Origin of the sequence: Moorella naiadis (nom. illeg.), assembly GCF_051020825.1 — a bacterium.
Lineage (GTDB): Bacteria > Bacillota > DSM-521 > Neomoorellales > Neomoorellaceae > Neomoorella > Neomoorella naiadis.
In genome coordinates this window covers 1-115,343 of record NZ_JAXGFQ010000008.1, presented here as the reverse complement: position 1 = coordinate 115,343, position 115,343 = coordinate 1, and the positions used below count along the sequence as shown (strand labels likewise).

Sequence of the window (115,343 nt, the reverse complement as noted above, 5' to 3'; positions counted from 1 at the left end):
CAAAGGGAATTTTCCTGCCTGCTTTTTGGGGTGTCGAATTATTTGATCGGCTTGTTAGGGCGGCCTGATGGGCTAAACCGGCGATCAGTTGGGTGTGTTAGCGGGATTTATGAAAATTATAGTTAGCCCAACGCCGTCGTTAAGTTAGGTTAACTCTATGTAACGTTACAAATGGGTTTAATAGTAACGTAAGCGAAACATAATTTCGTCCTGTTAGCTCCCTCTCCGGGGGCTTTATTTTTTTCTGAAACCTGTCCGGCGGGGAAAAGAGCCATTCTGAGGAATCTTTGACTCTATAGCCTATTTCCCTGGCACGGAACTTGCATAATATTAAGTAATCGGGACATAATTTAATTTATTTGCCGGATCGAGCCCTTCATGAGGGCTAGTATCTACCAGCGAACGCGAGAAATGAGAGGTGGGCTAAAAACAGAAACTGGCGCAGCCAGTTTCTATGAGCATCTCATTGCGAAGGGGGGCCAGGAAATGGCAGTTAAAGAACTACCGGTGGTACCATCGGCCCGGCCGGGGACCATGGCCGCCGCTGCGGCTATGGGCAGTATCCGCGAGGAACGACCGGTTGTTGATTTTCAAAAATGCAACCTTTGTCGCGAGTGCCTGCTGTATTGCCCGGACGCGGCACTGGCGGTAGTCGATGGGGAGGTCAGAGTCGATCTAAATTTCTGCAAAGGGTGCGGCGTCTGCGCCGTCGAGTGCCCCGTCCGGGCTATTACCATGGTGCCGGAGTATGCCGGCGACCGTGGCCTGGTGTGAGAAATGGGAAGTGACCATTGCCATCGAAAGCAGGAAAATTCCAGCTGGCATTTATCGGTAACGGCTGTTCGGCGAGCGGGAAGAGGCTAAAGGTAATGCCGCGGTAAGAACTGGAGATGCCAGCCTGCCATGAGGAGTGAAGAATAGTGCGCCAGTTGTTGAACGGCAATGAAGCCGCCGCCTATGCCGCCCGCCTGGCCCGGGTGGAGGTCCTGGCCTCCTACCCCATTACCCCGGCGGCACCGGCCATGGAAAAGATCACCCGGTTTATAGCGGAAGGCAACCTCAAGGCCAGGTTTATCCGGGTGGAATCCGATCACAGCGCCCTGGCGGCCTGCCTGGGTGCGGCCATGGCCGGGGCGCGTCCCTTTCTGATTACCAATTCCCAGGGACTGGCCTATATGAGCGAAGTCCTTTACCATACTTCCGGCCTGCGCCAGCCGGTGGTCATGGCCGTGGTCAACCGTGCCCTGGCGGCGCCCCACAGCCGCTTCCCGGAACACGGGGACGCGGTGGCCCAGGAGGCCGCAGGCTGGGTGCAGCTTTTCTGCGAGAACAACCAGGAGGTCCTGGACAGCATCCTCCAGGCCTTCCGCCTGGGGGAAGACGAGGGGGTACGCCTGCCGGTGATGGTGCATTACGAGGGCTATATCCAGTCCCATACCCGGGAGGTGGTGGACCTGCCGGAACCGGAGGTGATGGACTCCTTCCTGCCCCTGGTACGGCGCCCGGTCCTGGACGTGGAGAACCCCCTGGCGGTAAACACTGTTACCGGCCCCGGGTTTTATACGGAGTATAAATATAACCAGGACGCCGCCCTGCAGGGGGCCGGCCGGGTCCTGGAGGAAGTAAGCAGGGCCTATGCCGGCCTGACGGGCCGGGACTGGGGCGGTCCGGTCACGGGGTATCGCCTGGAGGATGCCGAGGTTGTTCTGGTAGCCATGGGTTCCCTGGTCAGCACGGCGCGGGAAGCAGTTGATGCCCTGCGGGAACAGGGCTGCAAGGCCGGGTTGCTGAAGATCCGCCTCTTCCGGCCCTTCCCGGCTGCAGCCGTAGTGGCTAACCTCCGGGGAGCAAAGGCCGTCGTTGCCCTAGATAAGAATATTGTCTATGGCGTGGGCGGCGCCCTGGCCCGGGAGCTGCGGGCTACCCTCTACGGTCAAGCTGCGGTCCCCGTTTATAGCTACATCCTGGGCCTGGGGGGCCGGGACGTGGGTGTAGAAGACCTGACCCGTATTTACCGGCAGGTACGTGAGCAGATGGGAGCTGGGACACCCCCGGTGCCCTATCAATGGTACGGCCTGTAAGGCCGGAGGTGAGAAGAAGATGGAACTGATTAATAGTTTGGCTGAAGTACCGGAAACCGAGCTTTTTACCGGCGGTCACGGCGGCTGCCGCGGCTGCGGCGCCGCTCTGGCGGCGCGCCAGGCCATGAAGGCCCTGGGCCCGCGGACCATCATTACCATCCCGGCCTCCTGCATGGCCACCATCGGCGGTTCGGGTTTAACTACCGCCTGGGAAATACCCTTTTACCACTCCCTCTTTGAATGCGCGCCGGCCGTCGCTTCCGGTATCCGGGCCGCCCTGGACATCCAGGGGATTAAAGACGTCAACGTAGTCTCCTGGGCCGGGGATGCCGGGACGGCGGACATCGGCTTCCAGTCCCTCACCGGGGCCACCGAGCGCCAGGAGAACATCATCCACGTCTGTTACGATAATGAAACCTATATGAATACCGGCGGGCAGGCCGGCAGCGTTACCCCCTACCTGGCGACCACCCCCGACACCCCGGCGGGCAAACCCACACCGCGCAAGGATATGCTGGCCATTATGGCCGCCCACCACCCGATCTACCTGGCCACAGCCTCTGTGGCCTATCCCCTGGACCTGATCCAGAAGTTCCAGCGGGCTATGGGTATCCAGGGTTTTCGTTATATCCACATCCTGGCCCCCTGTTTTAAGGGCTGGGGCATCCGGGAGGACCAGACGGTGCAGCTGGCGCGGCTGGCCGTAGAGTGCGGCCTGTGGCAGCTCTATGAAGAGGTTAATGGCCGGCGCCGGCTGACGGTCATCCCGGAACACCGGGTACTGGTGCGGGATTATTTACGGCTCCAGAAACGCTTTGCGACCATGGACGAGGCGGCTATAGCGGCCCTCCAGGTCGCAGTCGACCGTTCCTGGCAGGGGGTGCAGTCATGAGGGAGATCCGTTTCCACGGCCGTTACGGCCAGCCGGTGGCGGCCCTGGCCAACAAGGTAGCCGCAGCAGCCCTGACCCGAGGTAAATATGCTCAAGTTTTTGAAAGCTTTGCCGCCTACCGACCGGGGGCGCCCCTGGAGGTTACGGTGCGGGTTGATAATGAATTTATTCGCCGGCGTTCGGCCAATGCCAGCAGCCCGGATGTGGTGGTAGTCATGGACAACAGCCTGCTACCGGTGACGGATGTGACCCGGGGTCTGAAGGCGGGCGGGACCATCGTTGCCGCCGGTATTGACCGGGCGGCCCTGGGGGAGAGGGGCCGGGGTTTTCAATTCGTCGCCACCGTAACGGACGGCGACCGGCAGCAGAACCTTCTGCAGGCCTTGGAGGAGCTCCTTTAGGGTCACCCGGGGTGGTGCAAGGGGCGGGCGGGTACAGGCGGAAGGCGACTTGGTTCGAGGCTTCAGATACTTCCACGCAGCCGCGGCGAAGCGGCGGTGAGCGTGATGGGGATCGTACGTGAGTAGAACCCTATTTTCGGGAGAGCAGGTGGCTTGATGAATTTTTTCTATAGAACCCTGGCGGCAGCCGCCAGCCGCGGGGAGGTAGTGCCGGGGGAAGAGATAACGATTAACGTTGACCTCATCCTGGCCCACGACGGCAGCGCCAGCAAGATCCTGGCCGCCTGGCCGGATGGCGGGAAGGTCTGGGAACCGGGCCGGGTGGTCATTACCCTGGACCACGCTCTGCCGGCGCCGGCGGTAGCCAGCCGCCAGCTCCACCGGGAACTGCTGGAATTCGCCCGCCGACAGGGTATAGGGCTCTTCTACCGCGGTGAAGGCGTCCTGCACCAGGTGGTGGCGGAACGTTTTACCCCCCGGCCGGGGACGATTATCGCCGGCGCCGACGGCCATGTGGCTACGGCCGGGGCTTTGGGGGCGCTAGCCTTCTCCCTGGCACCAGAGGAGCTGGTCCCGGTACTCCTTAGCGGGAAACTCTCTTTGAAGGTACCAGGGGTGGTAGTCGTCAACCTGGAGGGCGCCCTGGGCCCGGCGGTTACTCCCCGGGATCTGGGCCTAGCCCTGCTGAGCCGGCTGGGTAATGGACCCCTCAAGGGCAAGGCTCTCCTCCTCCAGGGGGAGGGCGTCTGGCGGCTTTCTCTCGCCGGCAGGATGAGCGTCTGCAACCTGATTGGGGAGATGGGCGGCGTCACCGGCCTGGTAGTCCCGCCGGGAGAAACCCCGGCGCCGGCCGCTTTCTCTATCGATCTGGCCACCCTGGAGCCCCTGGTGGCCTGCCCGCCGGCCCCCACCAATGTTCACCCCGTCCGCGAGGTGGCCGGTATCCCCCTGACCCAGGTCTTGGTGGGGGGCTGCGGCAGCGGCCGCCTGGAGGATATGGAAGCCCTGGTTGCGGGCCTGGCCGGGCGGCCGGTCCACCCGGAGGTGAACCTGTTGGTGGTACCGGCTTCCCGGGCCGTCCTGGACGGCATGGAGGAACGCGGCCTGGGCTGGGCACTGCGGGAGCAGGGGGCTATTATCCTGCCCCCCGGCTGTGGCCCCTGCCCGGGCCAGCACGCCGGCCTCCTGGCGCCCGGTGACCGCGCCCTGGCGGCCACGGTCCGCAATACCCCCGGCCGCATGGGTGCCGCCGCAGCGGAGATCTACCTGGCCTCGCCCCTTACAGCCGGCCGGGCGGCCGCCGCCGGGGCTGTAGTTGCAGGTTGAGGGCCGGTAGTAAATGGTAAAAAAGCAAAGGAGGTGGTGGCGGGAATTTAGCTAATTTAATATATCATCCGGAGAAGGCGGTCGATTTTGAAAGCGGGTACGAAATAGGGGAAAAGTAGTGAATTGCAACGCCATGCCGCTGGCGCGGCACCAGCGAAGGATGAAAATGGTGAAGACCCTTATTTTCAGGATGGGGAATATGGCTATAAAAAGGAGGGGTTTTAAATGGAGGGTCTTGTTCCGGTAATATCCCTGATCGCCATGATCATTGCCATTATCATCAGTGTTACCACCTCATTGAATATTGGCACCCTGGCCATGGGCTTATCCCTGGTCGTCGGCTATTATATCGGTGGAGAGAAGATTGACGCCATCCTTAAAGGCTATCCCACCAGCCTGTTTATCATGCTGGCCGGGGTTACTTATCTCTTCGCCATTGCCCAGGTCAACGGCACCCTGGAGAAGATCACTAAATACGCCGTTAAAGCCGTCCGCGGTAATGTCGCCCTGCTGCCCATTGTATTTTTCTTCGTCGCCTTCGGGCTCTCGGCCATGGGGCCCGGCCAGATTACCATATCCGCCCTGATGGCGGCACCGGCCATGCTCCTGGCGGAAGAAGTCGGCATCTCACCCCTCTTGATGGCCCTGGTAGTCGGTAACAGCGCCCAGGCCGGGGCCATGTCGCCTATAGCGCCGCCAGGGATCATTACCGCCGGTTTAACCCAGAAAATGGGTTTGACAGGGGTCAGCGGTGTTCTCTGGCTGAATATGTTTATCGGCCACGCGGCGGTAGCCATCATCGCCTATCTCCTCTTTGGCGGTCTTAAACTCTTGCGGGCCCAGGATTCCGGCCAGCGCCAGACCCTGGCCAACCTCCAGGTGGAATCCTTTACCCAATCCCAGATTATTACCCTGATCGGCGTCGCCGTTTTGATTATCGGCGCCCTCTTCTTTAAGCTGGATATCGGCTTCGGCGCCTTTCTGATCGGCGCTATCTTGTCCCTGCTCAAGGTCGTTGATGAAGGCAAGGCCATCAAGGCCATGCCCTGGGGGACCATTGTCATGGTCACCGGCGTTACGGTCCTGGTGCAGCTTATGAGTAAAGTCGGCGGCATGGATCTTTTTGCCTCGATCATCGCTAAATTCTCTACGCCCCTGACGGTGACCCTAGTCGCCGGCTTCATAGCAGGCTTGATTTCCGCCTACGCTAGTACCACCGGTGTCATTCTACCGGCTTTTATCCCCCTGGCACCGGTCCTGCTGCAGAAACTGGGCAGTACGGACTTGATGCCCCTCCTTTCGGCGATTGTTGTCTGCGGCTTCCTGACGGACCTGAGCCCCCTGTCGACCACCGGCGCCGTTTTCCTGGCCAACGCCGGTGAGAAAACCGATAAGACGAAGCTCTTCCGGGATATGCTTATCTGGGGCCTGTCCATGTCCGTCGTTGGTGCCGTCATCAGCTGGCTGGCCTTCAGCATCCTGCGGTTGCCTTGAAGCTCCCTGCCGCAGCTGCTGGCATCCTGACCGTTTATAATCTACCGTTAACTGCCCACCTACCACAGGTGGGCGGTTTTTCTTTCACCTTCAGGATGGTGGCTGGATTTGCCTGTGCAAAGCAATTGCTTCTCCGGGGTCGGGGGGCGTATAATAAAAAATATTGTTTTACCCAGGGCCTTTTTAACGGCCGGGGAACCGTTAAATTGGGCCCCATCAGGTTTCATTCATGGGGGAAGGGTTTGTCATGAAGGCTAAAGATATCTATCTGTTAGTTCTAGTAACTTTCATCTGGGGGCTCTCTTATCCGGCTATGAAAATCGGTACCAATTATTTACCTCCCCTCGCCTTCGGTGCCTGGCGCTTTTTCCTGGGCGCCCTCTGTCTTTATCCTCTGGCAGTCAAACGTCAGGGCCGGTTCTGGCATGAACGCCAGGATTTTTGGCCCTTGCTGCTCCTGGGTTTCTTGCAGACGACTATTATGGGCGGTGCCCTTCATTTCGGTATCAGCCTGGTAAAAAGCGGTATAACTTCGGTAGTGTTGTATAGTTATCCGTTTTTCTTTACTTTCCTGGCTTGCTTACTTTTAAAGGAAAGCCTGGCCTGGAAGCAGGCGGCCGGGCTGTTTATGGGTTTTGCTGGCCTTATCCTGGTGGTTGACCCCTGGCAGGTACATCTGGCCAGGGCCGAGTTTCTGGGTATCGGGGTTCTCCTGGGAGGTGCCATAGTCTGGGGGTTGGCTACTGTCTACCTAAAAGCCGCCTTTAAAAAACACGACAAATTGGCGGTTACTACTTACCAGATGCTATACGGTTCTGTGGCGTTGTTGCTTATATCTGCGCTGGCTGAGCACGGCTTGCACTTTTCCTGGACCCTGCCGAGTTTAGGAACGATATTTTACCTCGCTATCCTCACCTCGGCCCTGGGCTTTGCCATCCTCCTGACCATCCAGGCGCGCTACCCGGCTAGCCAGACCAGTGTCTACCTCTTCCTGGTACCAGTTTTCGGCGTTCTCTCCAGCACCCTGCTCCTGGGGGAGAGACTGACCCTGAACCTGATCCTGGGCCTGGCCCTTGTGGCGGCGGGGATAATCACCGTTAACCTGGGCGCGTCGGCACGGGATAAGGCGGGGTTCGCCTCTTCGGGTAAATAAATAGACATTTTCTCAGTCCGCTTATAGGGTGACAATATCATTGTCCGGTGACATCACGTAATCTTTTTCTTGACGCCCCTTCACCGGTCTGGTAAAATTATAATGTTGTTCTGAGGAATCCCGGTGAAGGGGCTATTTTTTTGCCCGGATGCCGGGGGAGGAGGGGAAAAGATGGCGCCAAAATATGATGTGGTCATCGTCGGCGCCGGCCCGGCGGGGATTTTTACGGCCCTCGAACTGGTGCGGCAGCGCAGCGGCCTCAAGGTGCTGATCCTGGAAAAGGGGCATGGTTTGCAACGCCGGTTGTGCCCGTCCCAGGAGACGCGTTCCAGCTGCCTGCACTGCAACCCCTGCTCGGTGGTATCCGGCTGGGGGGGAGCCGGGGCCTTCAGTGACGGCAAGCTGACCCTGTCGCCGGAGGTGGGCGGCTGGCTCAGTGAGTATGTACCCCAGCGTGATGTTACCGCCCTAATAGAATACGTTGATCAAGTCTACCTCCACTTCGGAGCGCCGGATAAGGTTTACGGCAGCCCCGATGATGAGAGAATTGTCGATATCCAGCGCCAGGCCGTCCTGGCGGACCTAAAATTGATACCGGCACCCATCCGCCACCTGGGTACCGGCCGCACCCAGGAGATCCTTCAGGCCATGAAGGACTACCTGGAGGAACGCGGGGTCGAGGTGCGGACCGATACGGCGGTGGAAGAGATCCTGGTGGCGGGCAACCGCGTCGCCGGGGTGGTTACCCGTAAGGGTGAGGAGATTAACGCCCGCTATGTCGTCTTGGCCCCGGGCCGGGAAGGCTCCGACTGGCTGCGCCGGGTAGCCGGTAAACTGGGACTGAAGCTGGCTGTCAACCCGGTGGATATCGGTGTCCGGGTGGAAGTACCGGCGGCAGTCATGGATCACCTGACCAGGGTGATCTACGAATCCAAGTTTATCTTTTACTCCCGGAAATTTGACGACCGGGTGCGGACCTTCTGCATGAATCCCTACGGGGAAGTAGTGCTGGAGAACAACGAGGGTTTGGTGACGGTCAACGGCCATTCCTATGCCGAAAAAAGGACGGATAACACCAACTTCGCCCTGCTGGTGAGCAAGACCTTCACCGAACCCTTTAAAGAGCCCATAGCCTACGGCCGTTATGTAGCCCAGCTGGCCAACCTCCTGGGCGGTGGCGTCCTGGTTCAGCGCCTGGGGGATCTCCTCTCCGGCCGCCGGACCACGGCCGACCGCCTGGAGAAGGGCCTGGTCACGCCGACCCTGACGGAGGCGACGCCTGGGGACCTCTCCCTCGTCTTCCCCTACCGGCACCTGACGGCTATTATTGAAATGCTCCAGGCCATGGATAAGATTGCGCCCGGGATCAACTCCCGCCATACCCTCCTGTACGGGGTAGAGGTCAAATTCTACTCTTCCCGGTTAAATTTAAACCGGGAACTGGAGACGAATATCCCCGGGCTTTTTGCCGCCGGCGACGGTGCCGGGGTTACCCGGGGCCTGGCCCAGGCTTCGGCCGCCGGGGTTATTACCGCCCGGGCGATTATGGCCGCCGCTGCCGCCGGGGAATAAGGGTACAATAGTAAAGCAGGCGCTATCATAGCGGGAAGAACGGGTCCTGCCCGGCGGTCCTTCCGGGTGGGCTTGCAACTGGTAGTCCAGGTGACGGGGAAGCACGCTCAGGACAAACTCAAGGACGGCTATACTTCTGACAACGCGACAAAAGGGAGGATAGCCCCCGGGGTGCGGGTTTCCCCGCGGCTCGAAGAATAAACAAGTAATACTACAAAAAGGTGGTGTCTGATATGGCAGCGGTAGTACTGGTAGGCGCCCAATGGGGCGATGAAGGTAAAGGCAAAATCACCGATTACCTGGCGGAGAGGGCTGACGTGGTCGTTCGTTACCAGGGAGGCAGCAATGCCGGCCACACGGTAATGGTCGGCCGGGAAGAATTCAAGCTCCACCTGGTGCCTTCGGGCATCCTTTACCCCGGTAAACTCTGCGTGATCGCCAACGGCGTAGTCCTGGACCCCCAGGTGCTGGTCCAGGAGTTGGACGGCCTGGCGGGCCGGGGGGTGGATACCACGGGCCTGCGGATCAGCGACCGGGCGCACCTGATCTTGCCCTATCACCGGGGCCTGGATGCCGCCCAGGAGGAACACCGCGGCCAGGCCATGATCGGCACCACCAAACGGGGTATCGGCCCGGCCTATGTTGATAAGACGGCCCGAACGGGTATCCGGGTGGGTGATCTCCTGGACTGGGAGGAATTCGAGAAAAAACTCGCCCATAACGTGGTGGTTGCCAACGAACTCCTGGCCAAAATCTATAACCAGCCGGGTTATGACCTCCGGGCCATCCTGGAGGAGTATGCCGGTTACACTGAACGCCTGCGGCCTTTAATTGCCGACGGCGTCCGGCTGGTAAACCGGGCCCTGCAGGAGGGACGCAAGGTCCTCTTTGAGGGCGCCCAGGGAACCCTGCTGGACCTGGACCAGGGCACTTATCCTTTCGTCACCTCTTCCTATCCCATAGCCGGCGGCGCCTGTGTCGGCGCCGGCGTCGGCCCGACCCGGATCGACAAGGTAATAGGCGTGGTCAAGGCTTATACCACTCGGGTGGGTTCCGGCCCCTTCCCGACGGAGATTACCGGGCCAGCCGGGGATGCCCTGCGCCAGCAGGGGATGGAATTCGGCACCACCACCGGCCGGCCACGCCGCTGCGGCTGGCTGGATACGGTCATCTTGCGCCACGCCGCCGAGGTCAACGGGTTGACGGGGATTGCCCTGACCAAGCTGGATGTCCTGACCGGCCTGGAGCCATTAAAAATCGGTACCGCTTATCGCTACCGGGGGGAGATCAGCCAGGATTTTCCAGCCAGCCTGAAGGCCCTGCAGGAATGCGAGCCGGTCTACGAGGAACTGCCCGGCTGGCAGGAGGATATCACCGGCGCCGGCTCCATAGAGGACCTGCCGGTCAACTGCCGCAACTACATCCGGCGCCTGGAGGAACTGGTGGGTGTACCGGTCCACCTCATTGCCGTTGGCCCGCGCCGGGACCAGACCATTGTCTTGAAGGATGCTTTTTAGCCCAGCGGCGATTTAAGCGGTGCGGCGTGAAATAAATAGATTATGTTTCCGGCGGGCGATCTTATTTGGACCTGCCGGCCGGATAAAGTTTTCTGGCCCCCTGCGGGGGCTTTTTTATGTCTACACTACCTCCACGTTACGCTCCCCTCCCTTTCACCGCCGCCTCCCTGCGGCTTCGGGGAAGTATCGGACGCCTCAAACCAGGTTGCCCTCCACATGTACCTATCACCTCCTTGCCCAAGCCCGTAATTGTACAGTTCATTGGTAGGGGCGTCACCTCCACGAAGGGCTCCGCAATTGATTTCCTGGAAAATAATTATTGAATTGCCGTAAAAAAATGCTATAATAGAACCATCAGGTGGTCAGGCCAGACAAAATTGACAGACCATTGTGAGCCTTAGGATATTGTGATAACGAGTACAATTAGAGGCAGCGGCAATGCAGGTTGCGTATGATCGGGACCGGGGAGAAGATGCCTGGTTTGCACCTTAGACACTTGCGGAGGGAGAGGATGGCTTTGGCGGCACAGGGGGAGTTTCTCAAAAAACTGGAGGGTATCCTGGGCCGGGAACGACTGATCACGGAGAAAGAGGATCGCTGGTGCTATGCCTTTGACGCTGCGGCGGCCCAGGCCAAGCACCTGCCCCTGGCGGTAGCCTTGCCCCAAACCACAGAGGAGGTAGCCGCTATTATACGCCTGGCTACTGAGTACCGGGTGCCGGTTTATCCCCGGGGGGCGGGCACGAATCTGAGCGGCGGGGTTATTCCCCGGGAGGACGGCCTGGTCCTCTCCTTTGCTGAGATGAACAAAATCCTGGAGCTGGATATTGAAAACCTGACGGCTACTGTCCAGCCCGGCGTGGTCATCCAGGACCTCAACGACGCCGTTGCCCCCCACGGGCTGATTTACCCGCCGGACCCCGGCAGTGTGACTACGGCCACCATGGGCGGCAGCGTGGCCGAATCCTCCGGCGGCCTGCGGGGCCTCAAATACGGCGTCACCAAGGACTATGTCATGGGCCTGGAGATCGTCCTGGCCGACGGTACCATCTTTCACTGCGGCGGCAAGACGGTTAAAAACGTCAGCGGCTATGACCTGGTAAAGCTTTTTTGCGGCAGCGAAGGGACCCTGGGGATCATGACCGCCATCACCGTTCGCTTGATTCCGGCGCCGGAAGCGCGGCGGAGCATGCTGGCTATCTTTGATCGTATGGAAGGGGCCGCCCGGACCATCACCGGGATTATTGCCAACAAGGTTATTCCTGCTACCATGGAGATCATGGACAAAGTCACCATCCGCACGGTGGAGGCCTACTGCCACGCCGGTTTGCCCCAGGAGGCGGCAGCCGTCCTCTTGCTGGAGGTTGACGGCATCCCGGAGGTAGTCGCCAAAGAGGCGGCCATTGTTGAACGGGTCTGCCGGGAAAACGGCGGCCAGGTCCAGGTTGCCCAGGACGATGCCGAAAGGGAAAACCTGTGGACCGCCCGCCGGGCCGCCCTGCCGGCCTGCGCCCGCTTGCGTCCTACCACCGTCCTGGAGGACGCCACCGTGCCCCGCAGCCAGATTCCGGCTATGCTTTCGGCTCTGGAGAAGATTGCGCAAAAGTACAACGTGACCATCGCTACTTACGGCCACGCCGGCGACGGTAACCTGCACCCGACCATCACCTGCGACGAGCGGGATAAGGAAGAGATGGCGCGGGTCCACGGCGCCGTTGACGAGATCTTCCATACCGCCATTGAGCTGGGTGGCACCTTAAGCGGCGAACACGGCATCGGCGTGACCAAGGAGAAGTATATGGAACTGGAATTTGGCGCCAGTGGTCTGGACGTCATGCGTCGGCTGAAAAAGGCCCTGGACCCCCTGGGCTTACTCAACCCGGGTAAACTGGTGGGTCCGGTTGCCGCCGGCCAGGGCGCGCCAGCGGCCGTGAGGGAGTGATAGGGTGTGAGCTATTTTGACGACCTGACCCTGGTCGAAGAGGAAATGGCCAAATGCATGAAGTGCGGCAACTGCCAGGCGGTTTGCCCCCTCTATAAAGAGACCCTGCGGGAGGCGGCGGTGGCCCGGGGCAAGGTCCAGCTGGCCTACGCCTACCTCCATGGTGAGATCCCGGCCAGCCATTCCCTGGCGGAAAAGCTCCTCTTTTGCCTCACATGCATGGCCTGTGTGGCCAACTGCCCCAGCGGCGTCCGGGTGGACCAGGTGGTCCTGGCGGCCCGGGCGGCTATGGTCCGGGGAAAAGGCCTGCCCTGGCTGAAGAAGGTCATCTTTCAGGGTTTAAAGCGGCCCTGGCTTTTTGATACGGCTTTGAGGACTAGTCGCAACTTCCAGTCCCTGGCCCTACGTTACCGGCCGGAAATCCAGCGCTGTCACCCCCGTTTTCCCATTGGCCTGGAATTGCGGCGGGTCCTGCCGCCCCTGGCCAAAAGAACCCTGAAAGAAGAGTTCCCCGAGGTAATCCGCCCGGCGCAACCCCGGGCCAGGGCAGCTTTTTTCACCGGCTGCCTGGAGAACTATATCTACACCGACATCGGCCGGGCCGTGGTCAAGGTCCTGCTGGCCAATAACATTGAGGTCATCATCCCCCGGGAACAGCACTGCTGCGGTATTCCCACCCTGGTCCACGGCGATGTGGCTACAGCTAAGGAGATGGCGGCTTCCAACCTGCAGATCTTCCAGGGCTATAAATTTGACTACCTGGTGACGGCCTGCGCCACCGGCGGCGAGGCCTGGAAGGAGTTTTATCCCCAACTCCTGGATAAGGACCTCCAGGGCGCGGCGGCCCGGGAGATGGCCGGCAGGGCCAGGGACATCAACGAGCTCCTGGTAGAGATTGATTACCGCCGGCCCGCGGGCAGCCTGCCATTGCAGGTGACCTACCATGACCCCTGCCACCTGGTACGAGGCCAGGGCATCAGCCGGCAGCCGCGGCAAATACTGCGCTCTATCCCTGGCGTGGAGCTGGTAGAGATGAAGAATGCCGACCGCTGCTGCGGCAGCGCCGGCTCCTTCAGCCTGACTAATTATGATATGTCCATGCAGGTCCAGGCCCACAAAGTGGCGGCCATTAAAGCCGCCGGCGCGGGCACGGTGGTCACCAGCTGCCCGGCCTGCCGTATGCAGCTGGAAGACGGCCTGGCCCAGGCCGGCCTGCCGCCCCGGGTCCTCCATGTCGTCCAGGTCCTGGAGCAGGCCTACGCCGGGGAAGAGGCGGGAAGTGGGAGGTTGGAGGTGGGATAAAGAATTTCATACTGGGCTTAACAAAGACGCTTCCTGCCAGATGCCCCTGGTTGCCAGGCGAAACTAGTAAGGAGGGAAACGGCGGCAGTGCCATTTCAGGACAGATGCCCCTGCCGCCAGGCGGCACCAGCAGAGGATGAAAATGCCAGGGCACTTTTATAAGTCAGTCTCTACAAGTTTTTTACCTCTCACTTCTCACTTCTATTGCGGGGAGGGCTTATTTTGAGCCGTAACGAACTAATCGCTTCCTTTACCAGCCAGGCGGAAGCCATGGGCGCACAGGTAATCCCCGTAGCCGGGCCGGGTGATATCGGTCCTAAATTGATAGAGATCCTGCGTCCCGTGGGACTAAAGGTGGCCCTGGTGAATTCTTCCCTGGTGCAAACCGGGGGGGTGGCAGCGGCCCTGGCCGGTGCCGGTTTCAATATCGAGAAAGACGGCGCGGAGTTTGCCCGCCAGGCCGACAGCGGCATTGTTGAGTTTGATTACGCCATCGCCGAGACGGGGACCCTGGCCATGGACGCCACCGACCTGAAAGCCCGCCTGGCAGCCATGCTGCCTTTGACCTGTGTGGCTTTATTGCCGGCAGAACGGCTGCGGGCTAACCTGACCGAGGTAATCGACGCCTACCTGGCCCGGGGGTCCTGGCCGGGTTACTTTACCCTGGTGACCGGCCCTAGCCGGACCGCCGACATCGAGCGCAGCCTGACCATCGGCGTCCACGGGCCGGAAAGGCTTTTGATTATCCTGGTGGGTAACGGGGGTGGTAAGAGTGGCTACTAAAGAGTTTAAGCAGCGCCTGCACCGGGCCCTGAATAACGCCAGCCTGCGCGGCGCCCTGGATCGCTTCGCTGATTCCTACGTCGTCTCCCGGGAAGAGGTCTTTGCCGGCCGGGATTTCGAGGCCTTAAGGCAGAAGATCGCCGCCATCAAAGGGGATGCCGCCGGGCGCTACGAGGAACTGGCCGACCAGTTCACCCGGGCCGTAGCGGCCCGCGGCGGCAAGGTATATCGGGCAAAAGACGCTGCGGCCGCCCGGGAATACATCTGCCAGGTAGCTAAGGAACACGGCGTTACCGAAATCGTCAAGTCCAAATCCTTCGCCTCGGAAGAAATCCACCTTAATGAGTACCTCCAGGAGCGGGGGCTCAACCCCCACGAGACCGACCTGGCGGAGTGGATCCTCCAGCTCATGCCCGGGGAAAGGCCCTCCCATATGGTCATGCCGGCTATCCACCTGCCCAAGGAGGAGGTAGCCCGGGTCTTCAGCCATTACCTAAATGAACCGGTGGAGCCGGACATTAAAAACATGGTCCGTATCGCCCGCCGGGAACTGCGCAAGAAATTCCTGACCGCCGGTATGGGCATCAGCGGCGCCAACATCGCCGTGGCTGAGACGGGCACTATTGTCATCTGCACCAACGAGGGCAACGCCCGCCTGACCACGACGGTACCGCCGGTCCACGTGGCCATTGTCGGCTATGAGAAGTTGGTGCCGCACTTGAAGGACATCGTCCCCATCCTGGAGGCCCTGCCCCGGAGCGGCACGGCCCAGCCCATTACCAGCTACGTGACCATGATCACCGGCCCGGTGCCGGCCCGGCAGGGTGACGGCGAGGGGATCAAGGAACTCCACATCGTCCTGCTGGACAACGGCCGCACCCGCATGGCCGCCGATCCGGTGTTCAAGGAGGCTTTGCAGTGCATCCGCTGTGCCTCCTGCACCAACGTCTGCCCGGTCTTCCAGCTGGTCAGCGGCCAGGTCTACGGCTATGTTTACAGTGGCGGCATCGGCAGCATCCTGACGGCTTTCTTCAATTCGCTGGAAGATGCTGCCGACCCCCAGAGCCTGTGCATCGGCTGCCGCCGCTGCGCCGAGGTCTGCCCGGCTAAGATTGACATCCCCGATCTGGTATTGCAGCTCCGGGAGCGGGTCGTGCAGCAGCAGGGCCTTTCCAGCGGCTACCGCATCGCCCTTCACGGGGTGGTGGCCAAACCGAAACTCATGCATACCCTGCTGCGGGCGGCGTCCCGCCTCCAGGGACCGGTGACCCACGGGCAGCCCCTCATTCGCCACCTGCCCCTCTTTTTCAGCAACTTGACTGCCGGGCGCAGCCTGCCGGCCATTGCTAAGGAACCTCTGCGCGACCGGGTGAAACGCCTGGAGCAGCCGGTTGCTAAACCGCGCCTGAAGGCCGCTTTCTATAGCGGCTGCGTTATTGACTTCGTCTACCCGGAGATCGGGGAGAGTGTCTTCCAGGTCATGGGGCGCCAGGGGGTCCAGGTCGTCTTCCCCCGGGGGCAAGCCTGCTGCGGCGCCCCGGCCACTTACGCCGGCGACCGGGAGACGGCCATTAAACTGGCGCGGCAGAATATCGCCGCCCTGGAAGAGGCCCGGGCCGACGTAGTGGTCACCGCCTGCCCCACCTGCGCCGTGGCCCTGAAGAAGGACTTTCCCGAACTCCTGGCCGGCAACCCGGAGTGGGACGAGCGGGCCCGGGCCCTGGCCGCCAGGGTCAAGGACTTCACTGAGCTGGTCCATGAGCTAACCGGCGGGCAAGAGGGGACTTCCCGATCGCCGAACGTTGACGTTAAACAGGAGCAGGCGGCCGGCAGCCAGGCCGTTAAAGTCACCTACCACGACTCCTGCCACTTTAAACGGCATTTAGGTCTGGACCAGGTGGCCCGCCAGGTTTTACAAGGCCAGCCAGGGTTGGAACTGGTGGAGATGAAGGAAAGCGATCGCTGCTGCGGCTTCGGCGGCTCCTACAGCATCAAGTACCCGGAGATCAGCCGGCCGATCCTGGAACGTAAGGTTAAAAACATTAAGGAGAGCGGCGCGGATATAGTGGCCGTAGACTGCCCCGGCTGCGTCCTGCAACTCCGCGGCGGCCTGGACCAGGCAGGCAGCTCGATACGGGTGAAGCATACGGCGGAGATTTTAGCCAGCAGAGAGGATTTTAGGCCGGACAAGGGGAATTAAGCCCGTTAAAAAACCACATTACCGCCGGTATAACGGGTCCGGCACTCAAGCGGGAAGGCTGGTTACGTCTCAGGAGCCCCTTATGGCGGTATGCTGCCAGCGAACGGGAGAAATGAGAGGTGCAAACCTCCCACCTCTCACCTCCCACTTCACACATCTCATTTCGAAGAAGGAGTGGGGCAGGTGGACCTGAGGCCCATCCGGACTAAAAAGATCTATGAAGAGATTGTTCAGCAGATTAAGGACCTCATCGGCGAGGGCAACTTGAAGCCCGGCGACCGCTTGCCCTCGGAACGGGAGCTATCCGAGCGCCTGGCCGTCAGTCGCGCCTCCGTCCGGGAGGCCTTGAGCGCCCTGGCCGCCATGGGAGTTATTGTTATCCGGCCAGGGGAGGGGACTTTTGTCCAGAATATCCGTAACGGGGCCATTGTCGAACCCCTGGCCATGGCCCTGCTCCTGGACCGCCAGGCGGCCATGGAACTCCTGGAGGCCCGGGAGGCCCTGGAGGGCGAGGCTGCTTTCCTGGCGGCCCAACGCGCCGGGCCGGAGGACCTGGAGAAGATGGCGGAAATAATTAAAGAGATGCAGCGTGACCTGCAACGGGGCATCCTGGGCGAAGAGGCAGACCTGCGCTTTCACCTGGCCATTGCGGAAGCAGCCCGCAATTCCGTCCTGGCCCGCCTGATGCATACCGTCTCCGACACCATGCACCAGGCTTTAAAGACCAGCCGCCAGCGCCTCTATACCACCCCAGGCAATCCAGAGAAACTTATGGAGCAACATGTACGGATCTATGAGGCCATCAAGGCCCATGACCCCCGGGCCGCCCGGCGGGCCATCTGCCAGCACTTGCGCTTTGTTGAACGGGAGCTGCAGAAGGAATAACTTGTTTTACCATTGCCAGCTCAATATGCCAAAAGCCCCTTGCCGGGGCTTTTCATTTTCCTGGCGGAGCCGACGGGAGTTGAACCCGCGGTCTTCGGCGTGACAGGCTGACATGTTAGACCACTACACTACGGCTCCCTCTGGTCACCCGTGGGGGAATCGAACCCCCGTTACGAGCGTGAAAGGCTCGTGTCTTAACCGCTTGACCAACGGGCCATATGTCTGGTGAGCCATCGGAGATTCGAACTCCGGACACCCTGATTAAAAGTCAGGTGCTCTACCGCCTGAGCTAATGGCCCACAGGTAAGTATCTTACACACTTATGGGGATGATGTCAAGGGAAATTTTGTTGTTCTTGCTGTTTATCAAGCGTTCCTGTATCCAAATTGATTTGAACCGTGATACCTATTGAATTTCGCATAGAATTATTACGGAGGATTATTTATAAGCGTAATGAATGAAGTTTGTCTATAATAAAATCACTAACAGCCCAAGAAGGCGTAAAACTAAGAGTTCATTGCATTTGATAAGTACATATGAGGTAATGATATATATTAGGCCGTAAATGCTCTTAGAAGTTTTTTTGTTCCGGTTTTGGGGTTGACATGGCTGCCGATTGACTATTATAATAAATGTATGGAGTAGAGAACGTGAGAAGCTCCATCAAGGAATTAGAATTATTTCTTGATGGGGCTTTTTGTTTTATGTAAACATTCTACATAAGCCTGATTAAAAAGTTTAAAAAAAGTATTTGCAGGAGGAGGATTCTCGACGGAAATGGCGAATATAATAGGCGTGAGCAAAAGATTAGATGCAGAGAAAATGCTCAACCTACATAGGGGCTAATAGTATATGTTAGAGGGGATCGGCTAATGCCGCGGGATGATGTTCAGTTACTCACCAAAATATGTCATTTTTATTATAACGAGGATTTAACGCAGTCTCAGATTGCAGAAAGGCTTGGGATTACGCGGCAGATGGTTTCCCGTTTACTCCAGAGAGCCAAACAAGAAGGATTGGTGCAAATTCAGATTAACAGTCCGGCAACTTCGCTAGCTGACCTCGAATATAAGCTTGAAGAAAAATATGGCCTTGCAAAGGCAATTGTTATTAAGAACGATTATATATCTTTAGATAACATGAAACAGAAGCTGGGTATGGCAGCTGCTGAATATTTAAAAAAGCAGTTGGCCCCTGGATTAAAAATAGGGGTTGGCTGGGGTACAACCCTTTACGCTATGGCCGAGTCTTTTAACAAAAGCATCAGAAGTGCCTATAACGATATTAAGGTTATTCAACTAATGGGGGGACTCAATAATGTAACCACCAATTTTTTAGCTCAAGACATAGTTAGATTGATAGCCGATTCTATTACTGCTCAAGAGTACTATCTTCATGCCCCGTGTATCGTCGACAGCCGGCAGGTACGCGACACTTTTATAAACGAGGGGATTATTAAAGAAGTTATTGATTTATATAACGATCTAGATATAGTTTTTATAGGCATTGGTGTACCAGATGAGGATGCCTTAGTGGTGAAATGTGGGAGTATTGATGCCGGTGAAATTAAAAAGCTGCACCAAGCCGGGGCAGTCGGAGAAATATGCCTGCATTATTATAACGCCCAAGGAGAATTTCTGAATGAGCGTATAGTTGATCGAGTGATTGGTATATCTGTCGAACATTTACAGAAAGCCCGAAAACTGGTAGCGGTAGGTGGCGGTGAAAGCAAAAAGGAGTCTGTTCAAGGCGTTTTAAAGTCTGGCCTTTTAAATGTTTTAATCACAGATGAGAGTGTAGCCAGGTATGTTATTTAATTGTAGCATGATGCTAAAAACATGGCGCTGGGTAAATACCTTACGGGAGGTGGGGAGATAGTCCAAAGATAATCAAAGCATAGGTAGATGTTTCGTACTCTACAGGCGTTACAGAGGGGAATAAATCTAAGGAGGAGAACAATTAATGTCAAAAAAAGGATGGATATTGACGATTCTGACGATGATTTTACTCCTAACCATGGCCTTGGCCGGGTGCGGCGGTGGAAGTAAGCAGGAGGCTTCCAAAGAGCAGAAACCTGCCGAACAGGCCGCCTCCGGCGGTAAATTTGATTGGAAGATGGCCTCGGGAGCAACAATTAATGTAATGTTGAACAAACACCCCTATGCGGATGCGATAATTAAGAGATTACCTGAATTCGAACAAAAGACGGGGATTAAAGTTAATTATTCGGTAACACCGGAAGAAAATTATTTTGATAAACTCACTACTGCTTTAAATGCCAAGAATGGGAACCCTGATGTATTTATGACAGGTTCTTATCAGATGTGGGAATATGCTACCGCCGGTTATATGGAAGCCCTGGATAACTACATCAAAGACCCGGGGAAGACCAGTCCCGATTACGACATCAATGATTTCTATGAAGGTATACTTGCGGGTGATCGCTGGGATTTGAAACCTGGTCATCCTGCCGGTACCGGTAGTCAGTGGGCGATCCCCCTAGCTTTCGAAACAAATACCTTGATGTATAATAAAAAGGCTTTCGAAAAGGCAGGCATTAAAGAACCGCCGAAAACCTTTGATGAGTTAGTCGATGTGGCCAAGAAACTAAACGGTTGGAACGGTCCTGGTTCATATGGAATAGCAGTTCGGGGAACTCGCAGCTGGGCTACTATTCACCCGGGATACATGACGGCTTTCTACTTAGATGGTGCGAAGGATTTTGCCTTGGAGAATGGCAAACTGGTGTGCAAGCTTGATAGCCCGGAAGCAATAGATGTTACCAAGAAGTTTACGGATTTGATTAAAGCAGCTGGCCCTAAAGACTGGACGAACTATACATGGTATCAAGTGGGGGCCGACCTGGGTGCCGGTAAAGCGGCCATGATTTACGACGCCGATATCCTCGGTTTCTTCCAGAATGTCCCTGGCGCTTCCGCTGAGTCCGGTAATATTGCTTGGGCGCCCGGACCGAAGATGAAAGATGGAGTACCCCCGGGAGCCAATGAGTGGATCTGGTCCATTGCCATGAATTCCTCCTCGAAGAACAAACAAGCCGCCTGGATTTTTATGCAGTTCTTTACCAGCAAAGAACATGACCTTTGGGGAGCTACCCAGGCTGAAGTAGTTGACCCGGCTCGCAAATCGGTTTGGGCCGACCAGAAGTTTATTGATCGCATGAAGACTCAGACTGGTTATATCGAAACATTTAAGACCATTATCGATAATACTTCAATTAAATTTACTCCGCAACCTGAGTTTTTTAACACCACCACTGAATGGGCAGCTACTTTACAAAAAATTGTTACCCAGAATGCCGATGTGCAGGCCTCGATGAAAGAACTGACGGCCAAGGTTAATGATATGGTCTCACGCATTCGCATCGAATAAGCCTTGCTGGTAACACAGTATTTTAGCGGAGAGGCACTACTAAGTGCCTCTCCCGGTTAATAAACTAGACTGTCCTTTAACCATACAGGGGGAATTCACTTGGCAGTAAAAATAGAGGAGAGGGGTAAAGCGGCACCTCCCTCACCCACACCGGGCCGCAGTGAAGACAGCAACAGGGTTCCGTGGAGCAGGAAGGCCCGCCCCTATCTAATCCTGGCTCCAGCATTGCTCTTAACTATCGGGATTTTATATCCCTTTATCCTAGCCATCATTTATTCCTTCACCAATTACTCGTTTAAATACGCGGGCTCAGAGTTTATCGGCTTGAGGAACTGGACCACCATGTTTAAAAATCCGGATTTCTGGCATAGCCTGTCGGTGACGTTACGCTATGCTTTCTGGGCCACCGGGATCGAAACGGTTCTGGGATTCGCCGTGGCTATGCTGTTGAACCGTGATAATTTTTTGGCCCGGATATTACGGACCGTACTAATTTTTCCCTTGATGATTGCCCCAGTAATTGCCACCTTGATCTGGCAATTAATGACTAATTCTTCTGTGGGGATAATCAGCCACTGGCTGAGAAATATCGGCATAAGTAATTTTACCTGGGGTGCTAATCCCCATACGGCCCTCTTTTCAGTAGTTTTGATTGATATCTGGGTCAATACACCCTTTATGATTTTATTAATCCTGGCGGGGTTGCGTTCATTGCCCCAGGCACCCTTTGAGGCGGCCATGCTTGACGGCGGGTCACCATGGTTTACTTTTAAAACCCTGACGATGCCTTTGATTATGCCGGCGCTGTTAATTGCCGTTATTTTCCGCTTGATGCTTTCGTTGCAGGAATATGCCATCATCTTTGCCCTTACCAGAGGCGGGCCAGGGGATACATTAATGTCTTTGACTTTAACGGCTTACACAGAAGCATTCACTTATAAAGAACTGGGGGCAGCTCTACCGTATATGCTGGTTTTATGGGTTATCATCTATATCATTAGCAACTATATGATTAAATACTGGGGTAATGCCCAGAAACGCGCTTCGGGCATCTAAGGAGGTTCAACAGCTGTGAAAGAATCCAAAGGGGTATTGGAGGTTTTACGTAACGTCTTGATGATTGTCTATGCGCTTTTTGCCTTATTTCCCCTGTTTTGGATGATTTTGATTTCATTTAAAAGCGATAGGCAGATGTTTAATACCTGGTTTATTTTTCAACCAACAATGGAGAACTACCTGGCCCTGTTTAAAGAAGGTCGTTATATAGGGTACTTCCTGGATAACATCTTAGTTAGCTTTGGCGCTGTGGCCCTGGCCGTCGTAGTGGGAGTACCGGCGGCTTATGCCCTGGCCCGTTTCGATTTTAAAGGGCGCGAAGATATTGCCTTCACTTTTCTTTCCTTTCGTTTCGCCCCGGAAATACTGGTTATTTTACCTTTGTATTTAATTTATCAGAAGACCGGGCTTTACGATACCTTTGCGGGTCTCATCTGGGTATATCAACTAATTTCCATACCTTTAATTATATGGATTTTGCGGGGTTACTTTGAGGAAATATCCCCGGAAATTGAGTACGCCGCCCAGTTGGACGGCTATCGGTGGTGGCAGGTTTTTATGAAGTTCTTGTTACCCCTTATTAAGCCAGGCCTTGTTGCGGCAAGTTTACTGGCGTTTATCTATACCTGGAATGACTTTACTTTTCCATTATTATTGGCCGGGGAAAAAGTTGTTACAGTAACTGTAACCTCTCTAAGTTATATTTCTTCCGATACCATCCATTACGGCCAGATGGCGGCAGCATCGACTATTGCAGCCCTGCCGGAAGTAATCTTCGCTTTGTTTATCCAGAAACACCTGGTGCGCGGTTTAAGTCTAGGCGCCATCAAGGGTTAAAGAGGGGATGAGGAATTGGCTAATTTAAAGCTGGAGGGCGTTACCAAACGCTTCAGGGAGGTTACGGCTGTCGATCATCTTAATTTCGACGTGAAAAACAACGAGTTTTTTGTCCTGTTTGGGCCGGCCGGGGCGGGGAAAACAACAACTTTAAATATTATTGCCGGTATTTATACACCAGATAGTGGGAAATTTTATATGAACGACAGGTTGATGAATCTGGTTGAATCCTCCGAACGTAATATTGCTATGGTTTTTGAAAACTACGCTCTGTACCCCAATCTGACTGTTTATGAGAACATGTCATCGCCGCTGCGCAGCCCCAAGAGCCATATCAAGAACGAAGAGAAAATCAGGCTAGAGGTTACCAGGGTTGCGGAGATGCTAGGGATAGCGGAGCTGCTTGAAAGAAGGCCAGCAGAATTATCCAACGGGCAACGGCAAAGGGTTGCCCTGGGTAGGGCACTTGTTCGGAAACCGGAAGTTTATTTAATGGATGAACCTATTGCTCACCTGGACGCCAAACTAAGGCATATGATGCGGGCCGAATTGAAGGAAATGCAACAGAAGCTCGACGCGACGACGGTATATGTCACTCATGATTATTTGGAAGCGTTAAGCCTGGCTAATCGCATTGCCGTTTTAAATAGAGGCCAGATAATCCAGATCGGCACACCTGACGAAATTTTTTACCGCCCGGCCACAGAGTTTGTCGCGGAATGTTTTGGCGAACCGGCCATAAATATCTTCAATGCCGAATTAACCAGCCAGAACGGTGATGTACACATTAAAATGCTGGGACGGATTATTCCAACCAAAGTCCCCGGAGATATAGTTGGCAAGTTGAAAGTTAAAGATAAAAAGGTAAGGGTGGGCATCCGGCCCAATGATGTCCGCTACTATTTGGATAGTTCCGGTACGGAGACAATTACCGGTAAAGTTTATAGTTTTGAACCCTTGGGTGCTAAGGCTATTTTGAATGTAAGCTTTGGCGATGAATTACTCCGCATCAAGGCCCCAGTAAATACCATAGTGACCCCCGATCAACCCATTGATGTGTCTATAAATATGGCCCAGGCGCTTTTCTTTGACCCTGAGGGAAGCCACTTTTTAGCTCGATCTGAGCAATTGGGGGAGGATCATGCGTGGCAGAACTAGAGCTGCGGGAACTTTACAAAACCTATTATAAAAACAGGAAACCGGTAGAAGCGGTTAAGAATTTTAGTCTTACTTGTAAAGATGGAGAGTTTGTGGCTCTTCTGGGCCCATCAGGTTGCGGCAAGTCAACAACCTTACGGATGATTGCCGGGTTGGAGGTTATTACAGCCGGACAGATTCTCATTGGCGGAAGGGTAATTAATAACTTGCCGCCAAAAGATCGCGGCGTCGGTTTGGCCTTTGAGAATTATGCCCTGTACCCGCCGTTAACAGTTTACGAAAATATTGCCTTCAACTTGCGGGCCAGGGGAGTAAAACAGGAAGAGATAGATCGCCAGGTAAAACATATTGCTGAAGTCTTGCGGATTAAAGATTTGCTCAATACAAAACCGGGGGCCCTTTCAGGTGGACAAAAGCAAAGGGTAAATATTGCCCGGGCGATTGTGCGTAGGGCCGAGGTACTCTTACTCGATGAACCCCTTTCCCACCTGGACGGGAAGATGCGCCAACAGATGCGTACCGAGATCAAACGTCTGCATATCGATTTTAAAAATACAACTGTCCTTGTTACCCACGATCAATTGGAGGCTATGGCCCTGGCCGATAGGATCGCCATTATGAAGGATGGCCTTCTCCAGCAATATGGGACTCCATTGGAGGTTTATAATCACCCGCTCAATGAGTTTGTGGCCGGTTTCATTGGCGAACCGCCGATGAACCTATTTACCGTCAATGTCGAGGCTGGCGACGGGGAGAAACAATTCCGCTTTAAAGAAACGGATATCCATTTCAAAGTACCTGACCGTTACCGGGAGCTAGTGAGAGAGGGTCAGAGTTATCGCCTGGGTATCCGCCCGAACGATGTCAAGGTGGTGGTGGGTGAAGGCCAGTACTCTTTAGCGCTAAAGGTGGCAGTATTTGAGAATCTGGGTGAAGAGAGGAGGATTATGATTAGGCTTAACGGATCGCCAATGATTATAGTGATGCAGGAGAGATATCGTTTAGCGCCTGGTGATATAGTTCATGTATACTTCGATCCCGAAAGGACGCACTTATTTAATTTAGTCGATGGGACACGGATTCAATAAATAAGGAGTGGGAAAGATGGGTCTTAGAAAGACGGTTATCGCTAATGGCAAGCCAATCCTACCAGAAAAGATGAAAGCAGTTGTTGCCTATGCCCCGGGGGATTATCGTCTGGAAGAAGTCCCCACGCCCAGGGCTGGTGCGGGTGAGATGGTCATTGAGGTTGAGGCTTGCGGTATCTGCGCCGGAGATAGTAAGTCTTTTGGTGGGGCCCCTAGTTTCTGGGGTGACGAGACCCAGCCCCCCTATATTAAGGCTCCCATGATTCCCGGCCATGAGTTTATTGGTTTTGTGGCCGAAATCGGCGAAGGGGTAAAGGGCTTTAACATTGGCGACCGGGTAATATCGGAACAGATCGTCCCCTGCTGGGAATGTCGCTTCTGTAAAAGTGGGCAGTACTGGATGTGTGAGAAACATGATGTTTATGGTTTCCAAAATAATGTTAATGGCGGCATGGCCGAATTTATGAAGTTCCCCAAGGAAGCCATTAACTACAAAGTTCCTGAAGACATGGCTATTGAAGACGCTGTTTTAATAGAACCATATGCGTGTTCCCTACATGCCGTCCAGCGCGCCCAGATAAAATATGGTGATGTAGTTGTCATTTCCGGTGCCGGTACCCTGGGGCTGGGTATGGTCGGGGCCGCCCGCCTGGCGGGACCAGGGAAATTAATTGTCCTTGATTTAATTGATAGCCGCCTGGAACTAGCTAAAGAATTTGGTGCTGATCTAGTCATGAACCCTGGGAAAACCGACGTTGTGAAGGAAATTAAAGCTCTAACCGATGGTTACGGCTGTGATATATATATTGAAGCCACGGGTCATCCTAAATCCGTCGAGCAGGGTTTAATGGCTATCCGCAAGCTGGGCCGTTTTGTCGAGTTCAGTGTCTTTGGTGAGCCGACAACTGTTGACTGGAGCATAATCAGCGACCGTAAAGAGCTGGATGTATTGGGGTCACATTTGGGACCCTATTGTTATCCGTTAGTAATTGAAGGTATTGCTTCCGGCAAACTACCTACGCGAGGTGTTGTCACGCATAAACTACCCCTGGATAAATTCCTGGAAGGCTTCGAGCTTGTTCATGATAGCGCCAAATCATTGAAGGTCATATTAGTACCCTAAGTTCGAGCAATCCATGAACGAGGTGACAGCTATGAAAATGAAAAAGCTTATTAACAATCCAACTGATGTTGTTGACGAAATGTTGGAGGGCTTTGTAGCGGCCCATAAGAATTATGTCCGCCAGCTACCGGAGAATAAAAGGGCGGTTGTCAGTGTTAATACCGTCCGCCCGGGAAAAGTTGGGGTTATCGTTGGTGGCGGTTCTGGGCATAAACCTGCCTTTATTGGCTATGTGGGAAAAGGTGTTGCCGATGGTGTTGCGGTGGGTAACATATTCGCTTCCCCACCGCCGGACCCGATACTGGCTGCTACTAAGGCTGTTAATGGGGGCGCCGGTGTAATCTATCTCTACGGCAACTATGCCGGTGACTGTATGAATTTCGATATGGCGGCTGAGTTAGCAGCCTTAGAAGGTATCCGGGTGGAGACGGTAAGGGTGACCGACGATGTCGCCTCGGCTCCTAAAGAGGAAGCTGAGCGCCGCCGGGGTATTGCCGGAGACTTTTTCATCTTTAAGATTGCCGGAGCGGCTGCGGAACGTGGTTACGATCTGGACAACGTCGTCCGTATAACAAGGCTGGCCAATGATAACACCCGCTCGATGGGCGTTGCCCTTTCGCCCTGCGCCGTGCCCCAAACCTGTGAACCCAGCTTTGTTCTCGGGGAAGATGAAATGGAAATCGGGCTGGGGGTTCATGGCGAGCCGGGGGTACAAAGGGGTAAATTGGAACCGGCCGATAAAGTGGCGGATTCTTTGGTTGATCGCATACTTGATGACATGCCTTTGAGCAAAGATGATCGCGTCGCCGTTCTCATCAACGGGCTGGGAGCCACCCCTTATCTGGAGCTATACATTATGTACCGGCGCGTCCACCAGCGGCTTACAGAGTTAGGGGTAGATATTCACCGCGCTTACGTCGGCGAGTATATCACCTCCCTGGAGATGGGCGGCTGCTCGGTAACCATCATGAAGCTTGATGCTGAACTGGCTTCCTTGGTGGATGATCCGGCCGATTGCCCGATGTTTGTTCAAAAATAGGGGGATGCATCATGGCCTTATTAACAGCCCGGGATTTACGGTCCTGGCTTCTGTTTACAGCCGATCGGATTGAGGAGCGGAAGGATTATTTATCAGAACTCGATCGCCATCTTGGTGACGGCGATCATGGGGTAACCATGTCCATCGGCTGGCAGGCAGTCAAAAATAAGTTGCAGGCTTTATCAGATGTAAATGATTGCGGTGAACTCCTGAAAACTACCGGTATGACCTTTCTATCGGCAGTTGGCTCCTCTGTCGGCCCCCTCTATGCCACGGCCTTTCTTCGGGCCGCGGCCATCGCCCAGGGTAAAACCGGGTTGAATGAAAACGAAATTATTGCCCTCTGGGTAGCTTTTGTTAAGGGTATTCAGGAGCGCGGCAAGGCTGAGGTAGGGGAAAAGACCATGGTTGATTATTGGGTCCCGGCATCTGAAGCCCTACAACAGGCTCATGGTGAAGGGAAGGATATTCTCACCTGCCTGAGGGTCGCAGCCGAGGGCGGTAAAAAAGGGATGCAGGCAACGAAGGATATGCTGGCGAAAAAAGGACGCTCCAGCCGGTTGGGGGAGCGCTCCCGGGGTTGTTTGGATCCGGGGGCAAGTTCAGCAGATGTAATTTTCAGTGGTTTTGTTGAATTTTTTGAGGGAATTATCGGCTAGATACGAAGCGACCTTTTATCTGAGCTGGTATGGCTGTAAAAGTGAACCTTGATTTTTACAGCCATACTAGCCGCATATCGGCGATATTTTACCCATTTAAAATAACCGGGAGTTGCGGGGAGAGTAATCCAAATGAAGATAGCAGTTATCGGCGATAAGTTGGTAAAACAAGAGATTTATGAGGAGGTTCTAAGGCAACACCTTGATTTTGTTCCGGATTTAAAGATTGAGGGGTTTCCAGTCGAATGGCCTGATATCCCTTTGCAAAACGGTCCGGAAGTAAAAGAATTTGTAGGCTCCGAGGACGAGATTATTGCTTTAATTAAGGATGCTGAGATTTTCCTTACCAATGTGGCTCCTGTCACCGAAAAAATACTTCGGGCGGCCCTAAAATTAAAAATAATCGGCTGTTCCCGCGGCGGACCGGTGAATATCAATATAGCGGCGGCTACTAGGAGGGGTATACCGGTATTTTATACCCCCGGGCGTAACGCTCCGGTGGTGGCCGAATTTACCATAGGAATGATCCTGGCCGAGATCTTGAACATTGCCCGGGCTCACGCGGCCTTGATTAAGGGAACCTGGCGGGGCGATTTCTATATTTACGAAAAGACGGGCTTCGAACTAGAGGGTAAAATCGCCGGAGTTATCGGCCTGGGTGCTGTTGGCCAGCGGGTGGCCAGGTTACTAAAGTCCTTTAATATGAAAGTTTTGGCCTTCGATCCCCACGTAAATGACGAGGTTTTTAGTAAGTGTGGGGTGGAGAGGGTGCCCCTGGAGAGGTTGCTGAAAGAAGCGGATATCGTTACCCTGCATGCCAGGTTGACGCCGGAGACGACAAAAATGATCAATGGCACCACCCTGGCCTTGATGAAACCTACTGCTTATTTTATTAACACGGCCCGGGGCGGACTGGTTGATTATCCTGCTCTATACCAGGTGTTAAAGGCGAAACGTATTGCCGGGGCGGCGCTGGATGTTTTCGAGGAGGAGCCTCTGCCTGATAATAGTCTCCTATTTAGCCTGGATAATGTGACTATAACGCCCCATATCGGTGGGGCCTCCAGGGAAACAGCCTTTCGTTCGGCAGATATACTGGTGGCGGAAATAAAGAAGTATCTTTTAGGCCAGCCAGTGCAATACTGCCAGAATTCAGAGGTGTTGCAGTCGGCTATAGAAGCAAGCTAGCAGGAAGAGCTGTTAAAAAGTAAGCAAAGCGGCAAGACAGCAAGACTTTATAATCCCTAGTTTCTATGTGGTAGTATGTTTTGCCCTTTGCCTATAGGCAGTACAGGGGGATCAGGAAAATGTTTACTGGGATGCCTCATCTTATAGGTGTTGATGCCGGAACTTCAGTTATAAAGGCTGTGCTATTTGACCCTGAAGGCAATGAGTTATTAACAGCGGGGGAGAAAGTCCCCGTTCTTACTGGTGTAAATTATACTGCCGAACAGGATATGGAGCAAGTCTGGCAGGCGGTCAGAAATTCGGTCAAGACTTTATTGGCTGGTGGCGGGATTGATCCAGCTTCGGTTGTTGCTATCGGGGTGACCGGGCAGGGTGACGGCTGCTGGTTAATTGACGAAGGGGGACGGCCGGTGCGACCGGCTATTCTCTGGTCCGACGGCCGGGCGGCAGCAGTCGTTAATGAATGGCAGGAGCAAGGCATAACAAAAGAGGTATGGAAGATTAACGGCACCGTACTTTTCCCTGGCAGCCAGGCCCCTATCCTGCAATGGTTACGTATCAATGAAGCTGGAACCCTGCGCCAGGCCCGGTGGAGTTTATATTGTAAGGATTGGGTCGCCTTTAAGTTAACAGGTGAAGTGGCCACGGATGAAACAGACGCCTCCCGGCAGTTTTTTGATATCTTGAACCGTAGCTATGCAGAACATTTAATTGACGTTTTTAATCTCCGGAATTATCGGTACCTATTACCCCCGATTCTACCAACCGGAGCGATAAGAGGTTATCTCCAGCCTGGCCCTGCCGCGGCAATAGGGTTGCCGTCAGGTATTCCTGTAGTGGCGGGACCACTGGATGTGGTCGCTTCCGCCTTGGGTTTAGGATGTATTAATGAAGAATCGGCTTTTACAATTCTTGGGACCACCATTTTTAACGGTTTTACCTTGAACGCACCTTCGATTAATCAGGATGAGGCCGGTATGAATATTTGCCACGGCCTCCCGGATAAATGGCTTAGAGGCATGCCGCTAATGAGTGGTACGCCAAACCTGGATTGGTTTCTAGAAAACCTGGGTCACAAATTTCGATGGCAGGCCGGTACGAGCAATTTAGATGTCTATAAACACCTGGATGAAGTAATCGATAGAGTACCACCGGGAGCTGGGGGTGTAATGTATCATCCTTATATCTCACCTGCCGGTGAAAGGGCACCTTTTGTGAACACTTCTGCCCGGGCTCAGTTCATCGGCTTAAGCCTTTTAGCGAATACTGAAAACTTGCTAAGGGCCGTTTATGAAGGGCTCTCCTACGCCATCCGCGATTCCTTTGATGACGTTCTTGATAAAATCAGCGAGCTGCGGCTATGCGGGGGTGGGGCGAAGAGCCGGGTTTGGCCCCAGATCATTGCGGATGTAACGGGTAAAGAAGTATCTATAGCTAAAGGCACGGAATTCGGGGCCAAAGGGGCGGCCTTAAACGCCGGCGTTGCGGTTGGGTTTTATGATTCCCTTTCCGGGGCCATCGCCAAGACAGTTGGTTTTGCTCGTAAATATTTTCCCGACAAACGAAACCATGAAAAATATAATGCCTTCTATAAAGTTTATCGTATGACTCGTAAGACCATGCCGCCCCTGTGGGAGGCCTTACAATGTGCTAATAGTTTTACAGGCCAGGCCTGATTTCTGTAATAGTTATAGGGGAGTTATGGAGGAAAGGAGAAAAAATAATGAGGGTCGCATTAGGTTCTGATCACCTGGGGTTTGATTTAAAAGAACAACTGAAGGAATTTGTGGCTTCCCTTGGTCATGAGGTTATGGACTATGGTTGCTCATCCCACGAACCGGTTGATTATCCCGAAATCGCCGGTGATCTTGCCAGGGGGATTTTAAAGGGTGAGGCGGAACGAGGTATTTTAATCTGCGGTACTGGTATTGGTATGGCGATGGCCGCCAATAAAGTAAAGGGTATCCGGGCGGCCCAGTGTATGGATGTCTATTCGGCGGAGAGGGCGGCGAAGAGTAATAACGCCCACATTATCACTCTGGGGGCCCTTGTTATAGGTAAAGAAGTCGCCAAGAGCGTGGTTAAGACCTGGTTGGAGAGTTATTTTAGCGGCGGCCCATCCCAGCGGAAGATCGAAAAGATTATGGCCCTGGAACGAGCGCAATAACCGGCGGCCAGGGATAGGAAGTGAATTTATATGGCCGGTTACTTGTTAGGCATGGATATTGGCACCACCAATGTCAAGGCCGTTCTTTTCACTGGGGCGGGGGAAGCAGTTGCCCAGGCCAGGGCGGAATATCCCACCCATTTTCCGGCGGTCGGTTGGGCGGAACAGGATCCAGAACTCTGGTGGCAGGCGGCAATTACAGTACTTCGAGGTGTTATAGCTCAAGCAAAGATAAATCCGGGGGAAATAGCCGCCCTAAGCATCAGTTCCCAGGCTCCCACCATGTTACCGGTGAACGATCAAGGCGATCCTTTACGCCCGGCCCTTATCTGGATGGATCGGCGTTCAGAGGAACAATGTAATTACCTGCGGCAGGAGATTGGCGAAGAAAGGATGCTCCGGGTTACTGGTAATAGAATCGATCCTTATTTTATGCTGCCCAAACTCCTGTGGTTTAAGAAGTATGAGCCCCAATTGTTTCAGCAGACGGCCAGGGTGCTGCAAGCTAATGGCTACCTGAACTATAAATTAACGGGCCGCTTTTCCCTCGATAGGGCCCACGCCAGCCTAACCCAGGTTTATGATGTCCATACCGGCCAGGTGGCCTTTGACCTGTGTCAGGAATTGGGGCTGCCACCGGAATTATTTCCGGAGTTATATGATTGCGCTGCGGTTATCGGTGGCGTGACCAGAGAAGCAGCGGCGAGTACAGGCCTGACTCCAGGCACGCCGGTAGTTGCTGGAACAGTCGATGGTGCGGCTGCTGCTATGGAAACGGGGGTCATTGGACCGGGAGAGGCTGTCGAGATGTCTGGGACCTCCACCGTGGTCTTGTTGGGATCAGCTAGTTTAAATAATAATGGTCGATTGATTTCTATGTATCATGCTCTTAAGGGGCACTACCTGGTCATTGGTGCTGCAAGTTCAACCGGAGCGTCATTAAAATGGTTTCGGGATCAGTTCGGATATATGGAACGCTTGGCGGCGGAGGAATTAAAACTGGATGCCTATGATTTAATGAACCTGGAAGCGAGTACTGTGTCGCTAGATGCGGGGGGGATTATCTTTCTTCCTTATATGATGGGTGAACGTTCGCCCATTTGGGACACTTATGCCCGAGGGGTTTTTGTCGGTTTAACGTTGAAGACTACTCGCGGGCAGATGATCCGCGCTATTATGGAGGGAGCTGCTTTTGCATTATATCATAACCTACAGGAGGCGGCAGCTATTGGTCTAGAGGTAAAAGAATTACGTTGCGTCGGTGGCGGGGCCCTCAGTACCCTGTGGTTAAAGATTAAAGCCTCCGTAACCAACCTGCCGGTCATGGTGCCAGAGACTTCGTTGGGGGCACCATTTGGTGACGCCCTTTTGGCCGGGGCGGGCATAGGGATGTATAAGGATATTATAACTTTAACGAAAGATTTAATCCGTTTTAAACAAAGAATAGAGCCCGATAGCCGGTGGCATGCAATTTATCAGGAGCTTTATGAAGTATATCGGGATCTATATAACCATATACGCGCAGATTTATTTAAATTGGCCCATATTAAAGCCGGAATTCGAGGGCCTTAGGCATCCCTTGATACCAGTCAGGTATTATAAACATTATGGATTGGTGGAGGCTGGCAGATGTTAACAGGCAAGGTGGCTTTAATTACCGGAGCCGCCCGAGGGATTGGCCGGGCTATCGCTACCGGCCTGGCTGAGCATGGGGCGGCGGTGGCGGTTAATTATCGGACCAGCGAAGGGGCGGCCCTGGAACTCGTGAAGGAAATTGAGGCTCAAGGTGGCGAGGCTTTACTCTGCCGGGCGGATGTATCCGACCGCGGGCAGGTAACGGCAATGATAGCGACGATTGTCGATACCTGGGGCGGCATTGACATTCTCGTCAACAATGCCGGTATTATGGAGGACAATTTTTTGGTCGATATTACCCTGGAGGAATGGGAAAGGGTAATTAATGTTAACCTGCGAGGGGCTTTTCTTTGCACGCAAGCGGTTATCCCGCTGTTACAGGCCCGGGGCGGGGGCCGGATTATCAATATTTCCTCCCAGGCAGCTTTAGCTGGTTCACGCCGGCACGTCCATTATGCTACTGCGAAAGCCGGCCTGTTAGGATTTACCTACTCTCTGGCTAAAGAGTTGGGGCCCTATGGTATTACTGTAAATGCTGTTTCCCCGGGGCGCATAGTGACGGATATGATTAAAGAACGCATGCAGGGTAGGGAGGAAGAATGGCTCCAGCAAACACCGTTGCAACGCCTGGGTGAACCAGAGGAGGTGGCGGCGGCAGTGGTATTTTTGGCCTCAGAGAAAGCTAGTTATATAACAGGTACCAATCTCCAGGTCGACGGGGGCCTGCTCATGGGATAAATCTGGGAGTAAATAGGGATTGCAGCCAGTAAGGCAGATTCGGCAGATTCAGCAGATTCAGCGGATTTAAAGGAGGCAATTTTATTATGGTTTTAGAGGATAAGGTTAAACAGGATATTGTCGAAGTCGGCAGGCGTATCTATGCCAATGGGTATGTTGCCTCTAACGACGGTAATATCAGCGTTCGGATTGGTGAGAATGAGTTCTTGATTACTCCCACAGGCGTCAGCAAGGGTTTCATGACCCCCGAGATGATTATCAAGGTCGACGGGGAGGGTCATCAATTAGCAGGCGATCTGCAACCTTCATCCGAGCTCAAGATGCATTTAGCTGTTTACAAACAACGTCCGGATGTAGGCGCTGTCGTTCATGCCCATCCACCTGTGGCGACGGCTTTTGCTGTTGCTGGTATTCCCCTGGATAAGCCAGTACTTCCAGAGATTGTAATCAACCTCGGGGCGATTCCTATTGCTAAATATGGGACGCCATCTACCGAAGAGCTCCCCCTGGCGATAAGGGAGTATCTCAATAAATACGATGCAGTCTTACTTGCCAACCACGGTGCCCTGACCCTGGGGCAAGATGTATATAATGCTTACTATAAAATGGAATCAATTGAGCATTTTGCTAAGATAAGCCTGTTCGCCAGGCAACTCGGGGGAGAGCGGGAATTACCTTATTATGAAGTTACAAAATTACTACAGGTGCGGGAGAAGATGGGTATTCCTGGTCGTCATCCCGGCTGTATTGGTTGAGATGCCGGCGGCATCTTGGAGGAGCATCCCTGTTAAATTTAGTTAAGTTGTTAACCACCCTGATGGACGGGGCTATTGACAATCACGTAAAAAGGTACTAGTATAAAATCAGTTAAAATTATATAATGATTTAGAGCAGAGATTATGAGAAGCTCTACCAGGAAATGAATTTATGCCCTGGTGGAGCTTTTAATTTTTCAGGCCGGATGAGGAGAAATTTAGATGAAACGATTTGCAGGTTATATTTTTGACCTCGATGGTACGGTCTACCTGGGAGACGATCCTTTGCCAGGAGCAGTGGAGACAATTGGTGAATTGATGCGGCAGGGCTCTCGATGCGTTTTTCTCTCCAATAAACCTATTGAGCCTGTACAAAGATATAGCGAGAAGTTAAGGAAGATGGGAATACCGGTTAATGATAACGCAGTTATAAATTCTTCAGTAGTTATGGCCCGTTATTTAAGCCACAGACAGCCAGGAGCAAAAGTATATTTAGTAGGGGAACAACCCCTTGCTGATGAGCTAACCAGGGCGGGGTTAATTATAACCAATAATCCTGATGAAGCCGAGTATGTAGTTATCTCCTGGGACCGGGGTTTTAATTACCAGAAGCTCAATGATGCCATGCAGGCTGTCTTTAAGGGCGCCCATATGGTAGCCACCCATCCGGACCGGGCCTGCCCGGTACCCGGCGGGCTGGTACCGGATGCCGCCGGGATGATTGCCGCCATTGAGGCGGTTACCGGTAAGCAGTGTGAAGAGGTTGTCGGTAAGCCATCCAGGTGGACGGTTACCGCCGCCCTGGAACAACTCGGATTAGCACCCAGGGAGGTTTTAATGGTTGGCGACCGGCTGGAGACGGATATAAAGATGGGGCAAACGGCAGGAATTAGCACGGCTCTGGTGTTGACGGGAATAACGCGACCGGAGGATCTGGCAACCGCTACGATCCAGCCTGATTACGTACTGACGGGCTTAGCGGATTTACTTAAGGGTGATTAAAATGAGCGGGGAAACCAGTATCGTCATTATCGGCGGCGGCATTACCGGTGCCGGTATCCTCTGGGATCTTACGTTACGGGGCCTCAAGTGTACGTTAATTGAAAAGGGAGACTTCTGTAATGGGGCTTCGGGGCGTAATCACGGCCTATTGCACAGTGGCGGCAGGTATGCCGTTGAAGACCCGGAGTCGGCGGCCGAGTGCGCCTCCGAGAATAACATTCTAAGGAAGATAGCTCCCTGGGCCATTGATCCCTGTGACGGGCTCTTTGTAAAGCTGAAGAAAGATAACGGGGAATATAGCGGCCGGTGGTTGGACGGGTGCCGGGAAGCCGGGATCAGGGTGGCAAAGGAACCATGGGCCTCTATCTTCAAATGTTGCCCTTACTTGAATCCAGACGTTGAAGAAGCGTACCGTGTTCAGGATGCGGCTGTTGATGTCTACAAACTGGTTCAGGGGTTGGTGCTGGCTGCACGTAACTTGGGAGCTGAAATTAAGTATAGGACGGAGGTAGTAGGTTTTATTATTAAGGGTGATGTAGTTAGCGGGGTACAGATACGTGATGTCCCTACTGGCATCGAAACAATTATTAAATCCTCGTTGGTAATCAACGCTGCGGGTGCCTGGGCTGGTATAATAGCCAGGCAGGCTGGCTGTCGCCTTGATATAACCCCTGACCGGGGTGTTTTACTGGTGTTTAATGCGCGGCTGGCCAGCTCGGTAATTAACCGGCTCCGGGAACCCGGTGACGGCGATATTCTGGTGCCTTCCTATAACGTGGCGATTTTTGGTACGACCAGTGGCCTTACCAGTAACCCGGATGGGCAAAGGGTTGAACGGCAGGAGGTAGAGAGGTTATTAAAAGCCGGGGAAGAGCTTATCCCCGGTCTCGCCGATTTTCGTCAATTAAGGGCTTATACCGGTGTAAGGCCGCTGCTGGGAGCTCCTGCCACCAAGGATCCACGTGCTTTGTCGCGCACGTTTAAAGTCATCGATCACGCCCGCGAGGACGGAGTTGGCGGTTTTATATCCTCAATAGGAGGCAAGTTCACTACCTACCGCTTGATGGCTGAAAAGACGGCCGATGTTGCGGCATCAATTTTAGGATATAATCAATCTTCTATAACGGCCACGACCACGGTCCCTTTACCGGAAGAAAGCAGAAAAACCTGGGCCCTTAAAGGCCAGCGGAGATCTCCTGGCCCCCCAACGGTACTGGCAAAGGATGAAAACGGCCAGGGGAGTTATCAGAAGGGGACCAGGGAGCAAAGCCTCCAAGGGGGGGAAGGGGGCCAGCGCATAATTTGCGAGTGTGAGGATATAACAGCCGGCGAAGTGCTGGCAGTTGCTGATGATCTCCCGACGTTCAGCCTGAATGACTTGCGGCATCGTTCCCGTTTCGGTATGGGAACCTGCCAGGGAACCTTCTGTAGTTATCGGGTACTTGGCTTATTAAACGAAACCGGTCGTATAAAAACCGGTGCAGGGCCATCCTTGTTAGTAGATTTTCTTTATGAACGCTGGAAGGGAATTCTCCCGGTTTGTTCCGGGGAGCAATTAAAGGAAACGGAGTTTACCCATGCCCTATATACCTATACCCTGGGGTTGGACTTCACGTCTAATTATAGCAAGGGGAAGGAATAACCGATGTATCAGGAGCCGGCTTATGAACGTTGTTATGATGTGCTAGTCATTGGTGCCGGCCTGGCAGGCCTGTTTACCGCATTAATAATAAATAAAATGGGTTTGCAGGTGGCCATAGTTGCCCGTGGGGTGGGAGCGATTGCTGTCAGTACGGGATTTATCGATGTTTTAAAGCAAACACCTGATGGTAGGCCGACAGATGACCTGGCTGAGGCCTTTGCCAGGTTACATTCCCGGTTTCCTGAGCATCCCTATGCGAAAACGGGTTGGGATAAGCTAACGGCTGCCGAAGATTATTTACTTGAACTGGTACAACCGGGCGGCCTCAAATATGTGCGCCCATACGCCAACGCCAATGTACAAGTAGTCACGGCCCTGGGTTTATTAAAGCCTACCCACCTGCTACCCGAATCGGCTGCTGTTGCGGGTGCCCTGCAGAATAAAAGGGTAGCTGTCATATCCTTTAAAGGATATAGTGATTTCAATGCCGCCCTGGTACAAAGCAATCTATCCCAGTTGTTGCCGAGCACCCAGACGAGCTGGACCTCGATGGGCCTTCCCTGGAAGAAAGGTAACGAACCGCCTGGTAACCCCAGAGGCCCCGCTATTGCCCGGTGGTTAGATGACGAAGAAGGACGGGAAGAGTTCCTCAAGTGCCTAAAGGAGGGCCTTCCTCGGCGGGAAGCACCGCAGATTGTTCTTTTACCTGCCGTACTTGGTTTACGATATCATGCCGCCGTCTGGAATATGATCCGGGAGGCCCTCGGTATTGAGGTGCTGGAAGTGCCGACCCTGCCGCCGTCAGTACCGGGACTGAGGCTCTTCAATGCCCTGCGGACTGAGCTGGACTCCCGGCGTATGCATTTAAATCTTAACGGCAATGTCATCCGTGGGTCAACTTCTACGGGAAGGGTCGAATATGTTGATCTCGCCAGTGAAGGTAAGGTTGTGCGCTACCGTGCCAAGTATTTTGTCCTGGCTGCCGGTGGTATCTACGGCGGCGGCTTAATCGAACGCGATGGTGCGGTTTGGGAGCCTTTATTTAATAGTCCCCTGGATGGAGAGTGTTATCTAAATTTCCAGGAGTTCCCTTTTGGCACCGGTGTAGTAGTAGAGAAGGATTTACGGGTCAAGGGTTTTACTAATTTACTGGCCTGCGGTCGGATACTGGGTGGTCATAATCCTTATAGCGAAGGTTGTGGTAATGGGGTGGCCCTGGCCACAGCCTGGATGGCGGGTGCGACGATAAAAGGAGAAGCGGTAGGATGAAACTTACTGATATTAACGTAAAGGAATTCGAGGCCTGCCAGAAGTGTTCGTTATGCGAGAGCTTCTGTCCTGTCATACCTATAAAGCCTTCATTTCCAGGTCCTAAAATTGGTGGGGCCAATGCTGCCCGCCTGGTAGCTATGAAATCAGCGGTGCAGGGAATGGAAGCCTGGCTTGAGGACCTGGATTATTGTACCGATTGCCGTACCTGTGATGTGGTCTGCCCGAGTAATATTAAGCCGGCTACCCTAATTATGAAGCAACGCTGGCAGATAAAGGGCCGGACGCACCGGACATTGCGCGAGTTTATTTTAAGCCGCCCGGACCGGCTGGGCGCTCTGACCTCCCTCTGGCCCGGTGGCGTTAACCTTATTTTGAAGCAGAAGGTAATCAGGATAGCAGCCGCTCTGGTGGCGGGAATTACGGCCGAGCGCAGTTTGCCCGGGTATGCCCGGAGGACCTTTCGTAATTGGTATGCCGGCATATACAATAAAACAGCTCCTAAACCGGATAGGGTGGCTTATTTTTATGGTTGCTACACCAATTTCTACCGGCCGGATATTGGTAAGGGTCTGGTACAATTATTTCAGGTTCAGGGCGTCGGCGTTGAACTGCCCGAACAAAAGTGTTGCGGGCTGCCCCTGGCCATTAACGGCGATTTTGCAAGCGCCCGGAACCTGGCTGCTGCCAATCTGAGGCATATCCTGCCTTATGTGGAAGCAGGGCTGCCCCTGGTTTTTACCTGCCCCTCCTGCGCGGCTATGTTTAAATCCTATTATACCGAAGTCTATGACTTGCCGGGTGCAGAGAAAGTGGCGCGGGCCAGTTTTGACGCCTGCGAATATATCTTGAGTGCTATGCCGGGTCTGCTGGAAAAAAGCAATCCTGAGCCGGTGCCTTTAAAAGTAGCCTATCATACCCCCTGCCACCTGCGGGCGCAGGGGATAGGCACTCCGGCCGTGGAGTTACTGGAGGCTATTCCCGGCCTTGGCCTGAAGGTGCTGAGGAATAACTGTTGTGGTATGGCAGGTACTTATGGCTATAAAACCGAAAGGTATGATGTTGCTATGAAAATAGGCGCAGCGTTATTTCAGGATATCCAAAACTACCGCCCTGATCTGGTGGTCACGGATTGTGGCACCTGTGCTCTGCAGATCCAGGAAGGAACTGGTTACCTGGTAAGGCACCCGGTGGAGTTACTTTACCAGGCTTATACAGCAGGCAGCAGTTAGCAGGCAACTTTAAAGCTCTGCCTCTTTTCCCTGGGAGTTTTACAATGAAAGGTCTCTGCTATTCGGGATACTATAGCGGGTAACAATATTGCCGGCAATGGCCTTTCGAGTTTTGGGGTATATAGTAAAATTGTTAATAGGATAGATCGGAGGGGGTTTAAAAGCTTTGCTAATTTCTAAGAAGGTTTTCGCAACCCTGAAACAGTACCCGGTGATCCCAGCTCTATGGGGCGAACAGGCCCTTAATTCCTTGCTAGATATACCGGCAGCGGTAATTTCCCTGCAGTTTGGCAGCATTATTGACCTGGCCTTAATCTGCGCGAAACTTCATGAGGATTATAAAGCCGTTGTTTTTATCCATGTTGAGCTAATCAGGGGTATCGGCAGTGATAATTACGCTGTGGAGTATGTAAAACAATGCGGCGGTGACGGTATTATTAGTACCAAGCCTTCTTTGATTGAAGCTGCTCACAGTGCGGGGATATTGAGTATCTTGCGGACATTCATCGAGGATTCCCGGAGCCTGAAGAGAGCAATGGATATTACCCGCAAGACGGCACCTGATGCCCTGGATATCCTTCCCGGACCGGTAATCCCGGAAATAATCCTCGATCTCAGGAGTAAACTGTCGCAGCCAATTATCGCCAGCGGGCTGATAAAAAGAAAGGAACAGGTGCAGAAGTTGTTAACTGCGGGTTGTCTCGCTATCAGTACTAGCCACAATGAGCTATGGGCTTTAAATAAGGGCTTTAAGAATAAATTCGAGTGACTGCTTTGGCAAGGGGGTTAAAGTTTATGCCCAGGTACTCCGTTGGGATAGACTTCGGTACGGAATCAGCGCGGGCCCTACTATTGGATCTTGATAGTGCAAGTGAACTGGCTACGGCGGCCATGGCTTACCCGCACGGGGTAATGGATGAAAGCTTACCTGATGGAACTCGTCTACCGCCAGATTGGGCCCTGCATCACCCTGATGACTATATTGAGGTTTTGCCAAGGATTATACCGGCAGTTTTACAGGAGGCGGGCGTAGCCGGTAAAGACGTTATTGGCATCGGCATCGACTTTACAGCCTGTACCCTGTTACCTATTAAAAAAGACGGCACCCCACTTTGTAACCTACCACCCTTTAAAAATAATCCCCATGCCTATGTCAAACTGTGGAAGCACCACGCGGCTCAACCGGAGGCGAATAGACTGAACGCTATTGCCGGGGAGAGACGCGAGGGTTTTTTAGCCCGGTATGGCGGTAGGGCTTCTTCAGAGTGGCTGGTGCCCAAAGTATGGCAGGTATTAAACGAGGCGCCCGAGGTTTACCAGGCGGCCGACGAATTTATCGAAGCCGCCGACTGGGTGGTTTTACAGCTTACGGGTTGTGAAAAACGTAATAGTTGTGCAGCGGGGTATAAAGCCTTCTGGCATAAAAGGGAGGGCTATCCTGCGCCGGAGTTTTTTAAAGCCCTGGACCCGCGCCTGGAAGATCTGGTAGCTAGCAAATTGCAACAGGATATCTACCCCGCCGGTACAAAAGCCGGCGAGCTCAGGGAGGAAATAGCGGCTTTAATCGGGCTGTCACCGGGTACAGCGGTGGCGGTCGGTAATGTGGATGCCCATGTGGCCGTCCCTGCCATGGGGGTTACTGAGCCGGGTAAAATGGTGATGATCATGGGCACCTCAATCTGCCATATGGTTTTAGCGGAGAAGGAAGTTGCCGTATCCGGGATCTGCGGGGTGGTGGAAGACGGCATCATTCCGGGTTACTACGGTTACGAAGCCGGTCAGGCAGCGGTGGGCGACACCTTTGCCTGGTTTGTGGCAAATTGTGTTCCAGGTTATTATTACGACGAGGCCCGGCGCCGGGGAATGGATATACATGCTTTACTGGCGCAAAAGGCGGGGGCTTTAAAACCAGGGCAGAGTGGTTTGCTGGCCCTGGATTGGTGGAATGGCAATCGGTCGGTACTTGTCGACGCTGATCTTACGGGGATGGTTCTGGGTCTGAACATGGGAACCAGGCCGGAGGAAATATACAGGTCTCTGATTGAAGCTACGGCCTTCGGTACCAGAGTTATTATTGAAAATTTTATTGCCAATGGGATCGAAGTTAAAGAACTCTATGCTTGCGGTGGCCTGGCGGAAAAAAGCCCCCTCCTCATGCAGATTTATGCAGATGTTACCAACCTGGAGATTAAAGCAGCGAAATCCCAACAGGCTTCGGCCCTGGGTGCCGCCATGTTTGGTGCCGTAGCCGCAGGTGTAGAACGGGGCGGCTTTAAAGATATCCTGGCTGCAGCCAGGGTTATTCCAGCCTTAAAAGAAAAAACCTTCAAGCCCCTGCCGGCCAATGGGGAAGTTTATAACCGTCTTTTTCAAGAGTATCAAAGCCTGCACGATTATTTTGGCCGGGGCGGGAATAAGGTTATGCAGCACCTGAAGGCCATTAAGGAGGGGGTTCTTCATGCTTGAAACCTTAAAAGAGCGGGTGTACCGTATGAACCTGATGCTGCCGCAGAATAACCTGGTAACTATGACCAGCGGCAACGTCAGCGGCAGGGATGAGGCGAGCGGATATATAGTTATTAAACCGAGCGGGATATTGTACGAAGAGTTGCGACCAGAAGCTATGGTAGTCGTCGACCTCGAGGGCAATGTTATCGAAGGAAAACTAAAGCCTTCAGTAGATACGGCCACTCATCTTTATGTATATAAAAAACGCCGGGATATCCACGGCATTGTCCATACCCATTCACCCTACGCCACCAGTTTCGCCGCCCTGGGGCAGCCCATTCCCGTTTGTTTGACCGCAATGGCCGACGAGTTCGGTGGCCCGATTCCGGTCGGCCCCTATGCCCCCATTGGCGGTGAAGAAATTGGCCGGGCTATTGTGGCGGCCATAGGGAGCAGCCCGGCGATCTTGATGCAGAATCATGGCGTATTTACCCTGGGAATTTCTCCGGAGGCCGCCCTCAAAGCCGCTGTCATGGTTGAGGATGTAGCCAAGACCGTTCATCTGGCGCTTCTCAGGGGAACACCTAAGGAGCTCCCCCCGGAAGAGGTGAAGAATTTACATTTCAGGTATACAACCGCATATGGGCAGAATGCAGGATGAAAGAGTCCTTAAGTCCAGATGGCGGTCTAATACCGCCTATAAGTAATGCCCGCGGTGCCGCACTGGTGGGGTGAACGGATTCTTTCGCCAGGATGCTGGCTAAATAATGGGACCAGCCAGTCAGAATGCTTGATGTTAGGTTATACAGGGAGATGAAATAATGGCGATAAAAAAAATAGTTATTGCCAGCGAGGTAATAAGGCAGTTGCCGGCGATTTTAAAAGAACTGGGAGTTAGCTCTAGAGTCCTGCTGGTTGCTGATACTAACACTTATCAAGCCGCTGGTAGAATGGTTGCCGATATCCTGACAGGCGCCAGTTTTAACTTACAGGAATGTATACTGCGCAGGCAGGGCCAGTTAGCAGCTGATGAAGAAGCCCTGGTAGAGGTGTTACTTAATATTAAACCGGATACGGAGTTTATCCTGGCCGTGGGTGCGGGTACCATTAATGATATCGCCCGCTATACCAGTTATAAGACAGGCAAGCCCTATGCCATTGTAGCGACAGCCCCGTCCATGGATGGCTATGCCTCCTCAGTGGCGGCGCTGACGATCAAGGGTTGCAAAAAAACCTGTAGTGCCACGCCGCCGGTAGCCATTATCGGCGACGTAAACATCCTGGCGGCGGCCCCCAGGGAAATGATTCTGGCCGGTCTGGGGGATATTTTGGGGAAATATACCTCCCTGGCTGATTGGCAATTAAGTCACGTGATAACTGGTGAGGGTTACTCCGACAAGATTGCTAGTGAAGTAAGAGAAGCAATCAATAAATGTGTCCGGTTAACCGGTAACCAGATGGACAAAAGAGCGATTCAAAGCTTGATGCAGGCCCTGGTGACCTCTGGCTCAGCTATGCTGGAATGGGGTAATTCTCGTCCGGCTTCGGGTTCCGAACATCATATATCGCACTTTTTAGAGATGCACGATATCCTGGCGGGAACCGGAGGACATTTGCATGGAGCCAAAGTGGGTATTGCCGAAATCATGGTTACCGATCTCTATCATCGGGTATTTAATTATAGACTAGAAGAAATAAAGGAGTTTATCGCTCGCCGCCAGCCCGAAACAACGGATGCATACAAAAGTCGGGTAACAGAAGCCTACGGACCATTGGCGGAGGAATTGATTCACGAAATGCAGGGCTATTATCTGGATGAAGCCAGGAGAAAAGAAAGGCAGAGAAATATCCTTCAGGCTTGGGAAGATATGCAGTTATGGGTGAGGCATAACGTACCGCTGCCTGAAGAGATTCAAGGCCTGCTGTTAAAGGCCGGAGCCCCGACATCCTTTGCTGAGTTAGGGATTCCAGCTGCAAGGGTCAAAACGGCGTTAGAGAACGCCAAAGAAGTCCGGCAACGTTATACTATCTTTAGGCTGATGGAAGATATCGGTATGGCTATAGTAGAATAGTGACGTTCCGAATCCGTCGGTGATAGCGTGCTGTGGCTTGCTTCCTTTTAACCTTTTTTACCTCCGCTTTTCCCACCCCAAACCCTATCGGGCTTTAGAAAGACTTTTTTCGTCACGGCTGCTTGCCATCCCTTCCTGGTTGCCTGGTTTTATTCCTTAATCTTATTTTGAAATATGTTCGTGCGTCAACACTGGTGTTGCAGAAGGTAAGATGTACTACCAGGGGCGTTGTGGTATAATTTACATGACGCCCTTTTATTTTGGCAGCTGAAAGGAGGGCGGCTATGCGCCAGATCCTTTTCGTCATTGATATGCAGAATGATTTTGTCGCGGAGGGTGGGGCGTTAAGTTTTCCTGCTGCCCGGGAGATAATACCTTTTGTGACCGACAAGGTGCAGGAGGCCCTGTCCCGGGGACAGGAAGTGCTTTTTACCCTGGACTCCCATGTCCCTGACGATGCTGAATTCGCTAAGTTCCCGCCACATTGTTTGGAGGGGACCCCCGGCCAGGCCCTGATCCCAGAATTACAGACGATAATTGCACCCTATGAGGAGACAGGGCAGATTAAATTGCTCAAGAAGAACCGTTACAGTGCTTTCTTTAACACCGATTTAGACGTCTGGCTGGGGCTGGTGCCGGACAGCCCAATGGTCAGGGTGAATCAGGTCGACCTGGTGGGCGTATGCACCAATATTTGCTGCTTCTTTACGGCAGAAGAGCTGGCCAATCGTGATGTCCCTGTCAAAGCCCTGGCTCGGGGTATGGCCTCCTTCGATCCCGCTGCGCATGAATTTACCCTGAAACAAATGCAGGGCGTTCTAGGTATCCAGGTAGTCGCCTGAAGACCCGGGATAACCCAGGGGCTGGTTTACAGAGGCCAGGTACGGGGTGGCATATGTAATGAGTTTACAAATAATCTCCTTGGCGGTATAATTTACCTGCAGATATCGGCAATTGTTCCGGAGGGGGTTAAAGCATATGCTTTTTGACCGGGAAAGTTTGCTAAACAGACGTAAGCAGTGGGAAAGGTTTAACGCCTGGGAAGTAAAAAGAGTAAAAGCGTTGCTGGCCACCTATGAACCAGTGCAGGCCCTTGATTGGTTTGGTGCAGCCTGGGAATTAGCACGCAAGCTTAACCCTGATTGGAGTAAAGCGAGAATAGATATGAAGAAGATTCAACGTATACAAAAAGGGAGAACTGTCCTGGCTCAAGTAAGAAGTCATTTTGAGGGATTTATTGATGGACGCTCTTGAACGTGGCTTAAAGCAGGTAACTTCTTTTTTGCAGCGAGAAAGAATACCATATATGTTTATCGGGGGTATCGCCAACTTAATCTGGGGTGAACCCAGGTTAACTCAGGATCTGGATGTTACTATATTATGTCAGGAAGCAAAGATCCCAGAGTTAATTACCAAGCTAATGAATGATTTTAGCATTTTACCCACTGATCCCCTTGCCTTTATCCAACAAACCGGCGTTCTACCTATGGTAGCCAGGGAGGGGGTTCGGATAGATTTGATATTCGCTAGGTTACCGTATGAAGAACAGGCGATTAGCCGAGCCAAAATTGTTAAATTAGGTCAGCAGCAACTAAAAGTATGTACTGCTGAAGACCTGATTATCCATAAAATAATTTCCGAACGAAGCCGGGATCTGGATGATGTACAGCAGATTATCATTCGACAGCGTGATAATCTGGATAGAAATTACCTTGACCCGTTGGTACATAATTTGAGTCAGCTACTCGAACGGCCAGGGATTTGGGCATTCTATTTGAAGTGTTTGTCAAGATGATCGGAGCAGGGCCAGTGCTGACGCATGAAAATATTTATAGGGTGACAATATCACTGTCCGGCGACACCGGGCGGTTTTCTAAACTTGACAAAAGCCGGGCCAGGGGGTAAAATATAACTATACTTGCGGAAGTAGCTCAGCGGTAGAGCATCGGCTTCCCAAGCCGAGGGTCGCGGGTTCGAATCCCGTTTTCCGCTCCAGAAATAAAAGGCCACCCCTCAACTGGTAAAAGTAGAGGAGTGGCTTTTTTGCAAGCATTAATTAAAGCTTAGAGAGAAAAAATACGCGATAAGGCAAAGGAGTGATGGCTAAATGAAATTTCCAGTAACTATTTATCCTGGAGAAGACGGTTGGTTTGTCGCTGAATGCCCGATCATCCCAGGCTGCATATCCCAGGGCGCAACAAAAGATGAAGCCCTGGTGAATATTAGGGAAGCTATAGAACTCTGCCTGGAAGTTCGTAAAGAAAAAGGATTACCCCTTTTCCTCCCCCTTCATGAAATAGAGGTAGCCATTTAATATGCCCCAGTTGCCTGTAATATCCGGCCTTATCGCAGTGAAAGCTTTCCAGAGAGCTGGTTGGATAATCGCCCGCCAGAAAGGCAGCCATATTGTCCTGGTTAAAGAAGGGGCATTAGCCTCTCTTTCAGTTCCTAACCATAAGATTCTTGATCGCGGTACTTTACGGAGCCTTATCCGTAAAGCTGAAATGTCGGTAGAAGAATTCGTAAAGTTATTGGCTTGATGGAGGAAAACTACTCATCGGGGGCCTTATTTCAGGCAGTCCGGGCAGAGCAACTGCCCGGCAGCAGTTGGCACCAGGCAACTGCTGGCCCGGCCGCACCGGGGACAGGCCGGCAGCTCGATATCGCCCTGCAGGGGGTTATAAATCAGGGTTTGCGCCAGGTTAAAGGTCTTGTGCTGGAGGTTCAGCCGGATAAAAATGCAGGGCAGGTGATAGGCCACCAGGTGGTCGAGGCGGGCGTCCACCTCGACCTGGTAACGGGTGCGAGTGTCTTGCAGGCGGCGCTCCTGATCCGTCTGGGTGGCGGCCAATTGTTGCTCCAGCCGCGCTTTTTTGTCCGGATCGGAACTGGCTGCCAGCTTCTGGCGGATTTCGGCTGCGGTTTCGGTAAAATAACTGCGTACCTTGGCTAGTTCCCTTTCCTGGAGGCGCAGAGCCGTTTGCTGGAGGGGCCGGGCCTGTTGCTGGACTAATTGGCCCAGTTCCTGCCTGGCCACCAAGTAGAGATCCGCCAGGGGCCGCATGGGCGCCGGAGCCGCCTGGTATTCCGGCTCTTCAAGGAGGAAAAGGTTTTCAGCCTCCCGGGTGAAAGCCGGGGCCGGCAGGCCCTGGCAGCCGTCGATAAAAACGGGGATGACGGCCTCGGTTTTCTCAAAGGAACGGAAGACGCAGCGAAAGTAGAAACCATAATAAATGTTTTCAGCTACCCAGCTGGCCTCAATCCGGGGCGGCCGGCAGTGGCGGAATTCGAGGCGGGTGCTGAGGCGTTCTTCCAGGGAGCGGGGGAGGGCCGGCAGTTTGCCCGACCAGTAGAGGGCCGTCTGGCGACCGTAATCCAGGGCCAGGCGGACAGTGGTATCCAGCAGATGGCTACCGTGGGTGACGAAGGTGCTGCCGGGGGTTTCGTCGGCCACCTCGTAATCAAAGGCCAAAAGCAACTCCTCGCTGCCGAAAGCGGGGATCAGTTCCTCGGGCAGCAGTACCTGGAACAGGGCATAACCGGCCGGCTCGACAACGGCGCCGGCGTGTTTTAAATAAGCGGTGACCAGGTTGACGGGCGAGAAATTGAGCCGGTCATCAGGTTTCCAATCATTATACGGCTGATCAGGCATCGGGCGATCATTCATCGGGCAATAATTCCCCCAGTAAACGCTCATCCAGGGCTTTGACCGCCTGGTAGTGATTCTTGGCCGCCAGGAGCTGGTCGCCCAGGCTGGCCATTCCCGCCCGGACATCCCCTTCGTCGGCGGCCCCGGCCCAGACTTCCATGACCAGATCCTCAAAGTCCTTTTTCTCGTGCAAGGTACCTAAAATCATATCCAGTTCACCGACAACGAGCTGGAACATGTTGATTTTGGCATCCAGCAGCTCGAGAATATAAGCTTCGACGGTGCCGGCGGCGGCCAGGTTATAAATCTGCACGTCCCGTTCCTGGCCCAGGCGGTGGATGCGGCCGATGCGCTGTTCAATCCGCATGGGGTTCCAGGGCAGGTCGTAGTTGACCAGGAAGCGGCAAAACTGCAGGTTGCGGCCTTCGCTGCCGTTTTCCGTAGAAACCAGGACGCGAGCTGCACCGGCAAAGAGCCGTACCTGGTCCTCCTTTTCCTGACGCCGCATCTGGCCGTGCAACTCGGCTACCAGGAAACCCTCCTGACGCAGCCGGTGGGCGAGGAAAGCTTGGGTTTCCTGAAAGCTAGTGAAGACGATTACCTTATCGTTGATAGAGTGTAATAGCTTGACCAGGACCTCCGCTTTAGCGCGGGTCGACACCTCACGGCCCTGGGCGGCCAGGGTATGCAGCACCCGGCGCAGAGGCTCAGGGTGGACGGGATTGGCGGCCATTTTCTCCAGGGTGGGCAGGACGGCGTCGATGCTGCTGCCCACCTCCCGTTGCAGGGTGCGGAGGATAAATTGATTGACCCCGCTGGTAGTTTGTTGCGCCTGGGGGGTATAGTAACCCCGCACAAAGCTGGTCAGGCGGTTGTAAAAGGCCATCTCTTCCGGGGAGAGGGTCAACTCCACCGTGTCGGCCCGGCGACGGCTGCGAATAACCCCGGTTTCGCTGCGTCGGTTGCGGACCATAACCTCCCGCAGCAGTCGCTTCAGGGCTTCAGTATTTTTGGGCTTCAGGGGATCGCCTCGGGTGATGTACTTTCTTTTAAAAGAAGCGGCCGTTTCCAGCTGCCCTGGCAGCAGCAGGGTGATCAGGTTAAATAGTTCTTCCATGTTGTTTTCCACCGGGGTGGCGGTGAGGAGCAGGATGTATTTCTTTTTCAGCCGGCTGACGAGCTGGTAAGCCTGGGTGTGCTTATTTTTAAGGTGATGGGCCTCGTCGACGATGACCAGGTCAAACTCGCTGGCCAGGACCAGCTCCCGGTGGGGCGGCCTTTTCGCCGTATCTAAGGAGGCGATAATGCGCGGTAACTCCAGCCAGGGATTGGCGGCGGCTTTAAAAGCCGGGGCGTCGTAGCTGATAAAGTCCAGGTTGAATTTCACCTGCATCTCCTGCTGCCACTGCTCCACCAGGGAAGGCGGCGTGAGAATCAGGACCCGGCGGACCAGGCCGCGCAGGAGGTATTCCATCAGGATTAAGCCGGCCTCGATGGTTTTGCCCATCCCCACTTCGTCGCAGAGGAGGGCGCGGCCGCGCATATTTTTTAGCACGTGGCGCACGGTAGCCAGCTGGTAGTCAAGGGGCTGCACGTCATGCACTGCCGCCAGGGAAAGGAGGCTGTCGAAGCCGGAACTGAGGGAAAGCAGCAACGCCTGGCGGTGCAGGAAAAGGTCCGCCGCCGGCGTGACCTGACCCTGGGCCATGGCGGCGATAATGGGCTGATCCTCTTCGGGGGCAAAATGGATGATCAGGGGCACCTCCGGCGCCGGAGGTGCCTTTGCTTCTACGGCAGGTGTGGTAGCTGCAGTAGATGCAGCAGGTGTAGCAGGGGCCTCTGCTTGTTTTTCCCGGGCATCTCTTTCCTCCACGGGGTTGATGTCCAGGGAAGTCGGAATTCCCGCCGGCAGGGAGGGCGATGCTACTTCCTGCGGGTGTGCCACCGGCACACTACCTGGTTGCGGCCGCATTTGTTTCTTGGGCCCGGTAGAATCGTGTATTATTTTTGAAGCCATTTTGCCAACCTCGGAGTAATAACCAACTAAACTTTTGCTAAAAAAGGCGTACGCCTCTGGTTGCGGAACGTTAATATATTTATTCGCCGTTTTTCCTGGAGTTACCTGCCTGCGCTACTAAAAACCCGGCGAAAGGTGCAAATTAATTAAGTAGAAAGGCAACTATCCAGGCCAGGCCGCGCTTGGCCGCTTTGGCGTTACCTGCCGTCAATATGGCGAAACCTTAGCCACATAGACCGGCAGGCCTTTCATTGTAAGGCTTGCCGGTGAGACTGCAAGAGTGTTATTGAGAAAGGGGAGGGGTATGATCAAGGAGAAGGGGCGGGAGGGTAAATGCTGTGTAAATTGAGCAGAATTAACGAGGAAAAGGCGGATTGGTTATGGCCACGACAAGGCCGGACGACTGCGTGCTGGTAATCTTCGGCGGCACCGGCGATCTCGCCCGGCGCAAGCTCTACCCAGCTTTATATAACCTGGCCGTCGACGGTTTTCTGCCAGCATCCTTCCAGGTGATAGCTGTGGGCCGGCGGGATTTTGCCCGGGGGGGCTTCCGCCGGGAGATCCTCCTGCCGTCCCTGCAAACCTTCTCCCGGCGGGCCGGGGACCTGGCACGTAAATTCGAAGCCTTTGCGGCCCACCTGCACTATTTCCGCACCGATATTTACGACCCGCAGGGTTATACCCGCCTGGCTGGATTACTGGAACAGTTAGAGCAGAAGGCTGGCTGCCAGAATGGTGACCCGGATATTTGCTGGGGCGATGACAACCAGCCAGGCATAAACGGCGGGCAGGGTAGAGGACGTAATAATTATCGTGGCGTTGGCAGTAACCTGGCGGGCGATCCCGGTAGAAACCGGGGCGAAGGCGCCTGTCGGGGTAACCGTATCTTTTACCTGGCGGTGGCCCCGGAGCATTTTGGTGCGGTAGTGGAAAACTTGCACCAGGCGGGCCTGGTACCAGCACGGGGCTGGCAGCGGGTGGTTATAGAGAAACCCTTCGGCCACGACCTGCCTTCCGCGGCAGCATTAAATCGCCAGCTGCGGGCGGTTTTCAGCGAGGAAGAGATTTACCGCATCGACCATTACCTGGGCAAAGAGATGATCCAGAACCTCATGGTCATGCGCTTTGCCAATATCTTTTTTGAGCCGGTCTGGAATAATAAATATATTGATCACGTCCAGATCACCTCGACAGAAACGGTGGGCGTAGTGGACCGGGGTGACTATTACGACCGCGCCGGGGCCCTGCGGGACATGGTTCAGAACCACCTCCTGCAGCTGGTAACCCTGGTGGCCATGGAACCGCCGGCCAACCTGTCCACGGAAGCTATCCGCGACGAAAAGGTAAAGGTGCTGCGCTCTTTGCAACCCCTGGACGCGGCAGCAGTCAGCAAGAACGTCATCCGCGGCCAGTATGGCGCCGGGGCGATAGAGGGCCAAGCGGTACTGCCTTACCGCCGGGAAAAGGAGGTCGCCCCGGACTCGTTGACGGAAACCTTTGTCGCCCTAAAAATCTTTATCGATAACTTCCGCTGGGCCGGCGTACCCTTTTACCTGCGCACCGGTAAGCGCCTGCCGGACAAGGTGACGGAGATAATCCTGCAGTTCAAATCATTGCCGGATATCCTTTATTTCAAGGAATACGGCGAACTGCAACCCAACGTACTGGTTATCCGCGTCCAGCCCCTTGAAGGCGTCTATGTCCAGCTCAACGCCAAGCGGCCGGGCAATGATAACTACATCGTCCCCATCCGCCTGGATTTTTGCCAGAATTGCGAGGTGGGGGTCAACTCCCCCGAGGCTTACGAGCGCCTGCTTTACGACGTCATGCGAGGGGATGCCACCCTTTTTACCCGCTGGGACGAGGTGGAGGCCGCCTGGCGGTTCATCGACCCCATTACAGCTGCCTGGGCGGCTCAGGAGCCGCCGCAGTTTCCCAATTACGCCGCCGGCCGGTGGGGACCGCCGGCGGCGCAGGAGCTTTTACTCCGCGACGGCCGCCACTGGTGGCAAGAAGAGGAATGGCTGCCGGAACCGGGATAGTTAAAGCGGCTTACGGCGGCAGGGCTGCGCTTGAATAGTTATAACCAAGGCGGTAGTTTGGCTGCCATCTGCGGGGCGGCTTTTTGAGTACATTTGACCTTGTTTTTTCAGGACAAATGACCCATGTAATATTCGTTAACCTGTGAAAAAATTACAGTATAAACAAGTACGAGGGAGGGGTGTCTATGCTACAACAATTTCTTGGTCCTAGCCCCTGGGGCTGGATAGGTGCTATCCACGGCCTCCTTGGCTTTATTTTACTGGTTGCCTTTGCTACTTCTTTTGAAGCTATTGCAAACCTCAATCCTGCCTCCATTCGCCGTTTGAGGATCAGTACTCTGGTTATGTCTGGCGTCGCATTTTTTACTATTATCATGGGCAACTGGATTTACATCGGCTATCGCTTGCCGGATAACGCCCGTGCCTGGTTAATCAAAAATGCACCTTACGTTCATAAGCTGGGGATGGAATTTAAAGAGTTTATTGCTTTGTTTTCCCTGCCCCTCGCCGTAACTGCCGCTTATATTGTCTGGACTATGGGCGAAGATCTGATTGAAAATAAATATCTCAGATATGCCCTGGCAATCTGTGTGACTTTAGCCTTCCTTTATACAACCGTAGCCTTCGGCCTCGGTGCTGCTATTACCAAAGTAAAGGCGGTGGGCTAATCATGGAAGCGACAAAAGAAACAAAAATCGCGGCTGCCTTGCTTGGAACGGGCCTGGGTATGCTGGCCCTGGCTTTAGCTCATTTGATAGCCGACTTAAATAAAGCTTTTGAGGCGGCCATTACTTTGCATAAAGGAATTGGACCATATTCAGGCAAAGAGGCGCTAGCCGCAATAGTATGGTTGGTGAGTTGGGCAATTTTAAGGGCAACATTAAAACCCAATCTTAACATGAGAAGGGTCCTGATTATCTTTTTAGTACTTGCGGGGGTAGCTACCTTTATCCTTTTCCCACCTTTTCTCTGGCTTCTTGCAAGTTAACATTGATTAAGTGGTCCTCAAAAATAAGGGGCATTGCCTGGCAGAGCAATGCCCCTTTCGAGTTAGTAAAATAAGGCTACGTAGTGCTTGAGAAGGAAAAAGTAAATTTGTGACGAAATACGTAGGGGGGCAGTTCAAAGCTCCAGCGGGGTGTTTATATCTTTGAACCTGACACTTTATGGTTTTTTCCGGGAAAACTTTATCCAGCTCTTTTTTGTCTATGGTTTAGTTTTCTTTCTCATGGGTTTTGGGATAGCTTTGCAAGCCCATACTTTTCGCTTTAGCCAGTTTACCATGGCAGGTAGCCTCTGGTTGCTGGCGGCCTTTGGCTTTACCCATGGCCTGGTGGAGTGGGGTTTTATCTTTATTCCTTTACAGGCGCCCAATCTTTCGCCGGGGGAAATGCTCTTTCTCAGGGCCTGGCAGATGTTTTTGACCGCCCTTTCTTATTATTTTCTCTTTTTATTCGGTTTTCGGCTGCTGAAACGCGCCAAGGGGCCGGTCAATACCACCTCCGGTGATAGGATGACGGGTCGTTATCGCCTCCTGGAACGCGTTAAAGGGAAACTGGCAACCCTGGCATGGATCCCGACCCTCATTTTCTTGTTCTGGTTTGTAAATTTTATTTTCTTTCGCCTGATTATTGCGCGCACAGATGGTGATTGGTGGTTAACGGCCAGTGATATCTGGGCCAGGTACCTGCTGGCCCTGCCGGGTTCTTTGCTGACGTCCTTTGCCCTTTTTCAGCAAGTACATGAGGTAGAAAAACTAAAGATGCCCCGGGTAACTAACAGCCTAATTTTAGCGGCGGCTTCCTTTGCCATTTATGCCCTGGCGGGCGGCTTTATAGTTCCTGAGGCCGGCTTTCTACCTGCCTCAATAGTAAATATGGATAGATTTTTCCAGCTTACTGGCATCCCGGTCCAGGTTTTTCGGGCAATAGCGGGCTTTATCATGACTTACTCCATTATTCGTATCCTGGAGATTTTTGATCTGGAAAACCGGCGCCGCCTTGAGGAGGCAGAAAAATACCAGGCTGTTTTGCGCGAAAGAACCAGAATTGCCCAGGACCTTCATGATACGATTATCCAGTCTATTTATGCCATTGGTTTGAACCTGGAAAACTGTCTTTATTTAGTCGATGAGAATCAAGGCCGGACTAAAACATACATTTATGAGACGATAAGCAGTCTTAATAAAATAATCGCTGACTTACGTAACTATATTCTAGATTTAAAGCCCCTGGAAGCCGGAGGGGTGGATATTGTTGAGGCCATCGCCAGGCTGGTAGATGATTTTAAGTCTTCCTCTTCCCTGGCAGTTGATTTGAACTTTACCGGTGTTCCACCTGCCAGTTTTAATTCTGTTAATGCCCAACATTTATATCAGATTGTCCGCGAAACTTTAAATAATATCCTGCGTCATGCCCAGGCCACCGAGGTACAAGTACAGGTTCAATTCCAGGAACGGGCTACCTGGGTAACGATCATGGATAACGGCATAGGTTTTGATCCCCTCAAGATGCAAGCGGGGCCTCAAAGTAGCAGGAAGCATGGCTTGCTTAACATGAATGAGCGGGCCGCTTGCTGCGGCGGCAGCTGTCACATCAACAGCCGGCCAGGTAAAGGGACAATAGTGACGGTAAATATCCCTTATGGAGTTGATATAAATGGATAGGATCAGGGTGCTGGTTGTCGATGATCATGAGGTGGTACGTCTTGGCCTGGTGACTTTATTATCCCGGCACCAGGAACTGGAGATCGTCGGGGAGGCAGGGACAGCAGCGGAAGCCGTAGCCAGGGCCAGGGAACTCTTGCCCCAGGTAGTAGTTATGGATATCAGGATGCCTGATAAAAACGGTATTGAAGCCTGCCGGGAAATAAGAGAAATTGACCCGGGCATTAAGGTTATTATGTTGACTTCTTACGCCGATGATGAGGCGTTGTTTGCCTCGATTATGGCCGGGGCGGCGGGCTATGTTTTAAAAGACATAGGTTGCCGTGCTTTGGTAGATGCTATTATTACCGTAGGGCGGGGAGGGTCGCTCCTGGATCCTGGGATAACCGGTAAAGTCCTGGATAAAATGAGGACGTTAGCCAGAGGAATTACGACCGGCGACGAATTAAACGAGCAGGAGAAAAAGATTCTTGCCCTTATTGGTGAAGGCAAAACGAACCGCCAGATTGCCGCCATTCTGCACCTGAGTGAAAAAACGGTTCGCAACTATGTTAGCAGTATTCTCGCCAAATTAAACCTTAGTAATCGCGCCCAGGCCGCGGTTTATATGGCAAGGCAGCGTTTTACCGGGTTAGATCATTAAGGCTGGAAACAGCTTCAATGTCGGCAATATCCCCGGTTAGACTGGTAGTGTAAAATAGGACTATTAGCCAGTAAAGAGGTTTTACGCCCACCTGCAAGCAAATCATCCTGGCTCAAAATATTTAACCGGATGGAAGCCATGCGAATCTACGACATATCCATGCCCATCTACCATGGTATGCCGGTTTATAAGGACCGGGACGAGAAGCAGCCGCGCATGGAAATAACCCGCAATTACGAAAAGGGCGTGCGGGAAACGCGCTGGCTCCTGGACACCCACACCGGCACCCATATCGACGCCCCGGCCCACGTGATACCCGGCGGGGCGACGGCTGCCGAGCTGGATCTGGCGGTTTTAATCGGTACCGGGCGGGTGCTGGACCTGAGGGCGGTTAACGACCGCATTACGGCCGGGGACCTGGCGGGCCAGCCGGTCCGGGCCGGCGAGTTTATCCTGCTCAAGACGAAAAACTCCTGGGCCGCCGGCAATGAGCCGGATTTTATCTACCTTGAGGCTGGGGCCGCCCATTACCTGGCGGCAGCCATGGTGCGCGGCGTCGGCCTAGACGCCCTGGGGGTGGAGCGGGGCCAGCCCGGATATCCAACTCATCGTACCCTCCTGGAGCGGGGGATTATTGTTATTGAGGGGTTGCGGTTAAAAGAAGTGCCGCCCGGTAGGTACCAGATGCTAGCTCTACCTCTGCGCCTCCTGGGCGCCGAGGCCGCCCCGGCCCGGGTGGTGCTGCTGGAGGTATAGAGTGGTATCACCTCGCCGATACTAAGGAAAAAGTAGCGGTGGGGTGTTTTTATTGGAACGGCAAATTTTACGGGTTAATCTAACCGACGGCAGCATCCGCCAGGAGGATATACCGGCTAAAGTAGGCCGGGACTTTATCGGCGGCCGGCCCCTGGCGGCGCGTTATCTTTACGGCGAACTCCAGCCCGGCATCGATCCTCTGGGCCCGGACAACATTTTGATCTTTGTCACCGGCCCCCTGGCCGGGAACGGCGCCAGGGGGGTCAACCGCTGGCTGGCGGTGACCAAAAGCCCCTTAAGTGGCGGCTTCATCCGCTCTGTTGGCGGCAGCGGCTTCGGCGCCTGGCTCCATAGCGCTGGTTACGAGATGCTCATCCTGACCGGGCAGGCGGCCGAGCCGGTTTATTTATACCTGGGCCTCGGGGGTCGGGTGGAGATAAGGTCGGCCCGGGACCTATGGGGTAAAGGAACCGGGGAGACCCAGGATGAACTGCGCCGGCGTCACGGCCAGGGGGCCCGGGTGGCCTGCATCGGCCCGGCCGGGGAGAACCTGGTGCGCTACGCCGGCATTATCAGCAACCATAGTACGGCAGCCCGCGGTGGTGCGGGTACCGTTATGGGCGCGAAGCGCCTCAAGGCCCTGGTAATAGAGGCCGAAGTAGAGGCGGAAGGGGGCATCCCGGCGGCCGACCGAGACCTCATGGCCCGGCTCCTGCAGCGCCAGGAGGAGTTGCTTAACCGGCGCGACCACCGGGCACCCCTGCCGGGAGCCCTCAAGGGGGCTGTTCTTCCTACCCATAACTTTCAAGGCCTCTGGCAGGCGGATATCGACACCGTCGACCAACCCCGGTTACTGGAGCGCAGGGGACCGGAGTTCCAAACTTACTGGGCCCTGGGGGCCAACCCGGGCTGCTTGGAGCCTGACTTCGTCGCCCGGGCCAACGAACGCTGTGATGACCTGGGCCTGGATACGGTCTCGGCCGGGGCGAGTATAGCCTTCGCCTGTGAACTGCAGCAAAGGGGCCTGCTGCAAGCGGAGGGCTTCGACCTGGGCTGGGAGTGGCCGGAGGCCACCATGGAGCTAATCCGCATGATCGCCTACCGGGCCGGCATTGGCGACCTCCTGGCGGAGGGGGTCAAGCGCGTGGCGGAACATATAGGTTCCGTAGCCATGGAGTACGCCATGACCATTAAGGGTATTGAGATGCCCGGTTATGACCCCCGGGTGCGGCCCCTTCATGGATTAGGTATGGCGGTCTCGGCCCTGGGAGGTAGTTACTGTTACGGCAAGGCCCTCCATGCCGGCCTCTTCGCCGCCGACCGGGAGGGAGAAGACCTGGTCGGCCAGGTGAGCCGCATCCAGGAAATGACGGCCGGCCTGGAAACGGGTAGCGGCTGCCTCTTTGCCTACCTGGGCGGCTGGCTGCCCCTGGAACTGATGGCCGAGATGTTGACGGCCGTCACTGGTACGGAAGTAGCCCTGGAGAATATCACGGCGGCGGCCGAACGCAGTCTGACCCTGGAACGGGCCTTCAATCTGCGGGAAGGACTGGGCGGCGCAACCGACACCCTGCCGGAACGTTTCCTGCGGGAGGGCATTGCAGACGGGGGCATTGAAGCCGGGCCTTTTACCCGGTTGCCGGAACTGGTACGGGCCTACTACCGCCGCCGCGGCTGGGACGCCGAGGGCCGGCCGGCGCCGGCGACCCTGGCCCGCCTGGGCCTGGAACTGGTGCGCCTGGACCAGCCCCGGGACTTTAAAGTAGCCTTCAGCCGGGAGTTGATATAAAAAATTAGTACGCGTATAGTTAATTATAAAAAGCAGCTAAGGGGGCAACCACATGCCCCCTTAGTTATTAAAAAAGGTCTTTTACCAATACTTCCTTGCTGATCTTTAGATGTTTTGCAACGTCAATTAGTATGCCATTGAGAGTACCTACTCTTAATGGATTATGGCGGGGAATGGTGATATGATGTTCCCCGTTAAATATAGTGGTGAGACGTAGATGGCTACCAGTCTGCCGCGTTATCTGATAACCGAACTTGGCGAGTAGCCTGGCCAGTTCTTCCCCGCTTATGTCCCTTGGTATTTTCATACAGCGATGACTTCATCCTTTACAAAATGAAGGCGAATCACCAGCGGCAAATCCTTTTCTTCAAAATGGCAGCGAACTGCATCGCGCACAGAGTTTTTAAGTTCCTCTACTGATTCACCCTCTGAAAAAATGGAATAACCGAGGGCACGTGCTTCGTAACCGCCCTCAGGAGACTCTTCGACAAGGAAGAGAATTTCTTTATCCAAATTGATGCACGCCTCCCCTTTTTAGGCAAAACTTAAATTTCGCTTCAAATCGTAGACTAACTTGCTACCTATATTTTATCACTCCCGGGCTGTTCTTAAAAGCAGTGTGGTTGTTTCAAGTTAAAATGGGGTTCTACATAGACTTTAATGATCCGGTGGCAGCCCCTAACGCCGTCACCCTTATCATCGACTTGGCTCCGGAAACTGTCCGTGCCAACGTCTGCTTTTTCCCATTTGCGGTGCTGTACCGCGTCAGGCCCTCTCTATAGAAATGGGAAACATCATGAAAGCGCGGCGGGTCCTGTTCCTGGCCGGCGGCAGGAACCGCCTGGGCTTGGAACTGGTGCTCCTGGACCAGCCCCGGGATTTTAAGGTAGCCTTCAGCCGGGAATTGATCTAGTAGTGGTCTAAAAGTACACCACCTGCTATAATAGGAATAGCCTTAAAGGGGGCGATAGCCGCCCGGGTTACCTCTAATTTTGTAAGGGCAGGTGGGTTCCATGCAGGTTAAAGAGGTTATGCTCAATGACCCGGAGACCCTCCATTACTGGCAGACCCTGGCTGATGCCGTGGCCGTCTACCAGCGCCAGCAGGTCAACTGCGCCCCGGTCCTGGATGCCGACGGCGAGGTGGTGGGTATTATCACCGTCTTTCGACTGCTGGAGGCCCTGCAGCAAGGGGCTACCCTGGCCACGCGCATTGAGGAGGTCATGGACCGGAAACTGGTCTGTATTGATGAAGACACCGGCTTTGACCAGGTGGCCGACCTGCCCATTGACCGCCTGATTGTTCTCAACAGAAACCGGCGCCTGAGCGGCGTCCTGACGCGGATTACCCTGATTAAAAAGGTCCATCGCGCCCTGGAGAAGACGGAGTTGGAGCTGGCGGCGGTCCTGGAGGCCGTGCCCAGCGGCATAATTGCCGTTGACCGGGAAGGCAGGGTCTGCCACCTCAACCCGGCGGCCTCCCGGCTGATTGACCTGCCGGCAGCCGTGGCCCTGGGTCAGCCGGCAGCCACCGTCCTGGCGCCTCCCGGCCTGAGCCCCTTTTTAACGCAAGCGGCCGGGGAACAGCTCCATAAAGCCCGGGTAGGCGGCCAGACCCTGGCCATCCGCCGCAACCCCATTACCCGGGAGGGGCGGGAACAGGGGGCCGTTCTGGTCCTCCAGGATATATCCGAGCTGGAGGCCATATCCAGCGAGCTGAATGTAGTTAAATCCTTAAACCGGCAGTTACAAAGCGTAATTGAAGCCTGCTACGACGGCATGCTGGTGCTCGATCGGGAAGGTAAAGTCCTGGGTTTGAATGAAGCCTGTCAGCGTATTATGGCCGATGGTAGCTCCGGCATCCTCAAGGGTGAGTCCCTGAGGCCGGAAGCCGGCGAAGCCGGGGCCCAGCTCGACCAGCTCTGCCGCCTGGTCCGGGAAGGCGGCAAGACGGCTACCATTATGTACCATACCCCGGCCGGCCGGGAGGTCATCCTGACGGGTAACCCGGTCCTGGACGAACAGGGTGCTGTGTCCCAGGTGGTCATCAACATCCGCGACATGACCGAACTGCGTCACTTGAAGGAAGAGGCCCAGCGAGCGGCGGCCGAACTCCAGGCCCTGCGGGCCCGCCACCTGGCGGCGCCGGAAATTATCTACCAGAGTCCGGCCATGGAGCGGGTGATTGACCAGGCCCTGCGGGTGGCGGCTGTTGATTCTACCGTCCTGATCACCGGGGAATCGGGAGCCGGCAAGGAGGTCGTCGCCAGGCTTATCCACCGCCACAGCCAGCGGCGGGAAGGTCCCTTTATGGGAATCAACTGCGGCGCCATCCCGGAGAACCTGCTGGAATCAGAGCTTTTCGGTTATGAGAAGGGGGCCTTTACCGGCGCCAGCAAGGAGGGCAAGGTCGGCCTCCTGGAGGTGGCCAACAACGGCACCCTTTTCCTGGATGAAATCGGCGACCTGCCCCTGGGTCTTCAGGTCAAGTTGCTACGTTTTCTCCAGGAACAGAAGATCTTCCGCCTGGGCGGCCGGCACGAGATAAAACTTAACGTTCGTATCCTGGCGGCCACCAACAAGGACCTGAGCCGGATGGTCAAGGAAAAGACCTTCCGGGAGGACCTCTACTATCGCTTGAATGTAGTACCCATCATCCTCCCGCCCCTGCGGGAGCGGCGGGAGGATATCCTGCCCCTGGCCCGTCACTTCCTGGGGATTTTTAATGCTAAGTACGGTGCCGATAAGCGCCTCTCCCTGGCGGCCGGCAGGGCCCTGGAGGCCTATCCTTGGCCCGGGAACGTCCGGGAGCTGCAAAACGTTATGGAGCGCCTGGTCATTATGGGGGAGGACGACTTAATTCAACCGGAGTACCTGCCCCTGGACCTGCAGGCGGAAGTCGGGAACGCCGGCCGGCCCCTGGTCCTTAAGGAACTCCTGCCCCTTCAGGAGGCCAGGGAACAGGTAGAGCAGCAGCTAATTGCCATGGCCCTGGAGCGGTATGGCAGCCTGCGCCGGGCGGCCCGAGCTCTGGGCGTTTCCCATTCAACCCTGCTACGTAAGGCCCAGCAATACGGTTTGACCGCATCGCCAGGGCCTGGTGGCTCATTGGATAGTGGCCGGGAATGAACTAAAGTCGCAGTTTGGTGGTCTATAATTGAACCATAATGGTCCGACCGTGTACCGGGCTTTTCCTTTAAAGATACAAGGAATGCGAGCACAAGAACTAATGCCATAACTTGCCGGGATGGTTCGCTAATGGACCGCGAGTGTTCTTTCTTAATACCATTCCCCTGGGACTCTTCCAGGTTTCAGGGGATTTTCTATAGCCTGGCACAATTATTGCAATAGATGTGATAGAGATAACAAGGATATACGAGCTAATCCGGATATCATGCGAAAGGAGAAAGTTGGTATGGGAAAAGTAACAATTAATTGGGCCGGTAAGATGCAGTTTATCGGCGATGACGGCGCCGGCCACCAGGTAGCCATGGATGCCAGCCCCGTCTACGGCGGGGAGAACCAGGGCACTAGGCCCATGGAGCTGATGCTCATGGCCCTGGGGGGGTGTACCGGTATTGAAGTGAGTCATATCCTCCAGAAGATGCGGGTGAGTTTTGACAGCCTGGTTATAACTGTTGAAGGGGAAAGGGCGGACGACCACCCGAAGATTTTTACCCGGATGCGGGTAAGCTATCACTTCCGGGGGAAAAACCTGCCTCCGGAGAAGGTAGCCCAGGCCATTAAACTGGCCGATGAGGTTTACTGTTCGGCAGCCAACATGCTTAGGGCGGCTGGTAAAATCGAGTATGCCTTCATCATCAACGATCAGGAGTATCCCTACCCCTACCTGGAAAAGGCCAGCAACGCCTGAGATATATTAGGGATATAACAAGAAGCTAATCATGGTGGCAAGCCGCCACCAACGAATGGGAGAAAAATATCTAACCTCTCATTTCTCACATCAATTTTCGAAGGAGGGAACGAGGTTGAATGCCTACGCTTTCTGGATTTTATTCATGGCGGTTATCTATACGGCAGTCTTAATCATCGCCGGCAATGTGGCCAAAAGCAAGGCCGCCCGCGGCGAGGATTTCTGGGTCGGCGGCCGCTGCTTCAAACCCTGGATGGTGGCCGTCTGTATTACCGGCCTCTTTTCCGGTTCTTCTTATATAGCCATCCTGGAACTGTCCTACACCACCGGTATCTCCGCCGGCTGGTACGGCGTGGCCGAAATGCTGCATGTCCTCATTATTGCCCTGTTCTTCGTGGTTCCCTTCCGGAAACGCCTGGTAGTTACCATATCCGGGCTGATCGGTGACCGGTACGGGCGCCAGGCTAAAGCCATAGCTGGCGCTATAACGGCCATTACCTTTCCCATGTACGCGACGGCCAACGCCCTGGCCTTTGCCGCCGCCATGAGCGCCTTTACCGGTATCTCCCCCTCCACCTGGGTAATCTTCAGCGCCCTGCTGCTCCTAGTTTACCTCCAGGCCGGGGGGATGTGGTCGGTGGTCTTCACCCAGACGGCCAACGTCGTGGCCTTTACCCTGATGTTTATCATCGGCCTGGCAGCCTTCTTCATCAAACCCGGTTTTGCCGGCCTGGCCCAGCTGGCGGTGGCTAAACCGGCCATGTTCGGTCTAACTACCGTTGGCCTGCAGACAATTCTCGCCTGGTTCGGTACCTTCCTGGTCAATGTTTTCCTGGCCCAGGCAGCCTTTCAGATGGCCCTCTCCTGCCGCACGCCGGAAGAAGGGCAAAAGGGTCTCCTTTGGGCGGCCGGTTTCAACGTCATTTTTATCGTCCTGGGAGTCCTCTTCGGTATGGCCGCGGCGGTAGCGGCCCCCGGTCTGGGCCGCGGCCTGGTGGCCGTACCCCAATACCTGGCCGGGGTTTTGCCGGCGCCCCTGGTGGGCATCTTCTTTATGGGTATCTGGGCCTGTGCCCTGGGCTGGGGGGCCCCCTGCCAGTTCTCCGGCGCCACCAGCCTGGGCCGGGATGTAGTCTCCTCCCTCAACCCCCGGGTAACCGACCGGCAGATGGTGACTTATACTAAATGGTCCCTGGTCGTCTTGACCCTGCTGATGATCGTCTTCGGCTTCCTGCGGACGGAGCAAGCTGCCTGGTGGAATGTCCTGGCCTGGACGGTCCGTAACGGTGCCACCTTTGCCCCCATCATCGGCGTTCTCTTCTGGCCCCTGGCCACCCGGAAGGCGGCCGTGAGCGCCCTCATAGCCGGCTTTGTCTCCGGGATCGCCTGGTACCACCTGGGCGCCTGGAATCCGGCCAAATTCTATTTGAACATCCACCCCGTTTGGATTGGTATGATCTTTAATGTCTCGGCCCTGACCCTGGTAACCTTAATCGAAAGGGCCGGGAGTTATCGCTGGGTGATACCCCGGGAGGGAGCAGCTAAAAATGTTGGACGTGGGGCTATAATCACCGGTTTGGTCTTAAGCATCCTGGCAGTTATCAGGTTTAACTGGCTTTACACCAAGGGCGTCTTCGGCATGATCCTCTTCCTGATCTTCATCGCCGCTTTCTGCATGGTGATAGCCTTTACCAGGGAGGCCGCAGAAGCCAAACTGGTGCAGGAAAAGAGCCATTTAAAGGGAACCCGGACCCGTGAAGAGCCGGTGGGCTAAACCCTGGAATAAAATGACAGATACTCCTACCGCGCCGGTGGCACCAACAGGAGGATGAAATGGGTAAACGGCGTTATTTTCAGGATATGTTTTTCGTAAGCGGCCCTGCGGGGCCGTTTTTTTACTCTTGCCGGCTGAAGGACCAGGAGCCGATAAGGGCCAGCCCAAAGGCCATAACGGCGATTATAGCCAGGTCGAAACCCAGGCTGTAGTGGACAAGGAATTCCAGCACCCGGGGGTCGGCGCCGGCATAGATAATCCGCCGCAGGGCGTCGACCCCGTAAGTTAAGGGGTCGATTTTCATCAGGAAATTCATCCAGCCGGGGAGGTTGGTCATGGGGAAGATGGCGCCGCTTAAGAAAAAAAGGGGCATAACCAGGAAGTTCATGATCATCTGAAAGCCCTCCATGGTCTCCATGCGGCTGGCGATAGCGATGCCGAAAAAGGTCAGAGCCAGGGAGATCAAGAACAGGGTCCCCAGGAGCTGGAGGATCATCAGGGGCGTCAAGGGTACCTGGATAAAGGGCGCCAGGATGAGCATGATGGCGGCCTGGATGAGGGCCACGGTGCTGCCCCCTAGGGCCTTGCCCAGGGCGGTAGCCCAGCGAGGTACCGGGGCCACCAGGACTTCTTTTAAAAAGCCGAACTCCCGGTCCCAGATGATGGAGACACCGGAGAAAATGGAGGTAAAGAGGACGGACATCCCCAGGATGCCGGGATACATGAACTGCACGTAGTTAACGGGTACACTGGCCGGCACGCCACGGAAACCCATGGCCGCCGAGATTCCCTGGCCGACAATGAGGAGGTAGAGGAGGGGTTGGCCGATCATGCCGATGACCCGGCTGCGTTCGCGGATAAAGCGAATAAATTCCCGGTACCAGATGGTATAAATGGCACGCCAAGCGGGTTGCATATAGCTACCTCTTCTTCCTAAATAGTTTTGTCAACGTCGCCACCGGCCGTGGCGGCGGTTTAAGCGCATGCGGTCGGCACCGGAAAGCTTTTCTTCCCGGATGGCCCGGCCGGTAAGGCTTAAGAACACGTCGTCCAGGGTGGGTCGCCGCAGGGAAATGCTGCTGATCTGCCCCCGGAAATCGGCAGCTACCCGGGGGATAAAGCTAGCCCCATCGTCTACTTGCAGGCGCAAGCCTTCTTCATCTTTAATAACCCTGACCCCATAGCGGGTGGCTAGCTCCTGCTGGAGCCGGGAATCGTCCACGGTCATTATGGTGACCACGTCGCCGCCCAGCTGGCGTTTCAGGTTGTCCGGGGTATCCAGGGCCTGGATGCGGCCGTGGTCGATAATAGCGATGCGGTCGCAGTTCTCCGCTTCGTCCATATAGTGGGTAGTCATAAAAATGGTGATGTCCTTTTCCTGCCGCAGGCGGTGAATATGCTGCCAGATGGCGCTGCGGGTCTGGGGGTCCAGACCCACCGTCGGCTCGTCTAAGAAAAGCACCTGGGGGTGGTGCAGGAGGCCGCGGGCTATTTCCAGGCGCCGGCGCATACCGCCGGAGAAGGTGCGGACAATATCCCGGCGGCGGTCAGCCAGGTCGACCATGGCCAGGACTTCCTCCATCCGCTGTTTTATTTCCGCCCGGGAGAGGCCGTAGAGGAGGCCGTGGAAGAGCAAATTCTCTTCCGCTGTTAAGCGGTCGTCCAGGGAGTTGTCCTGGAAGACCAGGCCAATGGCGCGACGGACGGCGTCCGGCTGGCCGGCCACGTCGAATCCGGCTAGGGTGATGCGGCCTGCCGTAGGACGTAAAAGGGTGCAGAGCATTTTGATGGTCGTTGATTTACCGGCGCCGTTGGGGCCCAGAAAACCGAAAATCTCCTTTTCATCTACGGTAAAGCTGACACCGGCCACGGCTTCCAGCTCATTGAAGCGCTTGACCAGGTCCTGAACACTAATTATGGCCACGGGGCCCCTCTCCTTTGGCAACCAGTGATGAGATTTGAGATATTAATAATTAATTTTAGCAGCCGGGAGTATCTGGATCAAGGATTATTTCGCTTTGAGCCTCCCCAAGAATATGCCCCCCATTATTTTATCCCCTTAGCAGGTAATACTTCCCTGGTTTAGCGAATTATCCAGATGCATATTTATTAGGGGGTTAATTGTGGGGGAGGCGGAGCCATGGCGCGGGTAGTGGTTGTTCGCCGGCGGCGCGTCCGGAGCCTTTTAATGGGAGCTCTGGTGGTACTGGGCGCCCTGTGGGCCTGGGGTTGGTACCAGGGCTTAAAGGAGGAGCAGGCCGTTCAGGCCCTCTCCTGGGCGGTGGCCAACCAGGTGGTGGTCGTCGACCCCGGCCACGGGGGCATTGATTCCGGCGCCATGGGACCGGGAGGCACGCCGGAGCACCGGGTCAACCTGGCCATCAGCAAGGACCTGGCCGGGTTCTTGAGCCGCGGCGGGGCGAAGGTTTTCCTGACCCGCCAGGATGACAACGTTCATGAAGGGGAATCCGGCGACGACCTGGTAGAGAGGGTCAAGCTGGCGAAAAAGGTCGGCGCCGATATATTTGTCTCTATTCACTGCAACGCCTTTGACAGCCGGGAGAAAGGCGCCCAGCTCTTTTATGACCCCCAATCACCGGAGGGGAAAAAGCTGGCGGAAGCCATCCAGGCGGAGATCAAGCGCCGGTTGGCCAACACCGACCGGGTACCCTTGAGCATCGACGCCTTTGTCCTGCGCACCCAGCAGATCCCGGCCGTCATCGTTGAGGTTGGCTTTATCTCCAATCCCCAGGAAGAGAAGCTCCTGGCCGACCCCCACTACCAGCGCCAGATGGCCTTGGCTATCTACGCCGGCGTTGTTAACTACCTGGCCGGGAAGGGATCGGGGGGAGCAGGTACTACCGGGCAGGCGCAAAAGAAAGGGCCATGATACCAGCCCTAGATTTCCCAGCGGCGAAAAAGCCGTATTTTTTATACCCTGTCAAAATGCTGGATGATGTGGTAAAGTAATCCTTAAGCGAGTACTTACGAGGATAAAGACCCGGTACCGGTAATTACATGAAAGAATCGGCACCGGGCCATATTAAAAGGGGTGATTTTATGGGACAGTTGCTGGATGTGGTCTTTATGCCCCACCCGCCGATTATGGTGCCGGAGGTCGGGCGTGATGAGGTAGCCAGGATTAAAGCCACGGTGACGGCGGCCCAAGAGCTGGCCAACAGGGTAGCGGCCCACCACCCGGAAGTCATGCTTATAATTTCCCCCCACGGGCCGGTCTTCCGGGATGCCGTGGGCCTCTGGGCCGTCGACAGGCTGAAGGGTGACCTGGGGGCCTTTCGGGCCGGGGAAGTAAAGTTTACCTATTCCCTGGACCTGGACCTGGGCCAAAAAATCGCGGTTCAAGCCCGGGAAGCAGGTTTGCCGATGGTCTGGCTGGACGAGGCTGCCTGCCGGCGTTACGATCTAACCCCGGAGTTGGACCACGGCATGATGGTACCCCTTTATTACCTGCGCCGGGCGGGCCTGGAGTTGCCCCTGGTAGCCATGGGCATGAGTTTGATGGAAAGGGAGAAGCTTTATGCCTTTGGCGCCGCCCTGGCAGAGGCTATCAAAGCCAGCCCGCGCCGGGCCCTGCTGGTGGCCAGCGGCGATATGTCCCACCGCCTGTTACCGGGAGCGTCGGCGGGTTATAGCCCCCGGGGTAAGGTGTTTGACGCCAGGGTGAAAGGGCTGCTGGCGGCCTTGGATGTCGAAGGAATCTTGGCCCTGCCCGAAGACCTGGCCGAGGAGGCCGGCGAATGCGGCCTGCGTTCCTTCATCATGGGTCTGGGAGCCCTGGACGGCCATAAAGTCAGGGGCGAGGTTTTATCTTATGAAGGGCCCTTTGGTGTCGGCTACCTGGTGGCCCACCTGGAACCGGTGGGGGAAGACCCGGCGACCAGCCTGCTGGTCGGGAAGGGGCAAAACCCTGGGAAAACCGGCAAGCCCGGAGCAGCCGGAGAACCCGGGGCAGCGGCAGAAAGCGGGGCATCCGGGGAATCCGGGAACGCCGGGGAATCCCTGCCGGTGCGCCTGGCCCGTCAGAGCCTGGAGCACTACCTGCGAACCGGCCAGGTGCTACCAGTACCTGACCACCTACCCCCGGAACTGGCCGGCCGGGCCGGAGCCTTTGTTTCCTTGAAGAAACACGGCAGCTTAAGGGGCTGCATCGGTACCATTGGCCCTACTAGGGAAAACCTGGCCCAGGAGATAATTTATAACGCCCTGGCCGCCGGCCTGGAGGACCCCCGCTTTCCCCCGGTCACAATGGACGAACTGCCCGAACTCCAGTACTCAGTAGATGTCCTGGGTGCACCGGAACCAGCCACCCTGGCCGACTTGGACCCTAGGGTTTACGGCGTCATCGTCAGCCGCGGCCGGCGGCGGGGGTTGCTCCTGCCCGACCTGGAAGGGGTGGATACAGTCGAAGAACAGGTGGCCATTGCCCGCCAGAAGGGTGGTATCGGCCCTGATGAACCCTACCGCCTGGAGCGGTTTAAGGTAACGCGCTATCATTAAATCTCGCTTTATAAGCCAAGTGTCCATAAAACGGAGGAGAGACGGAGAAGGTAGGGGGATGGTGGGGGTTGACTAGTTAAGTAAGGTTTAACTATAGTGGTAAAAAAATAATGCCGGGCGTCGTCCCGGCATGGACGTCTACCCTGAAATGAGGTGCGAAGGAGGAGGTTACCGATGGCCCAAGCCCTGCATGAAGCCCAGTATTATGTAAAGTTACCCGGGGAGAAGGTAGAATGCCGTCTTTGCCCCCATACCTGCGTCATTGCCCCCGGTAAACGGGGTATCTGCCGGGTGCGGGAAAATCGCGCGGGTCGCCTCATTAGCCGTAACTACGGCCGCTGCTCCTCCCTGGCCCTGGACCCCATCGAAAAAAAGCCCCTTTACCACTTCTATCCCGGCAGCCTGATCCTTTCGGCCGGGACCATCGGCTGCAATTTCAGCTGCCAGTTCTGCCAGAACTGGGAGATCGCCCAGGCAGAACCGGAAACGGCGGTCATTACCCCGGCGGACCTGGTGCATAAGGCCCGGGAAGTTGACAGCCTGGGCATCGCTTATACCTACTCCGAGCCCCTGGTGTGGTTTGAATTCGTCCTGGCTACGGCCCGGCAGGCGCGGGCAGCCGGTCTGAAGAACGTTATGGTCACCAACGGTTTTATCCAGGAGGAGCCGCTCCAAGAACTCCTGCCCTGGATTGACGCCTGGAATATTGATGTCAAGGGCTTCAGCCTGGAGTTTTACCGTAAAATAGTCCACGGCGACTACCGCCCTGTCCTGCGGACGGCGGCAGCAGCGGTGGCGGCCGGCAGCCATGTGGAGATAACGACCCTCCTGGTCACCGGCCTCAATGACAACCTGGACGAACTGGGGGAACTGGTGCGCTGGGTGGCCGGCAACCTGGGGGTGGATACGCCCCTGCACTTTTCCCGCTATTTCCCCCAGTACCGGCTGCAGGCACCGCCGACCCCCCTGGCCACCATGCGCCGTGTCTGGGAGATGGCCCGGGAACATTTGCATTATGTTTACCTGGGTAATGTGGCCGACCCGGAGGCGAATAATACCTATTGCCCGGCCTGCGGTGAGCTGGTTATCCGCCGCACCGGTTACCAGGTTTCCTGGCCCGGCCTGGAGGGCCGCCGCTGCCGCGCCTGCGGCAGCGAGCTGGCTATTATAAGGCAATAAGGAGCTGTTATTATGCCTGATCTCACCCCATCCTGCCGCCTGGCCCTGGCGGAGTGCCTGGCCGTCAAGGCCGGGGAACAGGTTCTTATAGTTACCGATACTGATCTACAGCCCCTGGGCGAAGCCTTCTTCCAGGCTGCCCGGGAACTTGGAGCCGAAGTAGTTTACATAACAATATTACCCCGGGCCAACCACGGCCAGGAGCCGCCGGCCATGGTGGCGGCGGCCATGCTCAAGAGCCAGGTGGTCGTCCTGGTAACCGCCAAATCCCTCTCCCACACCCGGGCGCGACGGGCGGCCAACGACGCCGGCGCCCGCATCGCTTCCCTCCCCGGGGCTACGGCCGACATGCTGGTACGCACCCTGGCCGTCGACTACCAGGCCATGGCCGTTGATTGCGAACGCTACGCTGCCATTCTTACCCGGGGCCAAGAGGTACATCTGACGACCCCGGCGGGTACGGATTTAACCTTCAGCATTGCCGGGCGGCAGGGCCAACCTGACACGGGGCTCTATCGCCAACCGGGCGACTTTGGCAACCTCCCGGCCGGCGAGGCCTATATTGCTCCGGTGGAGTGTACTGCCCGGGGCACCCTGGTCATTGACGGTGCCCTGGCCGGCTTTGGTTCTCTCAAAGAACCTCTACGGCTCCAGGTAGAGCATGGCCGGGTCGTGGCGGTTGCCGGCGGGGAGACGGCCACGGCCCTGAAGGAGATGCTGGACCGTTACGGTGAGGCGAGCCGTAACATCGCCGAGCTGGGTATCGGCCTGAACCCCCTGGCCAAACTGACGGGCAATGTCCTGGAGGATGAAAAGGTCAAGGGCACGGTCCACATCGCCCTGGGGGATAACAGCACCTTCGGCGGTCAAGTGGAGGCCCCCAGCCACCTGGACGGCATTCTCCTGCGGCCGAGCCTCAGCGTTGACGGGCAGCAGGTGCTGTAGGCCCGGGGTAGCGGGGGTGCCTGGCCGTGGCAAAGGCGGGCGGCAGCCCCTCCCACCCCGGGGTTGGCAGGCCGGGCCGGGTGTCGGCGGTGGCCGGCTGCTGGTAAGGGCAGATAACGGGCTGGCCCTGGTCGAGGTGGCCGGCCAGCTCACACAGACCGTCATTATAATAAGTACACTGGCAGCTGCAGGTTGCCAGGGACACGGAGCAAACCTCCTTTGAAAACAGGGTTCTACCTTAAATGGTTACTGCTAGCAAATACCTTGTTATAGGCTGGCGGGTAGTATTATTTCCATCGCCCGGGAATCTAATCTCCGGGTGATTGGGGGCTATGTATGCAAGTCGTCAAAGAAAAAATCAACCAGGCTATTGATGCTATAAAAAGCCAGATTATCCAGGTGGCCGAAGCCATCTTTGATCACCCTGAAACCGGTAACCAGGAGTACTTTGCCGCCGATCTCCTCACCGGGATACTCAAAGAGAAGAGCTTTCGCATCACCAGGCCCCTGAGCCAGCTGCCTACGGCCTTCCGGGCCGAGCTAACCGCAGCCCCGGGACCGGTGGTGGGCCTGCTGGCCGAGTATGACGCCTTGCCGGGGCTGGGTCACGCCTGCGGCCATAACCTCATCGCCGCTGCCAGCCTGGGTGCCGCCCTGGGCCTGGCGGCGGTAAAGGACGATCTGCGGGGGTCGATCGTCGTTCTCGGCACGCCGGCCGAGGAGAGCCGCGGCGCCAAGGTGCTGCTGGTACGCGCCGGTGTCCTGAACGACCTGGATGTAGCCTTGATGTTTCACCCTGGGGACGCCAATATAGTAGAAGTATCCTCTCTGGCCCTGGAGGCCCTGGAGTTTATTTTTGAAGGCCGGGCTGCCCATGCTGCCTCCTGCCCGGAAGAGGGGGCCAACGCCCTGGAGGCAGTCATCCAGCTCTTTAACAATATCAATGCCCTGCGGCCTTACCTGAAGGACGAGGCCAGCATCCACGGCATAATTGTCGAGGGCGGCGTCTCGCCTAATATTATTCCCGAACGGGCAGTGGCCCGTTTTTACCTGCGCGCCCGCACCCGGGAGGCTTTAAACCGCGTGGCTCAGCGGGTGGAGGATTGTGCTACGGCGGCAGCCCTGGCTACGGGCACCCGTTTCTGGTACCACAACTACGAACCATCCTATGAAGCTATGCTGGTCAATCGTACCCTGGCTGCCGCCTGGCAGCGCAACCTGCAGGAACTGGGAGTAACCAACCTGGCCCAGGCTTCCCGCAGCCGGGGCTCCCTGGATATGGGCAATGTCAGCCGGGTGGTACCGGCCATCCACCCCTACCTCTCCCTGAATGCCGGCCGGCTGGTGCCCCATAGCCGCCAGTTTGCCCGGGTGGTACGGGGCGAAGCCGGCCGGCAGCTGGCTGTCCTGGCCGCCCGGGCCTTAGCCTGGACGGCGGCCGACGTTATGCTCGACCGGGAGCTGCTGGCCAGGATTAAAGAGGAGTTTGCCGGGGGGGAGGCAATCAAGAAAACCTAAATCTGGCTAACAGGGACAACGTGATGCTATACCGCAAGCTAAGGCGATTGTTGCTTGGCTGAACGCAATCCCTCCGACCGGGTGAGAAGGAAGGGCTATTCATTCATACCTGCCATCCTCGTGCATAAAAATTTAAAGGATGGGAGGGGTGGACATGAATCACCGCAGGTTGTGGCTCCGGGCTATAGTAATCCTGGCGTTAGCGGCCGTCGTTTTCTGGCAGCGAACGGCCACGGGGCAACCGGATCCTTACGAGGCGCGGGATCTGGCAGTAATGGGCCAGGAGGCCCGGGGCGGGCAAGGGATTCTGGAGGAACTGGCCCAGGGCCGGCAGGCAGGGGTCTATAATCTCCAGGCCGAGGGGGATGTGGCCCCGGCTGCCGGGGTGGAGAAGATTATCGGCGTCACTTTATCTAAAGATAAGGGCTTGCTGGGGGTCTTCAGCCAGAAGGACGGGCAGCCGGTACTGCTGACTACCCTGAATACCCTGCCCCTTCAGGAGGTCAAGGTCGTCCAACTGGAAACAGGGCGTAACGCCCTTCTGATCCGGGAACTCCTGGACGAACGCTTCGGGGCCTATTTCCTGAGTAGTTTTTATGCCCTGTATACCTGGGAGGGTGACAAGCTGCAGGAGATCTGGCGCAAGGTGGCCGGGAACGAGGAGCGCTGGAACAAAAAGTGGCTGGCCCGGGGGGAAGGTTGGCAGGGGGTTAGCGAGCAGGTAACTACCGATTTTACTCGCTCGGAGGGTAAACTGGCCATTAAGGCCATCAGTAACCAAATCCTCTGGTCGGCGCCGGCGGTTGACGGCCCCCGGACCAAGCTCCAGAGCCGGACAGTCGCCCACACCTATCGCTGGGAACCGGCCTGGGGGGCCATGGTCATGGCCGAGGGACGGCTCAACGCTGCCGCTCCTTTAAAGGAGCGCCGGGGCAATAAGTATGTCGACTGCGGGCAGCTGGCGGCCGGGGAAAAGGTAGCCGTTCTGGAGGATGAAGACCTCCTCTCCTGGCTGCAACCGGAGGAACCCGCCTACTGGCGGGTGAAGACGAAGGGCGGCCAGGTGGGCTATATCCTGAAAACCCAGGTGGACCTTCTGCCGGGATTAATATAGTTAAAGGCAATAATGGTAGCCGGAAGTATTTTTAAGGTCCGCAAGGGAAACTGGGACAGGAAAATGACCACAAGGAGGATATAGATAATCAACGGCCAGGAGAGTAGCCCCGCCAGGCCGTTTTTTTCTTTGGTTGCGGCGACCGGCGTAGTGACCGCCATCGCGTTGACAGGGCGGAAATCTTCATGGACCAGGGTAATCGCCAGGATGACCCCGGAACCGGCCAGCATGAAGACCACCTGGAAGGAAAAAATATCAGCCGGGACACCGCCGATCAAGGACCCCATTACCAGGCCGATGATCTGCCCGGTCTGCAACCAGCCCAGGCGAAACCAGGCGGTTCTCCGAGGTAGAGGTGGCGGCTATGGTCAGGACGATGGTAAAGGCTGTCAATATTAAGGCAAAGTAAAATTTTACCCCCCTATTGCATTTTTATGCACCACTATTGTATAATTATAAACACGGGGTGAAGGAACTCCGGTGACGACATACAGCCATTCCAACTTCCCACATCCATTTTCGCAGGAGGTTCCTTCCTTGATTAAAGTCGGAATCATCGGCGCCACCGGGTATACTGGAGCGGAGCTGGTGCGGATCTTGAGCCGGCACCCGCAGGTGGAACTGGTGGCCCTTACTTCACGCAGCTACGCCGGGGAAGAGATGGCCGGCGTTTACCCGGCCCTGACCGGCTCCACGGATCTTAACTGTGAGGATTTAACCCCCGAAGAGGTTATGGACCGGGCGGAGGTAATCTTTATCGCCCTGCCCCACGGCCATGCCGTCCCGGTAGCTACTAGAGCCCGGGAGCGAGGGATCAAGGTAATTGACCTGGGTGCCGACTGGCGCTTCCGGGACGCCGGGACTTACGAGGAGTGGTACAAAGTCCCGCACGGCAACCATAAGCTGGCGGCCCGGGCCGTCTACGGCCTGCCGGAAATCCACCGGGAGGCTATCCGCAGCGCCGGCCTGGTGGCCAATCCCGGTTGTTTCCCCACCAGCGCCATCCTGGGCCTGGCGCCCTTACTTCAAGGCGGCTATATTGACCCGGAAACTATTATTATTGACTCCAAGACCGGGGTTTCCGGGGCCGGGCGGGGAGCGAAGGTCACCAGCCTCTTTGTCGAGTGCAACGAGAATATCAATCCCTACGGTGTCGCCGGGCACCGCCATACCCCGGAGATTGAACAAGAATTGAGCGCCCTGGCCGGCAGGGCGGTCACGGTAACCTTTACCCCCCACCTGCTGCCCATCAGCCGGGGCATCTTGAGCACCATGTACGCCTCCCTGGCGCGGCCGGCAACCGAAGCCGAACTCCGCCAGGTTTACCGGGAGTTTTACGCCGGCGCCGCCTTTGTCCATCTCCTGCCCCCGGGCCAGTGGCCCCACACCCGCTGGGTTTACGGCAGCAACAATTGCCATATCAACCTGGCCGTCGACAGCCGTACCGGCCGGGTGGTAGTCGCCAGCGCCATTGACAACCTGACCAAGGGCGCCTCCGGCCAAGCGGTACAGAATTTGAACCTGATGTTTGGCTTCCCGGAGACCATGGCCCTGGCAGGTCCGGGCCTGTGTCCGTAATGAACGCCAAGAACTACTATATCCAGCCCTCAGGGGCCCTTTGGAGGCTGAAAAAGATGCAAGACTTGCAGCCGGTTGCCGGCGGCATTACCGCCCCGCGGGGATTTGTCGCTGCCGGCGTCCACGCCGGTTTGAAAAAAGATAAACTGGACCTGGCCCTCATCGTCAGCGAGGTGCCGGCCACGGCGGCAGCCGTCTATACCCGCAACCGGGTCAAAGCTGCTCCCCTGCTGGTGACGGCCGAACACCTGAAGTCCGGCGGGGCCCGGGCCATTGTCGCCAACAGCGGCAACGCCAACGCCTGTACCGGGGAGCGCGGTTACCGGGATGCCCGGGAGATGGCCGCCGTCACGGCGGCAGCCGTGGGCTGCGAGCCCTGGCAGGTGGTGGTGGCCTCCACCGGCGTCATCGGCGTGCCCTTACCCATGGATAAAATCACTGCCGGCATCGAGGCCGCGGCCGCCGGACTGGCGGTAGAGGGCGGCGGCGACGCGGCGGCAGCCATCTTGACCACCGACACCCGGATAAAAGAGATCGCCGTCCAGCTCCCCCTGGGGGGTGCGACGGTGACCATCGCCGGCATTGCTAAGGGTTCCGGCATGATCCACCCCAATATGGGCACCATGCTCTGTTTCCTGACCACCGACGTGGCCATAGAACCGGAAGACCTGAAGCAGGCCCTGCGGACGGTAGTGGACCGGACCTTTAACATGGTCACCATCGACGGTGACACCAGCACCAACGATATGGCCGTCATCCTGGCCAACGGCTGCGCTGATAATGCCCCCCTGACCATCGAGGAGCACGCCGTTTTTCGCAACGGGTTGGAGTACGTCTGCCGTTACCTGGCCCGCCTCATTGCCCGGGACGGGGAGGGGGCCAGCAAGCTGATAACCGTGGAGGTTCACGGCGCCGCCACCGAGATGGCGGCCCGCCAGGTGGCCCGGGCTGTAGCCGGTTCCAACCTGGTCAAGAGCGCCATCTTTGGCGCCGACGCTAACTGGGGCCGCATCATTTGCGCTGCCGGCTACTCCGGCGCTGAAATCGACCCGGAGAAGATCGATATCTACCTGGCCAGCCGTGCCGGTCGCGAGGCCATGACTGCCGGCGGCGAACCCCTGCCCTTCAGTGAGGAAAAGGCAGCAGCCATCTTAAAGGAAGACGAGATAACGATCATCCTGGACTTAAACCAGGGTGCCGCTGCAGCCACCGCCTGGGGTTGCGACTTGACCTACGATTATGTAAAGATCAACGCCTCGTACCGGACATAATTAGGAGGGACCGGTGATGACCCTTTCGCCCCTGGAAAAGACAGGTATCTTGATCGAAGCCCTGCCCTATATCCGCCAGTTCTACGGCAAAACCGTCGTCATCAAATACGGCGGCCACGCCATGGTCAACTGCGAGCTAAAAAAAGCCGTCATGCAGGACGCCGTCCTTATGCACCTGGTAGGCATGCGGCCGGTCATCGTCCACGGCGGCGGGCCGGAAATCACCAGCATGCTAAAACGCCTGGGCAAGCAGTCCCAGTTTATCCAGGGCCAGCGGGTAACCGACGCCGAGACCATGGAGATTGTGGAAATGGTCCTGGTCGGGAAGATTAATAAGGAGATTGTCGCCAATCTCCACCGCTATGGCGGCAAGGCCATCGGCCTCTGCGGCAAGGACGGCCACCTTATCGAAGCCAGTAAACAGGTGGCCCACGTCCAGAAGGACGGCGCTGAAATGGATCTGGACCTTGGTTATGTAGGCCAGGTGGAGCAGATTAACCCTGGTATCATTGAGACCGTCATCGCCGAGGGCTATATCCCCGTAGTCGCGCCCATCGGCGTGGGGCCAGAGGGGGAGAGCTATAACATCAACGCCGACCTGGTGGCCGGCGAGCTGGCCGTAGCCCTGCAGGCTGATAAACTGGTCCTGCTGACGGACGTCGAGGGTATCCTGGCCGACCGGGACGACCCCGCCTCCCTGATCTCCTCCCTGGAGGTTGACCGGGTACCAGAACTGATCCAGCAGGGCGTTATTGCCGGCGGCATGATCCCTAAAGTCAACTGCTGTATCCGCGCCCTGGAGGGCGGCGTCAAAAAGACCCATATTATCGACGGCCGTATCCCCCATTCCATTCTCCTGGAGGTCTTCACCGATACCGGTGTGGGGACCATGGTGGTGCCAGGGTAAGGCCGGGTTGAGCCGTTCATGGTGGCACTTCTCACATCTTATTTTGGAGGGGGACGAAGATGGATAACGCGACTATTGTCGCCCAGGGAGAAAAATACGTCATGCGGACTTACGGGCGCTACCCTATGGCTATTGTCCGCGGCGAGGGCGCCCGGGTCTGGGATGCCGACGGCAAGGAATACCTGGACTTTGTCGCCGGCCTGGCCGTCAACTCCCTGGGACACTGTCATCCCCGGGTAGTGGAGGCCATCCGGGAACAGGCCGGCAAGCTCCTGCATTGCTCCAACCTTTACTGGATTGAGCCCCAGGTGGAATTGGCCCGGCTGCTGGTAGAGAACTCGGCCCTGGATAAGGTCTTTTTCTGCAATAGCGGCGCTGAGGCCAACGAGGCGGCCATGAAGCTCGCTCGCAAGTACGCCAAGGAGCACCGGGGGCCGGAAAGCTACGAGATTATCTCCATGCGCCGTTCCTTCCACGGCCGCACCCTGGCCACCCTGACGGCCACCGGCCAGGAGATGTTCCACCGGGGCTTTGCCCCCCTGCCGGCAGGCTTTAGATACGTCCCCTTCAACGATCTCTCTAGCCTGCGGGCAGCGATCGGCCCCCGCACCTGCGCCGTCATGCTGGAACCCGTCCAGGGGGAAGGCGGCGTCTACGCGGCTAATAAGGACTACCTTCAGGCCGTGCGCGCCCTCTGCGACGACGAGGGACTCCTGCTTATTTTTGACGAGGTCCAGTGTGGCCTGGGCCGGACGGGGTACCTCTTCGCCTACCAGTATTACGATGTTGAGCCCGACATCCTCACCCTGGCCAAGGCCCTGGCCGGCGGCGTGCCCATCGGCGCCATGCTGGCTAAAGAAAAGGCGGCGGCTGCCTTTGCCCCCGGGGACCACGCCTCCACCTTTGGCGGCAATCCCCTGGCGACGGCGGCCGGGGTGGCGGCCTTCAAGGCCCTGCTGGCAGAGGAGGTCGTCGCGAACGCCCGGGAGCAGGGGGAGTATTTCCGCCGGCAACTGGAGGGATTGGTGCGGGAATTCCCGCAGCTCACCGAGGTGCGGGGCCGCGGCCTCTTGCTGGGCGTAGAGATCGATGGCCCGGCAGCAGCGGTGGTGGCCGCCTGCCAGGAGCGGGGCCTTCTAATCAACGCCATCCACGGTCATGTTCTCCGCTTTATACCGCCCCTAATTGTTACCCGTGAGGATATCGACCGGGCGGTGGCCATCTTAAGGGAAGCCCTGCAGGAGGTCCTGGGTGAGGCTGCCGCAGGCCAACAGTAGCAGCCTAAAATTCTGGTTTGAGGTCAAAATTAAGGGTAAAATTAAGGGTCAAATTGAGGTAAAATAAGGAACATAAAAAGGAACACGAGGATGAAAGGAGTGCATGTTGATGGCCGATCTTGCCGGGAGCCTTAAAGGCCGCGACTTCATTTCCCTGAAGGATTTTACCACTGCCGAGATTCTCTACCTCCTGGATTTGGCCGAGGACCTCAAGGCTAAACTCAAGAAGGGAGAACCCCATCCCCTGTTGGCTGGTAAAACCCTGGGGATGATCTTTACCAAACGTTCCACCCGCACCAGGGTCTCCTTTGAAGTCGGTATGTACCAGCTGGGGGGGTACCCCCTTTTCCTCACCAAAGACGACCTGCAGTTGGGCCGGGGGGAGACCATTGCCGACACCGCCCGGGTCCTTTCCCGTTACCTGGACGGGATCATGATCCGGACCTATTCCCACCGGGATGTGGAGGAACTGGCGGAGCACGCCTCCATCCCGGTCATCAACGGCTTGACGGATTTCCTGCACCCCACCCAGGCCCTGGCGGATATCATGACCATCCGCGAGTGGAAGGGCAAGATTAAAGGATTGAACCTGACCTTTATCGGTGACGGCAATAACGTAGCCCACTCCCTGATGTACGGCGGCGCCCGGGTGGGCCTCAACGTCACCATCGCCTGCCCCTCCGGCTACGAGCCCATGCCCCAGGTAGTGGAAGAGGCCCGGCGCATGGCCGCCGACAACGGCTGCCAGATCGCCGTTACCAATAACCTCAAAGAGGCGGCCGCGAGTGCCGATGTCCTTTACACCGATGTCTGGGCGAGTATGGGCCAGGAGGAAGAGGCCGAGAAACGGCGCCAGGCCTTCCGCAAGTTCCAGATCAACAGCGACCTCCTCCAACTGGCCAAACCCGACGCCATGGTCCTCCACTGCCTGCCCGCCCACCGGGGCGAGGAGATCACCGACGAGGTCATGGACGGACCCCAGTCGGCCGTCTTTGATGAGGCCGAGAACCGCCTTCACGCCCACAAGGCTATCATGGCGGCACTGATGGGCTAACAGAAAGGAGTCATGACAATGGCCGAAAAAGTAGTCCTCGCCTATTCCGGCGGGCTGGATACCTCCATCATTATCCCCTGGCTCAAGGAAAACTACGGTTATGAGGTCATCGCCGTGGCCGTCGACGTCGGCCAGGGTGAGGAATTGGAACCGCTAGAGGAAAAGGCCATTAAGACCGGAGCCAGCAAGATCTACATTCTTGATAAAAAGAAAGAATTCGTCGAGGAGTACATCTGGCCCACCCTCAAGGCCGGGGCCGTTTATGAGGGCAAGTACCTCCTGGGCACCTCCTTCGCCCGGCCCCTGATAGCCAAATGCCTGGTGGAAATTGCGGCCAAGGAAGGGGCCACGGCCATCGCCCACGGCGCCACCGGTAAGGGTAACGACCAGGTCCGCTTTGAGCTGGGGGTCAAGGCCCTGAATCCCCGGCTGAAAGTCATCGCCCCCTGGCGTATCTGGAACATCCGCTCCCGGGAAGAGGCCATGGATTACGCCGCCGCCCGGGGCATCCCGGTACCGGTGACCAAGGACCGGCCCTACAGCATGGACCGCAACCTCTGGCACCTGAGCCACGAGGGCGGCGACCTGGAAGACCCCTGGAATGAACCGCAGGACGACCTTTACCTTATCATTACCCCGCCGGAACAGACCCCGGATCAGCCGGCCTACGTGACCATTGACTTTGAAAAGGGTATTCCTGTGGCTGTGGACGGGGAAAAGCTCGACGCCGTTGCCCTGGTTGCCAGGCTTAATGACCTGGCGGCGGCCAACGGCGTCGGCATCGACGATATTGTCGAGAACCGCCTGGTGGGTATGAAATCCAGGGGCGTTTATGAAACCCCCGGGGGGACCGTCCTTTATATCGCCCACCGGGAACTGGAGTACCTGACCCTGGATCGGATGACCATGCACTTCAAGGAAATAGTAGCCGCCAAATACGCCGAGCTGGTCTACGACGGCAACTGGTTCTCTCCCCTGAAAAAGGCCCTGGATGCCTTTGTGGACAGCACCCAGGCGACGGTGACCGGGACGGTGCGCCTGAAGCTCTATAAGGGCCGCTGCACCCCGGCCGGAGCTAAATCGCCTTACTCTATCTACAGTGAGGACCTGGTCACCTTCGGCGCCGGCGGCGACTACGACCACAAGGACGCTACCGGTTTCATCAACCTCTTCGGCCTGCCCCTTAAGGTCAGGGCGTTGATGGAGCAGAAGGCCGGTTTGAGGTAATACGGCATAGCATATGCGGTATGGAAGTGCCGGCGGCTACAGGCGAAAGGCGACTTTGGTTTGAGGCATCAGCAAACTCAGCGAAGCCGAACCAAGGCGGCGGTGAACGGGATGGGGATCGCATCATACCTTTAGAGACGAAGCCTAGCACGCCAGCCTGAGCCTGTACCGCCGGCATTACATATAACAAAAGGAGTATCTCTATGAAGCTCTGGGGCGGACGCTTTACCAGGACAACCGACCGGCTGGTGGAGGACTTCCACTCCTCCATCAGCTTCGACCAGCGCCTCTATAAAGAGGACATCGCCGGTTCCATCGCCCATGCCCGCATGCTGGCAGCGGTAGGCCTCATCACCCCGGCCGAAGGTGCAGCCATTATCAAAGGCCTGGAGGAAATCCGGGCCGACATCGAGGCGGGCCGGGTAGCCTTCGACGTGGGCGCCGAGGACATCCACATGAATATCGAAAAGCTTCTCACCGAGCGCATTGGCGAGGCCGGCAAGAAGCTGCATACGGCCCGCAGTCGCAATGACCAGGTGGCCCTGGATTTGCGCCTGTATTTAAAAGGAGAGATTCCCGCCGTCAAGGAACTCCTGGCCGGCTTACAGCAGGTCCTGGTGAACCTGGCCGCGCAACATCTCCACACCGTCATGCCCGGTTATACCCACCTGCAGAAGGCCCAGCCCGTCACCCTGGCCCACCACCTCCTGGCCTACTTCGAGATGTTTTACCGCGACCAGCAGCGCCTGGACGGCTGCCTGGTCCGGGTGGATGTCATGCCCCTGGGCGCCGGCGCCCTGGCCGGGACCACCCTGCCTATTGACCGGGAGATGGTGGCCCGGGAGCTGGGTTTCCGGGCCATCAGCGCCAACTCCCTGGATGCCGTGGCCGACCGCGATTTTGTCGTCGATTTCCTGGCCGCCGCTTCCTTGATCATGATGCACCTGAGCCGCCTGGCCGAGGAGATTATCCTCTGGTCCAGCGAGGAGTTCGGCTTCCTGGAGCTGGACGACGCCTACAGCACCGGTTCCAGCATGATGCCCCAGAAGAAGAACCCCGACGTGGCGGAACTGGTGCGGGGTAAGACCGGCCGAGTGTACGGCCACCTGATGGGCATGCTGACGGTTTTAAAGGGCTTGCCCCTGGCCTACAACAAAGACCTGCAGGAGGATAAAGAAACCCTCTTTGACGTCCTGGATACGGTTAAGGGCTGTCTCCTGGTCTTTACCCCCATGCTGCAAACGGCCCGCTTCCGGGTGGAGCGCCTGCAGGCTGACGCCGCCAGCGGCTTTGCCGCGGCCACCGATGTGGCTGAGTACCTGGTACGCAAGGGTCTGCCCTTCCGCGAGGCCCACGCCGTCGTCGGCTCCCTGGTCCTGCACTGCCTGCAGGCCGGCCGCAGCCTCCAGGATTTAAGCCTGGCGGAGTGGCAGTCCTTTTCGCCCCTTTTTACTGAGGATATTTACGCCTGCCTCTCAGCTGAAGCCTGCGTCAACGGCCGCAACCTCCCCGGCGGCCCGGCCCCGGCGGCCGTGGCCCAGGCCATAGAGCGGGCCAGGAAGCTCCTTGCCGGGAGGGGAAACGGGTGACCAGGATCATTACCTGCGACGAGATTACCCGGGCGGTGGCCGACCTTTGCCGGGAGGCCAATTACTACCTGGGTGAGGACGTGCGGGAAGCCCTGGCAGGGGCTTTGGCCCGGGAAGTCTCGCCCCAGGGGAAGGATGTCTTGTGCCAGCTCCTGGAGAATGCCGCCATCGCCGCCGCCGAGAAGGTGCCCATCTGCCAGGATACGGGGGCGGCAGTAGTTTTCCTGGAGTTGGGGCAGGAGGTGCAGGTGCAGGGCGGCTATCTTTATGACGCCGTTAACGCCGGCGTCCGCCGGGGGTATACGGAGGGTTACCTACGTAAATCTATGGTTTACCCGCCCCTGGACGGTCGGAATACCGGGGACAACACGCCGGCCATTATCCATACGAAAATTGTTCCCGGCGATAGATTGACCATCACCGTAGCGCCTAAGGGCGGCGGCAGTGAGAATATGAGCGCGGTGGCCATGCTGACGCCGGCCGCCGGCGTCCGGGGTGTTAAGGAGTTTGTCCTTGCTACGGTAAAAAAGGCCGGTCCCAACCCCTGCCCGCCCATTATCGTCGGGGTAGGCATCGGCGGCAACTTCGAAAAGTGCACCCTCCTGGCCAAGGAGGCCCTGCTGCGGCCCCTGGGTCAGCCCCACCCTCTAGCGGAGGTTGCCTCCCTGGAAAACGAGCTGCTAACGGCCATCAATAACCTGGGTATCGGACCCCAGGGCTTCGGTGGCCGGGTCACGGCCCTGGCGGTGCACGTCGCGATCTTTGCCCGCCATCTTGCCAGCCTGCCCGTAGCCGTGAATATCCAGTGCCACGCCGCCCGGCATAAGAGCGTTACCCTGTAGGCAGGTCGCAAACGCCCGGCCTTTATACAGGCGTGACAAGCCGTGAACCTGTGTGGTAAAAAAGCAAGTGTCTTCAGGTGCGGGAGGACAAGCGGGGAAGCTGGGCGATAGACGAAGACCTTATAGGTGGTAACGAAGGCCTTAACCGGTAGGATAATCATGTTATTAGCGCTGAATTTGGAAATCTTCGTTGCCAAGGGAGGGCGGGAGATGAAGGGTGAGCTTCAAGGGCATATAAAAGCAATCCAGGGGGAGGGCCCCTCCTGCCGGGGGCAACTGGCAATAGATAAAGTACCGGCAAAGGAGATAAAGCATATTCGCACTCCCCTGGCAGATGCCGATGTGGCGGCCCTGCGGGCCGGGGACCGGGTGCTGGTCGGCGGCGTCGTCTACGCCGCCCGGGACAGCGCCCATAAAAGGTTAATCGAGCTCCTGGACCGGGGCGAGGCATTACCTGTCGACCTGCGGGGCCAGGTTATTTACTATGTGGGTCCGGCCCCGGCCACGCCCGGACGGGTTATCGGCTCCGCCGGGCCTACCACCAGCAGCCGCATGGACCCCTATACCCCACGGTTAATCGCCGCCACCGGCCTGAAGGGTATGATCGGTAAGGGTTATCGTTCGCCGGAAGTCAAGAAGGCCCTGGTGGACCATAAAGCCGTTTACTTTGCCGCCGTAGGCGGGTCCGGGGCCTTAATCGCCCGGTGCATTAAAAGGGCGGAGGTAATCGCCTATCCCGACCTGGGGCCCGAGGCCCTGCGCCTTATGGAGGTTGAGGACCTGCCGGTTACAGTAATTAACGATTGCTATGGCGGCGATCTTTATACCGACGCCCTGGCCCGGTACAGGGTGTAGGTAGGTTCTTAACGGCAAATATTATCCTGGCTTGCAGGCGCCCGGCTTTACTTTTAGCCGGGCGCTATTTTGCAGGTAAGATGGTTATATTGATAATCTGGCAGCCCTGGGGTAAAATGGAGACAAAAAGGCGGCGAGTGATTTCTGTGAATTATGCTCACCATCAGGCGGGATGTTAATTATGGGGAGGGAGCTAAAATTGGGTACACAATCAGACAAACTGGCTACCTATTACGCTAAAAAATATCCTTTAGCTCTTGCTGACAGTTTGTCGCCTGTTGACACATATCTAGCAGAGCGTTACCAAGAAGCCTGGCAAGTGGCGAAAAGAGCTGCGACTATCTTGAAAGGGGGATACTCTGCTAAAAAAGTGGCGGTCTTTGGCTCCCTTGTTGATCGCTCCCGGTTTACTCGTTGGTCTGATGTCGACCTGGCGGCGTGGGGCATTCCTGACGACCGGTTTTACGCGGCGGTAGGGGCGGTGACGGGCCTGAGCGATAAATTTAAAGTTGATTTGGTCGACCCAGCAGACTGCCGGGATTCTCTACGGCAAGCTATTGAAAGCGAAGGGATGGAGATATGAACAAGATCAGGGTATCTATGGAAGCAGGCGAAAAGAAATCCAGGTCTTTGGAAAGGCGATGGCCCAGGTATAAGGCCAGGGCTGTGTCATCGGCCAGGTAGAAGTCCTGCAGTATGCCGGCAGAACTCAGTAGTTCCAATGCTCCCTGCCCCTGCGGTGGGAGGGCGGTTGCAAACACCGGAGGTCCTCCTTCTTCAGGTGATAATAATAACACCAGAAGTAGCCCGTTTTGGCTGATAGCCGGGGACTGGTTTTGATTACTTCCAGGCGCTTTTCGTCGCTATACTGCTGTAAAACCCAGCCGATGGCCCGGGTATCCCCATATTCCAATAAACGCTCGAGGATAAAATACGAATCGGTCCGGGCATCCAGGGCGGCGAAGGGCACATCCCAGAAGAACTTTTTTAAGAAGACGGGTAAGGACAAGAGAATCTCCTACCTCCGTACTACCTGAAAATAAAACGCCTTCCCATTTCATCCTTCTGCTGGTGCCGCGCCAGCGGCCTGAGTGTCTATCCTGAAGACAATTCCGGTAGGCCAACCTTTCTGTCTCTCCTAAACCAGAATAATTATATCATTTCTTATCTGGATGCGAAAGTTTACCAGCGGTTGGCGGCTATGGCACTTGAAGGTTGCAGCTGATACTTCCATGCTAATAGCCTTGTCTCATTTGCGAAAGTAAGATCTGGTGAAAAAGCAATGGGGCAAGATTTTTATACCAAAAATGATACACAAGGAACTTTTATTGGGGGGCTTCCGTAAAGTTTGCCAATCAGGCAGGTAACCAATAGAACGCGTCGAATATATTGTTCGGTAATGAAAAATTTTACCGGAGCGCTTTTATGAGCATCGAACGTAACTTCAACATAGCCTTTGTGGCCAACCTGGCCCTGCATGAAAAGCAAATCCAACAGAATTACCGGCCCATCATTACCGTGCACAAATGGTTTGCCCGCCGGCCTGGTACGTTATTTCGTAGCTTATTACTGGCAGAATTTGCGTCAGGTAAGCTGACCGATAATTATTACCGCCCTCACAATTTTCAGGGTTTACGAGTAGCCGACCCATTTATGGGTGGAGGTACACCACTTCTTGAGGCCAACAGGCTTGGCTGCCATGTCCTGGGCTACGACATAAACCCCATGGCTTACTGGATTGTGCGTCAAGAGATTGAACATCTGGACCTTGAGGCCTACCAGCAGGCTGCCAGGGAAATCGGAGCCTTTCTGGAGGAAAGGGTCGGCTCTTATTACCGGACTAGATGTCCCATATGTGGGCGCCAGGATGCCCTGGTAAAATACTTCCTCTGGGTAAAGGTGCAGCGCTGTCATAATTGCGGCCGGGAATTTGATCTCTTTCCAGGATATATCCTGGCGCAAAAGGGGCGTCACCCCCAAGATGTCGTAATCTGTTCCGCCTGCGGTGACCTTAACGAAATTGGGGATAGAAGAAATCCCGGCCACTGCTATAATTGCGGCGAAGAATTAAAAACGAAAGGCCCTGCTGGCCGTAACCATTGCCCTTGCCCCCATTGTGGTCATAGCAATTCTTATCCCGATCCGGAAAGTGGCCCTCCCGGGCACCGGATGGTAGCCATTGAATATCACTGCTCCTATTGTAAACCTGGGCATCGGGGCCGCTTTTTTAAAAAACCGGATAGGGAGGATCTGGCAAAATTTGCAGCAGCCGCTGGTGCCTGGGAAGCGCTCCAGTCGCAGTATGTTCCCGAAGAAGAAATACCCGCTGGTGATGAGACCGACCGGCTCCATCGTTGGGGTTATCGCTACTATCGAGAGATGTTTAACGAACGCCAGCTCCTGGGTTTGGAACTCCTCGCCCGGGAAATCAGCCATCATTCTAATGAACGCCTAAAAAATGCCCTAGCGACCAACCTTTCCGACCTGCTCCGCTACCAGAACATGCTTTGTCGTTACGACCCCTATGCCCTTAAATCCCTGGATATTTTCTCCGTCCACGGTTTCCCCGTCGGCTTAATCCAGTGCGAATCCAACCTGCTTGGGATACCTGGAGAAAAAACGGGCGTAAATATTGGTAGTGGCGGCTGGACCAACATTGTCGATAAATATTTAAAGGCTAAAGATTATTGTCAGCGGCCTTTTGAAATCAGGCATGTAAATGGTCGTAAACAGCAGTTATGGATCAAAGGAGAATGGATAGGGGAGCGCCACCAGGGGATGACGCAACAGCGGGAAGTTGATTTAAGGTGCACCAGCGCTACCACGGCCGTCCTGGAACCCTCTTCCCTGGACGCCGTTCTTACCGACCCTCCTTACTTCGCCAATGTGCAGTATGCCGAGCTTATGGATTTTTGTTATGTATGGCTGAGGCGCTTGGTCGGGGCTGGTAATCCTGCGTTTACGGCCCGGACAACCCGTAACCCTGAAGAACTCACCGGTAATACTACCATGTCCCGGGGGATCGATGATTTTACTGCGGGACTTAGCCGGGTTTTTTCAAATATGACAGCAGCCTTAAAACCGGGCGCCCCCTTTGTTTTTACTTATCACCATAACAGGCTTGAAGCTTACTACCCGGTAGCCGTGGCCCTGCTGGATGCCGGCCTGGCCTGTACGGCTACTTTACCCTGCCCGGCGGAAATGGCGGCATCCATCCATATCAACGGTACCGGTTCTTCCATTATAGATACGGTTTTCATCTGCCGGACTACCGGTGTCATTTCCCGGCGCCTGCTGATGAGAGAACCGGAGAAAATTGCGGCCTTAATCATGAAGGAACTAGAGGAACTGGAAAAGGGCGGGGTGCCTGTCACCCGGGGAGATACTCGTTGCATTATTTACGGCCACTTAATCCGGCTGGCCGTCTGGTATTTGCGGGCGACATGGGATAAAAGTCTGAACTGGGACAAAAAGTTCGCCCTGATTGCCAGGATGATTGATGAACTGGGGGGTTCCAGCGCTATCGAGGCTTGTTTAGAGGAAAATGGCGTGCAGCTGAAGACCAGACGCGAAGCCATCGTATGTGAAGGTGAATCTGAATATGGAGCAGGTAGTGATGAAGTATCCTTTTGAAGCCCCACTGGAGGAATTACAGGCTGACCTGGACACCTATGTGGAGGTAGTTTTTTCTTGCCTGGAATCTGAATTCATGGTTATACCCAAAGGCCGGGGGTTTATTGAATATCCGGTTTTTGCCAGGGCCTATGAGGCCCTTAAGCAAGCCACCAATGGCTTTATTTCTTTACACCCCGACGTAATTTTAGAGACAGTAAAAGAAGTTCCGCTGGCATTGATTGTTTTACGGACTATAATGGGTTTTACACCGCCGGAATGGGCTTACATTACTACTCAGAGAACAGGCATAGAGATTTCCCAGGGCTTCAGTCGTGCATTGGACAGGCGGATTAGAATGTCCCCTTTGACGCCAATTAAGTTTTCTCCCTTAATACAGCAGCGGGTAATTTCCATGCTGGAAACTGCCTGCCAGTTACTCTGGGAAGGTGCTCCGCAGGTAGAAGGGGGCAAGATCCATCGCCTTGATAAAGCGGATACCGGCGGTGGATTGGCAGGTATCAGGAACCTGGCTGGTATGGGGGTTCCCTATGCTATGTTGCTTTATGAAAGGTTTTTGGGTCGCCCTTTTGCCGGGCACCGGGATTCTGTCTCTGAGCTTATAGGTAATGTACTGGAAAACGCTATTGAAGAAATCCTGGCGGGCGCCGGTATTAGCTATCGCAAAACGAAGAGAGCAGAAAAAATCCCTGGTTTTGATCAGGCGCCAGACTTTATTATCCCTGATGAATTTAATCCCCAGGTGGTTATCGAAGCTAAGATCACCGGAGATGATGGTACGGCCCGCGATAAAGTTACCCGGGTTCAGCACCTGGAAGAGTTGAGTGTGGAGCGACAGGCAAACAGGAAGCCAAGTTTTGAGGTAATTGCCTGTATCGCTGGCCGTGGTTTTGGCGTACGCAAAGAAGATATGAAGAAGCTGTTGATGGCAACCTGGGGTAAGGTTTTTACTTTAAAGACGCTCGACCGCTTGCTCGAGTGTACGCGGCTGCAGGGGTTCAGGAGCAAATGATCATATTTAACTTAAAGGCGATGTCCCAGGTGTAATGGCAGGCCCGTGCCGCCGTCCTTTATCAGGGAGCGGCATTAGGGCTTAATAGCATGGTCGATCCAGGCGGACTCCTTTCATGGGTAAAAATGGCCCGGGACGAGGAGTTAATTTTTTATTTAATGTTAGCAGGAATTAAGCAAAACATCGCGAATATACTTTTAACGTGAACACATTACCAGCACAAATGTGCAAACCGAGGAGACATAATATGAATAGCGAGGCGAAAAACATCATCCGGGTAGCCCGGTTATACTATGAAGAAGGTCTAAATCAACAAGAAATTGCCACTGAAATGCAACTTTCGCGATCTACTGTTTCCCGCTTGCTTGAAAGGGCCCGTAAAGAAGGTTTTGTGGAAATTCGTGTGATTAATCCTTATGACCATGACCAAGATCTTGCCAGGGTTTTACAGCGGCGCTTTAATCTTAAGGCTTGTGTCATAACACCGAGCGGGGTTTCCGAGCGTACTTCCAGGCGGGCAATCGGTTTAGCGGCGGCAGGCCTGCTCAATGAAATCCTCAAAGGAGGCGATGTGCTTGGCATTTCCTGGGGTGCTACCCTTTATGAGCTGGCAATCAATCTCAACGGCGTAACCCCAAGGGCAGTCCAGGTGGTTCCATTGTTAGGTGGAATGGGGCAATTGCCGCGTCATTTCCAGGTTAATGAATTGGCCGATACGATTGCCCAGGTTTTCGGTGGTACGGCCTATTCTCTCCATGCTCCGGCCCTGGTAGGCTCTGCTGAAGTTAAAGAAGCGTTAATTAACGATTCCAGTTTAAGCACAGAAATAGGTTTATGGCCCCAGGTTACCGTAGCGGTAGTGGGTATTGGGCCGCCCATATCCGTGTCCCCCATGTTGTCGACTAATTATTTTGGCGATAGCGACGTTCTTGCTTTGATGCGCCAGGGGGCAGTCGGGGATATTTGTGCCCGCTTCTTCGATGGATACGGCCGTCTTTGCCAGGCACCGGTAAACGAACGCATTATCGCCGTGGATTTAGAGATGCTGCAACAAGTGCCTACTGTAATCGGAGTGGCAGGTGGGCCTGAAAAAGTGCGGAGTATCCTGGGAGCCCTGCGCGGGCGGTGGATCAATACTCTGGTTACAGATCTCAGCACGGCCGAGGAGTTAATACGCAGTGCCAGGGAGGATAGAGCAGAGTGAAAATTGGTCTACTAATCAATCTGCAGGCTGGCCGTGGCCCGGCATATAATCGCATGTTTGTTGCTACCCAGTTACCGCGGCTATTTTCAGGTTTGAGGGCTCTCATGCCCGTAACGGCGGTGCTAGTTCCAGCGGAATCGCCGGCAGCGATTATCGCCCGGGAAAATAGTATACCGCTGGTCACCCTGGCTATAACGCCAAGGGGTAATCGCGACGAAACTGTCACAGCCGTGCGGTTGGCCTGCCAGGCGGGAGCAGAAGTTTTAGTGGTTGTAGGGGGAGATGGTACCCTGGCTGATGCTGCGCTGGGCATTCTCTTAGCTCAAAAGATGTTACCAGCTGTTGGCGTGGGAACTAAGGTCCGGCTTTTGGGTGTGGGGATTGGAACGACCAACGTCGGAGCCCTTGTCGCCTTTAAAGGTGAGGAATTAGCGGGCGCTACTGCGGTGCAGCTCGACCAGTGGCTCCAGTCTTTGCAGCCCTTTAAGCCCCCGGCACTGGTGGCTGGAGTCGCTGACGAAATTTTAGGGGTAGGATTTAATGATTGTACCTTGGGCTTTACCGTTCCAGCCACGGTGCAGGGTCAACGACTGGATGTCGATGCCGCGGCCATGATGGCAGGTCGACATGAGCAGGGTACGGTCCGGCCGGTTGGCGGGCCGGAAACGGAAGTCTGGTTGAGGCGTAAGCAACAACCATTACTGGTAGCTAGAGGTTGTGAAGCCGGCCAAATAATTATCGGTACAGTTGATGAGCGATATATCGGCAAGGCAGTAGCCGGGGGTGTCTGCCTGACAGCCCTGGCAAGGGCGCCGGCGGCGCTGGTGGTGGCCGATAAACCCTTAACGCGGATTAACCTGGACGCCGGCAAGATGGAGGCTGTAGAACCGGTGACAACCCGCTGCTTCAGTTTGTCTACCGGCGACAGGGTAGCAGTAAAAGGTTTACTCGATAATACTGTAATCTGCGTCGATGGCAATCCCTTAAGCAAAGTAAGTGGCGAGCAAGAAGTGACGGTAGCAGTAGATACTGGTCTGGTAACCTGTCTCAAACCAGTTAACAAACATTGATGGCCGCAGTACTTACGCAGTACTTAAAGGAGGAGTGGAAGTTTTGACAGGCAGGCAATTGCGTTTGCGCCGCTTGTTGCCGCCAGGAGGCGGCTTGATTGTGGCGCTGGATCACGGCCTTTTTCAAGGCCAGCAAGGAGGACCGGCAGACCCCCGGGGGATAATCAGGAAGCTGATATCAGAGCCGGTGACCGGTTTGCTGGTGAGCCGGGGGTTATGGGAACTGTTACCGCCGGACTGTTATCCTAAAACCCTTTTATTACGAGTGGATGCCGCTACGTCATTTCCTGCCATGCCAGACACGGTTCAGGTTACCAGTGCGGCCTGCGCTCTGCGCCTGGGGGCGGATGGCATCTTAACGATGGGTTTGTTTCGCCAGGGAGAAAACAATAACCTTTTGCGGAATCTGGGGTTACTGACGGAGGAGGCCCATGTCAACGGCCTGCCGGCTATAGTGGAATTGATGCCAGGTCATGATAGCCTGCCCGTGCGGGACGCCTTACGTATCAGCGCTGAATTAGGCTTTGATGCCGCCAAAATTTTCTATTCGCCGATTCAAGATGACTTTGCCGGTTTTAGCAGCTTAATTGCAGCCAGTCCCATTCCCGTTGCCGTTGCCGGCGGTGAACCTTTGGCCGCAGAATTAAAACTCCTGGAGTTAGTACGGGGAATCTGCGACGCGGGCGCGGCCGGTCTGATTTTCGGCCGTAATATCTGGGCCCATTCCCGGCCCCAAGCCATCATTCGAGCGATCAATGCTGTTTGGCAAAGGAATTTAACGCCCGGTGAAGCTTTTGCACAATACTTAGCTATGGCAAGCGAGGCGGTATGACATTGAAGGCAGCATTTTATGTGGGGGCAGGGCAAATGGAAATCCGGGAAGAGCCTTTGCCTCCGTTGGAAAAAGGGGATTGGTTAATCAAAGTAATAGCGAGCGCGGTATGCGCTACTGATGCCAAGACTTACTTGCGCGGCCATCCGTTTAAAAAGCCGCCGGCGGTTCTCGGTCATGAAGTGGCGGGAGTAGTTGTGACTGCCCCGAGGACGATTAATAACAAAGACGGGCCCCGGGAAGGGGACCGGGTGGCGGTGGCACCTTATATTCCTTGCGGCCACTGTTACTGGTGCAGCAATGACCAACCGACCCAGTGCCCCAACCTTTTTGCTGTCAGCATTGAACCTGGCGGTTTTGCTGAATATGTGCGTGTACCGGCAGCTACCGGGGGGCGAGGTCTTTATCACCTGCCCGGCAGCCTTGATTATGCTGAGGCCAGCCTGACCGAACCGGTGGCCTGTGCTTTACATGGCATCGAGGCCTCCCGTATCAGGGCCGGGCAAACGGTGTTCGTCATTGGCGATGGACCGATGGGCATCCTCCTGGCCCGCCTGGCCAAAGCCTTTGGCGCCCGCGTTTTTTTAAGCGGAATGCTGCCCCATCGCCTGAAAATTGCCGCTCAGGGCCTGGATGGCATTTTCGACGCCAGCCGAGAAGAAGTTGACCTACGCCCTTGTACCCAAGGGCGCGGGGCTGACGTAGTACTAATTGCCGCCGGCGTACAGGAAGCGATCAGCCAGGGTGTCCGGAATGTGCGCCGGGGTGGGATAGTTAACTTTTTTGCCGGGCTCCCTCAAGGCATGAGCTTTCCGCTGGAACTGGAGCAGGTTCATTATGGCGAAGTTATTTTTATGGGCACTTTTGGTTTCAGTCCGGGGCAATTTGCCCGGGCACTGGAATTCATCGCTTCCAGACAAATACATGTAGGTGATCTCCTTACCGAACGCTACCCTTTGGCGGCAACAGAACAGGCCCTGAAGGACACGTTGGCTGGCAAAGGCCTTAAGGGCTTGATACTCCCCTGGGGAGGTGAGGTATAGGGCGCGAAGGAAGCTTTTCCTGGCCAACGGCCTGGGTTCTCTGGCTAGGGGAGGTGAGGTATAGGACGCGAAGGACGCAGAAAGTCGGTTTTCGGGATATTATTACTGATTAACATTGAAAAAATTTTGGGGAGGGAATAATCATGGTAGAATTTTTGAAAAATCTTCTCGGCTTTTTAGGGAGTATTGGGCGGGGTATCGGTTTTCAGGGAATGAATGTTATTGGTACCATTTTACTGGTCATCATGACTTTAATTCTCATCGGAGAAATGTTTAGCTACCAGCTGGTGCTGACGCCCTGGCCGCGTCTGGTGAAACGCCAGCGCCGCTGGAATACAAAATCAATTGCTGTTATGGGTATGACGGCAGCGTTATCGGTTATCTTACAGGCCGTAGGGGCCGTTATTGTTCTTGTGCCGGGGACTATTACTTTTCGTGCTGATGCCATGGTACGTTTCCCTTTCGGTGCTATTTTTGGCATGCCGGCGGTATGGGGTGTGGGGCTGGCTAATTTACTCGGCGACGCCCTGGCGGGAACCCTCGGGCCGGGAAGTATTGGCGGAGCGGTAATTGCCTGGTGGATGCCCTATTTATTTTACCGTCTCATGCGGCAGCCGGAGCAACGCAACATGGCTCAAAGAAACGCATGGTTAAAATATTACGGCATCAGTTTGCTTTGGTGTGTTATCGGTTCCTTTTACCTTTGTTCTTCTTTTCAATGGTTGCGCCTGTTACCAACAGAGGTCATCTGGGTAGGCGTTTTCCCGGCTGTTATTTTAACCACTTTCATTGGCGGCCTGGCTGGTCCGCTGGTCGCGCGGATTGTGGGCCCGGCAGCCGATAAATACGGCTTATCAATAGATGAAATGCGTTTTGAAGTTGAAGGCCGTTATAACGACAAGGTCTAAGCGCAATGGCGGCGGCAGCCCCTGGCCAGGGCTGCCGCTTGCCCAACGACGTAAATTATTTTCCGGGTTATACAGGAGGTTATATTAAGTAATGGATCCTGTTATTGAGTTGAGCGGCGTTAGTTATAGTTACCGCAGCCGGGAGAACCAGCCGGTGCTGAACGATATTAATTTAAAGGTAGGACACGGCGAGTTTATCGTCGTCACAGGCCGGACAGGTTCGGGGAAAAGTACGCTCTGCTATATCTTGAACGGTCTTATTCCCCATTTTTTTGGCGGTAGACTTGAAGGGAAAGCCCGGGTGGCAGGTTTAGATGTGTCGACGGCGACTATCGCCGATTTGGCCAGCCGGGTGGGAATTGTTTTTCAAAATGCGGAATCGCAATTAGTGGGTTTGACAGTCGAAGAGGATGTCCAGTTTGGCCTGGAGAACATCTGCCTTCCTCCGGCAGCAATATTAGAACGCAGTCGCTGGGCCATGGCCATAACCGGTCTAACCGGACTGGAAAGTCGTTCTCCCTGGCGTTTATCAGGTGGCCAAAAGCAAAGGACGGCTATTGCGGCAGCCTTAGCCATGCAACCCGCAGTGTTGGTGTTGGACAATCCTACGGCTGAACTAGACCCCCGGGGTAAAGAGGAAGTGCTGGCTGTTATCCAACGCTTAAATCAAGATATGGGCTTGACGGTTGTACTTTGTGAACAAGACCTGGAACAAAGCGCGCCTTTAGCTGACCGGATAGTGGTCTTAGACGCCGGGCGGATAATTTTAGACGACCAGCCGGAAGCTGTCTTTGACAACGCCGAACTACTGCAAGGGCTAGGGCTAAGACTACCTCAAGTAACTGATCTGGCCTGGCGTTTAAGGACAGGAGGTCAATGGAGCGGACCTTTACCAGTATCCTTACCGGGCTTTTTAAGTAATCTGGCACTTAAAAGGCAACCTATTACCGCCACGGTTAATTACGTGGCGGAGCCGCCGCCAAAACCGGTCGAGAAAGTTGATACCAGGACGGCTAAAATTATAGTCGATAATGTTTGTTATAGCTATCCTGACGGCAAAAAAGCCCTGGAAGGGGTGTCTTTACAGGTTTTCCAGGGGGAAATACTGGCGATATTAGGGCACAATGGCTCGGGCAAAACAACGCTGGCCAAACATTTCAATGGCCTGTTACGGCCGACAACAGGTAGTGTTCTGGTCGAAGGAATTGACACTAAAAGAGTCAGCGTCGCCCAGTTGGCTAATAAAGTGGGCTATGTTTTTCAAAATCCGGACCATCAGATTTTTGCCAAGACAGTAGCCGAAGAACTGGCCTTTGGGCCCCGTAATCTGGGTTGGCCGGAGGAACAAGTGCAGGAGGCGGTAGCGGCCATCCTGACGGAATTAAATTTACAGAGTTACCGCGAAAAAGACCCGTTTTTTCTGGGTTTAGCTGAGCGCAAACTGCTGGCCATTGCTTCGATACTGATTATGCAACCGCGGATTTTGGTGCTGGACGAACCGGCAACGGGAGCTGATTACACTATCAGCACCAGAATTATTGATTATATCCGGGAACTTAACCGGAAAGGGATGACCATAGTTGTCATTACCCATGATGTGGCGGCGGCTGCCGGTTATGCGCATCGTTTGCTGGTAATGAAAAGTGGCCAGGTAATCTTAGCTGGAGAACCGGAGGTTATTTTCCGCCAGGAAGAATTATTACGACAATGTTATGTAGAGGCACCAGCGGTAACCAAAATCGGACAAGAATTGCGCCGGGGCGGCTGGCAAGGTGAGATGTATACGGTAGAGCAAGCATATGCAACTTTGGCAGGATTACTTTAGAGAGTTTTATCAGGATAGAGAAAGCGGGGGGCCATCATGGCAAATATTAGGACTGACTTCTTTCAAGGTGGCAATTCACCGGTTACCCGTTTAGATGCGCGGACCAAATTGCTCTATGTAGGCTGGGTATTTATCATGATCATGGTTTTCAGCCACCCTTTATACCAGGCTTTGACTTTCGCTACAGTACTAGCCATGATTATCGCGGGTCATTTATCCTGGCGCCAGGTATTTCGTAGTGGGCGGATAGGTCTCTATGTAGGTTTCTTTTCTTGGTTGTTATGGACGCTTTTTTTGCGTAATACGGGCCATCCCCTGGCCGCAATACCAGTTTTGTCCTGGCCAATCACTGACCTGGGCTTTACTTATGGTTTAGGAGTAGCTTTTCGTATTTTTACTTTGTTTTTTGCTTTTATAGTAGTTGCCATGACGACCAGTACCAGGGATTTAATCGCCGGCCTCTATTATCTACGGTTACCCTTTGCTTTTTCCTTTGTGATTGGCATTATTCTCCGGTTAATTCCCCATTTTTTAGCGGAGCATGAGACTATCGTCGAGGCTCAAAAATCCCGGGCCTGTGAATTTGATAAGGGCGGCCTATGGAGTCGATTTAAAAAGCATACAGCTTATGTAATTCCCCTGTCCCTGCGCTCTTTGAAGATCGTGAATGATATGAGTGTAGCCATGGAATCGCGGGCTTTTGATCCTAACCGGCCCCGGACATTAATCAACCGACCGGTTTTCCGTACGATAGATTATATCCTGTTGGCGGTTATGGGAGTATGGTTGGGTATGGCCGTTACCGTGAGGTTACATGGTTTTGGCGGGGTTATTCCGGGGCTTTTATAAGGAGGAGTCTTTAATGGTACCGCTAGAGGGTCACTACCTTGAAGAGAAACCGTATGATAATCAAACACGAGAGCCGGCCCTCCCTTATGCTGTGGTTACAGTCGGGGCCGCTGCTGTTGACTTGGTAGTCCAGGTGGACACTTTTCCCGGGGCCGATCAGCTGGTCCTGGCCAGGGAGGTGCACCGGGAACCGGGAGGCTCGACAGCTAATATAGCTGTCCGCCTGGCCCAGTTAGGGGAACGGGTGGCTTTTGCCGGTTTAGTCGGCGGCGATGCGGCCGGGCAATACCTGAAGCAAGCCTTTGCCAGTGAAGGAGTTGCTACCGAATTAATCACTACCGTAACCGACGGTAACACAGCGAGTGCCGTGGTGATGGTCAACCCGGCGGGCCAGCGAGCCATCCTTTCTTTGGGAGGGACCGCTTTGTATAGCGAAACAGCCCGGGTTCCGGCCGGGGTATGGGAAAGCAAGCTACTGTATATTGGCGAGGCCTATTTACCGCTGGTCCGTCAATTGGTAACCGGAGCCTGCTCCCGGGACCAGCAGGTATTCTACGGGCCAGGTGGCATTTTTGTGCGGGAGGGCTGGTCCGCCCTGGCTGATGCCAGCCGGGGAATTAAGGGCCTTTTCCTTAACTGGGAAGAATGTATGCTCTTACTGGGCCAGGAAGCAAAGGTGCCATCGCAACTACCCGCACTAGCCGAGTGGTTGGCCTTAGTGATTAAAGAAGCGGGTTGGTGGCAGGGAGCGCTGGAGGAGATAGTTGTAACCCTTGGCGCCCGGGGCTGTATCAGGTTGGCTCCGGACGATTTATCCTGGCAACCAGCGATGCCGGCCAGGTTAGTTGATACTACTGGAGCCGGCGACGCTTTTACGGCGGGTTATCTGGCGGCTTATTTAAAAGGGTGGCCGGTGGAAACGCGGTTAAAGTTTGCCACTGCCTGCGCTTCACTGGCCATTGAGGGTCAGGGGGCGCGCTGGGGGCGGCTGACGCCGGCGGCAGTAGCAGCCAGGTTACAACCGGAAGGGAGCATGGCTGGTGCTTGAGCAGGATTTTACGATCGAGCTGGAAAAAACCCTTGGTTGCCTGTGGGGGTTAGCTCTAGGCGATGCCATGGGCATGCCGACGGAATTTTTAACTCCGGCAGAAATTGCCGGCAGCTTTGGGGGCCGGGTATGGGAGTTGCAGGTGCCCTTAGCCTCCCATCCCCGGGCGGGTTTCCCGGCTGGCGCAGTGACGGATGATACAGGTCAGGCCGTTGCCCTGGCCAGGGCCCTTATTAACCATCGGCGCTTGACTCCAGAGCTAGTTGCTGATACTTTATTGCAATGGGCGGTGGAAGCAGACGCTTTTGCCAAAGGGTTTATCGGCCCTTCAACGGCTCAGGCGCTGAAAGCCTTGCAAAGGGGAGCAACACCTGCCGAGGCTGGATGTCAAGGCAGGACCAACGGCGGGGCGATGCGGGTAGCGCCGGTGGCTCTTGTCTTTCGGGATAACTGGCAACTGCTGATGGAACAAACTGCTATTGCCTGTTTGCCCACCCATGGCACCAGCCTGGCTATTTCGGCGGCCGCTGCTGTTAGTGCGGCTATTGCCGCGGCGCTGGTACCGGGGGCCAGTGTAGATAACGTCCTGGAGGCCGCACGCCTGGGCGCTGTAGCCGGCCGCGATTATGGTTGCCGGTGCTGGACCCCGTTGCTGGAACGGCGCCTGGATCTGGCCCTGGAAATTATTTCTCATTATACCGGAAGGGCGGACCGCATACGGGCACTTTATGAGTTCATTGGCGTGGATATGACAGTCACCGAAAGCGTGATTACCGCCCTGGCCCTGGTGGCAGTTACCGGCGGTGAACCAATGCCGGCTATTATAGAAGCCGTCAATATGGGTGGCGATACGGATACCATAGCTGCCATTACCGGGGCCATCTGTGGGGCTTTAAAGGGTTCTCGGGCCTTTAATGTTGCCTTGGTTTCCCGGGTAGAAACGGTTAATAACCTGGATTGCAGAGGACTAGCAATAAAGCTGTTGCGGCTCAGGAAGGCGGACAAGTAATGGCGGTAATTTTAACTCTAATGTCAACCAGGGCGTCGGCGCCGACCTGCTCTTAAATGATAGGGAAGGGTCTGATCATGGGGTTTCTTAAAAGCATGGAATCTAATAAGAGTACCAGCCAGGTACCGGCGTGCCGGTACTTTTTGATTCCCCGATTCATTGGTGCGGGAGTTTTTATTTTTTGTATCGCGGAGAAATCTTTACCTATCGAAAGTTCTTGCTTCAGGGTTTAAGATAAGCTACACTGTTAGTAGTGTTTTAATGTGTTTCATAAATTGGAGATGGAGATGGGTAATGGAACGCAAAAAGAAGGTACTACTGGCCTTGGACAGGCTCTGTCGGGGCAAAACGCGGGAGGGACAACTGGAGATTGGCTGCACGGCTTTGGATGTCGCCCGGGAGGCCGGCATAACCCGGAGTAACGCCAGCGGCGACCTTAATTACCTGGTCAAGGAAGGCCTGGTAGTCAAATTTTCCGGCCGGCCGGTGCGCTTTGTCACCCGGCAGTACTGGGAGGAAATTAAAGTAAGGGATAATAAGGAAAGCGGCGGGCACCTGGCGGCCAGAGCGATTGCCGCAATCGCGATGAACCCCTTTGCCGGCCTGGTAGGGTGGAACCAGAGCCTTAAGTTAGCCGTGGAACAGGCCCGGGCCGCCCTCCTTTACCCGCCCCACGGCCTCCATACCCTGCTGATCGGCTCCACCGGCACCGGTAAGACCCTTTTCGCCCGCACGATGTTTAAGTACGCCCAAACCCTGGGCCGGGTGGGCGGGCAGGCCCGGCTGATCAGCTTTAACTGCGCTGATTACGCCCATAACCCCCAGCTTCTCATGAGCCAGCTCTTTGGTCACGTTAAGGGCGCCTTCACCGGGGCCACCCAGGAAAAGCCCGGCCTGGTGGATGCCGCCCACAAGAGCCTCCTTTTCCTGGATGAGATTCACCGCCTGCCCCCGGAAGGCCAGGAAATGCTTTTTTATTTAATGGACACCGGCCAGTACCGGCGCCTGGGGGAAACCGGTAATTATCGTTCCTGCACCACCATGGTTGTCGGCGCCACCACCGCCGACCCCCATTCTTCCCTGCTGGCTACCTTTTACCGGCGTTTCCCGGTGCTGATCAACATCCCGGCCCTGGCTGAGCGGCCTCTGGCGGAAAGGTTGGCCCTTTTAAAATATCTATTAGCCGGAGAGAGCAGACAGATTAACCGGCCGTTAAAGATCGGCGTCGATGCCGTCCGCGCCCTGCTGCTCTATGATTGTCCGGGCAATATCGGCCAGCTTTTTAACGATGTGCGCCTGACCTGCGCCCGCGCCCTGCTGGAGGCTACCAGTAAGGGAACCGGGGAAGTGGTTATTACGGCCGCCAGCCTGCCCCATCATATCCGGGCGGCCCCGGTAGGGGCGCAGAACTACCTGCAGGAATTGGCCGGGCTCGCCCTGGAAGAGGAATGGTACATCGAACCTGGTGACACGGACACTGGTATCAGTAATCCCCGTCTGCCGGATCTCTATACCCTGCTGGATAAGGAATGGCAGGCTGCCGGTACTGAGGGTGACCGGAAAGATGCCCGCTGGCAACGGGCCAAGCAGGCCCTGAAAGCATACTATGAAAGCTATCTGGAAGAAAACGTCCGGGATTGGAAAAACGCCCGGTTGCGCCTGGCGCGCCTGGTGGGCCAGGATATCGTCTCTCTCGCCCAAGAAGCAGTAAAAATAGCCGGAAAAGAATTGCCCGGTCAGATCGACACCAATACTTTTCTGGCCCTGGCCCTGCATCTGAATGCCTGCCGGCAGCGCCTGCAGGCCGGGCAGGAGATTATCAACCCCTACCTGGAGGAGATAGAAAAGGAATATCCCCGCGAGATCGCCGTCGCCCGTAAAGTAACGACTTTAATTGCCCGGAAACTCAATCTGGTTCTTCCTGAAGATGAAGCAGGTTATCTGGCCATGTTATTGCGGCTCACAACCAGCGGGAAGGAAACGGCAGGAGAACGGGTGGGCATCGTCGTCATGGCCCACGGCAGCCGTACAGCTACCAGCATGGCGGAAGTGGCCAACAAAGTCGTGGGAGGAAATATCGCCCGGGCCCTGGATATCCCCCTGGAAGGCGAACCGCAGCAGTGGTTAATAGAAGCTACCCGGGTGGTGCGCCAGGCCGACTGCGGCCGGGGTGTCCTCTTGCTGGTGGATATGGAGCCGTTGGTCTCCTGGGGAGAGATTATCGCCAGGAGGACGGGTCTCCCGCTGCACATCCTGGATAATGTAACGACGGCTATGGTGATTGAGGCCGCCCGTAAAGCCGGCCGGGCACCCCTGGAGGAACTGGCGGCGGAGGTCGGCAAGTATCATCACCCGGCGGAATACTGGTCACCGAAAGACCAGGGGGAAAAAATCATTATCGCCACCTGCCTGACCGGGGCGGGCGCGGCCCGCCGCATCAAGGCCATGATCCAGGAATGGCTGGGGGACAGCGAGGAGATCAATATCGTGACCGTCAATATGCATGGCCGGGCACCCGGGGGTGGGGTCGGCCTCCCTTCCCTGGGAAAGCGGGAGAATGTCATAGCGGTTATTGGTAGCGTTGATCTGCAGCTACCGGGGGTACCTTTTATTTCCCTGGAAGAATGGCTGCTGGGGCAGGGCCGCCGGCACCTGCAGAAGCTGTTGCAGCTACCGCAGGGAGAGATGGATATCACCCCCCAGGAGCTGGAAACGGTCCTGGCCCAGTACCTGCGTTTCCTCGATCCGGCGAAAATGCTTGGCCTCTGCTCACCAATCACCCGGCAGCTCGGCCGGAAGTTGGAGCGGCAGTTGCTGCCCCACCACATCATTAACCTGACGGTGCATTTAAGCTGCCTGGTGGAAAGGCTCCAGGCCGGCGAGCAGGCCGGCTCCTGGCCGGGGGAGGAAGAGATAAAGAAGCACTATCCTCGCGAGTGGGCGGTGGTCAAAGAAACCCTGGCCGGATTGGAAGAAAATTTTAATATTGCTGTTCCAGACGGTGAAATAGCTTTTGTGGTGCAATTTCTCCTGGAAACTTAAAACAGAGGTTAAGGGGGCCCGGTTGCTGCAGCCGGGGAATTATATCATGCATGTGACCTTAGTGGAGGAAAGGAGCGTTAGCATGGGCTGCATATAATCTAGACTGGCGTCGCCAGTTAACGCGGGTCGTCTGCGGTTAATCAATCCTGCCGATAGAAGTAATACCTGGCAGGCTCTTTTGTTTTCCAGTGTCTTAAACACTTAACCCTGGCCAGGTCAATATAAGGGCTGGCATAAAACTTGCAATGTTAAGGGATTGTTACGTTAAAATTAAATTTTTATGGAGGTGGGAAGGGGGAAGAAGTTCCAGGTAATCCCAGATCTTTTAGGAAGGAGGTGTTGGCAGGAATTGGGTGCCATAGTCCTATTTCGTATTGACGAACGCTTGATACATGGCCAGGTAGTTACGGCCTGGGTAGGTCACGTTAAGGCTAAGTGTATTATGGTTGTGGATGACGCCAGCGCCGGCAACCCGGTGTTGACCAAAGTATTAAAAATGGCGGCACCGCCGGGGATACCAGTTAGCGTCTACAACGTGGCAACGGCGGTTACGGCCCTGGCCCGGGATAATGAGGGCGACAGGATTATGCTCATTGTCAAAACGCCGGCGGTAGCGCAAAGGCTTATTAGTAGCGTAGGAAACGATAGCGTTTTCCCCCGGGAAATAAACATGGGCAATGCCGGCAAGACGCCGGAGAGGACCAAAATTACTCCCAATGTTTACCTGGATGCCGGCGGCCTGGCGGCCCTGAAGGAAATTAAGGCCAGGGGTTATGAGGTCTATTTTCAGACTGTTCCGGGTGATACCCGTTTTACGTGGGAAAAGGTAGTAAAGGTATAGGAGGGATTAAAAATGGAATTATGGCAGGCGGCAGCTATTGCCTTTGTCGCTTATTTGGGATGGATTGCCACCCCCTGGCTGGGTGGTCAGCCCATAGGTTGGTATGTTTTCGGCCGCCCCCTGATTGCCGGTACCCTGGTGGGCTTGATCTTGGGCGATTTGCCTACCGGTATGATGATTGGGGCTACCATTAATGCTTTATATATCGGTGCCGTTACTCCTGGCGGGGCCATGGCGGCTGATTTGAATTTCGCCGGTTATGTGGGTACGGCTTTAGCCATGCTGACTAAAGTATCGCCGGAGGTTGCCGTTACCCTGGCTGTGCCCCTGGGCCTGGTAGGCACCTTTACCTGGCAGCTCTTCGCCACCGTGGGCGTAATTTTTGCCCATGCAGCCGACAGTTATGCTGAAAGGGCGAATATTCCCGGCCTGACCTTTATGTTAATGGGCGCCCCCCAGATCTTCGCCTTTATCCTCCGTTTTGTACCGGCCTTCCTGGTTATTTATTTCGGAGCTCCAATTGCCAATAACCTGGTAGCTCTCATCCCGGCCTGGTTAACCAAAGCCTTAACTGTTATCGGTGGTATGCTCCCGGCCTTAGGTATGGCCGTCCTTCTCAAAATGTTGAATAAAGACAATCGCTATATGGCCTTTTTCCTCCTTGGTTTTCTGGCGGTTGCCGCTTTGAAGTTGCCCATTTTACCCGTATCGGTGGCAGGTTTGTCCCTGGCCCTGATTAATTTAATCTACACCACTGAAACCACCGGGAAGGAGGCGTAAAAGATGCAAGAACAGGGGAGCAGGGGCGTAGCGGAAATAACTAAAAAGGATCTCCGGGGAGTTGCTTTGCGCTGGCTGTTTTTTAATACCTCGGCCTGGAACTGGGAACGCATGCAACATATTGCCTTTGCCTGGAGTTTGTTGCCGGTATTAAAAAAGCTCTACCAGGGTAAAGAGGAGCTCGGCGCCGCCCTCAAGCGCCACATGGTTTTCTTTAATACGGAGATGACCATCGGTAGTCCCATCATTGGCGCCATAGCGGCCATTGAGCGCCAGCGAGCAGCCGGTGAAGAAATACCGGATGATACCATCAATGCCATTAAAAGCGGTCTGATGGGCCCCTTCGCGGCTATAGGTGATTCCCTCTGGGCCAGTGCCATCAATGCTATCCTCCTGAGTTTTGCCATGGGTATGGCCTTGCAGGGTAATATCCTGGGACCGGTTATTTATGCCGTGATCTGGGTCGCCCTGACCTGGTATATGATGACCACCGGGGTTAGCCTGGGATATAACCTGGGCGTAAACGTCCTGGATTCCGAGTTTTTAACTCCTGCAACTATCGAAAGGGTAACCCGCAGCCTCAATATTTTAGGCCTGGTGGTCGTAGGGGCGCTGAGCGCCACCTTCGTTTCCCTCTCGACGCCTATCCAGTGGACCCTGCAGCAAAAAGCGACGACCCTGCAATCCATCCTGGATGGCATGATGCCTAAGTTTTTGCCCCTCCTGTGGGTGGGCCTGATGTGGTACCTGCATCAATTCCGCAACTGGTCGATTATGAAATTACTTGGCTTTACCATCGTAGTAGGTCTGGTGGGTTCTTTACTAAAGATTTTTTAACAGGTTTTACGGGCCTGGACTTAACCTCCAGGCCCGTGGACCCAACTTCAATTAGGAGGATTATATCCTTGGTTGGTGTGCTATTGCTGACTCATGGTGAAATTGGAGCGGCTTTCCTTGAGGCTATTATCATGCTTTTAGGACCCCAGGAGCAGGTGCGCGCACTGGCGCTCAAACCTGGTGATCAGATTGATGCCTTCCGGGAAAGGGCCCGGGAAGCAGCCGGAGAACTGGACCGGGGTGACGGGGTATTGCTCCTGGTGGATGTGGCCGGGGGAAGCCCGGCGAATATAGCTTGGGAGATGGTAAGTTCAGGCGACAGGGCTGTGGTAACCGGTGTTAACCTACCGCTGCTGCTGGAATTATTTATCCATCGCAAAGGGGCAAACCTGGCGAGTTTAGTTGACCAGGTACAGGACTGGGGCCGCCAAGGGATCTCTGCCCTGAAGCCGGAAGATATGGGGAGTGCAGCTGTATGAACAGCAGGGAAAGGGTTGTTAAAGCCTTAAAACATGAAGAACCCGACCGGGTACCCCTGGCTTTGGGCGGCAGCGCTTACAATATCCACGATGCGGCTTACCGGCGGCTGCTGGAGCACCTGGGCCTGGCCGCCGACTGGCCGCCCTTTCGCCAGGATGGTTTTAAGACGGGTAACTACCTCGACGAGAGGATACAGGCGGCCCTGGGGATAGATTGCCGTTATGTTTATCAACCAACACCTGATTTGGTACGAAAGACCGGCAACAGGGCCATGAATGGGTGGGGATTAACGGTAGAAAAGATTAATGGGTTTTCCCATATGCAGCCAACCCTGGCCGAGTCTACAACTAAAGACATCGAGAACTATCCCTGGCCCGATCCTGGCGATTACCGGCCGGCTCCCGGGACCAGGGAACGGGCGCGGGCCTACCGGGAGGCCGGCCTGGCGGTAGTGGCCCGTTCGGTTTGTTCCTACGGCCTGCTGGAGCAGGCCGGGCAACTACGCGGCACCGAGCAGTTCATGATGGACCTGTTGCTGGATGAAGCCCTGGCCCGCTGCCTGGTTGATCACATCGGCAATACGATCTATGGTTTAATGGAAGTATACCTGGATGAAGTAGGGGGCTATATTGACATCCTGGAACTGCCCGGGGACGATTACGGCTCCCAGGCCGGCCCCATTATTTCCCCGGACCTGTTTAAAAAATATTTCCAGCTCTGGTACCGGAAGTTGGTGGATTTAGTAAAAAGCAAGTCGCCGGGCACTTATGTCCTGGCCCACAGCGACGGGTTTATTACTCCCTTCCTGCCCGGCTATATTGAAGCCGGTATAGAAGTGTTACACCCTTTACAACCGGGAGTGGGCATGGACTTGGCGGCTGTTAAGCAGGAATTTGGCGAGGTTATTGCTTTTATAGGCGGTATTGACATCCAGCAGGCCCTGCCTGCCGGCCCGGAAGCTGTGGTGGAAGAGGTTAAAAAGCGCTTGCAGGAGCTGGCTCCCGGCGGCGGCTATATCCTGGCGCCCGCCAACCATATCGGGCCGGACGTAGCTCCGGCAAGCATAGTGGCTATGTACCGGGCGGCGGCGGAACTGGGGAGATATTAAAACCGGCGGTGAAAATATCTGGTGTTAAATTTCACTTTATGATACTATAGTTCATTAATCGGAGTGTAAACGGTGATGGTAAGGAGATGGTCCGGTTTAACCGGTTAAGCCAGATTTAACCGATCTATTTTAACTACTGCTGGTGCTGCTTTAATGGCAAGGGTGCCAGCCTGAAGCGAGGTTATTTTCAGGGTAGACGCCCATGCGCCGGCGTGACACCAGTATAAGAAAAAAATGGTATACGGCGTTATTTTTAAGGAGATGACTTTATGCCAGAGGCCAGAGTTATTCTGAAAAATCCATCCGGCTTACACGCCCGACCAGCAGCAGTATTCGTCCAGGCGGCCAATGGCTTTATAGCTGATATTAGCGTCCAGCGAGACGGTAAAGAGGCCAACGGGAAAAGCATCCTGGCGGTTATGGGCCTGGGAGCCAAATGCGGCAACGAACTGGTCATCCGCACCGCAGGGGCGGATGCCGATCAGGCTTTGGCTACCCTGGTGGAACTGGTGCAGGCAGGCCTGGGCGAAGATGAACTGGCGGGGTAACTGTTTAAGGGGAGATGGCTGGATGCTGAAAGGAATTGCCACTGCGCCGGGAATAGGAATTGGGCCGGTGTACCTGTTGGAACTAAAATCCGGGGAAGAAGAAACCGGCAACAGCCAGCTTTTATATGGGCCGGAGGAAATCCAAGCCGAGTTGACGCGGCTGGAGGAGGCCCTTGGCCGGGCTAAAAGGGACCTGGAAGAGCTGGCCGATAAAACAAGGCGGGATATAAGCGAAGCAGAGGCGGGTATTTTTAAGGCCCATATCCTGATGCTTACTGATCCCACTTTTATTGCCGGTGTGAAGGAAAAAATCCAGGTTGAGAAGAAAAACGCCGCCCGGGCGGTAGAAGAAGTAGCCGAAGCCATAGCCGGCAGCTTTGCCGCCCTGGACGACGACCTGTTCCGGGAGAGGGCTGCGGACATTCGTGATGTGGCCGGCCGGCTGGTGGCAAAGCTTACGACGAGAATGCGGCCGGCCCGGGAAGTGCCGCCGGGAGCAATTATCGTCGCCGGGGAACTGACCCCATCGCAAACAGCCGGTTTTTCCCGGGATACAGTTGCCGGTATTGCCACGGAGACAGGCGGCACTACCTGCCATACGGCCATCGTGGCCAGGGCTCTGGGGATACCTGCCGTTCTGGGTGTTCGGGGGCTGCTGGACCAGGCCAGGGCCGGCGACACGGCCATTATCGACGGTAGCAGCGGGGCGGTTTACTTAAACCCCGGCAGCGAGCTATTAGAGGAATATAAAAAGAAAAAAGTAACCCTGGAGGCAGGCCGGCTCAATATAAAATGTACCGGACCGGCCAGGACCAGGGATGGCCGGCAAATTGAATTAGTAGCCAATATCAGGAAAGCTGCGGAAGTAAAAATAGCCTTGGAACACGGCGCCGAGGGCGTGGGCTTATTTCGTACGGAATTTCTCTTTATGAACCGGGAGGAACCGCCGGGGGAAGAGGAGCAATTTCAAGCTTACCAAGAGGTAGTGGCTGCCTTCCAGGGACAACCGGTAGTGGTCCGTACCCTGGATGTTGGTGGTGATAAACCCCTGCCCTACTTGAACCAGGGGCATGACGAAAATCCTTTCCTGGGATTGCGGGGGTTGCGGCTTTGCCTGACCCGTCAAGAGATTTTCAAGACCCAGCTCAAAGCCCTCCTCCGGGCTGCCCTTTACGGCAACCTGAGGATTATGTTCCCTATGGTGACGGCCCTGGAGGAGATACGAGAGGCTAAAAAGATTATGGCCGAAGCCCGGCTGGAACTGGAGGCCAGCGGGTTGGCCGTTAGCCGCGTAGAAACCGGCATGATGATTGAGGTTCCGGCAGCTGCCCTGATGGCTGACATCCTGGCCCGGGAAGTGGACTTTTTCAGCATCGGCACCAATGACTTGGCCCAGTACACCCTGGCGGTAGACCGGGGTAACGAAAGAGTGACCGGGATGTACGACGCCTGTCACCCTGCCGTGCTGAAGCTGATAGATGTGACCGTTAAGGCGGCCCACCGTTATGGCAAATGGGTGGGTTTGTGTGGTGAGTTGGGAAGTGAAATTCAGGCCGCCCCCCTGCTGGTTGGCCTGGGCCTGGATGAAATAAGCATGAGCCCTGTTTTTATACCGCCGATGAAAGAAGCTATTAATAAGATTGCCTACCACGAGGCCAGGAAACTGGTGCGGAGGCTGCTCGAACTACCAGGTCCCCAAGAAGTACGGGCAGCCTTAAGCGAGTTTACTTAATTCCGGCAGGAAAACCTTGCCCTTTTTTATTCCGGCGTTAAGACGGCTTAAAGTATGGCACGGGGAGCATGGATACAATACGACAAAAAGGCAGGATAACCATGCTGCCTTTTTTTGTGACCAGAATCTTTAGGCGGCCGGCAGGATTTTAACCGCCGGTGTTGAATATGTTAACCCAGTAAAACTTCACGGTAGGATGGGAGGATGGGAGATTGAAGTTTTTTATTTTGGGCCTCTATTTTGCTGCTCTGATCATTATCGGTTTTTACAGCCTGAAGAAATCGCGGGATGTCGGCGGTTTCTTCCTGGGTAGTCGTAACGTAGGTCCGTGGATTTCGGCCTTTGCTTACGGGACGACCTATTTCTCCGCCGTTATTTTTATTGGCTACGCCGGTAAGGTTGGTTGGGGCTTCGGCCTTTCTGACTTATGGATCGTCATCGGTAATGCCTTTATCGGCAGCTTCCTGGCCTGGAGGGTCCTGGCGCGGCCGACCCGGACCATGACGACACGCTTGAATGTAATGACCATGCCCGAGTTCCTGGCGGCGCGTTACGACAGCCCAGCCTTGCGGACGGTGGGGGCGCTACTGATCTTTATCTTTCTGGTCCCCTACTCGGCTTCCGTTTATATGGGCCTGAGCTATCTTTTTGAACAGGTTTTCCACCTCAACTTCACCACGGCCCTCATTGCTATGGCAGTATTTACGGCGGCCTACCTGGTGCTGGGCGGGTATATCGCCGTCACCCTGACGGACTTTATCCAGGGCTTGATCATGATCGGCGGCGTCTTTGTCCTCATCTATTATGTCCTGACCGCGTCGCCGGTGGGTGGCCTGGCCAGCGGTGTCAGTCAGCTGGCGGCGATAAACCCCAAGCTGGTGTCCCCGGTGGGGCCCAACTGGTTCGCCCTCCTATCCCTGGTGCTGCTCACCAGCCTGGGGCCCTGGGGCCTGCCCCAGATGGTCCAGAAATTCTACGCCATCAAGGATGAGCGCTCCATCTGGCCGGCAACGGTGGTTTCTACCCTCTTTGCTATAATTATCGCCAGCGGTGCCTATTTCACCGGTGCCTTTGGCCGCCTCTTCTTTAACAACCAGATGCCCATGCTGGGTGGCAAACCCAACCCGGACCTGATCATGCCCCAGATTATCAACCAGTACCTACCGCCCTGGGTGGGATTACTCCTACTTTTGCTGGTGCTGGCAGCCTCCATGTCCACTCTGGCCTCCCTGGTGCTGGTTTCCAGCTCGGCCGTGGCCATTGACCTGGTCCAGGGGTCGGCACCAGGGGTGTCGCGGCGGGTGGTCATGACCCTGCTGCGTTTCTTATGTGTCTTCTTTATCGGCCTGTCGGTCTATATCGCTTTAAAGCCTACCATTATCCTGGTCCTCATGTCCCTCTCCTGGGGTACGGTGGCCGGGGCCTTCCTGGCGCCTTATCTTTACGGGCTCTACTGGCCGCGCACCACCAAAGCCGGGGCCTGGGCGGGACTCCTGAGCGGGTTGATAATATCCCTGGGCTTATCCTTTTACTACCACCTTGACGGTAGCGTCATCCCGACTATCGGCTCCCTGGCCATGATCACCCCCCTGGGGGTAGTCCCCCTGGTGAGCCTGGTCACCCCGGCCTTTTCCCGGGAGCACCTGGCCAGGGTTTTTGGTGCCGGTAGGGTGAGTATGGTAACTTCTAAAGGACTGGTGAGTGATGATCTGGGATTCGGCAAATGAGTGCCGCCCGCGGGCGGAAATTGAAGCTTTACAACTGGCCCGCCTGCAAGAGACGGTAGCCAGGGTTTACGAGCGGGTACCTTTCTACCGCCAGGCCCTGGACGCCAGGGGCGTCCGGCCGTCGGACATCCGCAGCCTGGCGGACGTGCGGTTGTTGCCCATGACCACCAAGGAAGACTTTCGCCAAAATTACCCCTACGGCCTCTTCGCCGTGCCCTTGAAGGAAGTTGTCCGCCTCCATGCCTCTTCCGGCACCACCGGCCGGCCGGTGGTGGTGGGCTATACCCGCCGTGATATGGCGACCTGGACGGACCTGGTGGCCCGCATGGTCTCCCTGGCCGGGGTGACGTCCGCTGATGTCGCCCAGGTGGTCTTCGGTTACGGCCTCTTCACCGGCGGCTTCGGCCTCCATTACGGCCTGGAGCGGGTGGGAGCCACCGTCGTCCCGGCCTCAGCCGGCAATTCCAAGCGGCATATTATGTTAATGCAAGACTTCGGCACCACCGTTCTGGTGGGCACGCCTTCCTATGTCCTGCACCTGGCCGAGGTGGCGGAAGCGGAGGGCGTCGATCCTGTGGCCCTCCCCGTGCGCCTGGGCCTCTTCGGCGGCGAAGCCTCCAGCCGGGAGATGCTGCGGGAGATTGAGCGGCGCTGGGGGATGCTGGCCACGGATAACTACGGCCTGTCGGAGGTGATGGGTCCCGGTGTCTCCGGCGAGTGTGAGTACCAGGACGGCCAGCACGTGGCTGAGGACCACTTCCTGGTGGAGGTCCTGGACCCGGTTACCGGGGAACCCTGCCCGCCGGGGGTCAAGGGGGAGATAGTTATTACCACCCTGACCAAGGAAGCCCTGCCGGTGTTGCGTTACCGTACCCGGGATATTTCCTCTTTGAACTTTGCGCCCTGCCGCTGTGGCCGTACCACGGCGCGCCTGGCCAAGATCACCGGCCGCACCGACGACATGCTTATTATCCGCGGTGTCAACGTTTTCCCCTCCCAGGTGGAGAGCGTCCTTATGGAAATCGACGGCGTGTCGCCCCACTACCAGCTCATCGTCAGCCGGCGCAATTACCTGGATGAACTAGAGATCAGGGTGGAGGTGACCCCGGACTTTTTTAGCGACCGTTACCGCCACCTGGAGGAGCTGGAGGAAAAGATCAACGACCGCCTGCATACAGTGTTGCAGTTGAAGGCCAGGGTGCGCCTGGTGGAGCCCAACAGCATCGCCCGCAGCGAAGGCAAGGCCCAGCGGGTGGTGGATTTGCGGGATAAGCAGGTATAAAAAATGTTGGCAAATTATAATGTATAAGGTAGAATAGTGTCTGGGGAATAATTACGCCGAAGAAAAAGGCCCTACCTACCGGGGTATATTACCCGAAGGGAAGTGGGGCCGGTGATTACAGTATCCGAGATGCTTCAAATCATCGGAGCTCTACTGTCTCTTCAGACCCTGGTAATAGGCATTACCATGCTGCGGGAGTAGTTAAAAACCCTTGAAGTTGCGCTAACAACTTCAAGGGTTTGAGATGAACCCCGGTTGGTGGGGCCACCAGAGGGCACTTTGGTTATAATTGTTTCCCTCTTAACAATAATTATCCCCCATTTTATAAGATGAGTCAAGAATTATTTTGTATGTCGTTTACTGCATACCTGCCTACCATCAGAGCAGGTTTTATTTTTACTCATTGACGCCTATTTTCATGTGTATTATTATGTTGTTAATAAAAGGCCGTATAAAGGCAAGGTGATAGCCACGCGCACCATCTGGATTAACCTCGGTACATCCTTATCGGTAAAGGTAAACCCGGTTACCAGGCGCCCGGGTATAACGCGGTCGGCCTTTAACCATTATACCCTCCGGCATACCCTCCGGCTGACCCGCGAACAACGAAAGATGATGGTTATGGAACGCAAGCATAGCAAAGGGTACACCAAAAAACCTGTAGAAACAGGTGAATTCGATATCTGGGAAGCGGAACAAGGGTGGGAGAACCTGTGAATCGTGGGGAGAAATAAGGTGGTATTCATTCAAGCCGCCGGATAAAAGGCGGCCTGTTTTAATTTAGCCGATAAAATGGCGGAAGCCGGTATAGCAACCTGATTCGCACTGGGTATTGATTTGTAGAAAAAACTCCGGGGCCTGCTGGTTGCAGGCCTGAATAATGGAGAGGTGGAACTGTGCGCGAGTTATTAATCGGCAACCATGCCCTGGCGCGGGGTGCCTGGGAGGCGGGGTTGCGGGTGGCCGCCGCTTACCCGGGGACGCCGAGCACAGAGATCATTGAAGCCCTGGCCCGTTACCCGGAAGTTTATGCTGAATGGGCACCCAACGAAAAAGTCGCCCTGGAAGTCGCTATCGGCGCCGCCATCGGCGGTGCCCGCTCCCTAGCGGCTATGAAGCACGTGGGGGTAAATGTGGCCGCCGACCCCCTGATGACCCTGGCCTATACCGGCGTCAACGCCGGCCTGGTCCTGGTATCGGCCGACGACCCGGGGCTTTTCAGCTCCCAGAATGAGCAGGACAACCGTTTTTACGCCCGCCTGGCCCAGATCCCCTGCCTGGAGCCGGCCGACAGCCAGGAAGTCAGGGATATGGCTATGCTGGCCTTTGACCTGAGCGAGGAATTCGATACACCGGTGATGCTGCGCTTGACAACGCGCATCGCCCACTCCTACAGTCCGGTTGAACATGGCGAGCGCCGGGAGATACCGCTCAAGGATTATGTCAAGCAACCGGCCAAGTACGTTATGCTGCCGGCCTTCGGGAAAGTCCGCCATGGCGTGGTGGAGGAGCGGCGGCAAAGACTACTGGCCTACGCGGAGACCACCCCTTTGAACCGGTTGGAATGGGCCGACCGCCGCGTGGGTGTAATTACGGCGGGGGTTGCCTACCAATATGTTAAGGAAGCCCTCCCCGGGGTTTCAGTATTGAAGCTGGGCTTGACCTACCCCTTACCGGAAAAGCTGGTGCACGATTTCGTCGACGCCGTAGGCACCTGCTATGTGGTGGAGGAACTGGAGCCTTTTATTGAAGACCAGGTCCGGGCCCTGGGCCTGGCGGTGACCGGCAAGGAACTGGTACCGCGGGTAGACGAATTGAGCAGCAGTATTGTCGCCCGGACGGTGGGTACCCGGGTGGCGGCCCTGGCGCCGGAACTGGTTAACCGGGAGCTGGCGGCTACCGCGGGGACGGAGGAAGCAGCCGCGCAAGGGCCGGTCACCGGTGGGGTGACTGCGGCCTTAGAGGCTGCGGCGGCCACGGCGGTCGAGGAAGAAACGGCTGCCGCGGTTTCAGGCATTATGTTATCTACCCGGGCAGCGTTACAGGATAGTAATATCGCACCAGGAGCTCCTGTCGCTCCGGATTGTCGGCTGGTGCCGACGGGTACAGCGGCTACGGCTGAGGCTAACCCGACGGCTGGATCTACCGCTGCTACCGCTGTACCGGCCGACCTCCCCGGCCGGCCGCCCCTGATGTGCCCTGGTTGCCCCCACCGCGGCGTCTTCTATATATTAAAACAACTGGGGCTGGTGGTAGCCGGCGATATCGGCTGCTATACCCTGGGGGCGACGCCGCCCTTACAGGCCATGGATACCTGCATCTGCATGGGTGCCAGCCTGGGGGTGGCCATGGGCCTGGAGAAGGCGCGGGGGCAGGAATTTGCCCGGCGGGTGGTGGCGGTCATCGGTGACTCCACCTTCCTTCATTCGGGTATGACCGGCCTCCTGGATATGGTCTACAACGGCGGCACCGGCACCCTGATCATCCTGGATAACAGCACCACGGCCATGACCGGCCACCAGGACCACCCAGGTACCGGCTATACTGCCTCCCGTCAGCCAGCCCCGAAGGCCGACCTGGAACAAATCGCCCGCGGTCTGGGGGTGCGTCGGGTGCAGGTAGTGGACAGCTATGACTTAGAGGCGGTGGAGCGGGTTATCCGGGAGGAAACTGCCGCCCTGGAGCCCTCGGTGATTATCGCCCGCCGGCCCTGCGCGCTTTTGAAGAAGGAAAAAGAAGCTGTCTATACCGTCGACCCGGATAACTGCCTGGCCTGCCGCTACTGCCTGGACCTGGGCTGTCCGGCCCTCTCCTTTAACGGCGAGCAGGCGGTTATTGACCCGGTCCAGTGTAACGGCTGCGGTCTTTGCGCCCGGGTGTGCCCCAACGAGGCTATCAGCAAGGCGGGTGAAGAAGATGCCTGAAGAGGTCGTTAAAATTATGCACGAAAACAATGTCTTAAATACGGCCGGGGTGAAGAAGACGCCGGCAAAAGTAATTAACGTCCTGCTGGTCGGCGTTGGCGGCCAGGGAACCATCCTTGCCGGCCGCGTCCTTTCCCGGGCGGCCCTTTCCCTGGGGGGCGAGGTCAAGGTTTCCGATATCCACGGCATGGCCCAGCGGGGCGGCAGCGTGGTGACCCAGGTGCGCTTCGGTCCCCGGGTCTTCGCGCCGGTCATGGCCCCCGGCACGGCCGATTTCCTGGTGGCCTTTGAAAAGCTGGAGGCGCGCCGCTGGCTGCCTTACCTGCGGGCCAACGGCTGGCTGATCGTCAACGATCAGGAGCTGCCGCCCCTCCCCGTCCTCACCGGGGCGGCCACTTACCCGGCTGATCTGGTGGGGGAGATGGGCCGGCTGGTGCAGAACACCCTGGTCCTGGATGCCCTAGACCTGGCCCGCCGGGCCGGCAACGTCAAAGCCGTCAATATGGTCCTCATGGGCGCCCTGGCCCGGCGGCTGCCCATCAGCCAGGCGGCCTGGGATGAGGCTATGGCCAATTCCGTACCGGTGAAGTTCCGGGATGTCAATAAAAAAGCCTTCCAGCTCGGATGGGAGGAAGGGTCTGGGAAGTGACTATCTTGCAAGCATAATTACGTCACGGCGGTTGAAGTGGATATTTGAGCCTTGCTTGCCTTGCTTTGCTTACAACCACCCGTGTCAACCCACATAAAAACCTAACCGAAGGCGGGTAGCTCACTCAAATAAAAAACTAACCTAAAAGAGTTAATAACTGGAAATAGTTCTTCATCATCATCTCCTTTCCACTGTCGTCGAGCCTGTGGATATGTGGGCAATCCGTAGCGAAGCGAAGGATTATCCAAGCGGCTGTGGACCCTGTGGGCAACCCCTTGCGAAAAGTAATTATCTCAAAGGGCTTCAGCACGAATGGTAAAGGGCACTGCTTTTACTAATTTTAACCGGGTTGTCCACAAGTCCACAGTCGCGGCATATCCACAGGCTATTGGGCAACGGTTTCTATTTCTGCAGCTTCATTAGCAGGCCCCATAGCAATGAGATCTTCCAGTTCTTTGTGAAGCGCCAGGGGGCTAGTATTTTGAAGTTGTCGTTCGAGCTGAGCCAAGGTCTGAACCTCAAGAACACCAGCCTCCTTTAAACGTTCCAAGGGTGTCCTGGCGACGTCATAACTTTTATGGACATGGGCACCACGACGCTCCTTAGCTATCACCTTGCGCATAGGTAAAAAAAGGTTGGCGTAGATATCCAGGCAAGCATAGACACTGTTGAGCCAGGTAATGGCCTCCGGTGTATCATAGCGCTCATACCCCACAATTTCCCGGACAAACTGACGGTTTTTCTGCTCAACGTGGGGATTATCATTTTTGCGGTAAGGGCGACTGCGGGTAAAGGTGAGATTATTCGTCTTACAAAAACGAAGCAGCTGGTCATTAAGAAATTCGCTGCCATTATCCGAATGCAAGCCCCAGGGGCGAAAAGGCCATTCCGAGAGGATTAGCATCAGCTCGCGAAGAACACCCGTCTGGCCACGACCCAGCAGGGCCCGGCGGCGGCTGTAACCGGAAACAGCATCGACAACAGATAAGGTATAACCGAAGTGGCCGATGGCTGCACCGCCATTGTGCTCCACCAGGTCAATCTCCAGAGCCCCAGGCCGGTCTTCCTGCCAATCGTAATGAGCGATGGGGATCTCCGAACGAAGCCGGGAGAGGCGCTTTTGATTAGACAAAGTAAACTTGGGCTTAGGCGAACGCCACTTAGCCAAGCGCCTGGCCAAAGTAGAACGACTGATTTCTGCCAGCTGTTCTCGCACCGTAGCTGCAAGGGTAAGTTCACCGTGACTGGCCAGGTGCTCTGCTGTAGAGAGGAGAACTGGGTGTAAACGTTCGGCGCAAGGATAATCCAGAGCCTCCCAGACCCGCTGGATGGCCGGCATAGCCTCCAAGTATAGTAAGGACTTGCTGCGCTTAGCAGGTGGCTTGGCCACCGGTAGAAGAGGTTCATTTAGCACCTGAATAGCATATTTGCGGTTATAGTCCAGTGTGCCGGTAACCTCATCGATAAGCTGAGATTTTTCAGCTCGGGAATTAGCCTGACAATAGCGCTCGTGCATAGTGTTTAAATACTCACGGCGGCTTTTAAGGGACATACTCAATGATCATCCCCCTCGGTTATATTTCGCCGTGAGTGAGCCGATCCTCCTTCGGTTATATTTTAACTGAGTGATCGCGCCACCTTTACAGTCTAATTTTTTCGTGGGATAATTTTTCCTGAATAATTTAGGGCGGGCGATAGTAAAGTGCGATCACCGCATATTGGCCTTTCGGATAAGGTTCGCCATAGAAAGGAATATTTCGACCTGTGAACTTACGTGTACCATAATTTCCCAGCAGGCCACAATAAAAAACAACCCACTTAGATCGCATCAT

At 55.4% G+C, this 115,343-nt stretch carries 102 protein-coding genes and 4 tRNA genes; 93 read left to right on the top strand and 13 right to left on the bottom strand.

Features of this window, described 5'->3' with window-relative positions; genetic code table 11:
* Window positions 1-486: 486 nt before the first annotated feature.
* The 15 genes from SDD30_RS07340 to SDD30_RS07270 all read left to right on the top strand — a co-directional run bounded on the left by SDD30_RS07340 (window position 487) and on the right by SDD30_RS07270 (window position 17,548).
* Window positions 487-774 carry a 4Fe-4S binding protein gene (locus tag SDD30_RS07340; RefSeq protein ID WP_434074272.1) on the top strand — a complete coding sequence of 96 codons (288 nt, stop codon included), beginning with the start codon at window positions 487-489 and terminating at the stop codon, window positions 772-774.
* 146 nt (window positions 775-920) lie between these two features.
* Window positions 921-2,081, top strand: coding sequence for a transketolase C-terminal domain-containing protein (locus SDD30_RS07335; protein ID WP_434074271.1), 1,161 nt, complete (start codon window positions 921-923; stop codon window positions 2,079-2,081).
* 19 nt (window positions 2,082-2,100) lie between these two features.
* A complete protein-coding gene (locus SDD30_RS07330; RefSeq protein WP_434074270.1) occupies window positions 2,101-2,973 on the top strand; it encodes a thiamine pyrophosphate-dependent enzyme in 873 nt (290 codons plus the stop codon).
* Entirely contained in the window at window positions 2,970-3,374 is a 405-nt protein-coding gene (locus tag SDD30_RS07325; RefSeq protein WP_434074269.1) for a 2-oxoacid:acceptor oxidoreductase family protein, read from the top strand. Before SDD30_RS07330 ends, SDD30_RS07325 begins: the two co-directional genes overlap by 4 nt.
* 156 nt (window positions 3,375-3,530) lie before the next feature.
* The gene (locus SDD30_RS07320) at window positions 3,531-4,700 is read left to right on the top strand and encodes an aconitase family protein (protein WP_434074268.1); all 1,170 of its coding nucleotides are present in this window, start codon (window positions 3,531-3,533) and stop codon (window positions 4,698-4,700) included.
* Window positions 4,701-4,925: 225 nt separating this feature from the next.
* Window positions 4,926-6,194 (top strand): SLC13 family permease, encoded by a 1,269-nt coding sequence (locus tag SDD30_RS07315; protein ID WP_434074267.1) that lies wholly within the window; start codon window positions 4,926-4,928, stop codon window positions 6,192-6,194.
* Between the two features lie 247 nt (window positions 6,195-6,441).
* Window positions 6,442-7,347 carry a DMT family transporter gene (locus SDD30_RS07310; RefSeq protein ID WP_434074266.1) on the top strand — a complete coding sequence of 302 codons (906 nt, stop codon included), beginning with the start codon at window positions 6,442-6,444 and terminating at the stop codon, window positions 7,345-7,347.
* Between the two features lie 171 nt (window positions 7,348-7,518).
* Entirely contained in the window at window positions 7,519-8,919 is a 1,401-nt protein-coding gene (locus SDD30_RS07305; RefSeq protein ID WP_434074265.1) for an NAD(P)/FAD-dependent oxidoreductase, read from the top strand.
* 66 nt (window positions 8,920-8,985) lie between these two features.
* Window positions 8,986-9,120: a hypothetical protein gene (locus tag SDD30_RS07300; protein WP_434074264.1), complete on the top strand. Its 135-nt coding sequence runs from the start codon at window positions 8,986-8,988 to the stop codon at window positions 9,118-9,120.
* A gap of 32 nt (window positions 9,121-9,152) precedes the next feature.
* Window positions 9,153-10,436: an adenylosuccinate synthase gene (locus SDD30_RS07295; RefSeq protein WP_434074263.1), complete on the top strand. Its 1,284-nt coding sequence runs from the start codon at window positions 9,153-9,155 to the stop codon at window positions 10,434-10,436.
* A gap of 511 nt (window positions 10,437-10,947) precedes the next feature.
* Window positions 10,948-12,378, top strand: coding sequence for an FAD-binding oxidoreductase (locus SDD30_RS07290; protein WP_434074262.1), 1,431 nt, complete (start codon window positions 10,948-10,950; stop codon window positions 12,376-12,378).
* Window positions 12,379-12,384: 6 nt separating this feature from the next.
* Window positions 12,385-13,680, top strand: a complete 1,296-nt coding sequence (locus tag SDD30_RS07285; RefSeq protein ID WP_434074261.1) for a (Fe-S)-binding protein — start codon at window positions 12,385-12,387, stop codon at window positions 13,678-13,680.
* Window positions 13,681-13,902: 222 nt separating this feature from the next.
* Window positions 13,903-14,463, top strand: a complete 561-nt coding sequence (locus SDD30_RS07280) for a LutC/YkgG family protein (RefSeq protein WP_434074260.1) — start codon at window positions 13,903-13,905, stop codon at window positions 14,461-14,463.
* On the top strand, window positions 14,453-16,663 hold the full coding sequence (ldhH, locus tag SDD30_RS07275) for an L-lactate dehydrogenase (quinone) large subunit LdhH (RefSeq protein WP_434074259.1): 2,211 nt from the start codon (window positions 14,453-14,455) through the stop codon (window positions 16,661-16,663). The genes SDD30_RS07280 and ldhH overlap by 11 nt, the downstream gene beginning before the upstream one ends.
* A gap of 183 nt (window positions 16,664-16,846) precedes the next feature.
* Complete coding sequence (locus tag SDD30_RS07270) at window positions 16,847-17,548, top strand: FadR/GntR family transcriptional regulator (RefSeq protein ID WP_434074258.1); 702 nt, start codon at window positions 16,847-16,849, stop codon at window positions 17,546-17,548.
* 61 nt (window positions 17,549-17,609) lie between these two features.
* Here SDD30_RS07270 and SDD30_RS07265 read toward each other — a convergent pair.
* From SDD30_RS07265 to SDD30_RS07255, 3 genes are all read right to left on the bottom strand, one after another.
* Window positions 17,610-17,686 (bottom strand) — tRNA-Asp (locus SDD30_RS07265).
* A 3-nt stretch (window positions 17,687-17,689) separates the two neighbouring features.
* Window positions 17,690-17,764, bottom strand: a tRNA-Glu gene (locus SDD30_RS07260).
* A gap of 7 nt (window positions 17,765-17,771) precedes the next feature.
* Window positions 17,772-17,847: transfer RNA gene (locus SDD30_RS07255), tRNA-Lys, on the bottom strand.
* 573 nt (window positions 17,848-18,420) lie between these two features.
* Between SDD30_RS07255 and SDD30_RS07250 the strand changes: the two genes are divergently transcribed.
* The 29 genes from SDD30_RS07250 to SDD30_RS07110 all read left to right on the top strand — a co-directional run bounded on the left by SDD30_RS07250 (window position 18,421) and on the right by SDD30_RS07110 (window position 46,586).
* A complete protein-coding gene (locus SDD30_RS07250; RefSeq protein WP_434074257.1) occupies window positions 18,421-19,365 on the top strand; it encodes a sugar-binding transcriptional regulator in 945 nt (314 codons plus the stop codon).
* Between the two features lie 145 nt (window positions 19,366-19,510).
* Entirely contained in the window at window positions 19,511-20,938 is a 1,428-nt protein-coding gene (locus SDD30_RS07245; RefSeq protein WP_434074256.1) for an ABC transporter substrate-binding protein, read from the top strand.
* A 99-nt stretch (window positions 20,939-21,037) separates the two neighbouring features.
* On the top strand, window positions 21,038-21,994 hold the full coding sequence (locus SDD30_RS07240) for a carbohydrate ABC transporter permease (RefSeq protein WP_434074255.1): 957 nt from the start codon (window positions 21,038-21,040) through the stop codon (window positions 21,992-21,994).
* Window positions 21,995-22,054: 60 nt separating this feature from the next.
* A complete protein-coding gene (locus SDD30_RS07235) occupies window positions 22,055-22,831 on the top strand; it encodes a carbohydrate ABC transporter permease (RefSeq protein ID WP_434074296.1) in 777 nt (258 codons plus the stop codon).
* 15 nt (window positions 22,832-22,846) lie between these two features.
* Window positions 22,847-23,989, top strand: coding sequence for an ABC transporter ATP-binding protein (locus SDD30_RS07230; RefSeq protein WP_434074254.1), 1,143 nt, complete (start codon window positions 22,847-22,849; stop codon window positions 23,987-23,989).
* A complete protein-coding gene (locus SDD30_RS07225) occupies window positions 23,977-25,077 on the top strand; it encodes an ABC transporter ATP-binding protein (RefSeq protein ID WP_434074253.1) in 1,101 nt (366 codons plus the stop codon). Before SDD30_RS07230 ends, SDD30_RS07225 begins: the two co-directional genes overlap by 13 nt.
* Before the next feature lie 16 nt (window positions 25,078-25,093).
* The gene (locus tag SDD30_RS07220; RefSeq protein WP_434074252.1) at window positions 25,094-26,200 is read left to right on the top strand and encodes an MDR/zinc-dependent alcohol dehydrogenase-like family protein; all 1,107 of its coding nucleotides are present in this window, start codon (window positions 25,094-25,096) and stop codon (window positions 26,198-26,200) included.
* Between the two features lie 37 nt (window positions 26,201-26,237).
* A complete protein-coding gene (locus SDD30_RS07215) occupies window positions 26,238-27,239 on the top strand; it encodes a dihydroxyacetone kinase subunit DhaK (RefSeq protein ID WP_434074295.1) in 1,002 nt (333 codons plus the stop codon).
* Between the two features lie 11 nt (window positions 27,240-27,250).
* Entirely contained in the window at window positions 27,251-27,898 is a 648-nt protein-coding gene (gene dhaL, locus SDD30_RS07210; protein ID WP_434074251.1) for a dihydroxyacetone kinase subunit DhaL, read from the top strand.
* A gap of 132 nt (window positions 27,899-28,030) precedes the next feature.
* Window positions 28,031-29,086: a 2-hydroxyacid dehydrogenase gene (locus tag SDD30_RS07205; protein WP_434074250.1), complete on the top strand. Its 1,056-nt coding sequence runs from the start codon at window positions 28,031-28,033 to the stop codon at window positions 29,084-29,086.
* A 119-nt stretch (window positions 29,087-29,205) separates the two neighbouring features.
* A complete protein-coding gene (locus tag SDD30_RS07200) occupies window positions 29,206-30,762 on the top strand; it encodes an FGGY-family carbohydrate kinase (protein WP_434074249.1) in 1,557 nt (518 codons plus the stop codon).
* A 47-nt stretch (window positions 30,763-30,809) separates the two neighbouring features.
* Window positions 30,810-31,253: a ribose 5-phosphate isomerase B gene (gene rpiB / locus SDD30_RS07195; protein WP_434074248.1), complete on the top strand. Its 444-nt coding sequence runs from the start codon at window positions 30,810-30,812 to the stop codon at window positions 31,251-31,253.
* A 30-nt stretch (window positions 31,254-31,283) separates the two neighbouring features.
* Entirely contained in the window at window positions 31,284-32,825 is a 1,542-nt protein-coding gene (locus SDD30_RS07190; protein ID WP_434074247.1) for a xylulokinase, read from the top strand.
* A gap of 57 nt (window positions 32,826-32,882) precedes the next feature.
* Window positions 32,883-33,626: an SDR family NAD(P)-dependent oxidoreductase gene (locus SDD30_RS07185; protein WP_434074246.1), complete on the top strand. Its 744-nt coding sequence runs from the start codon at window positions 32,883-32,885 to the stop codon at window positions 33,624-33,626.
* 86 nt (window positions 33,627-33,712) lie between these two features.
* Complete coding sequence (locus SDD30_RS07180) at window positions 33,713-34,381, top strand: class II aldolase/adducin family protein (RefSeq protein WP_434074245.1); 669 nt, start codon at window positions 33,713-33,715, stop codon at window positions 34,379-34,381.
* A gap of 222 nt (window positions 34,382-34,603) precedes the next feature.
* Complete coding sequence (locus SDD30_RS07175; protein ID WP_434074244.1) at window positions 34,604-35,383, top strand: HAD-IIA family hydrolase; 780 nt, start codon at window positions 34,604-34,606, stop codon at window positions 35,381-35,383.
* A 1-nt stretch (window position 35,384) separates the two neighbouring features.
* Window positions 35,385-37,025: an anaerobic glycerol-3-phosphate dehydrogenase subunit GlpA gene (glpA, locus tag SDD30_RS07170; protein WP_434074243.1), complete on the top strand. Its 1,641-nt coding sequence runs from the start codon at window positions 35,385-35,387 to the stop codon at window positions 37,023-37,025.
* A gap of 3 nt (window positions 37,026-37,028) precedes the next feature.
* Window positions 37,029-38,294 (top strand): anaerobic glycerol-3-phosphate dehydrogenase subunit GlpB, encoded by a 1,266-nt coding sequence (gene glpB, locus SDD30_RS07165; protein ID WP_434074242.1) that lies wholly within the window; start codon window positions 37,029-37,031, stop codon window positions 38,292-38,294.
* Window positions 38,291-39,526, top strand: coding sequence for an anaerobic glycerol-3-phosphate dehydrogenase subunit C (locus SDD30_RS07160; protein WP_434074241.1), 1,236 nt, complete (start codon window positions 38,291-38,293; stop codon window positions 39,524-39,526). The genes glpB and SDD30_RS07160 overlap by 4 nt, the downstream gene beginning before the upstream one ends.
* Window positions 39,527-39,692: 166 nt before the next feature.
* Window positions 39,693-40,295, top strand: a complete 603-nt coding sequence (locus SDD30_RS07155) for a glycerol-3-phosphate responsive antiterminator (protein WP_434074240.1) — start codon at window positions 39,693-39,695, stop codon at window positions 40,293-40,295.
* A gap of 26 nt (window positions 40,296-40,321) precedes the next feature.
* Window positions 40,322-41,992, top strand: coding sequence for a ribulokinase (locus SDD30_RS07150; RefSeq protein ID WP_434074239.1), 1,671 nt, complete (start codon window positions 40,322-40,324; stop codon window positions 41,990-41,992).
* Complete coding sequence (locus tag SDD30_RS07145) at window positions 41,985-42,635, top strand: L-ribulose-5-phosphate 4-epimerase (RefSeq protein ID WP_434074238.1); 651 nt, start codon at window positions 41,985-41,987, stop codon at window positions 42,633-42,635. Before SDD30_RS07150 ends, SDD30_RS07145 begins: the two co-directional genes overlap by 8 nt.
* Window positions 42,636-42,795: 160 nt before the next feature.
* Window positions 42,796-44,046: a sn-glycerol-1-phosphate dehydrogenase gene (locus SDD30_RS07140; protein WP_434074237.1), complete on the top strand. Its 1,251-nt coding sequence runs from the start codon at window positions 42,796-42,798 to the stop codon at window positions 44,044-44,046.
* A 284-nt stretch (window positions 44,047-44,330) separates the two neighbouring features.
* Complete coding sequence (locus SDD30_RS07135) at window positions 44,331-44,888, top strand: cysteine hydrolase family protein (RefSeq protein WP_434074236.1); 558 nt, start codon at window positions 44,331-44,333, stop codon at window positions 44,886-44,888.
* A 136-nt stretch (window positions 44,889-45,024) separates the two neighbouring features.
* Entirely contained in the window at window positions 45,025-45,300 is a 276-nt protein-coding gene (locus SDD30_RS07130) for a hypothetical protein (RefSeq protein ID WP_434074235.1), read from the top strand.
* Entirely contained in the window at window positions 45,287-45,841 is a 555-nt protein-coding gene (locus SDD30_RS07125; RefSeq protein WP_434074234.1) for a nucleotidyl transferase AbiEii/AbiGii toxin family protein, read from the top strand. Before SDD30_RS07130 ends, SDD30_RS07125 begins: the two co-directional genes overlap by 14 nt.
* 125 nt (window positions 45,842-45,966) lie before the next feature.
* Window positions 45,967-46,041 (top strand) — tRNA-Gly (locus SDD30_RS07120).
* A 112-nt stretch (window positions 46,042-46,153) separates the two neighbouring features.
* Window positions 46,154-46,360, top strand: a complete 207-nt coding sequence (locus SDD30_RS07115) for a type II toxin-antitoxin system HicB family antitoxin (RefSeq protein WP_434074233.1) — start codon at window positions 46,154-46,156, stop codon at window positions 46,358-46,360.
* A gap of 1 nt (window position 46,361) precedes the next feature.
* On the top strand, window positions 46,362-46,586 hold the full coding sequence (locus SDD30_RS07110) for a type II toxin-antitoxin system HicA family toxin (RefSeq protein ID WP_434074232.1): 225 nt from the start codon (window positions 46,362-46,364) through the stop codon (window positions 46,584-46,586).
* 26 nt (window positions 46,587-46,612) lie between these two features.
* On the opposite strand, the gene SDD30_RS07105 is transcribed toward SDD30_RS07110, so the two are convergent.
* A complete protein-coding gene (locus SDD30_RS07105) occupies window positions 46,613-47,713 on the bottom strand; it encodes a hypothetical protein (RefSeq protein ID WP_434074231.1) in 1,101 nt (366 codons plus the stop codon).
* The gene (locus SDD30_RS07100; protein WP_434074230.1) at window positions 47,706-49,640 is read right to left on the bottom strand and encodes a DEAD/DEAH box helicase; all 1,935 of its coding nucleotides are present in this window, start codon (window positions 49,638-49,640) and stop codon (window positions 47,706-47,708) included. The genes SDD30_RS07105 and SDD30_RS07100 overlap by 8 nt, the downstream gene beginning before the upstream one ends.
* A 452-nt stretch (window positions 49,641-50,092) precedes the next feature.
* Between SDD30_RS07100 and zwf the strand changes: the two genes are divergently transcribed.
* From zwf to SDD30_RS07065, 7 genes are all read left to right on the top strand, one after another.
* Window positions 50,093-51,754, top strand: coding sequence for a glucose-6-phosphate dehydrogenase (gene zwf, locus SDD30_RS07095; RefSeq protein ID WP_434074229.1), 1,662 nt, complete (start codon window positions 50,093-50,095; stop codon window positions 51,752-51,754).
* Between the two features lie 185 nt (window positions 51,755-51,939).
* Entirely contained in the window at window positions 51,940-52,422 is a 483-nt protein-coding gene (locus SDD30_RS07090; protein ID WP_434074228.1) for a hypothetical protein, read from the top strand.
* A 2-nt stretch (window positions 52,423-52,424) separates the two neighbouring features.
* Window positions 52,425-52,742 (top strand): hypothetical protein, encoded by a 318-nt coding sequence (locus tag SDD30_RS07085; RefSeq protein ID WP_434074227.1) that lies wholly within the window; start codon window positions 52,425-52,427, stop codon window positions 52,740-52,742.
* 162 nt (window positions 52,743-52,904) lie between these two features.
* Window positions 52,905-54,419: a sensor histidine kinase gene (locus SDD30_RS07080; protein ID WP_434074226.1), complete on the top strand. Its 1,515-nt coding sequence runs from the start codon at window positions 52,905-52,907 to the stop codon at window positions 54,417-54,419.
* The gene (locus SDD30_RS07075) at window positions 54,412-55,062 is read left to right on the top strand and encodes a response regulator transcription factor (RefSeq protein ID WP_434074225.1); all 651 of its coding nucleotides are present in this window, start codon (window positions 54,412-54,414) and stop codon (window positions 55,060-55,062) included. Before SDD30_RS07080 ends, SDD30_RS07075 begins: the two co-directional genes overlap by 8 nt.
* 138 nt (window positions 55,063-55,200) lie before the next feature.
* On the top strand, window positions 55,201-55,818 hold the full coding sequence (locus SDD30_RS07070) for a cyclase family protein (RefSeq protein ID WP_434074224.1): 618 nt from the start codon (window positions 55,201-55,203) through the stop codon (window positions 55,816-55,818).
* 52 nt (window positions 55,819-55,870) lie between these two features.
* Window positions 55,871-57,607 (top strand): aldehyde ferredoxin oxidoreductase family protein, encoded by a 1,737-nt coding sequence (locus tag SDD30_RS07065; protein WP_434074223.1) that lies wholly within the window; start codon window positions 55,871-55,873, stop codon window positions 57,605-57,607.
* Window positions 57,608-57,674: 67 nt separating this feature from the next.
* On the opposite strand, the gene SDD30_RS07060 is transcribed toward SDD30_RS07065, so the two are convergent.
* Both SDD30_RS07060 and SDD30_RS07055 read right to left on the bottom strand, forming a co-directional pair.
* A complete protein-coding gene (locus SDD30_RS07060; RefSeq protein WP_434074222.1) occupies window positions 57,675-57,914 on the bottom strand; it encodes a type II toxin-antitoxin system HicA family toxin in 240 nt (79 codons plus the stop codon).
* Entirely contained in the window at window positions 57,911-58,120 is a 210-nt protein-coding gene (locus tag SDD30_RS07055; protein WP_109208249.1) for a 2-oxoisovalerate dehydrogenase, read from the bottom strand. Before SDD30_RS07055 ends, SDD30_RS07060 begins: the two co-directional genes overlap by 4 nt.
* Window positions 58,121-58,620: 500 nt before the next feature.
* Between SDD30_RS07055 and SDD30_RS07050 the strand changes: the two genes are divergently transcribed.
* From SDD30_RS07050 to SDD30_RS07040, 3 genes are all read left to right on the top strand, one after another.
* Window positions 58,621-60,735, top strand: a complete 2,115-nt coding sequence (locus SDD30_RS07050; protein ID WP_434074221.1) for a sigma 54-interacting transcriptional regulator — start codon at window positions 58,621-58,623, stop codon at window positions 60,733-60,735.
* Window positions 60,736-61,021: 286 nt separating this feature from the next.
* Window positions 61,022-61,480: an OsmC family protein gene (locus tag SDD30_RS07045; RefSeq protein WP_434074220.1), complete on the top strand. Its 459-nt coding sequence runs from the start codon at window positions 61,022-61,024 to the stop codon at window positions 61,478-61,480.
* A gap of 115 nt (window positions 61,481-61,595) precedes the next feature.
* Window positions 61,596-63,254 carry a sodium:solute symporter family protein gene (locus SDD30_RS07040; RefSeq protein WP_434074219.1) on the top strand — a complete coding sequence of 553 codons (1,659 nt, stop codon included), beginning with the start codon at window positions 61,596-61,598 and terminating at the stop codon, window positions 63,252-63,254.
* A 121-nt stretch (window positions 63,255-63,375) separates the two neighbouring features.
* Here the strand turns inward: SDD30_RS07040 and SDD30_RS07035 are convergent, their stop codons facing one another.
* The gene (locus SDD30_RS07035) at window positions 63,376-64,170 is read right to left on the bottom strand and encodes an ABC transporter permease (protein WP_434074218.1); all 795 of its coding nucleotides are present in this window, start codon (window positions 64,168-64,170) and stop codon (window positions 63,376-63,378) included.
* A gap of 30 nt (window positions 64,171-64,200) precedes the next feature.
* Complete coding sequence (locus SDD30_RS07030; protein ID WP_434074217.1) at window positions 64,201-65,178, bottom strand: ATP-binding cassette domain-containing protein; 978 nt, start codon at window positions 65,176-65,178, stop codon at window positions 64,201-64,203.
* 216 nt (window positions 65,179-65,394) lie between these two features.
* On the opposite strand from SDD30_RS07030, the gene SDD30_RS07025 reads away from it, so the two are divergent.
* The 4 genes from SDD30_RS07025 to SDD30_RS07010 all read left to right on the top strand — a co-directional run bounded on the left by SDD30_RS07025 (window position 65,395) and on the right by SDD30_RS07010 (window position 69,896).
* A complete protein-coding gene (locus SDD30_RS07025; protein WP_434074216.1) occupies window positions 65,395-66,144 on the top strand; it encodes an N-acetylmuramoyl-L-alanine amidase family protein in 750 nt (249 codons plus the stop codon).
* A gap of 170 nt (window positions 66,145-66,314) precedes the next feature.
* The gene (amrA, locus tag SDD30_RS07020) at window positions 66,315-67,772 is read left to right on the top strand and encodes an AmmeMemoRadiSam system protein A (protein ID WP_434074215.1); all 1,458 of its coding nucleotides are present in this window, start codon (window positions 66,315-66,317) and stop codon (window positions 67,770-67,772) included.
* A 174-nt stretch (window positions 67,773-67,946) separates the two neighbouring features.
* Window positions 67,947-68,951, top strand: a complete 1,005-nt coding sequence (amrS, locus tag SDD30_RS07015) for an AmmeMemoRadiSam system radical SAM enzyme (RefSeq protein ID WP_434074214.1) — start codon at window positions 67,947-67,949, stop codon at window positions 68,949-68,951.
* A 12-nt stretch (window positions 68,952-68,963) separates the two neighbouring features.
* Window positions 68,964-69,896: an aminopeptidase gene (locus SDD30_RS07010; protein ID WP_434074213.1), complete on the top strand. Its 933-nt coding sequence runs from the start codon at window positions 68,964-68,966 to the stop codon at window positions 69,894-69,896.
* Here SDD30_RS07010 and SDD30_RS07005 read toward each other — a convergent pair.
* Window positions 69,868-70,101 (bottom strand): hypothetical protein, encoded by a 234-nt coding sequence (locus tag SDD30_RS07005; protein WP_434074212.1) that lies wholly within the window; start codon window positions 70,099-70,101, stop codon window positions 69,868-69,870. The two genes, SDD30_RS07010 and SDD30_RS07005, sit on opposite strands and share 29 nt — an antisense overlap.
* 131 nt (window positions 70,102-70,232) lie before the next feature.
* Between SDD30_RS07005 and SDD30_RS07000 the strand changes: the two genes are divergently transcribed.
* Together SDD30_RS07000 and SDD30_RS06995 are read left to right on the top strand one after the other, a co-directional pair.
* Window positions 70,233-71,414 (top strand): M20 family metallopeptidase, encoded by a 1,182-nt coding sequence (locus SDD30_RS07000; RefSeq protein ID WP_434074211.1) that lies wholly within the window; start codon window positions 70,233-70,235, stop codon window positions 71,412-71,414.
* 154 nt (window positions 71,415-71,568) lie between these two features.
* Entirely contained in the window at window positions 71,569-72,528 is a 960-nt protein-coding gene (locus SDD30_RS06995) for a hypothetical protein (RefSeq protein WP_434074210.1), read from the top strand.
* On the opposite strand, the gene SDD30_RS06990 is transcribed toward SDD30_RS06995, so the two are convergent.
* Window positions 72,483-72,845: a hypothetical protein gene (locus SDD30_RS06990; protein WP_434074209.1), complete on the bottom strand. Its 363-nt coding sequence runs from the start codon at window positions 72,843-72,845 to the stop codon at window positions 72,483-72,485. The two genes, SDD30_RS06995 and SDD30_RS06990, sit on opposite strands and share 46 nt — an antisense overlap.
* Window positions 72,846-73,065: 220 nt before the next feature.
* Here SDD30_RS06990 and argC point away from each other — a divergent pair, with 220 nt between their 5' ends.
* The 10 genes from argC to SDD30_RS06940 all read left to right on the top strand — a co-directional run bounded on the left by argC (window position 73,066) and on the right by SDD30_RS06940 (window position 83,711).
* Complete coding sequence (gene argC, locus SDD30_RS06985; protein ID WP_434074208.1) at window positions 73,066-74,106, top strand: N-acetyl-gamma-glutamyl-phosphate reductase; 1,041 nt, start codon at window positions 73,066-73,068, stop codon at window positions 74,104-74,106.
* 56 nt (window positions 74,107-74,162) lie between these two features.
* Window positions 74,163-75,377 carry a bifunctional ornithine acetyltransferase/N-acetylglutamate synthase gene (argJ, locus tag SDD30_RS06980; protein WP_434074207.1) on the top strand — a complete coding sequence of 405 codons (1,215 nt, stop codon included), beginning with the start codon at window positions 74,163-74,165 and terminating at the stop codon, window positions 75,375-75,377.
* A 16-nt stretch (window positions 75,378-75,393) separates the two neighbouring features.
* A complete protein-coding gene (gene argB, locus SDD30_RS06975) occupies window positions 75,394-76,284 on the top strand; it encodes an acetylglutamate kinase (protein WP_434074206.1) in 891 nt (296 codons plus the stop codon).
* Window positions 76,285-76,343: 59 nt separating this feature from the next.
* The gene (locus SDD30_RS06970) at window positions 76,344-77,561 is read left to right on the top strand and encodes an acetylornithine transaminase (protein ID WP_434074205.1); all 1,218 of its coding nucleotides are present in this window, start codon (window positions 76,344-76,346) and stop codon (window positions 77,559-77,561) included.
* A gap of 109 nt (window positions 77,562-77,670) precedes the next feature.
* Entirely contained in the window at window positions 77,671-78,615 is a 945-nt protein-coding gene (gene argF / locus SDD30_RS06965) for an ornithine carbamoyltransferase (protein ID WP_434074204.1), read from the top strand.
* Between the two features lie 12 nt (window positions 78,616-78,627).
* Entirely contained in the window at window positions 78,628-79,842 is a 1,215-nt protein-coding gene (locus SDD30_RS06960) for an argininosuccinate synthase (RefSeq protein ID WP_434074203.1), read from the top strand.
* Window positions 79,843-80,045: 203 nt separating this feature from the next.
* Window positions 80,046-81,431 carry an argininosuccinate lyase gene (argH, locus tag SDD30_RS06955; RefSeq protein WP_434074202.1) on the top strand — a complete coding sequence of 462 codons (1,386 nt, stop codon included), beginning with the start codon at window positions 80,046-80,048 and terminating at the stop codon, window positions 81,429-81,431.
* The gene (locus SDD30_RS06950; protein ID WP_434074201.1) at window positions 81,428-82,273 is read left to right on the top strand and encodes a fumarate hydratase; all 846 of its coding nucleotides are present in this window, start codon (window positions 81,428-81,430) and stop codon (window positions 82,271-82,273) included. The genes argH and SDD30_RS06950 overlap by 4 nt, the downstream gene beginning before the upstream one ends.
* 210 nt (window positions 82,274-82,483) lie before the next feature.
* Window positions 82,484-83,128: a Fe-S-containing hydro-lyase gene (locus tag SDD30_RS06945; RefSeq protein WP_434074200.1), complete on the top strand. Its 645-nt coding sequence runs from the start codon at window positions 82,484-82,486 to the stop codon at window positions 83,126-83,128.
* A gap of 199 nt (window positions 83,129-83,327) precedes the next feature.
* Window positions 83,328-83,711, top strand: coding sequence for a nucleotidyltransferase family protein (locus tag SDD30_RS06940; protein WP_434074199.1), 384 nt, complete (start codon window positions 83,328-83,330; stop codon window positions 83,709-83,711).
* A gap of 126 nt (window positions 83,712-83,837) precedes the next feature.
* On the opposite strand, the gene SDD30_RS06935 is transcribed toward SDD30_RS06940, so the two are convergent.
* Complete coding sequence (locus SDD30_RS06935; protein WP_434074198.1) at window positions 83,838-84,137, bottom strand: DUF6922 domain-containing protein; 300 nt, start codon at window positions 84,135-84,137, stop codon at window positions 83,838-83,840.
* A gap of 416 nt (window positions 84,138-84,553) precedes the next feature.
* Here SDD30_RS06935 and SDD30_RS06930 point away from each other — a divergent pair, with 416 nt between their 5' ends.
* From SDD30_RS06930 to SDD30_RS06820, 23 genes are all read left to right on the top strand, one after another.
* The gene (locus SDD30_RS06930) at window positions 84,554-86,761 is read left to right on the top strand and encodes a DUF1156 domain-containing protein (protein WP_434074197.1); all 2,208 of its coding nucleotides are present in this window, start codon (window positions 84,554-84,556) and stop codon (window positions 86,759-86,761) included.
* Window positions 86,745-87,773 carry a hypothetical protein gene (locus SDD30_RS06925; protein ID WP_434074294.1) on the top strand — a complete coding sequence of 343 codons (1,029 nt, stop codon included), beginning with the start codon at window positions 86,745-86,747 and terminating at the stop codon, window positions 87,771-87,773. The genes SDD30_RS06930 and SDD30_RS06925 overlap by 17 nt, the downstream gene beginning before the upstream one ends.
* Before the next feature lie 247 nt (window positions 87,774-88,020).
* A complete protein-coding gene (locus SDD30_RS06920) occupies window positions 88,021-88,977 on the top strand; it encodes a sugar-binding transcriptional regulator (protein WP_434074196.1) in 957 nt (318 codons plus the stop codon).
* A complete protein-coding gene (locus SDD30_RS06915) occupies window positions 88,974-90,047 on the top strand; it encodes a hypothetical protein (RefSeq protein WP_434074195.1) in 1,074 nt (357 codons plus the stop codon). The genes SDD30_RS06920 and SDD30_RS06915 overlap by 4 nt, the downstream gene beginning before the upstream one ends.
* 43 nt (window positions 90,048-90,090) lie before the next feature.
* On the top strand, window positions 90,091-90,879 hold the full coding sequence (locus tag SDD30_RS06910; RefSeq protein ID WP_434074194.1) for a class I fructose-bisphosphate aldolase: 789 nt from the start codon (window positions 90,091-90,093) through the stop codon (window positions 90,877-90,879).
* A gap of 35 nt (window positions 90,880-90,914) precedes the next feature.
* The gene (locus tag SDD30_RS06905) at window positions 90,915-91,922 is read left to right on the top strand and encodes an alcohol dehydrogenase catalytic domain-containing protein (protein WP_434074193.1); all 1,008 of its coding nucleotides are present in this window, start codon (window positions 90,915-90,917) and stop codon (window positions 91,920-91,922) included.
* A gap of 143 nt (window positions 91,923-92,065) precedes the next feature.
* Complete coding sequence (locus tag SDD30_RS06900; protein WP_434074192.1) at window positions 92,066-92,830, top strand: hypothetical protein; 765 nt, start codon at window positions 92,066-92,068, stop codon at window positions 92,828-92,830.
* 91 nt (window positions 92,831-92,921) lie between these two features.
* Complete coding sequence (locus SDD30_RS06895; RefSeq protein ID WP_434074191.1) at window positions 92,922-94,655, top strand: ABC transporter ATP-binding protein; 1,734 nt, start codon at window positions 92,922-92,924, stop codon at window positions 94,653-94,655.
* A gap of 36 nt (window positions 94,656-94,691) precedes the next feature.
* Window positions 94,692-95,504, top strand: coding sequence for an energy-coupling factor transporter transmembrane component T family protein (locus SDD30_RS06890; RefSeq protein ID WP_434074190.1), 813 nt, complete (start codon window positions 94,692-94,694; stop codon window positions 95,502-95,504).
* 13 nt (window positions 95,505-95,517) lie between these two features.
* Complete coding sequence (locus tag SDD30_RS06885; RefSeq protein ID WP_434074189.1) at window positions 95,518-96,552, top strand: carbohydrate kinase family protein; 1,035 nt, start codon at window positions 95,518-95,520, stop codon at window positions 96,550-96,552.
* Window positions 96,545-97,561 carry an ADP-ribosylglycohydrolase family protein gene (locus SDD30_RS06880; RefSeq protein WP_434074188.1) on the top strand — a complete coding sequence of 339 codons (1,017 nt, stop codon included), beginning with the start codon at window positions 96,545-96,547 and terminating at the stop codon, window positions 97,559-97,561. The genes SDD30_RS06885 and SDD30_RS06880 overlap by 8 nt, the downstream gene beginning before the upstream one ends.
* A gap of 294 nt (window positions 97,562-97,855) precedes the next feature.
* Window positions 97,856-100,603, top strand: a complete 2,748-nt coding sequence (locus SDD30_RS06875; RefSeq protein WP_434074187.1) for a sigma-54-dependent transcriptional regulator — start codon at window positions 97,856-97,858, stop codon at window positions 100,601-100,603.
* A gap of 349 nt (window positions 100,604-100,952) precedes the next feature.
* Window positions 100,953-101,444 (top strand): PTS sugar transporter subunit IIB, encoded by a 492-nt coding sequence (locus SDD30_RS06870; RefSeq protein WP_434074186.1) that lies wholly within the window; start codon window positions 100,953-100,955, stop codon window positions 101,442-101,444.
* Between the two features lie 12 nt (window positions 101,445-101,456).
* Entirely contained in the window at window positions 101,457-102,224 is a 768-nt protein-coding gene (locus SDD30_RS06865) for a PTS mannose/fructose/sorbose/N-acetylgalactosamine transporter subunit IIC (protein ID WP_434074185.1), read from the top strand.
* A gap of 3 nt (window positions 102,225-102,227) precedes the next feature.
* Entirely contained in the window at window positions 102,228-103,061 is an 834-nt protein-coding gene (locus SDD30_RS06860) for a PTS system mannose/fructose/sorbose family transporter subunit IID (RefSeq protein ID WP_434074184.1), read from the top strand.
* 77 nt (window positions 103,062-103,138) lie between these two features.
* Window positions 103,139-103,540, top strand: a complete 402-nt coding sequence (locus tag SDD30_RS06855) for a PTS sugar transporter subunit IIA (protein ID WP_434074293.1) — start codon at window positions 103,139-103,141, stop codon at window positions 103,538-103,540.
* Entirely contained in the window at window positions 103,537-104,649 is a 1,113-nt protein-coding gene (locus SDD30_RS06850) for a uroporphyrinogen decarboxylase family protein (RefSeq protein WP_434074183.1), read from the top strand. Before SDD30_RS06855 ends, SDD30_RS06850 begins: the two co-directional genes overlap by 4 nt.
* 269 nt (window positions 104,650-104,918) lie before the next feature.
* Window positions 104,919-105,197, top strand: a complete 279-nt coding sequence (locus SDD30_RS06845) for an HPr family phosphocarrier protein (protein ID WP_434074182.1) — start codon at window positions 104,919-104,921, stop codon at window positions 105,195-105,197.
* A gap of 22 nt (window positions 105,198-105,219) precedes the next feature.
* Complete coding sequence (gene ptsP / locus SDD30_RS06840) at window positions 105,220-106,929, top strand: phosphoenolpyruvate--protein phosphotransferase (protein ID WP_434074181.1); 1,710 nt, start codon at window positions 105,220-105,222, stop codon at window positions 106,927-106,929.
* Window positions 106,930-107,141: 212 nt separating this feature from the next.
* Entirely contained in the window at window positions 107,142-108,656 is a 1,515-nt protein-coding gene (locus SDD30_RS06835) for a sodium:solute symporter family transporter (RefSeq protein ID WP_434074180.1), read from the top strand.
* Window positions 108,634-109,938 (top strand): phenylacetate--CoA ligase family protein, encoded by a 1,305-nt coding sequence (locus SDD30_RS06830; protein WP_434074292.1) that lies wholly within the window; start codon window positions 108,634-108,636, stop codon window positions 109,936-109,938. The genes SDD30_RS06835 and SDD30_RS06830 overlap by 23 nt, the downstream gene beginning before the upstream one ends.
* Before the next feature lie 896 nt (window positions 109,939-110,834).
* Window positions 110,835-112,862, top strand: a complete 2,028-nt coding sequence (locus tag SDD30_RS06825; protein ID WP_434074179.1) for a thiamine pyrophosphate-dependent enzyme — start codon at window positions 110,835-110,837, stop codon at window positions 112,860-112,862.
* 16 nt (window positions 112,863-112,878) lie between these two features.
* On the top strand, window positions 112,879-113,511 hold the full coding sequence (locus SDD30_RS06820; RefSeq protein WP_434074291.1) for an indolepyruvate oxidoreductase subunit beta: 633 nt from the start codon (window positions 112,879-112,881) through the stop codon (window positions 113,509-113,511).
* A gap of 385 nt (window positions 113,512-113,896) precedes the next feature.
* On the opposite strand, the gene SDD30_RS06815 is transcribed toward SDD30_RS06820, so the two are convergent.
* Entirely contained in the window at window positions 113,897-115,063 is a 1,167-nt protein-coding gene (locus SDD30_RS06815; RefSeq protein WP_434074178.1) for a DDE-type integrase/transposase/recombinase, read from the bottom strand.
* Window positions 115,064-115,343 lie beyond the last annotated feature (280 nt).

Coding starts and splice junctions, on each gene's coding strand:
- SDD30_RS07115 (WP_434074233.1), top strand. CDS start 46,154: ATGAAATTTCCAGTAACTATTTATCCTGGAGAAGACGGTTGGTTTGTC.
- SDD30_RS07175 (WP_434074244.1), top strand. CDS start 34,604: ATGAAACGATTTGCAGGTTATATTTTTGACCTCGATGGTACGGTCTAC.
- argB (WP_434074206.1), top strand. CDS start 75,394: ATGACCCTTTCGCCCCTGGAAAAGACAGGTATCTTGATCGAAGCCCTG.
- SDD30_RS07315 (WP_434074267.1), top strand. CDS start 4,926: ATGGAGGGTCTTGTTCCGGTAATATCCCTGATCGCCATGATCATTGCC.
- argH (WP_434074202.1), top strand. CDS start 80,046: ATGAAGCTCTGGGGCGGACGCTTTACCAGGACAACCGACCGGCTGGTG.
- SDD30_RS07290 (WP_434074262.1), top strand. CDS start 10,948: ATGGCTTTGGCGGCACAGGGGGAGTTTCTCAAAAAACTGGAGGGTATC.
- SDD30_RS07035 (WP_434074218.1), bottom strand. CDS start 64,170: ATGCAACCCGCTTGGCGTGCCATTTATACCATCTGGTACCGGGAATTT.
- SDD30_RS07130 (WP_434074235.1), top strand. CDS start 45,025: ATGCTTTTTGACCGGGAAAGTTTGCTAAACAGACGTAAGCAGTGGGAA.
- SDD30_RS06930 (WP_434074197.1), top strand. CDS start 84,554: ATGAGCATCGAACGTAACTTCAACATAGCCTTTGTGGCCAACCTGGCC.
- SDD30_RS06830 (WP_434074292.1), top strand. CDS start 108,634: ATGATCTGGGATTCGGCAAATGAGTGCCGCCCGCGGGCGGAAATTGAA.
- SDD30_RS07140 (WP_434074237.1), top strand. CDS start 42,796: ATGGCGATAAAAAAAATAGTTATTGCCAGCGAGGTAATAAGGCAGTTG.
- SDD30_RS07340 (WP_434074272.1), top strand. CDS start 487: ATGGCAGTTAAAGAACTACCGGTGGTACCATCGGCCCGGCCGGGGACC.
- SDD30_RS07125 (WP_434074234.1), top strand. CDS start 45,287: ATGGACGCTCTTGAACGTGGCTTAAAGCAGGTAACTTCTTTTTTGCAG.
- SDD30_RS07070 (WP_434074224.1), top strand. CDS start 55,201: ATGCGAATCTACGACATATCCATGCCCATCTACCATGGTATGCCGGTT.
- SDD30_RS07150 (WP_434074239.1), top strand. CDS start 40,322: ATGCCCAGGTACTCCGTTGGGATAGACTTCGGTACGGAATCAGCGCGG.
- SDD30_RS06845 (WP_434074182.1), top strand. CDS start 104,919: ATGCCAGAGGCCAGAGTTATTCTGAAAAATCCATCCGGCTTACACGCC.
- SDD30_RS06920 (WP_434074196.1), top strand. CDS start 88,021: ATGAATAGCGAGGCGAAAAACATCATCCGGGTAGCCCGGTTATACTAT.
- SDD30_RS07135 (WP_434074236.1), top strand. CDS start 44,331: ATGCGCCAGATCCTTTTCGTCATTGATATGCAGAATGATTTTGTCGCG.
- SDD30_RS07235 (WP_434074296.1), top strand. CDS start 22,055: ATGATTGTCTATGCGCTTTTTGCCTTATTTCCCCTGTTTTGGATGATT.
- SDD30_RS06850 (WP_434074183.1), top strand. CDS start 103,537: ATGAACAGCAGGGAAAGGGTTGTTAAAGCCTTAAAACATGAAGAACCC.
- SDD30_RS07160 (WP_434074241.1), top strand. CDS start 38,291: ATGAAACTTACTGATATTAACGTAAAGGAATTCGAGGCCTGCCAGAAG.
- SDD30_RS06860 (WP_434074184.1), top strand. CDS start 102,228: ATGCAAGAACAGGGGAGCAGGGGCGTAGCGGAAATAACTAAAAAGGAT.
- SDD30_RS07145 (WP_434074238.1), top strand. CDS start 41,985: ATGCTTGAAACCTTAAAAGAGCGGGTGTACCGTATGAACCTGATGCTG.
- argF (WP_434074204.1), top strand. CDS start 77,671: ATGGCCGATCTTGCCGGGAGCCTTAAAGGCCGCGACTTCATTTCCCTG.
- SDD30_RS06995 (WP_434074210.1), top strand. CDS start 71,569: ATGAATCACCGCAGGTTGTGGCTCCGGGCTATAGTAATCCTGGCGTTA.
- SDD30_RS07325 (WP_434074269.1), top strand. CDS start 2,970: ATGAGGGAGATCCGTTTCCACGGCCGTTACGGCCAGCCGGTGGCGGCC.
- SDD30_RS06945 (WP_434074200.1), top strand. CDS start 82,484: ATGAAGGGTGAGCTTCAAGGGCATATAAAAGCAATCCAGGGGGAGGGC.
- SDD30_RS07010 (WP_434074213.1), top strand. CDS start 68,964: ATGCCTGATCTCACCCCATCCTGCCGCCTGGCCCTGGCGGAGTGCCTG.
- ptsP (WP_434074181.1), top strand. CDS start 105,220: ATGCTGAAAGGAATTGCCACTGCGCCGGGAATAGGAATTGGGCCGGTG.
- SDD30_RS07310 (WP_434074266.1), top strand. CDS start 6,442: ATGAAGGCTAAAGATATCTATCTGTTAGTTCTAGTAACTTTCATCTGG.
- SDD30_RS07075 (WP_434074225.1), top strand. CDS start 54,412: ATGGATAGGATCAGGGTGCTGGTTGTCGATGATCATGAGGTGGTACGT.
- amrS (WP_434074214.1), top strand. CDS start 67,947: ATGGCCCAAGCCCTGCATGAAGCCCAGTATTATGTAAAGTTACCCGGG.
- SDD30_RS07185 (WP_434074246.1), top strand. CDS start 32,883: ATGTTAACAGGCAAGGTGGCTTTAATTACCGGAGCCGCCCGAGGGATT.
- SDD30_RS07215 (WP_434074295.1), top strand. CDS start 26,238: ATGAAAAAGCTTATTAACAATCCAACTGATGTTGTTGACGAAATGTTG.
- SDD30_RS06895 (WP_434074191.1), top strand. CDS start 92,922: ATGGATCCTGTTATTGAGTTGAGCGGCGTTAGTTATAGTTACCGCAGC.
- SDD30_RS07085 (WP_434074227.1), top strand. CDS start 52,425: ATGGAAGCGACAAAAGAAACAAAAATCGCGGCTGCCTTGCTTGGAACG.
- SDD30_RS07025 (WP_434074216.1), top strand. CDS start 65,395: ATGGCGCGGGTAGTGGTTGTTCGCCGGCGGCGCGTCCGGAGCCTTTTA.
- SDD30_RS07245 (WP_434074256.1), top strand. CDS start 19,511: ATGTCAAAAAAAGGATGGATATTGACGATTCTGACGATGATTTTACTC.
- dhaL (WP_434074251.1), top strand. CDS start 27,251: ATGGCCTTATTAACAGCCCGGGATTTACGGTCCTGGCTTCTGTTTACA.
- SDD30_RS07200 (WP_434074249.1), top strand. CDS start 29,206: ATGTTTACTGGGATGCCTCATCTTATAGGTGTTGATGCCGGAACTTCA.
- SDD30_RS07090 (WP_434074228.1), top strand. CDS start 51,940: ATGCTACAACAATTTCTTGGTCCTAGCCCCTGGGGCTGGATAGGTGCT.
- SDD30_RS06925 (WP_434074294.1), top strand. CDS start 86,745: ATGAAGTATCCTTTTGAAGCCCCACTGGAGGAATTACAGGCTGACCTG.
- SDD30_RS07190 (WP_434074247.1), top strand. CDS start 31,284: ATGGCCGGTTACTTGTTAGGCATGGATATTGGCACCACCAATGTCAAG.
- SDD30_RS06970 (WP_434074205.1), top strand. CDS start 76,344: ATGGATAACGCGACTATTGTCGCCCAGGGAGAAAAATACGTCATGCGG.
- SDD30_RS07105 (WP_434074231.1), bottom strand. CDS start 47,713: ATGAATGATCGCCCGATGCCTGATCAGCCGTATAATGATTGGAAACCT.
- SDD30_RS06815 (WP_434074178.1), bottom strand. CDS start 115,063: ATGTCCCTTAAAAGCCGCCGTGAGTATTTAAACACTATGCACGAGCGC.
- SDD30_RS07000 (WP_434074211.1), top strand. CDS start 70,233: ATGCAAGTCGTCAAAGAAAAAATCAACCAGGCTATTGATGCTATAAAA.
- SDD30_RS07305 (WP_434074265.1), top strand. CDS start 7,519: ATGGCGCCAAAATATGATGTGGTCATCGTCGGCGCCGGCCCGGCGGGG.
- argJ (WP_434074207.1), top strand. CDS start 74,163: ATGCAAGACTTGCAGCCGGTTGCCGGCGGCATTACCGCCCCGCGGGGA.
- rpiB (WP_434074248.1), top strand. CDS start 30,810: ATGAGGGTCGCATTAGGTTCTGATCACCTGGGGTTTGATTTAAAAGAA.
- SDD30_RS06885 (WP_434074189.1), top strand. CDS start 95,518: ATGGTACCGCTAGAGGGTCACTACCTTGAAGAGAAACCGTATGATAAT.
- SDD30_RS07180 (WP_434074245.1), top strand. CDS start 33,713: ATGGTTTTAGAGGATAAGGTTAAACAGGATATTGTCGAAGTCGGCAGG.
- SDD30_RS07295 (WP_434074263.1), top strand. CDS start 9,153: ATGGCAGCGGTAGTACTGGTAGGCGCCCAATGGGGCGATGAAGGTAAA.
- SDD30_RS07060 (WP_434074222.1), bottom strand. CDS start 57,914: ATGAAAATACCAAGGGACATAAGCGGGGAAGAACTGGCCAGGCTACTC.
- SDD30_RS07110 (WP_434074232.1), top strand. CDS start 46,362: ATGCCCCAGTTGCCTGTAATATCCGGCCTTATCGCAGTGAAAGCTTTC.
- SDD30_RS07330 (WP_434074270.1), top strand. CDS start 2,101: ATGGAACTGATTAATAGTTTGGCTGAAGTACCGGAAACCGAGCTTTTT.
- SDD30_RS07320 (WP_434074268.1), top strand. CDS start 3,531: ATGAATTTTTTCTATAGAACCCTGGCGGCAGCCGCCAGCCGCGGGGAG.
- SDD30_RS07205 (WP_434074250.1), top strand. CDS start 28,031: ATGAAGATAGCAGTTATCGGCGATAAGTTGGTAAAACAAGAGATTTAT.
- amrA (WP_434074215.1), top strand. CDS start 66,315: ATGGGACAGTTGCTGGATGTGGTCTTTATGCCCCACCCGCCGATTATG.
- SDD30_RS07050 (WP_434074221.1), top strand. CDS start 58,621: ATGCAGGTTAAAGAGGTTATGCTCAATGACCCGGAGACCCTCCATTAC.
- SDD30_RS06875 (WP_434074187.1), top strand. CDS start 97,856: ATGGAACGCAAAAAGAAGGTACTACTGGCCTTGGACAGGCTCTGTCGG.
- zwf (WP_434074229.1), top strand. CDS start 50,093: ATGGCCACGACAAGGCCGGACGACTGCGTGCTGGTAATCTTCGGCGGC.
- glpB (WP_434074242.1), top strand. CDS start 37,029: ATGTATCAGGAGCCGGCTTATGAACGTTGTTATGATGTGCTAGTCATT.
- SDD30_RS06865 (WP_434074185.1), top strand. CDS start 101,457: ATGGAATTATGGCAGGCGGCAGCTATTGCCTTTGTCGCTTATTTGGGA.
- SDD30_RS06905 (WP_434074193.1), top strand. CDS start 90,915: ATGGAAATCCGGGAAGAGCCTTTGCCTCCGTTGGAAAAAGGGGATTGG.
- SDD30_RS07220 (WP_434074252.1), top strand. CDS start 25,094: ATGGGTCTTAGAAAGACGGTTATCGCTAATGGCAAGCCAATCCTACCA.
- SDD30_RS06820 (WP_434074291.1), top strand. CDS start 112,879: ATGCACGAAAACAATGTCTTAAATACGGCCGGGGTGAAGAAGACGCCG.
- glpA (WP_434074243.1), top strand. CDS start 35,385: ATGAGCGGGGAAACCAGTATCGTCATTATCGGCGGCGGCATTACCGGT.
- SDD30_RS07045 (WP_434074220.1), top strand. CDS start 61,022: ATGGGAAAAGTAACAATTAATTGGGCCGGTAAGATGCAGTTTATCGGC.
- SDD30_RS06960 (WP_434074203.1), top strand. CDS start 78,628: ATGACAATGGCCGAAAAAGTAGTCCTCGCCTATTCCGGCGGGCTGGAT.
- SDD30_RS07250 (WP_434074257.1), top strand. CDS start 18,421: ATGCCGCGGGATGATGTTCAGTTACTCACCAAAATATGTCATTTTTAT.
- SDD30_RS06890 (WP_434074190.1), top strand. CDS start 94,692: ATGGCAAATATTAGGACTGACTTCTTTCAAGGTGGCAATTCACCGGTT.
- SDD30_RS06900 (WP_434074192.1), top strand. CDS start 92,066: ATGGTAGAATTTTTGAAAAATCTTCTCGGCTTTTTAGGGAGTATTGGG.